We start from the raw sequence: 114,432 nt of genomic DNA on the forward strand, positions 1-114,432 counted from the left end.
TCAAGGGCGGGTAAAATCCGGGCAACCCGTTGCCCTGTCAGGGCCGAAATAAAAAGGATAGGAGCATAGGACATAAAACTTAACTCCTGGCGGATCATCTCCTCATAACGGGCCATTGTTTTATCATCCCTGGGCACTAAATCCCACTTGTTTACTATTATTATAGAGGCTTTGCCCTGTTCATGGCCATAGCCGGCAATTTTTTTATCCTGTTCGGTAACGCCTTCGGTACCGTCCAGGACTACCAGGACTACGTCGGCCCGTTCCACCGCCTTCAGGGCCCGCAAAACGCTGTAATGCTCGGTGGGATCGGCGATGCGGCTCTTGCGGCGCATGCCGGCGGTATCAATAAGGATGTACTCCCTTTCGCCCTGGCGAATATATGTATCTATGGCATCCCTGGTAGTGCCCGGCAGATCGCTGACGATGAGCCGTTCTTCGCCCAGGAGGCGGTTGACGATGGAAGACTTACCTACATTGGGCCGCCCCACCACGGCTACTTTTAAAGCCGTGCCCTCTTCTTCTACGGGGGCTGCCGGTAATAGGTCAACTACCCTGTCCAGGAGATCGCCGACATTCAAACCGTGAATGGCAGAAACAGGCAAAGGATCTCCCAGGCCCAGGCGATAAAATTCGTGGGTCAGAGATGGATCGCTGAAGTCTTCGACCTTATTGGCCACCAGGATTACCGGCCGCCCGGAGCGGCGTAATAGCTCTGCCACCTCTTCATCGTCGGCGGTCAGGCCGGTCCTGGTATCAACAACAAAGAGGATAACATCAGCTTCCGCCAGGGCCTGTTCAGCCTGGCGCCTTACCTGGGCCACCAGGGGATCATCCGGCCTGGCAGCAATGCCCCCCGTATCTACCAGGGTAAACTGGCGCCCTCGCCATTCGGCGTCGCGGTAAAGGCGGTCCCTGGTTACACCGGGGGTGTCTTCAACAATAGCTACCCGGGCGCCGGTGAGGCGATTGAAAAGGGTTGACTTGCCGACATTGGGCCGGCCGACAATGGCTACTACCGGTTTAGGCAAAAAGAATACCTCCGCATGGAGTTAATAATCCCTCTACCAGGCCGCGACCTGTGGCCGGAATTACCTGCACTTCTACCCCTAACTCCCTGGCCAGCGTCCCTGGCGTCAGGTCATCCAGGAAAACCGGGGCGTCCCTTTTTAGCATGACGTCGGGGATGAGAATAACTCCTTCTTTTTCCCGGGCCCAGGGGGCGGCTTCGTTTAAGCCCCTTAATAGATCCCGGCCGGTCAGGAGGCCGGCCACCGTCACCTGCGGGCCAAAGAAAAGGTTGGTTACCGGGATTACCCTGGCCTCCAGGTTGCCGGCCTTTGCCGTGACCTCCTGGACGAGCCCTGCCAGGAGGGGAGCCGCCAGGGTACCGCTGGCTATTACCACCCGGCGGCGCTGGATTTCAGGCCGTTTGAGGTTAGCCAGGGCAGCTGCAAAATCATCCAGGAAAAGGCGCGTGAGGCCAACGCCGTTTTCCGTCTGGGGAAAGTCGTCATAGTAAGAAGCCGGGGGGAACGGGAGATTGGCCAGCAGGTAGAGTTCATCGGCCCCGTAGACCAGGCCACGCGCAAAGCGGCGGCGAAACTCAGCCTGCCAGCCGGCAATCCGGTTTACTATTGCTGCAGCCGCCTCCGGTGTCACCCGTCGCAAAGGAAATAAATTTTCCCGCCGGGAAGTCAAACCCACCGGCACTACAGCAATAGATTGTACCGCGGGATAAAGGCTGCTGAGGTCCTTTACCGTCTGCTCTAACTCCGGGCCGTCATTGAACCCCGGGCAGAGAACAATCTGGGTATGCATCTGGATGCCGGCAGCAGCCAGCTTCTTCAGCTGCACCATGATTTCCCCGCCCCGTTGATTGCCTAAAAGCCTGCGTCTTAACTGCGGATTGGTGGTATGGACGGAAATATAGAGGGGGCTGAGGTGCCAGCGGAAGATATATTCCCAATCCCGGGGTTTTAAGTTGGTCAGGGTAATAAAATTGCCGTGGAGAAAGGAATAACGGTAGTCGTCATCTTTGATATAAAGACCGGGCCGGAGGCCCCGGGGCATCTGATCGACAAAGCAAAAAAGGCATTTATTACTGCAATGGCGCAGGCCATCAAAGGTCGGTGCGGCAAATTCCAGCCCCAGGTCCTCGTCGTAGTCCTTTTCGATTTCCACCAGCCATCTCTCGCCCCCGGGTTTTTCAATCTCCACCTCCAGGCTTTCACCGGCGCAAAGGTAACGGTAGACAATCAGGTCGGGCACCGGTTCCCCGTTGATGGCCACCAGCACATCGCCGGCATTGATTCCTAGCTCGGCGGCTATGCTGCCCGGCCGGACGGTTGCTATTACTGCCCTTTGTTCAGGCAAGCAGATGTCATCTCCTGACTTCACTGCGCAGGTCCCGGCTGTGGTACCCACGGCCTGCGTTTTTTTCGCCTTAATTATCCAATATTTTACCCCGGCCGTCAAGTTTTGACTTGGAGCTGTGGTTTTACACCTGGATACAGGTCGTGGTACCGGACTTAACGTTATTGCGCTCTTGTTGGCGAGCCCTCTTAACCAGGTTAACCAGGACGGGGTAGTCTCGCCCTAGGCTCCACTGCAGCAGCAGCCGTCCCAACCAGGCCAGGCGGGAATAACGCCGGCAAAAAGCGCCCACCCGCCATAAAAAGGAAACCTGGGGAGAAACGTCTAGCCACAGCACCTCACTCTGGTCCCGGCCCAGGGCTACCAGGAAAGTCTCTATAGCCCGCCGGGCTGCCTCGCCGTCATGGCCGACGGCCGCAGTATAAAGGGCATGACCTGCTGGCGTATGACCTATATGACGCATGCCGCCTTCCCCTTCAGGGGCGTCAAAGTGAGGCAATTTTTTTAACTCCTCCCAGGCCGGGAACTGGCCAGGATTTAAGAAACCCGCATGCAGGGCAGCGGCGATCACTGCGGCATGGGTACCGCTAAAACAGGCATAAACGATAATCACTGTAACGGGCCTTTCCGGGTTAATTCATGTTTTTCCCGCCAGAGCATACCTGGTGACGCAGGTGCAGGTATCCACAGGTGCTGATTCTGTTCTACAAACTCCACCAGCCTGGTGAAGGCACACCTGGTACCCCACACTACCACCGGACGTCCTGGAGCAGTCAGGCCAAGACGGCGGGAAGTAAAACCGCCCAGCCGCATTAATAGATTTACCAGCGGGGACGTATTTAGAAGTAGAATTTCTTGCCGCGGTACCCCCAGAACGCCGGCCAGGTCATAGAGTAGAGCTTCGAACCTGCTGCCCAGGTTTTTTTTGCCGGCGGCGTATACCTTGTTACCATAAATATCGGTACCCATAAATTTCAGTTCACCCTCTTCTCCCCGGCTGCGGCCATCAAAATACGGCAGGGCCAGGAGTTCCGCTGCCGTAGGTATCCTGTCGCGGGGCAAAAGCCCCAGGTGAATGGCTGCTGCCGTAACCGAAGAATGGGAGCCGCCAAAACAATGGTAGATAACTAACTTTTTATTCCTTTTGCCAGTCGGCCCGTTCATCATTGGGCGTTGACTCCGCAGCAGGTTTCTTGTCCAGCTTCACTATTTCCTTCTGGTTGCCGGGTCCCTGTCCGGCTTCCCTGGTCAGCAAAGGCCGCCTTGACCGCCGCCATCCCAGTAAATTGACCCACTCTATCGAAGTAAACTGCTTAAGTCGGGCCACGGCCTTTTCCCAGCTGCCGGCAGAAATAATCAGGAAGGCAGCGCCACCAAGGACGAAAGCCAGGATGACAAACAGGACGCCCTTCCAGTCGGCGGCCGTGCTGGGAGTCCGGGCGGCCGTGGGCCGGGCCGCCACCCCCAGGACGGGCGGCACGACGTCGGCAAAGAGAGTTGTCCCCCGTTCGGCTTCAGCCAGGGTGTTGGTGTGGGTACCCACTTCCAGGAGCATGGCCCGGGGTGACAGGTCCTGGTTATAACTGCCGGCACCGATAAAAATCCCCCTGATCAAGCCCGGGTACCTGGCATCGGCGGCTGCCTTAAGCCGCTTGGCAAAATCCAGGTTGGCGCTCATATTCTGATTTTCCCGGCCGACGACCAGACGAATCATCGTTACATCCTGGCCGTTAATGGTGCGGCGATAAAAGGTGGGGTCAGGCACGCCGTCCCGGTGCAGGTCAAAAATGGCTGCCGCTCCTTTTTGCAGGAGACCCATGGCCGTACGGCGGGAACGCCGGTAGGCCGCGTCGTCATGGGGGGCATGGGAGGTCTGGTCATGGTACACCGTTAGGCCCAGGCTGCGCAGGCGATTGGCAAAGGCCGTACCCACTTGCAGGACACCGCCGCTGCCGGGTATACTCTCCGCGCCCTGCGTAGGTACATAAGATTCGTCATCGTGGGAATGGTAAACGCCGATTACCTGGTTGCCGCCGGCCTGAACCGGGACAGCCGTTCTGGCCGGAACAGCAATCGTTTCTTCACCTTGGGAAAGTTGCTCTATACCTATTTCCCGGCAGACGGCCCTGTTGCCTTCCACGCGAATTACCTTATAACGGCGGTTGTCGGCGGCAATATACTCATCGTTAAGGTAAACCCGGCGGGCCATCATATCCAGCATCCGGCCCTGTTCGTCAACTAAAACGGAATACTGGCCTTCGGTATGGGCCTGGCTTATCAGCAGGTTTTTCAGGCTGAAAACCCTGGTGGCAGCTCCCTGCCGGCTTTCCTGGAAGGTAAGGATACCCATCAGAGCTAAGGCAGAAATAAGCAGGATTAATCTACTCCAAAATCTACCAGGTCGCCTTAATTTATTCACCCTGTTCACCACCGTTATCCTTTTTGTTGTCCGGGAAAGGTTTTAACGCAGTTCCCTTCAAACCAGCCAGCAGGGAACGCGGGCGTTCGGAAGCCTCCGGTCCACCCTGGATTCTTTCGCGCGCTTCGCCGATTAATTCCGCCAGGAGTACGGCCACGACGGCGGCCATAAAAGTAACATCGATTATGCCGGCACCGCCGAAGGCTACCGTTCCCCTTAGACCCCGGCTGAGGTAGAAAAAGAGGTCGACGACATCCAGTAAAAGCACTCCCAGGATGGCGCCTACAAAGGCGGCCCGGCGGGAGCGGCCTACCAGGTAGGCTACTACACCGGCGATGAGGGGATAATAGTAAAGGGGGTCCAGGAGGCTTAAGCCCGTCACATTCCAGGCTTCCCGGCCCCGGGTCAGGAGGCTGATGCCAGAAAGTACGGCGGCGGTAATTACTGCTCCCAGCAAAGCCCGCCCCACTTCCCGGGCGGTTCCGGCCCGGTACAGGACATAAATGGCCAGGCCCAGGGGTATCAGGCCACCACCCACATTAACAGAAGTAACTACTCGCCCGCTGGTTATCGGGATATTAATAAAGCTCCCAGCGATCATAGCGATAATAAGGGCCAGGGCCACCCGGTCGCTTAAATAAAGGCGGTCCAGGACCCGGTGGGCCAGGCCGAAATAAACCAGGACAAAGACGATGACTAACAGTAAAACACCGGTAGTATATCCCGTCATGATTAATCACCTTCCAGGGTTAGATTTCCCCGTAAGGTAAGAAATATACCGGGACCGGCCGGGAGAAAAAAAATCCACCGTCAATAATGGACGGTGGATCTGGTGGTTAAATAGGCCCCGCATTGCTCAGAAGGACCACAGAGAGTTCAGTACCCAGAGATAATGCCTGCTCCCTACCGGCGCTGGATACCCTCCAGCCAGGCTTTGGTCTTCCCGGTAATGACCAGAGGTTTAGTTGCCAGTTCCGCCGGGGTGGGGCAGCCGGTTAAAAGGCAAATGCGTTTTAAATCTTCCTGCCAGCTGAAAATCTCCTGGACCAGGGTCTCTTCACCCTGGTCCAGGAGAATTTTCAGGAAATGCCCGGCCGCACCAACAATTTTCGCCCCCAGGGCCAGGGCCCGGGCGGCATCCAGGGCACTCCGGATACCGCCGGTGGCCACAATCTCCACCGGCAGGCCCAGTTCCTTAATTTCCAGGATACTGACTGCCGTGGGCAGGCCCCAATGGTTAAGGGCCGTTACCTGGCGGTCCCGGCGTTTGTTTTCAATAGCGGCAAAATCAGTCCCGCCGCGGCCGCCCACATCCAGGATACGGACGCCAGCATGATATAACTGTAAAGCTGCTTCCCGAGACAGGCCAAAGCCTACTTCTTTAGCAATAACGGGTACGTCCAGGAAGTTTACCATATCCTTTATATTATCCAGCCAGCCCCGGAAGGAACGGTCGCCCTCCGGCATGACCAGTTCCTGGGCGGCGTTGAGGTGTACCTGTAAACCGTCGGCAGCGATCATAGCTACCGCTTCCCGGGCAACGTCCGGGGAATTACCGGCCCCCAGATTGGCCAGGATTAAGCCTTCCGGATTTTCCCGGCGGGTAATGGCGAAACTTTCGACCCAGGCTTTATTTTCTATGGCTGCCTTCTGGGAACCCACGGCCAGGGCAATGCCGGTTCGCCGGGCCACCCTGGCCAGGGCGGCGTTAATGGCCTTTGTTTCGGGAGGGCCGCCCGTAAGGGCGTTAATAATAAAAGGGGCGGCCAGGGTTTTCCCCAGCCACCGGCAGCTAAGATCAATATCCGTCCAGTCGAGTTGCGGCAGGGCCTGGTGGATTAAATGGACATCCTCCAGGCCGCTGGTGCCGTTACAGTCTTGCTGGAAGAAACGCAGGTGTTCCAGCTTGCGCTGGCCCCTCCCCGCGATCGTCTCTGGCATCCCCTTACGCCTCGCGTTTCATTTTGCCTCTTCAAAAAGCTCCCCAAACAGGTCACCCAGTTTAACGCCGCTGTCCTCCTGGTTTTCGCGGGCTTTTTCTTCCTGTTTGGGCTGCTTCCTGGCCTTGTCCCGGAGAGCCTGGCGGAGGCTCAGGCTCATGCGATGGGCTTCCTGGTCTACCCCCAGGACTTTCACCGGGATGACCTCCCCTGCGTTCACCACATCCTCGGGTTTTTCCACGTGCCGGTCGGCCAGCTGGGAGATATGCACCAGGCCCTCAATACCCGGTTCGACTTCCACAAAGGCGCCAAAGGGGGCCAGGCGTAAAACTTTACCTTCCACAACCGTTCCCACCGGGTAACGCTCGGCGGCCGTATCCCACGGATTGGGCAGGAGTTGTTTGCAACCCAGGGAAACTTTGCCTTCTTCCCTGTCGATACCCAGGATTTTTACTTCGATTTCCTGGCCTTCCGTCAGCACATCCCGGGGGTGCTCCACCCGGCCCCAGGAAATTTCTGAGACGTGGAGGAGGCCATCAACACCGCCCAGGTCGACAAAGGCGCCAAAGTTGGTCAACCGCCGGACTACGCCTTTACGGACCTGGCCTACCTCCAGGCTGTCCCAGGTAGCCTGGCGTTGTTTTTCATACTCTTCTTCCAGGATGGCCTTCCGGGAAAGGACGACTTTATTCTTGCTGCGGTCCAGTTCGATAACCCGCAGGCGTAAAGTTTTACCCAGGTAGGCGTTTAAATCTTCAACGTAACCCCTTTCTATGAGGGAAGCGGGGACAAAGCCCCTGACGCCTACATCGACCAGTAAGCCGCCTTTAACGACTTCGATAACTTCACCCTGGAGTTCAGCGCCGCTGGCCAGGTATTCCTCCAGCTTCTCCCAGGCAGCCCGGCGGTCGGCGCGGCGCTTGGATAAAACGGGATGGCCTTCCTCATCTTCGGGCTTTACAACCATGACATTGATGGTATCGCCCACGGCTACTACTTCACGGGGGTCGCTGATATTACGGTGCGAGAGTTCGTTTAGAGGAATAATCCCCTCGCACTTACCCCCTACATCCACCAGGACTTCATTATCGTTGACCTGGACTACTGTACCCGTGACAATGCTGCCCCGGCGTAGTTCAGGCATTTTAGCTTCCATTTGTTGCATTTCATTTTTCTGTTCTTCTTGCTGTTCTCCGGGAGCGGCAGGTTCCTCAATTGCTGGTTCCACCGGGCCGGCTACGGCTCCTGCTGCTACCGCGGTGTCCTCTGCCTCCGCAGTTGGAACGTCAGGACTGGCTTCCGGTTTCACCTCAACCTCGTTATTTTCCCCGGCCGGCGCGAAGCCGGCCCCTTCCGGTGCCTTTACCGGTTCCTTTTCGTCTTCTGGAACCATTACCTTTTCCTGTTCAGCCAGCATTACTACTACCTCCTCAATAATCCACGCTGGGGTCGAAGCGCCACCTGTGACCCCGACCCTCCGGGCATTTATAAACCACTGGCGACACAACTCCCCGGCCCTTTCCACGTGGTAGGTCGGCGTCCCCGTAGCCCGGCAGAGTTCTGCCAGGTGCCGGGTATTGGCACTCTCCTTACCGCCGACTACCACCATTACGTCTACCTGGCGCGCAAGGTTAACTGCTGCTTCCTGGCGCTGGCGGGTAGCCTGGCAAACGGTATTGTGTACTACCAGAGTATCCGTATTGGAACTTAAAGCAGCGGCAACTTCCTCCAGCCTCTCCTCCGGCTGGGTGGTCTGGGCTAAAACCGCCCGCCGGGGGTGAAAGGGCAGGTTTGCTGCTGCTTCTTTATGGGGAACTACTACCGCCCCTGGACCGGCCCAGCCGAGCAACCCTTTAACCTCGGGGTGTCCAGGATCACCTACAATTATTACCTGGTAACCTTCACCAGCCAGTTTCCTGGCCAGGTGCTGGGCCCGGGCCACGTAGGGGCAGGTAGCGTCGATAATCTCCAGGCCCTTTTCCCGGGCCGCGGCTAAAATTTCCGGCGTCACGCCGTGGGAACGAATTAATACCCGGCCGCTATCTACTTCTTCCAGGGAATTTACGGGGTGGACACCTTCCCTGGCCAACTGTTCCACTACCTGCCGGTTATGGATTAGGGCCCCCAGGGAGACGACTGGTTTGGGAGCCTCCCTGGCTTGTTTTACGGCCCGCGTGACGCCAAAACAAAAGCCTGCATAATCAGCCACAATCACATCCACTAAAGCTCTTCTCCTGGATCAGGGCTAAAATTTAGTTTGCTAATTCCAGCCAAACATTATTTACATTTCGCGAAAAAGAGGCAAAATCCTGCCTGTCATTAAAAAAAGCCGGCCTTAAGCCAGCATTTTGGCTACTGCCTGGTAAGCGGCAACCGTCAGGTCCTGGACTTGTTGGGGTGTACTTGGACCTGCAGTCTCAAATTTTAAAGGCCGGCCGATGATCACTTTAATCCTGCCGCCACGAAAGACTCTATTGGTATTTTTTACGGCCACCGGCAGTAAGGGGGCACCGGTTTTCAAGGCCAGCAGGGCGGCGCCATGCTGGAAAGGAAGTAGCCGGCCGTCCTTGCTGCGGGTGCCTTCGGGAAACATGCCGAGGACCTGGCCGTCCTGGAGGACCTCCAGGGCTGCTTTTAAGGCCGCCCGGTCGGAACGCCCCCGGCGGACGGGGAAGGCGTGCAGCCCCTTGATAATCCAGTTAACTACGGGAATATGGAAAAGTTCTTCCTTGGCCATAAAGCGCACCGTCCGGGGGGCAGCCACGCCGACTGCCACCGGGTCCAGGTAGGAAATATGATTAGCAATGACAATAACCGGTCCCTCAAGGGGAAAGTTTTCCCGTCCCTGAACTTCCCAGCGGCAGAAGAAACGCAAGAAGAGATAACAGACAAATTTAGCGAACTGGTAAAACACCTGGAGGATCCTCCGAAAATAGGGTTCTGCCAGAAATGGTACCTTCTGGTGGGGACATATCCCCATCCTAACAGCCAGACAAATTTTCATCGTTCGCTGGCGGTGGCATTAACCCCACGATGGGCCTGGATTAGATCCAGCATTTTAGCCACTACTTCTGCAGCTTTCATATTAGTGGTATCAATGATCACGGCGTCGGGCGCTGGCTGCAAGGGGTCAACTTCACGCTGGCTATCCTGGGCATCCCGCCGGCGGATTTCTTCCTTGATAATTTCCAGGTCTACCGGCCGGCCGGAAGCTAGGAGTTCCCGGTAACGCCGCCGCGCCCTCTCTTCCAGGGAAGCCGTCAGGAAGAATTTGTAGGGCGCTTCCGGCAGAACATTGGTGCCGATATCGCGGCCGTCCATGACCACCCGGTTGGAGGCGGCCATCTGCCGCTGTAACTCCACCAGCCGCCGCCGCACCCCTGGCACCCGGGCCACGGTAGACACCTGGTGGGAAACAGTTTCCTGCCGGATGGCCGCGGTAATTTCCTCGCTATCGCAGTAAACCTTCACCGTGCCAGCAGCCGTATTTTCCAGCCTGATAGTAGTTGCCTCTGCCAGGGCAACCAGTTGCCGGTCGTCGGTCAGGTCTATCCCCTGCTGCAGGGCCTTCCAGGTCAGGGCCCGGTACATGGCCCCGGTGTCGATGTAGAGATAACCCAGTTTTTGCGCCAGGAGCCTGGCTACCGTGCTTTTACCGGCCCCGGCCGGGCCGTCGATGGCTACGTTACCGTGCAATTTATTCCTCACTCTTCTTCCTTGACTTCTACCCCCAGCCGGGCCAGGTCGGCGGCAAAATGAGGGTAAGAAATGGCCATACATTCAGCACCCTTGATTACCGTTGGCCCTTCGGCCACCAGGGCGGCTACTGCCAGGGCCATTCCCAAGCGGTGATCGCCGTGACTGTCCACCACCGTTCCCTGGAGGCGGCCCCCTTTAACCCCTTTAATCAGGAAACCATCGGGCCGTGCCTGGATATTGGCGCCCATCCTGTCCAGCTCGCGGGCCACCATAGTGATGCGGTCGCTCTCCTTCACCCTCAGTTCGGCTGCGTCGCGGATTACCGTTTCCCCTGCGGCCAGGGCGGCCGCCACTGCCAGGACTGGTATTTCATCAATGAGGCGGGGAATGAGTTCGCCGCCCATCTCCACACCCCGGAGGCCGCTGGAGGTTGCCTGGATATCACCGACCGGCTCGCCGCCGCTCTCGCCCCGGGGCATTACCGATATTTGCGCCCCCATGGACAGCAGTACATCCAGGATGCCGGTGCGGGTGGGGTTTAAATTTACATTTTCCAGGGTGATCCTGGCCCGGGGATGAATACACCCGGCTACCAGGAAAAAAGCCGCTGCCGAAATATCCCCTGGAACGCTGATGGTTAATGGCTGCAGGGGCTTCTGGCCGGCGATCCTGACAGCCAGCCCTTCGACCTTGATAGCAGCCCCAGCTGCTTTGAGCAGGCGCTCACTGTGATCCCGTAAGCGGCAGGGTTCAATAATAACCGTCTCCCCGGGGGCAAAAAGACCGGCCAGGAGCAGGGCCGATTTTACCTGGGCACTGGCCACCGGCAGGGTATAGGTAAGGGGATGCAGGTTACCACCCTGGATACTTAAGGGGGCCAGTTCCCCGCCCCGGCGTCCCCAGATCCTGGCCCCCATGGCCGCAAGGGGCTGGGTCACCCGGCCCATGGGCCGCCGGCGCAGGGAGGCGTCGCCGGTAATCACGCTATAAAAGGGCTGCCCGGCCAGCACCCCCAGAAGGAGACGCATGGTGGTACCCGAATTGCCGGCATCGAGGATGGCTTCCGGCTCCCGCAAGGAACCCATCCCCTTACCGTGGACAACTACCCGGCCTTCGTGCGGGCCCTCAATATCTATTCCCAGGGCCCTGAGACATCTTAAAGTACTGAGGCAGTCGGCTCCCTCCAGGAAACCATCGATAATCGTTGTTCCTGCGGCCAGGGCCCCGATGATGGCCGCCCGGTGGGATATGGATTTATCCCCCGGCGGTCTTAAACTTCCCGCCAGGGATGGCGACGGCTTGATAATAAGCTGCATTCTTTTCCTCCTGATTCCCCTTCCAAACTACCAGGAATATCTACCGGTGTCAAGCAGTTCCTACAACATCCGGGCGTTAATACCCCTGCTTTGCAATATTTCCAAGGCTTTGGCGGCAGCGGCGGCTGTGGTAAAGCCAAGGCGGATGCTGCCCCCTTCACCTTCCCGTACCCGGAGGATTTCGATGTCAATAATATTAATACCGGCATTACCCAGGGCCGTAGCCATGGCACCAATGACCCCCGGCTGGTCGGGGACGGTCACCACCAGTTCATGGAGGGCGGGCAGCAGGCCTTTTTGCCGCACCGGCACCTGAGCCCTTAAAGAGCGGGCCTGTTGTAATGCAGCCTCCAGGTCCTCGCCATCACCCCGGGCAATCATCCCCTCCAGGGCTTCCAGCTGGCGGCGCCAGCATTTTAACAAAGTAAGAATAGCCTGGCGGTTGTGGAGAAAAATATCCCGCCACATAACCGGGTCCCCCGCAGCGATGCGGGTTGTATCCCGGAAACCCCCGGCAGCCAGCATCAGGGCCAGGGGATGCTCCCGCGCCAGTTCGCCAGCAGTTTGCATCAGGCTGACGGCTAAGAGATGGGGTAAATGGCTGATCCCGGCCACCACCAGGTCATGCTCCTCCGGCTCCAGGGTTATAACCCTTGCTCCCACCGCCCGGAACAGCTCTTCCAGGCGTTGCAAGGCCCCAGCATCGGTGGCCGGGGTCGGCGTTAATACATAGACGGCATTTTCCAGGAGATAGCGGTCGGCGGCCTTGATGCCGGCCCGCTCGGATCCGGCCATGGGATGGCCGCCGACATAAAATGCCCGGGGCTGAAAAATACTTTCCAGTTCCCGGACAACGGCTCCTTTGACGCTACCGGTGTCGGTAACAATGGTCCCCGGCGCCAGGGCCGGGGCGATGGCCCCGGCCACCTGGCTTAAGGTCCCTACCGGTACGGCCAGAATTACTACCTCAGCCCCGGCGACGGCTTCCTCCGGGCAGGTAGCCTGGTGGTTGATGGCACCAAGTTGCCCGGCCGCCTGGATGGCCTCTGCCTGACGGTCATAGCCCGCCACTTCCTGGGCCAGGCCTCCCTGCAGCAGGGCCAGGCCCAGGGAACCCCCCATGAGGCCCAGGCCGATGATGGCCACTCTTTCAACCAGAGGACCTGATGGCGGTGGGGCAACCGGAACCGGACCCGGAACTAGCTGCAACTGGTTTCCCCCCTGTCCTGGGAATAAGATCCCAGGATTTTTAATAAACCCGTCCTGGATTTCAGGCCTGCCAGCACTTCTTTTAATGGTGGTGCCGTGGCTTTGCCCTCGCAATCAATAAAGAAAAGGTATTCCCCCAGTTCCTTTTTGGTCGGCCGGGATTCAATACGGGTCAAATTAATGCCGGCTTCAGCGAAATCCTTTAAAATGGCATAAAGACTCCCCGGGCGGTTGGCCAGGGCAGCCACCACCAGGGAGGTCTTGTAAGGACCGGGGAGGGACGGTGCCTCCCGCCCCAGAACCCAGAAGCGCGTCTTATTTTCCTGGTAATCCTGGATGCTGGTTGCCAGTACCGGTAGCTGGTAAAGCCTGGCGGCAAAGGCCGAAGCGATGGCTGCCAGTTCCGGCATCCGGCGGGCCTCCCTGGCAGCCTCAGCCGTACTGGTAACCGCCTTAAGTTTTGCTCCAGGGAGGTTAGTGGCCAGGTAATGGCGGCACTGGGCCAGGGCCTGGGGGTGGGACCAGACTTCCCGGATTGCTTTCATATCCTCTGCCTGGCCCATAAGGCAGTGGCAGACCGGCAATACTACTTCGCCGATTACCTGCAGCCCTTCTTCCTCGAGGACCAGGTCCAGGGTGAGGTTCACCGCTCCTTCGATGGAGTTTTCCACCGGTAAAATCCCTGCTCCTGCCTGGTGGTTTTGGACTGCGGTCATGACTTCCGGCAAGTTGGGGCAGGCCAGGAAAGTATCCGCCCCTGCCTGCCAGTTGCGATCTACCCGCCGTGCCCAGGCAACTGCCGCCTCATGGGAAAAAGTCCCGGGGGGCCCCAGGTAAGCTATTGCCTTCATGATACCAGATGCCCCAGTTCCCGGCTGCTGGCAGCGATAATGGGCCGGATTTCCTGCACCAGGCGGGCAAATTGCTCCGGTGTCAGGGACTGGGGGCCATCGGAGAGGGCTTCCTGGGGGTTGGGGTGAACCTCGATCATTAAGCCGTCAGCGCCGGCAGCCAGGGCGGCCCTGGCCATGGGCGCGACCATAAACTTGCGCCCGGTCCCGTGGCTGGGATCGACAATGACCGGCAAGTGGGATAAATGCTTTACTGCCGGTACGGCGCTCAGGTCCAGGGTATTACGGGTGTACGTCTCAAAGGTACGGATGCCCCGCTCGCATAAGATAACCTGGCTATTACCCTCAGTGAGGATGTATTCGGCGGCCAGGAGCCATTCCTCAATGGTCGCCGACAGGCCGCGCTTCAAAAGCACCGGCTTTTGGGTGCGGCCCACGGCCTGGAGCAAGGCAAAGTTTTGCATGTTCCGGGAACCTATTTGCAGTACATCGGCAACCTGCGCGACTGCGGTGACCAGGGCCGGGTCCATGATTTCCGTTACCACAGGCAAACCCGTAACTTCCCTGGCTTCGGCCAGGAATTCCAGGCCTTTGGCTGCCAGGCCCTGGAAGGAGTAAGGTGAGCTGCGGGGTTTATAGGCTCCCCCCCGCAGCATGGTCGCCCCGGCCTCGCGTACGGCCATGGCGGTTTCCAGGAGCTGCTCCCGGCTCTCCACCGCGCAGGGTCCGGCGATAATGTGAACCTGGTGGCCGCCGATGGTCAATTCCCCTACAGGTACCAAGGTGTCCTCGGGGTGAAAATCCCGGCCGGCCAGTTTGTAGGGCTGTAAAATGGGCACCACCTTTTCCACCCCGGGCAGGGCGGCCAGGGTCTCAGCCCTTAAACGTGTCTTATCGCCAATGGCACCAATTATGGTCCGTTCTATTCCCCGGGACAGGTGCACCTTGAAACCCTCCCGTTCCAGGCGCGCTATCACCGCCTGCTGTTCCTCAGAAGTTGCTCCGGGTTCCATGACAATGATCATTTGTACCCCCCCTGAAAAACAAAACGTCACCCCCGCCAGGAGTGACGTTTTTTCAAGTGCCATCTCTCCTGCCGTACTGCCATCCTGCCATTTTAAGTAACCCTTGAGGGTACCCTACCATACTACAATTTAGACTATAGCACAGTGCCCCCCCTCCTGGCAAGGGGCCTTTTATCATTTTTATATAGCCTGGCGCAGATTTTGAACGAGTTTGACGGCTGCCGGCAGGCCTCCCTCATGGAGGGCCCGCACGACGGCGCTGCCGACGATGATGCCGTCGCAGAGGGGAGCCAGGAGCCTGGCCTGTGCAGGATTACTGATGCCAAAACCTATTCCCAGGGGGAGGTCCGTCGCACCCCGCACCCTGGCCAGGTAAGCTGCAATCCCCGGCGGCAGGCCTTCCCTGGCCCCGGTTACCCCGGTCAGGGAAACGCAGTAGATAAAGCCCTGCGCTGCCGCGGCAATTTGCTGCAGGCGTTCTGCCGGCGTCGTCGGCGCCACCAGGGGAATGGCCGCTAGTTTTACCGCTTCTAATTTTTCCCGCAAAGGGGCGCTTTCTTCCAGGGGCAGGTCGGGAACGATCAGGCCGTCTACCCCGGCAGCGGCCAGGTCGGCAGCCAGCGCTGCCAGGCCGTACTGGAGGAGGGGGTTGTAGTAGCTCATGAGGACCAGGGGCAGGCTCACCCGGGAGCGCAAATCCTTTACCAGGTCCAGGATCTTCCTTAAATTCGTCCCCCTGGCCAGGGCGCGGGTGCTGGCGGCCTGGATGACCGGGCCATCGGCCACGGGATCGGAGAAGGGTACCCCCAGCTCAATGATATCAACCCCGGCTGCCGCCAGTTTCTCAATGGCCGCCGCCGTCACCTCCAGGGAAGGATCCCCGGCACAGAGGTAGACGATTAAGGCCTTGCGTCCTTCCTTTTCCCGGGCGGCAAAGGCAGCGCCGATCCTTTCAACACCCATGGTTTTTTCCTCCCTCCTGGAGCACAGCCTCCACTTGCTGGACGTCCTTATCGCCGCGGCCGGAGAGATTAACGACGATAATTTCTTCCTGTGATAACCCGGGGGCCACTTTCATGGCCAGGGCCACGGCATGGGCGCTTTCCAAGGCCGGGATGATGCCTTCGGTACGGCTCAGCAGTTGAAAGGCCTCCAGGGCTTCGGCGTCAGTAATGGCCACATAGGTGGCCCGGCCGCTGTCTTTAAGGTAGCTATGCTCCGGTCCTACGCCGGGATAATCGAGGCCGGCTGATAGCGAGTAGACAGGCTGGATCTGGCCGTTTTCGTCCTGGACGATATAGCTGTAAGATCCCTGGAAGACGCCGGGCCGGCCGGCAGTTAACGAGGCTGCATGCCGGCCGGTATTTAACCCTCGCCCGGCCGCCTCAGCGCCCCACAGTTTGACACCGGTGTCCTGGATAAAGGGATAAAAGATGCCCATGGCGTTACTGCCCCCCCCAACACAGGCAATGAGGTGGTCTGGCAGGCGGCCTGAAGCCTCCAGGACCTGCTGCCGCGTTTCCTCACCGATGACGGCCTGGAAGTCCCGGACCATCATGGGGTAGGGGTGGGGACCAACAACTGAACCGATTAGATAATAGGTGGTCCGGACATTGGTAACCCAGTCCCGCAGGGCTTCATTAACGGCATCCTTTAAAGTGGCGCTGCCGGCCGCCACGGGGATTACCCTGGCCCCCAGGAGTTCCATGCGGAAGACATTCAGGGCCTGGCGGCGGGTATCTTCTTCCCCCATGTAAATTTCGCATTCCATTCCCAGGAGGGCGGCCACGGTGGCTGTGGCCACCCCGTGCTGGCCGGCACCGGTTTCGGCAATAAGGCGTTTTTTGCCCATGCGCCGGGCGAGCAAAGCCTGGCCCAGGGCGTTATTCAGCTTGTGGGAACCGGTATGGTTTAGATCCTCGCGCTTCAGGTAGATCCGGGCCCCGCCCAGGTGCCTGGTGAGATTGGCTGCGAAATATAGAGGTGTCGGCCGGCCGGCGTACTGCTCAAGGTAATATTTTAATTCCCCTTGAAAGGCGGCATCCTCCCTGGCCTCCTGGTATGCCTTTTCGATTTCCTTAAGGGCCGGCATGAGGGTTTCGGGTACGAAGCGCCCGCCGTAGGGACCAAAATGCCCCCGGCTGTCTGGTAAGGCCATATTGCTTTTACCTCCGTATCAGTATTTTCACCTCTTCGCTAGGGGTGATGCGGTGGCTGGACGGCTGACCTGCTCTTCAGCTTCCCTCACAGCCTGGAGAAATGAAACTATTTTGACCGGATCCTTGCGGCCGTCTGTTTCCACGCCGCTGGCGACATCGACGGCATAGGGCCGCACGGTACGGATGGCGGTGCCAACGTTCTCGGGTGTCAGGCCCCCGGCCAGGATGATAGGCCGGCCCCGGGCCACGGCATCTTTGGCAAGTTCCCAGTTAAAGGTCCGGCCACTGCCGCCGGCAACCCCCGGGACGTAAGCATCCAGGAGGATGCCCTGTACCTCCGGGTAAGAGTCCATGGCCTGGATAAAGCTTGCATCCCGTACCCGGAAGGCTTTAATAAGCCGCTGGGAAAGCCCGTGGCAGTATTCCGGCGGCTCATCGCCATGGAGCTGGAGGATATCCAGGCGGCAAAAGGTTGCTATTTCCATGAGGCTGTAGCGGGGCTCATTCACGAAAACGCCTACCGTCGTGGTAAAGGGCGGTAGTCTCGTTATTATCTCCCGGGCGGTTTCCGGGTTTATCTGCCGGGGACTCCTGGCAAAGACAAAACCCAGGGTATCAACGCCAGCGTCCAGGACCTGCCGGGCTTCTTCATAGCTCCGGATGCCGCAAATTTTTACCCTGACCATCACGTCACTCCTGCTGTTATTCTACACTAAAAATAACTTCGCTCCAGGCCGGCATTGTTTTTGCTCGCTCCAAACAAATGCCAGCCCGTTATTTTCATCCTTCTGATGTTACCACGATAGCGGCATAAGGATCTTGAGATAGACATAGCTCTGCAGCTTTGGCCCTGACATCCCCCGCCGTCATCAGGGCTTCCCCCACCAGGATGGCATCAACGCCAGCCTCAGCTACCAGGGCCGCATCGGCCCGGCTCTGGATGCCGCTTTCACTGACCACTACGGGCCCCGGGGGGATCAAGGGCCGTAAAGCAAGGGTAGTATGCAGGTCGACTTTAAAGGTCCGTAAATCCCGGTTATTAATGCCGATAATCCCGGCGCCGGCCTGGAGGGCCACTTCAACTTCTGCCTCCGTATGGACTTCCACCAGGGCCCCCAGCTTAAGCCCATCCGCCAGGGCCAGGTATTCCTGCAGTTCTGCCGGCTCCAGGGCGGCAACAATTAGCAGTACAGCATCGGCACCTAAAGCCCGGGCTTCATAAATCTGGTAGGGGTCAACAATAAAATCCTTGCGGAGTAGAGGCAGGGAGGTTACCTGCCGCACCCGGGACAGGTACTCCGGCTTACCCTTGAAGAAACGCCAGTCTGTTAATACGGAAATGGCTGCCGCCCCGGTAGCTGTATAAAGCCGGGCCTGCTCCTCCGGGTCAAAGGCGGCCCGGATCAGGCCCCGGGAAGGCGAAGCCTGCTTTAATTCGGCAATGAGGTTCAGGCCGGCCCCCTGGCGCCGCAGGGCGGCGCTAAAATCCCCGGTCAAGGGTAAATTTTTTACATCCCTTTCCAGGCGGGCCAGGGGCCTTTGCTCCCTGGCAACCGCCACTTCCCGGCGTTTATGGGCCAAAATCTCCGCCAGCATCAGGCAGCCCAGCTTTCTATCCAGGCCGTCATATCCTGTAGTTTGGCCATGGCGGCGCCGGAATCGATACTCGTTGCAGCTGTAGCCAGGGCTGCCGTGAGGGAATTTTCTACACCCGCGGCCAGGAGGCCAAAGGCGGCATTGAGGAGAACTACGTCCCGGGCCGGGCCCTTTTCGCCCTTCAGTACGGAGCGGGTAATGGCAGCATTATCGGCTGCCGTCCCTCCGGCCAGGTTTTCTAAACCGGCCCGGGGCAGGCCGGCATCCTCAGGATAAAAGGTATAAGTGCTGAGGCTGCCGTGATCCAGGCAGGTTATTTTCGTAGGTCCGGTGGTTGTGACTTCGTCCAGGCCGTCGCTGCCGTGGACCACGTAGGCCCGGCGGCTCCCCAGCCGCCCCAGGACAGCGGCTACTGTTTCCGTTAAAGAAGGATCATAAACGCCTACCAGCTGGCAGGGGGCACCGGCCGGGTTGGTCAGGGGACCAAGGAGGTTAAAGACGGTGCGGATGCCGATTTCCCGGCGCGGGCCGGCGGCATACTTCATGGCACCGTGAAATACCGGGGCAAAGAGGAAGGCCATGCCCACCTCATCCAGGCAGCAGGCCACGGCTGCCGGCGGCAGGTCAACCTTGATACCCAGGGCTTCCAGAACATCGGCGCTGCCGCAATGGCTGGATACGGAACGATTGCCGTGTTTAGCTACGGCCACCCCGGCGCCGGCAATAACGAAGGCAGCCGTGGTGGAAATATTAAAAGTATGGCGACCGTCACCGCCGGTACCGCAGGTGTCAATAAAAACCTGGTGGCGGGTGGTCAGGGTGGCTGCCCGGCGCCGCATGCTCCGGGCAAAGCCGGTGATTTCTTCTACCGTTTCACCCTTCAAGCGCAGGGCGGTAAGGAAGGCAGCTATCTGGGCCGGGGTAGCCTGGCCCGTCATGATGATATCCATTGCTTGCTCAGCTTCGGTCTCACTTAAATCCTGGCCAGCTACAACCTGGCCAATTAGGGACTTTAACACTCTGCTCCTCTCCCCTCGCAAAGGATAGTTTAGCTGGCTTTATATTCGTTTGTTCCACTTAAGCCTTGAAGCGGAAGGGTGCCAGCCTCCATGAAGGCTTGCTTAGCATATACTTCTAAAAAATTTTGCAGCAATTCCTTGCCCACCGCCGTCAGGATGGATTCCGGGTGGAACTGGACCCCTTCCACCGCCAGGTGGCGGTGGCGCAAGCCCATTAATTCACCGGTTTCGCTGCGGGCTGTGACTTCCAGGCAGCCCGGCAGGGTCTCTTCTGCTACTATCAGGGAATGATAACGGGTGGCAGTGAAGGGATTGGGTAGGTTACGATAAATAGTTTTACCGTCGTGGGTAATAGTTGAGGTCTTGCCGTGCATCAGCCTCGCGGCCCGCACTACCCGGCCGCCAAAGGCCTGGGCTATACTCTGGTGTCCCAGGCAAACCCCCAGGATGGGGATTTTCCCGGCAAAGGCGGTTATGGCCGCCAGGGAGATACCCGCTTCATTGGGCGTGCAGGGACCGGGGGAAAGGACCAGGTAATCAGGCTGCAGGGCAGCAATTTCTTCCAGGGTAATGGCGTCATTACGCCGCACCACCACCTCCTGTCCCAGTTCCAGGAAATACTGGACCAGGTTATAGGTAAAGGAGTCGTAGTTATCGATCATTAGCAGCATAATTCTCTTCCTCCCTGGTATTCAGCACCTGGAGCAAAGCCCGGGCTTTATTCAAGGTTTCTTCATATTCACCCGCCGGGTCGGAATCGGCAACTATACCGGCACCGGCCTGGACAAAGGCCTGCCCCCTGGTAAAAGTAATGGTCCGGATGGCAATGCAGGTATCCAGGTTGCCGTGAAGGCCGAGATACCCCACGGCACCGGCATAAGGTCCCCGCGCCGTTGGCTCCAATTCGGCAATGATCTCCATGGCCCGCACCTTCGGGGCCCCGGTTACCGTACCCGCCGGGAAACAGGCGAGTAAGGCGTCCAGGGCGTCCTTACCCGGCGCCAGGCGGGCAGTAATACTGGAAACCAGGTGCATGACGTGGGAATAATATTCAACTACCATTTGCCGGGGTACCTGGAGACTTCCGGGAGCTGCCACCCGGCCGATGTCGTTGCGACCCAGGTCCAGGAGCATTAGATGCTCGGCCCGCTCCTTTTCACTGGCCAGGAGTTCCCTGGTTAACTCCTGGTCCTCCCGGGGAGTCCGGCCCCGGGGCCGGGTACCGGCAATGGGACTGTAGTCAATCTTCCCACCTTCTACCCTAACCAGCATTTCCGGGGAGGCCCCTACCAGTTTTACTTCCGGTAAGTTCAGGTAAAACATATAGGGGGAAGGATTAAGGGCGCGCAGGCGCCGGTAAACAGCCAGGGTATCGCCGGTAAAGGGCAGGCTCAAGCGCTGGGAGAGGACGACCTGGAAGATATCCCCGGCAGCGATATATTCTTTGGCTTTTTTTACTCCCTGGATAAATTCCCGCCGGGTTACATTGGCCTGCCAGGGTCCAGTAGTAAAGGGAAGGTTACTGTCCTGCCGGCACGCTCTTGCAGGCCTATCAAAAGCCTGCAAGAGACGCCGCACTGCGGCTACGGCATCTTCATAACCCGCTGCCGCCTCTTCACCCCCCCGTCCCAGGTAACCCACCCGTACCGTTCGCAGGACGTGGTCATAGATGAGAAACACCCGGTGGAGGGTTAGATAAGTATCCGGCAGTTGCAGGTCATCCACGGCGTGGCCTGGTAAGCTCTCTATTTCCCGGGCCAGGTCGTAACCCAGGTAACCAACCAATCCCCCGCAGAAACGAGGCCCAACAACCGGCGGTAGGGATAATTGCGTCATTAATCGGCGTAAAGCCGCCACCGGTTTTTCGGGGAGGAGCTCAGTTTGTCCCCGGGTAGTTAAATAAGCTTTCCCGGCCCGGATTTTAAAAGTCAGCAAGGGATCAAAGCCGATCAGGGAGTAGCGGCCCAGCCTCTCCCCGCCCTCAACACTTTCCAGCAAAAAGCTGTCAGGTTTATTCGCAAATCTTAAGTACAGGGAAATGGGAGTTTCGGTATCGGCCAGGACCTCGGCCCAGACGGGAACATAAGGGGCCTTTTGGGCCAGCTCCAGGTAGGTTTGCCGGTCAGGCTGGATCACCAGTCTCTCCTCCCCTTTTAGACAAAATAAAAACCAGCGCTCAAGTGAGCCCTGGTCCGGCATACTCTCCCATGCTCTACTCCGGGCTCCTCTCTAACTCCACTCAGCTCAACTCAGCTATATTCATTTTGTTGTTAACAGCATACCACGGATAGTAAATAGCTGTCAATAGTTTTGTTTTCGCTAACGTAAATCCGGGCGTAATTGTGCTGCCCGGCCCAGATAAACGTGGACCGGTTCCCGGTCGCTATAAGCATGGATTAAAACGCGGACAATCCCCGCCAGGCTCCCCGGTACCGGTATTTCGGTAGCACATAACAAGGCTGCTTCCTGCCAGCCCAGGCGCCGTGCCGCCTCGGCCGGGAAGGCCGCGTTGAGATCCGGCGTCACCGTAAAAATGGCGCTGATAATATCTTCTACTGCCAGCCTGTTCCGGACCATTATTTCGCGGAGCAAACCTTCCGTTGCCGTGAGAATGGCGGAGGCCGTATTCTCCGGCACTTCCACGGCCCCGCGCAGCCCCCGTACTTTTGTCCCCCCGGATTCCTGTTTGCCTCCGGCTGCGGGTAAACCCTGAATTTTTTCTTCCATAGTTCTCCCCTACCATCCTGCGATTTTTTTAACAGGCTGCCTGCCATCCTGCCCCTCAGACGGCCCGGTGACCCAGGCCAACACCTACTTCATCCAGGTGCAACAGGCCGATGCCAAAGAAAATGGCCACACTCAAGTGATCATGCCAGCGGGCAATGCCAATTTTACCGCCTACATTTAAACCCAGGGCCTTGGGCATGATCTGGGAGAGGGCTTCCCGGGTTGCCCCGGCAACGGCCCCTTCCTCGGGGTGGGTTTCTTTTATGACCCCTTCCCTTTTGGCGGCCACTACGGCCCGTTCCACGATTTTTTGCATGGAATTGATAAATTCGCCGCCGTAATCAACGGCTGCAGTGTAAATGCCAGCGGCGGCATACTCCTTCTTTAAGCGCGCCTCTTCTTCCCGGCTTTCCGACAGGGCCATCTTAATAGCTACCGCCGCCACTTTTTTGCTCCCGTATTCCATATGCTCACCACCTGTATAGCCCTTGAGCCGATTATAGTTCATACCGGCAAGTCATGCAAGGGCTTCTTTAAGAAAGCAAAATGAAGTTTAAAAAAGAGCAGCCCGTCTATTAAAGGCAGGTCGGACTTGCGCGCTGCAAAAACGGACTTTTTCTCCTTTCTTTTTACTTTGACAGTAAACACCTACAGTGCTAGTATCAGGGCTATGCAAATAAATTGCCTAATCCCGTAAATACTAGGGAACGGGGGAACCACCAGAAGGGGTGAATCCCCGCACCCAGTAACATCATTGCCTTTTTGCGAAACTCCTTTTTGAGGAGTTTAAGTAATTAAGGTAGCAGGGGGAGGAAAACTGGGTGCGGGATAGGGCTTTTCTCCGGCCCGAACCCGGCAGCTAACCTCGTCGGCAGGAAGGGAGATGAACCTGCATGTTAACTGTATTGGCCAATGACCCGGGACCTTAAAAGGTGCTGGTTTTTTTATGCTAAATAGCTTTCAGAAGCAATATTAATATTGATACTTCACGTTTGACTTCACAAAAGGTGAAAGAGGAGGGTCGTAATTTTGGCTGCGGCTGCAGAAAAGCTGGAACTCCGCCGGGATGTTACCGTCTGGGGCTCCTATATGTGGGGCTACGCCGATGTCGGCGCCGACATCTACGCCGCCCTGGGACTGGTCATGCTGTGGGCCAAGGGCGCTACTCCCCTGGCCTTCGCTCTGGCGGGTCTTGTTTACATTATGATTGGCCTGGCTTATACCGAGCTGGCGGCCACCTATCCCGTAGCCGGCGGCGGCCAGTATTTTACCCTGCGCGGCCTGGGCGACTTCTGGGGTTTTGTCGCCGGGTCCGCCTTGCTGCTGGATTATACCATCGACATTGCCCTCTTTGCCACGGCTTCTGCCGGTTATATCAACTTTTTCCTGCCCTTTATCTTCGGTATTGATATTAACTCCCTGGCCATTAGCATCGGGCCCCTGCACCATGTTAACCTGGTGTGGATGGCCGAAGCCTTGCTCCTGGTGATTTTCCTTATCGCCCTCAATATTCGCGGGATGCGGGAGTCCTCCCTGCTGAACGAGGTACTGGGGGTTATCGACATCCTTACGGAATCAAGTATCATCATCTTCGGTTTTCTCTTTGCCTGGCGGCCGGAAATGCTGGCCCACCAGTGGCTCACCCAGTTCCCCACCCTGAAAGAATTCGCCTACGGTTCCTCCCTGGCCATTATTTCCTTTGTCGGCCTGGAATCTATCTCCCAGGCGGCCCAGGAAACCAAACGGCCGGCAACCATCGTCCCCCGGACATCAGTGAGCCTGATCTTTACCGTTTTTATCTTTGCCACTGCCTTTTCCACCATGAGCCTGGGTGTCCTGCCCTGGCAGGAAATTGCCGAGTCCGTAGGTGACCCCATAGCCACCCTGGCCCACGCCATTCCCTTTATTGGTTTTATTGCCGGTCCCTTTGCCGCCGTGCTGGGAGCGACGATCCTCTTGATTTCGGCCAATTCGGGGGTTATGAGCGCCTCAAGGCTGACCTTTGCCATGAGCCAGTTTCACTTTATCAGCGAGTGGTTTAACGCCGTCCACCCACGTTTCCGGACTCCTTATCGTACCATCATCATTTTCTCCGGTATTGGTATACTCCAGATCATCCTTTCGTTCCTGACACCCAATGCTATGGATACCCTGGGTAACATGTATGCCTTCGGCGCCACCACGGGATACATCCTGGTCTTTATCGCTTTGATCAAACTGCGCTTTACCGATCCCTATTCGCCCCGGCCCTATAAAGTACCTTTGAACATCAAAATCAATTACCGCGGACGACAGGTTGATTTTCCCGGCCTGGCCGTTCTCGGCACCCTGGGGATCAGCACCATTCTTTTTGAGGTTATCCTTACCCATGCTATTGGCCGGATTGCCGGCCCGGCCTGGGTACTCCTCTGCTTCCTCTATTACGCCTATTACCGCCGGAGCAAGGGATACCCCGTTCTGGGCAGCATCCCCCGCAACTGGGAAGAAGAGCAACTAAAAGTCCTGGAAGCGGCGGAAGAATATGACCTGCTGGAACAATACAAGCTGGCCCTGGCCGAGCGCGACCGCAAGGAGGCTGTTTCTCATGCCCAGTGAAGACAGGCGGCCTTCCTGGCGCGATTACTACCAGATCCTAACTACCATCGCCATGGTCATCCTGGGTCCCTCCATCTGGCTCCGCTCCCTGGGCCATCCCAGCCCCATGGCCTGGGTAACCGGTGCCGGCTTTTTGGGCATTGGCCTTTACCGTTTGCTGGCAATCGCCCGTTATTTCTACCATCGGCGTAAGGAGGTACGGGCATGACTGAGGTGCATACCAATCCCTTGGGTGTTTTTCTGGCCCTTACTTTTATTGTTAGTATGGGGCGGCTGTTCTGGTGGATGCTCCACGTCCCGCCGGCGGTGCCCTACGAGGTAGCCCATGTCACCCGGACCGTCCAGGCCATCAAGCGCATCCTGGTCCCGGTGGTGGACACGGAGTATGCCCGGCGGGCCATTGAGCTGGCCTGCCGGCTGGGTAGCGAACAGAATGCGGAAATAATCCTGCTGGCCGTTCTGGAGGTCCCCTTAACCTCGCCTCTGGGGATAGCCTTGCCCGAGACAGAAGCCCGTCTCAACCATATCCTGGCACAGGCGGCAGAAATTGTCGAATTTCACCACCTGCCCTGCCGGACGAGGATAATTCGCGCCCGGACGGCCGGGACCGGCATCCTCCAGGCCGTTGAGGAAGAAGAAGTCCAGCTAATAGTTATCGGCGTCCGGCCCAAGCGGCAGATCGGCGGCCTGGGCAGCACCTCAGAATGGTTGTTACGCCGGGCAAGTTGCGAGATCTTAATCGATCACCAACCTGCATAGGGAGGTCGAAAGTTTTATGAAAATAATCATCATCGGCTGCAGCCGCCTGGGGGCCAGCCTGGCTAACCTCCTGGCCGCCCAAGGTCACGAGGTCAGTGTCATTGATCCTAAAGCCGAGGCCCTAGAACGGCTGGATCATGACTTTCCCGGCCAGACTTTTATCGGTGTCGGCATTGACCTGGAACTGCTGGCCAGCGCCGGGGCCGGGAAGGCCGATGTCCTGATAGCCGTTACCGATCGGGACAGCGCCAACCTGGTGGCTGCCCAGGTGGCCCGGGGAAAGTTTCACATCCCGATGGTTATTGCCCGGGCCTATGACCCCAGGGCCGCGGCCGCTTACCGGTCCATGGGGTTAAATATCTTTTGTCCCACTGAGGCCGGTATTGATTATGTGCAGGAATTACTCCAGGGTGGAGGTGAACAGTAATGTATGTAATTGTCGCCGGCGGTGGGAAAATCGGTTTTAACCTTACCAAGTCTTTGATGGACGGTGGCCAGGAAGTTTTGTTGATCGAGAAGGACCCGCGCAAATTCCGCTGGCTGGAAGACCACCTGGGCCAGGTAGTCCTGCGGGGTGATGCCACCGAGGTGGCCACCCTAGAAAAGGCCGGCTGCCGGCGGGCCGATGTGGTGGCGGCCGTTACCGGTTTTGATGAGGATAATATCATGATTTGCCGCCTGGCCCAGAAAGTCTTTGGTGTCAACCGGGTAATCGGGCGCGTTAATAATCCCCAGAATGAAGACGCCTTCCGGCTGCTGGGGATCAACAATGTTATCAACAGCACCCGTTTAATTTACCGGCTGGTTTTGCAGGAAGTTGATGTCTGCGGCCTCATTCCCCTGCTTACACTGAAGGGCGGTGCCGTGGAATTCGTGGAAACCGTCTTGCGCCGCAATCGCCGGCAGAAAAGGTGGCAGTTAAAGACCTGGTCCTGCCCGAGCAGTGCTTGCTCATGGCCATTATCCGGGATGAGGAACTCATCTTTCCCCGCGGGGATGTCGTCCTGCTCCCCGGCGATCAGGTTATTGCCGCCGCCCGGACGGACGAAGTCGAGGCCCTGCGGCGCGCCCTCCTGGGTGAGGCCAATTAAAGGGAAACCGGCCGGGCCCTGCAGATATGCAGAAAAGCCCTTTACCCCGTAGGGTAAAGGGCTTTTCAATTAACGTTAAATAAATAAACGCGCCAGGACCAGGGTGATGGTACTGATGAGTTTTACCAGGACATGCAGGGATGGCCCGGCAGTATCTTTAAAGGGATCACCCACGGTGTCGCCGACAACACCGGCTTTATGGGCTTCGGACCCTTTGCCGCCATAGTTGCCCAGCTCGATATACTTTTTGGCATTATCCCAGGCACCACCGCCGTTGTTGAGGAAAAGGGCCACGATGACGCCGGTGATGGTCCCCACCATGAGAAAGGCTGCGGCAGCCTCGGCCTTCAGTACCAGGCCGACAATGATAGGGGTAATCACGGCTATCAGGCCCGGCAGGACCATTTCCTTCAGGGCCCCCCTGGTAACAATGTCCACGCACGCACCATACTCCGGCTTGGCCGTGCCTTCCATAATGCCGGGGATTTCCTTAAACTGGCGCCGGACTTCCAGGATGACGTACTGGGCGGCGTTGCCCACGGCGCGAATGGCGGTGGAGCTGAACAGCAGCACCATCATGGCGGCGATGAAGGCGCCAACAAAGACCTCGGGTTTGCCGATGTCCACGGGGAAATTGCCTTTGATATTCAGGGCTATTTTGACTTCATCGATGTAGGCCGAGAAGAGGAGGAAGGTCGCCAGGGCGGCACTGCCGATGGCATAACCCTTGGTCAGGGCCTTGGTGGTGTTGCCGGAGGCGTCCAGGCGGTCGGTACGCCGCCGCACTTCTTCCGGTGCCCCGGACATTTCGACTATGCCGCCGGCGTTATCGGTTATGGGGCCGTAGGTGTCCATGGCCAGGATGTAGGCCGCCGTGCTAAGCATACCCATGGTGGCCACCGCGGTGCCATAGAGGCCGCCGCCGGGCAGGCCACTTTTCAGTCCCAGCCAGTAGGCTCCCAGGATGGCCAGGGAGATAAAGACGACCGGCAGCGCCGTGCTCTCAAAACCGACGGCTACGCCGGAGATGATGTTCGTGGCCGGGCCGGTGATAGAGGCGCGGGCGATTTCCTTGACCGGACGGTAGTCATAGGAGGTGTAGTACTGGGTGATGAGGACAAAGATGAAGCTCAGGACGATGCCGATGATCCCGGCGCCGTAAAAATAAATGAAGTTAACCCCCGGGCCGCTCAACATATAGCGGCTGATGGGATACAAAAAGACTATGGCCAGGATACTGGTAACAATATAGCCCCGGTTTAGGGCGGCCATGGGGTCCTGATCTTCTTCCGCTTTGACGAAAAACATGCCGATTATGGAGGCGATAATCCCTGCCGCGCGGGCTACCAGGGGAAAGATGATGCCTTTGACCCCGAAGACGGGCACCAGGGCGATGCCCAGGATCATGGCGCCGATATTTTCTGCTGCCGTGGATTCAAACAGGTCGGCACCACGGCCGGCGCAGTCGCCTACGTTGTCACCCACCAGGTCGGCGATGACGGCCGGGTTGCGCGGGTCGTCTTCGGGTATGCCGGCTTCTACTTTACCCACCAGGTCGGCCCCTACGTCGGCAGCTTTGGTGTAAATACCACCGCCCAGCTGGGCAAAAAGGGCGACAAAGCTGGCACCGAAGCCAAAGCCGACAATATCCAGGGGAGCCTGGGTGGGATTGGTGGCACCACCAAAGGCGTAGAAGAGGATGGTTACCCCCAGGAGGGATAGAGCGGTAACGGCCAGGCCGGTAACGGCACCACCGCGGAAGGCAACGGTCAGGGCTTTATTGAGGCTTTTGCGCGCCCCGGCGGCCACCCGCAGGTTGGCATTGACTGCCACGTACATGCCAATATAACCGGATAAGGCTGAAGCAAAGGCCCCGGTGATAAAGGCGATGGCAGTGTGGTACTGGCGCGTGAGGAGAGCCAGGAGCACGGCCACGATCAGGGCCAGGCCGGCAATGGTGCGATACTGGCGGTTTAAAAAGGCCATGGCCCCTTCCCGGATGGCCGCGGCAATGACCTGCATTTCCTTGGGTCCGGTGTCTTCTTTTAATACACTACTGGTCATGTAGAGGGCTACCAGCAGGGCCAGGATCCCTCCTGCCGGTATAATGGGAAATAATTCCACGCTGTTTACCTCCTCATTTCAAAAATATGAAGCTCTCCTTTATGCTTTATTTTACCCTTTCCGTTTCACCTCCTTCCTGCCTTCAAATAATTTTAAATTAAGACCCCGGGCAGCCCCGGGGCCTGTTTCGCCAGGTTTCTTCGACTATTTCTTCAACCAGGGCATCATTTCCCGCAAGGTGTCGCCGACCTGTTCGATGAGGTGCTCCCGTTCCTTTTTCCTCAATGCATTAAAGCTCGGCCTGCCGGCCTGGTTTTCCAGGATCCATTCCCGGGCAAAGACACCGTCCTGGATCTCTTTGAGAATGGACTTCATGGTGGCCCGCACATGGTCGTCGATAATCCTGGGACCCCTGGTGACATCGCCGTACTCGGCCGTGTCGCTGATGGAATAGCGCATATACTTGATGCCGCCTTCATACATGAGGTCGACAATAAGCTTCAGTTCGTTCAGGCATTCAAAGTAAGCAATTTCCGGCTGGTAGCCTGCCTCCACCAGGATCTCGAAGCCGGCCTTGACCAGGGCCGTAGCCCCCCCGCAGAGGACGGCCTGTTCACCAAACAAGTCAGTTTCGGTTTCCTCTTTGAAAGTAGTTTCAATTACTCCGGCCCGGGCAGCACCTATTCCTTTAGCATAAGCCAGGCCGATTTCTTTAGCCCTGCCGCTGGCATCCTGGTAAATGGCCAGAAGGGCCGGTACCCCCTGGCCTTCAACATACATACGACGTACCAGGTGACCAGGTCCTTTCGGAGCAACCATAATGACATCCACATCCGCCGGCGGCACAATCTGGTTAAAGTGAATATTAAACCCATGGGAGAACATAAGTACCTTGCCTGCTGTAAGGTGCGGGGCGATCTCCTCGCGATAGACCCTGGCCTGGGTTTCGTCCGGTAGCAAAATCTGGATAATATCGGCTGCGGCCGCGGCTTCAGCCACCGTCTTTACCGTCAGGCCCGCCGCCTCAGCTGCCGCCCGGGATTTGCTTCCAGGACGCAGACCTACGACTACATCCAGGCCGCTGTCCTTTAAATTCTGCGCCTGGGCATGTCCCTGGCTGCCATAGCCCATGATGGCAATTTTTTTGCCTTTAAGGACGCCCAGGTCGGCATCCTGATCATAATACACTACGGCCACTTTTCTCCTGACCCCAAAAAGCCGGCCAGGAATTCACCTCCTGTAAAATGTATTAAACTTACATATTCGCACCTGACGCGGAAATTCCTGCCCGGGGAGTAAAATTCAACGTTTTTTGATCTTAGTATTCGATCCCTTTCCTGGCCTTTATCCCCTTTTCGTAAGGATGTTTTACCTGGCGCATTTCCGTTACCAGGTCGGCGGCAGCAATAATCCCCGCCGGGGCATTGCGGCCGGTGAGGACGACTTCCACCTGCGGCGGCCGCTCCGCCAGGAAAGCCAGGACTTCTGCTTCTGTTAAGAGGCCGAAATAAAGGGCGTTGTTGATTTCATCCAGGATGAGGATGTCCACCCTGCCGCTATGCATGGTTTCCCGGGCAAAGGCCAGCGCCGCCCTGGCCTGCTCGTAATCTTCAGGCCTGGCGCCGCCCCGGTGGATGAAACCTTTGCGGCCAAAGGTTTTTACCTCTACCTCCGGCGCCAGCCGCGGGAAGGCCTTATGCTCGCCGTAATCAGGCGTTTTCATAAACTGGACAATCAGTACCTTGAGCCCATGCCCGCAGGCCCTCAAGGCCAGGCCAAAGGCGGCCGTACTCTTGCCTTTAGCCTCGCCGGTATAGACCTGGACCAGCCCCTGCTCTAAACCTGCCATATACTTTCCCTCCTCTCTTTTTCAGCTTATTTTACCACACCAGTATCTTTTCAACGAGGAGGAAAATCTAAACCTACTAGGCGATACAGCCGGGCTACTTCGGCAGGGGTAAGGCGGCGGTATTCTCCCGGTTTTAAACCTGCCAGGGTGAGGAAGGCAAATTTTATGCGTTGCAGCCAGATTACCGGGTGACCCACTGCGGCCAGCATGCGCCTTACCTCTCGCTTGCGCCCTTCCCGCAAGGTTAATTCCAGCAGGGCATGGCCCTGGCTCACCCGCCGGATCCGTACGCCGGCCGGGGCGGTCAGGCCATCTTCCAGCTTGACACCCCGGCGTAAATGGGTCATAGTATTAGCATCGGGCACTCCTTTTACCAGGGCCAGATAAGTTTTAGGTATACGATAGCGCGGGTGGGTCAGGCGTAAGGTCAATTCCCCATCATTGGTAAGTAATAAAAGGCCTTCGGTGGCATAATCCAGGCGGCCGACGGGATATAATCTAGCAGTTATGTCCTTGACCAGGTCAATGACTTTAGGCCGCCCCTGGGGGTCGGAGACCGTTGTTACATAGCCGGGCGGCTTATATAGTAAGACATAGACTTTTTCTCCCGGCCCGGTAACAGGCCGGCCATCAACAGTTACCTCGTCCCGGCCCGGCTCTACCTGGAAACCCATAGCCGTCACAATTTGGCCATTGACCCTTACCCGGCCGGCCCGGATCATCTCCTCGGCATGACGCCGGGAAGCCACCCCCGCCCGGGCCAGGTATTTTTGCAAACGCATAAAAGCCCTCCGGTAACGTTATTATGCTATCACAATTACCCTTATAAAGGCAATAGTGCTACACTACTTTTTTCATAAAGACTATCCTTACATTGGAGAGAATCATGTCGCCCGGGTGGTACCATCAGAGGATTAAATAAAAATAATATAGCCCCGGGGCTATTTTAGCCAGGAAAAGTCTCGCCCGAAGGGGGTTCCAGGTTGTCCCGTCGCCGTCTTATCCTGCTTGCCATTGCTATGATCCTTATCTTTTTCCTGCTGGCCGCTGCCATACCCCATGTGGCCCTTCTCGATCTCCTGGTCCTGGCAAGATTGATGGCCTGGCGCACGCCTCCAGCTACCCATTTCTTCAGGTTTATTACTTTCTTCGGCACCGCGGCCTTTTTTTATCCTGCTACGGCTGCTTTGTGTCTCGCCTACTATACCCGGCATCGCTGGCAGGGGTTTTGGGGCGTGTTAATTACCATGAATATTGCCTGGGGCATCATGGAATGGCTAAAAAATTTTTATCACCGTCCCAGGCCCAGCCTCGGCCCCCTGGAACCGGCACCGGGCTTCAGTTTTCCCAGCGGTCACGCCATGATGGGAACCGTCTTCTTCGGCCTCCTGGCCCTGTGGTTGTTAAAAAACTGCCCGCTTCGCTGCCGCAGCCGTGTGGTTCCGGTTACCGTTATTTTTTTGCTTTTATTGGGTTTTAGCCGCCTTTACCTTGGTGTGCACTACCCCACCGATGTCCTGGCCGGTTATGCCGCCGGCATAAGTATCCTGGCCCTCTTTCTGGCCTGGTGGAATGAAGATTAAAACTGTGGAGGTAACGCTATCATGCCGGCAAACTGGTTATCCATTACCCATTATCCCTCTCCCCTTGGTCCCCTGGCAGTAGTAACAGGCCCGGCGGGTCTCTGCCGCCTGGCCTTCCCCGGTGAGAAACCTGATGCACCCCCCAGCTACCTGGCCCAAAAATTCCCCGGCGCGACTATCAACGTGGATGAAAACGGCAGCTCTTGCCGGGAGGTTCTCCGGCAGCTGGACGAATACTTCGCCGGCCGGCGCTTTTCCTTTTCCCTGCCCCTGGACCTCCGCGGTACGCCCTTCCAGCTGGCCGTCTGGTCAGCCCTGCAGAGGATACCCTATGGTACCACCTGTAGTTACAGCGATATTGCCCTGGTCACTGGCAGGCCAGGAGCGGTCCGGGCCGTGGGCCAGGCCATCGGCCGTAATCCTGTTGGTATTATTATACCCTGTCACCGGGTCATAGGTAAGGATGGCCGGCTGGTCGGTTTTGGCAGCGGGCTGGCTACCAAGGAATGGCTGTTGAATTTCGAGGAAAGTAATTTAAAAACTAACCAAACATTAACCGGCAGATAACGATGGCGGCTATGAGGCTGGAAATATCGGCCAGAAGCCCCAGGGCCAGGGCGTAGCGATAGCGCCGCACCCCCACCGAACCAAAATAAACCGTCAGGACATAAAAGGTAGTATCAGTACTGCCCTGCATCACCGAAGCCAGGCGGCCGATAAAGGAATCCGGGCCGTAGTTAGCTATTAGTTCGGCGGCTATCCCCAGGGCCCCGCCGCCGGAAAGGGGCCGCATGATGGCCAGGGGTAGAACTTCCCCTGGCACGCCAATGAGGTGCAAGACCGGATTCAGTAGCCGCGCAAAGAGGTCCATGGCCCCGGAAGCCCGGAAAACCCCGATGGCCACCAGCATGCCCACCAGGAAGGGAATGATCTTTACCGCTACCTTGAACCCGTCTTCGGCCCCGGCAACAAAGGTTTCATAAACCGGCACGCCCCGCAGGTACCCGTACAGGGGGATAAAAAAAAGGACCAGGGGAATCGCCCAGCGCGAAATTTCAATTATGAGTTCGGTCAAGGTCCCTCACCCCCGGCGCCCGTTATAAAACCGGCGCAAGAAACGATCACCAGCTACGGCCATGATCATACTGAACCCGGTGGCTAAAATGGTAGGGCCGACGATGATGGTCGGGTCGGTGGAGCTGGCTGCTGCCCGGATGCCAATAATAGTCGCCGGGATAAGGGTCAGGCAGCCGGTATTTAACCCCAGAAAGGTACACATGGCCGGGGTGGCTTCTTCAGGGCGGGGGTTTAAAGTTTGTAATTCCTGCATGGCCTTGAGGCCAAAGGGGGTGGCGGCATTGCCCAGGCCCAGGATATTGGCGCTTAAATTCATTATTATAGAACCAATGGCCGGGTGGTCCCGGGGGATTTCCGGGAAGAGATAACGGGTAAAGGGGCGTAAAAGCCGCGCCAGCAGGGCTACCAGGCCGGCTTCCTCGGCAATCTTCAAAAGCCCCAGCCACATGGCCATGAGCCCTATCAGTTCAAAGGCCAGGTTTACGGCCGTCTGGGCCGCTTCCAGGGAAGCTTCGGTAACTACCTCAATGTGGCCGGTAAAGCCGGCCACGATAATGCCTGCCAGGAGCATTAATAACCAGATGAGATTAACCACTGCCAACCCCTCCATAATTTACCTTCCTGGTAACATTTATGAAGGGAATGGGCCTTCTAGAACAAAAACCCCGGCCTTTAAAAACCGGGGACTACTTCACTCCTCTTCCTGGGGGCGTAAAACCATTTTCGTCCGCACGGTAGCGGGGGAGTTATTACCGTTACCTTTTTCCTTCTTCCATTTCCCCAGGAGTTCCTGGATCCGCTCCAGCACCTGGGGAGCTACATCGATGATCCGGTCCACAACGGCGTTGCCGTCAACCGGCAGCAACCGGATTTGCTCCTTACCTACCACCAGGAAACCCACCGGCTGGACGGAAACACCGGCGCCGCTGCCGCCGCCAAAGGGTAAGGATTTACCGCCTCCACCGCCATCTCCCTGGCCGGGTTCGTATTCGCTACCTCCGGCAGCAAAACCGGCCGAAACCCGGGATACGGGGACGATCACATGGCCATCCGGCGTTTCAATGGGATCGCCGACAACGGTATTGACATCAACCATATCCTTGATGCTTTCCATGGCGGTCTTCATCAAGGCCTCGATGGGATGTTCGGGCAACTGCCCCTGCCCCCCTCATCTGCCAGACTATCCGCAGTAATAACCATAGAGATTGTACTCCGGCACTTATAATATGACCGAGCCTGAGGATAAATATGCAGTTAAAATCGGCCTGCCAGCCCGGCGTATCAAACCGGGGTACTACCTGCCATTCAGGCGCGCGAAAATCCAGGCGGGCCCGCCGCCGCAGGTTCTGGTACATCCAGCCCAGCAGGGTCCAGCTGCTGCCGTAAGCAAGAGCCGTAGTTGCCGGCTCACCTGTCCCCAGGGTTAAAAATAAACGGAAACGCCGGCAGGTCACCCGGGCGAAAAAATGCTGCCAGATGCCCTTTAAAATCTTTAATTTATGCAGCCAGTAGCCTAACGGCCCGGCGACGATGAAGCGGGCTATCCGGCCGAAAGTCCACCTTTTGCCCCTGGCAGGACGCCCGGCAACTTCCCCGGGTAATACTGCTTCTTCCCTTTCCCCCTGCACCAGGGTTTCCAGCCGCAAGTGGCTTGACCCTGGCCACCAGTCCTGGAGAGGAGAGAATGCCACTTCCCACCGGCCCCAGTCTCCCGGTAAATTAAGTTTCAGCTCCAGGTATTCTTCCTCAGCTACTCGCCGGTAAACTACTTCCAGTTGCACCGGTACCAGGAGTAATAAAAGGAATCCCGCAACTATCCCTGCCGTCCAGGCCCAGAACACTCCTTCACCCCCGGCAGCCAGTTTGCCCCTATTTTTCCACCGGCGGCGCCTTATATACTATTCCTTCCCGGCCGCTGCTTCATCCAGGGGCGGCAGTTCGGATAAATCCTTTAAGCCCAGGAATTCCAGGAAACGGGGAGTGGTAGCATAAAGGATGGGCCGGCCGGGAGCGTCTTTCCGGCCGGCTTCCTGGACCAGCCCGCGGCTCAGCAGGGTACTTAAAACCCCATCCACCTTGACCCCGCGGATATATTCTATTTCCGCCCGGGTAACGGGCTGGCGATAGGCAATAATGGCCAGGGTTTCCAGGGCGGCGATGGACAGGGCCGGTAACTCTGGTTGCAGGAAGGCTTCTACATAATTAGCAAACTGGGGCCGGGTGCACATCTGGTAGCCGCCGGCTACTTCCCGGATCTGCAGGCCCCGCCCCTCTTCATCATAGAGTGTTTTCAGTTCTGCAGCCAACTCAACTACATCGTCGCTACTCAACCCCAGGCAGGCGGCCAGGGTACTCACCGGCACCGGCCCCCCGGCCACAAAGAGCAGGCACTCCAGGGCTGCCCTTTTATCCTCGCTAAAAAATAAAGGCATAGGGATCACTCCCGAGCAGCAGCGGAATCGCTGGCAGAAAGCCGCCTTACTATAATACTGCCGAAGGCTTCCTCCTGGGTAAGGGTTATCCGGCCCCGGCGGGCCAGTTCCAGCAGGGCCAGGAAGGTTAGCGCCACTTCCAGGCGCGTGGGCCTGGGACTTAGAAGGGAGGCCAGGGTGAGTTCCTCCTGCTGGTGCAGGTGGCGCAGGATGGTGCGTATTTGCCCCACCAGGGTTAGGGCCGGGCGGGTAATGGTCCGGGTTTCTGGCTTGCGAGTTACAGGCTGCCTCGCCAGCACCCTGGCCAGGGCCCGGGCCAGATCCAGGGGGGTTACCCCGGCCAGGGGGTTAATACCCGCCAGGGCCCGGGCGACAGCCTCCTGGTCCAGGGGCCGGCCAAAGACAAGGGCTCCTTTAGCAGCCAGATCACCAAGATGGGCGGCTGCCTCCCGGTAGCGGCGGTATTTTATAAGACGCTCGGCCAGGAGCCTGGCAGGATCTTCTCCCTCTCCTTCTTCTTCCTCTTCCGGCCCACTCTTAAGCGGGCGTTGCAGGAGCAACCTGGCCTTGAGGGCTAACAGTTCGGCACCCAGGACTAAAAATTCACTGGCCCAGTCCAGGTCAAGCTCCTCTACTTCATGGAGGTATTCCAGGTACTGGGCCGTCACCTCGGTCACGGGGATGGCCTGAATATCGATTTCCTGGCGTTCAATAAGGGTGAGGAGGAGATCGAGGGGGCCCTGAAAAATATCCAGCCGTATATTGCCGATCATACGCCCCACCCCATTAAAGTTAAACTCCCATGGCCTCCCGGACCATGGCCATGGTACGTCCTGCCGTGATCCTTGCCTTCGCGGCCCCGGCCGCCAGAATTTCCTCAACTAATTCCGGCCGTGCTGCCCACCTGGCCCGCCGCTCCCGGACCGGCTCCAGGACGGCGTTTATTTTCTCTGCCAGGCGTTTCTTGCAGGGGACACAGCCGATACGGCCGCCCCGGCAGTTGACCCGTGTCTCTTCAACTTCTTCTCCATTATAGATCTCGTGGTAGGTGTGGACCAGGCATACTTCCGGGTGCCCGGGATCGGTCTTGTGAATCCGCGCCGGGTCGGTGATCATCAGCCGCACCCTTTCCCAAACCTCTTCCGGTGAAGCTGACATAGGAATGTCGTTGTGGTAGCTTTTACTCATCTTGCGCCCGTCAATACCGGGTACCATGGCCACTTTAGCCAGCAGGGCCTGGGGTTCGGGGAAAAGTAGAGTTTTGTAGAGGTGATTAAACCGGCGCGCCACTTCCCGGCAGAATTCCAGGTGGGGCAGCTGGTCCTCGCCCACCGGCACGGCGTCGGCCAGGTAGATAAGGATATCAGCGGCCATCAGGAGGGGATAGCCCAGGAAACCATAGGTCGACACGTCCTTACCCTCTTTGCCCAGCTGCTGGATCTGGTCCTTGTAGGTGGGGACGCGTTCCAGCCAGGACAGGGGGGTGAACATGGAAAAGAGCAGGTGGAGCTCCGCATGCTCCTTGACATGGGACTGGACGAAGATGGTGCTGCGCTCGGGGTCTAAGCCGGCGCCCAGCCAGTCAAGAAGCATGGCCCGGATATTCTCCTGGAGCTCTGCGGTATTGTCGTAACCTGTGGTCAGGGCGTGCCAGTCGGAAATAAAGTAAAAGCACTCGTTTTCTTCCTGCAGGCGCACCCAGTTTTCCAGCACGCTCAAATGACCAATATGCAGCCGCCCTGTGGGGCGCATGCCGCTCAAAATACGCATTCTATGAAACACTCCTCTACTTATACAAATGCCAGGCCGCTGGCCGTAATAATCAGGTTGAGTACCAGGGTCACCAGGGGACCCATGATGCGGCCGATAATGCCGGTGGCAATCAGGAGCAGTAAAAGCAAGGTGCCGTAGCTTTCTAACTGGTAAACTGCCGCCGCCCCTTCCGGGGGTAAAATGCCAGCCAGGACGCGGGAGCCGTCCAGGGGCGGCACCGGGATGAGGTTAAAGACGGCCAGCACCACGTTATAGCCCACCAGCAGGTTTAAAAAAGTAGCCAGCCAGTAGCCGCCGATAGCAAAGCGGAGAAATAGCTGCAGGACAACTGCCGCCAGGTAAGCCAGCACCAGGTTCATGGCCGGACCGGCCAGACCCACCAGCATCATCCCCTTGCGCCGGTCCATCTGGAAGTAATAGGGGTTGATCTGCACCGGTTTGGCCCAGCCAAAACCGGCCACAACAAGGAGCAGGGTTCCCAGGATGTCCAGGTGGGCCAGGGGGTTTAAGGTTAAGCGGCCCTGGTTCCTGGCCGTCGGGTCGCCCAGCAGGTAAGCCATCTTGCCATGGGCATATTCATGGAAGGTCAGGGCGATTAAAATAGCCGGGATGCCTAAGACCAGCTGAGGTAAACTTTGCAGGTGCATGGCTGTCTCCTTTCCCTCAGGGTAATACCCGGGCCGGGAGCCGGCTCCAGCCCGCCACGGCCAGGATAAAGATCAGGGCTTCCGGGGCCATACCGGGGCCGGCCGGCAGGCATTCCGGCAGGGACCCTCGCGCCAAGCAGGGAGCCAGTTCCGGTAACAAATCCCTGGCGGCATAAATCAGGTTACGCTTTTTGCGGCCGAAGTTTACGCTATCCAGGACCTCTGCCAGGGCTGTTGCCCTTAATTTTACCGTGGCGATTAAAAAATAAACCAGGCTGGCCTCCAGGGGTCGCTGGCCCCGCCACTTCCACTGGCAGAGTAGTTTTTCCGCCCGCCGGCCGGCGGCCACATCGGGCAATCCGGCCCCCGGTAGACCCTGCCAGCCCAGGTCAATTAAACTTTCCCAGGCTGCTACCGGCCGCCGCTCTTTAAGCAGAAGGATAAATTCCTGCCAGAGGCGTTTCGGTTCCAGCAGGTCCAGGTAACCTCCTGCCAGGGCCTGCCTTACTAAAGAGCAGGTCTCTTCTTCCCAGATAAATTTCAAGCGGGTGGCGAAACGCACCCCCCTTAAAAGGCGGGTCGGGTCATCACGAAAGCTGTTCCGGTGCAACACCCGCAAGGTTTGCCGGGCCAGGTCTTCCCGCCCGCCAAAGGGATCGAGGATTTCACCCAGGTCCCTGGCCATTAAGGGCAGGGCCATAGCATTGACGCTAAAATCCCGCCGCGCCAGGTCAGCTTCAAGGGTGGCGGGCTCCACTTCGGGCAGGGCCCCGGGCCGGGGATAATATTCCTGCCGGGTGGTGACTACGTCCACCCGTTCGCCGCCCCAGTAGACGGTAGCCGTCAGGAAGCGATCGTGAAAAGCCAGGCGCCCACCCAGCTGCCGGGCCAGTTCCCGGGCAAAGAGGAGGCCATCGCCCTCCACCGCCAGATCCAGGTCGACCTCGGGCCGGCCCAGGAGCAGATCCCGGACCGTCCCGCCTACCAGGTAAACCCGCTGGCCTTTAACGGGCGCTATTTTCCTGGCCTGGGCCAGGATGCGTAGCTGGTTGCGACGGAAGAGTTTCTGGTAAGGGATCATAGGTTGCCAGGTAATTTACCTGGTACAAACCAGCCGGGCCGGGACGACATCATTGCGCAGCAGGTCATTGTAATCTTCCCGTTTTAAAATCAGGTCGGCGTTTCCTTCCCGGACCAGGACGGCTGCCGGCCGGCCCAGGCGGTTATAATTGCTGGCCATGGTGTAGCCATAGGCGCCGGTACAGGAAATGACCAGGATATCGCCGGCCTCCACCCGGGGAAGGTCCGCCTCCCAGATGAGCATATCGCCGGATTCGCAGCATTTACCGGTAATGGCTACCGTCTCTGCCGCCGGCAGATTGGCTTTATTGGCCAGGATGGCTTCGTAATTAGCCCCGTAAAGGGCGGGGCGAATGTTATCGGCCATGCCGCCATCGACGGCCACATACTTGCGCACCCCGGGAATTTCTTTAACGGTACCCACGGTATAGGCAGTGCTGCCCGCCGGCCCGATAATGGCGCGGCCCGGCTCAACGATTACAAGGGGTTGAGGCAGGTTTAAGGCCCGGGCTTCCTCCCTGACCCGGGCAAGGATCGTTTCCGCATAGGCACTAACCGGCCGGGGATGATCCTCAGCAGTATAATATATGCCAAAACCGCCTCCCAGATCAAGCTCGGAGGTAAGCAATCCCGTCGCTTCTTTAATGGCGGCGGCCAGCTCCAGCATGACGGCAACCGCCTGGCTGTAGGGTTCCAGCTCAAAGATCTGGGAACCAATGTGGCAGTGTAAACCCTTGAACTCAATACCTGGCAAATCCTTGACCCGCCTGGCGGCCTCCAGGGCCTGGCCATTGGGCAGGGTAAAGCCGAACTTGGAATCAATCTGGCCGGTACGGATATAATCATGGGTATGGGCTTCAATCCCCGGTGTCACTCTTAAAATTATCCGGGCCACCTGGCCCCGTTCCGTGCTCAAGCGGCTTAAAAGCTCCAGTTCGGCAAAATTATCAACTACAAACCGCCCTATCCCGGCCTCCAGGGCCTGGCAAAGTTCAGCATAGCTTTTATTGTTGCCGTGGAAGTAAATGTTTTCTACCGGAAAACCGGCCGCCAGGGCCGTATAAAGTTCGCCTCCGGAAACAACATCCAGCCCCAGCCCCTCACTGGCGATAATCCGGCACATGGCGGTAGTCAAAAATGCCTTGCCGGCGTAGATAACCCTGGCCAGGCCTTCTTTCACGCCAAAGGCCCGGTAAAACTCCCGGCAGTTGTTACGGATACACTCTTCGTCAAAGATATAAAGGGGCGTGCCGAATTCCCGGGCGAGTTCGACAACATCGCAGCCCCCGATGGTAAGACGGCCTTGCGCATTTACCTGCATGGTACCCTGCAAGTGCATTAAAACCGGTTACTCCTTTCACCCAATATACTCTCATTTTAACCGAGGCTGCCTGCTATGTCTAGAAAAATTAAGGGAACCCCCGCCGGTTCCCTCGCAGGCACAACCAATCATGTAAAATACTGTATTTGTGCTAAATACTGGTTTTTATTGCCTATTGCCCTAACTGGCCCGGGGCAGGGCCAGCAACTGGCTGTATACCGCCAGGGTGTTGCGGGCCATGACGGCCGTGGTAAAGTTTTCTTCCGCCAGGCGGCGGCCGTTCTGGCCCATGACCGTGCCTGCCTCCGGATTCCGCAGCAGGAAGGTTGTATAGCGGGCCAGTTCCTGGTAGTTGCCCATGGAGACTAAAAAGCCGTTATAACCGGGACGGATTATTTCCGGCATACCGCCGGCCCGGCTGACGATAATGGGCCTGGCCGTGGCCATGGCTTCCAGCATTACCAGGCCGAAGGGCTCCTGGAAAGACGACGGGTAAAGGCAAACCTCGGCTGCTTTATACACCGCCGGGATTTCCTGCCAGGGGAAAAAGCGGATAAAGACATTCTTGTCCAGGTCCAGGCTGGCAATGAGATCCTGGAGCCAGGCTACTTCCGCCGGTTGTTTCTGACCCCAGTCGACGGTATTGGTAGTACCGGCCAGAATCAGTAAAACGTCGGGAATTTCCCGGCGGATAAGATCAAGGGCGCGGATACTGACGTCACAGCCCTTGGCCCGGCTCATGCGGGCAGGATGGAAAATAAGCCGCCGGTCCCGCCATGCCGGATAGGTGGCATAGATGGCCTGGATGTCCACCGGGGACGGCGGCCGGAAGGTGGTCGTGTCGGTGCCGTGGTAAACTACCGTCACTCGCCCCGGGGGATAGCCATTTACTATCAGTTCCTGGCGTATGTAATGGCTGACGGCTATAACCTGGTCCCAGCCTTGCGCCAGGGTATTCATCCTTGCCCACAGTTCGTCTTCCCAGACGTTATGGGCCGTGAGGACGAGGGGCCAGCCGTGGCGGTGGCAGATTTCCTGGAGGCTGGCAGCATGGACAAAGCTAAAGTAATGGAAGTTATGGGCGTGAACAATGTCGGGCCTGCATTCCAGTAAAAATTTTTCCAGCAGCTGCTTGATTTCTTGCGCCCTGGCTTCAATGGTTTCAGGGGTGAGAGAATTTAGATCAAGTAAAGGTGAACGTTTAATAGTTACTCCCCGCCAGCTTTCTCTCGCCGGCGTGCCGGGGGCTGTGGCCGTCAGGAGGCTTACCTGGTGCCCCTGTTGGACCAGGTAAGGGCACAAGAGGGCCAGGTGGGATTCCACGCCCCCGATGATCGGTGGAAAAGCCCAGTGTAACATGGCAATGCGCATATTACATCAGCCTCCCATTGTTAAGAAAAATTACCAGCTTTATTTTATATAATGTCCCTGCTGAAAGTCAATAAAGGGCAAAACCTTCAGGCTTCAATGATGACTTTAATAGCACCCTCTTTCTTCAAAACATGGGCAAAAATTCGCCCCTCCTTTTCTTCAAAAGCCAGATCAAGACGGCTACCGGCCACAGCCAGATTCTTGACTTCCACCCTCCTGGTGCCGGGTATTAATATGGGCCGGGATATATAAAGGGTACTATCCCGTAACTCAATGCCCAGCAGATGCTGGAGGAAGGCAAACAGGCTGCCTACCGCCCAGGCCTGGGGGTCACAGGCCACAGGGTAACGCACCGGCCCGCTCAGGCCCCGGCGGGTAAAGCCGCAAAACAATTCCGGCCAGCGACGGTAATTAAAATAAGAACTGGCGGCGAAAAGGCCGCCGGCCAGCCGTGATAACTCCTCCAGGCATTGATAGCGGCGCAGGCCGGCAGCTATAATCGCATTATCATGGGGCCAGACGGAACCGTTATGGTAGCTCATGGGGTTATAGGCCTTTTCCTTTTTGCTCATGGTGCGAATACCCCAGCCGGAATAAAAGTCCCCGGCCAGCAGGCGCCGGGCCACCCTCCGGGCCCGCTCTGGTTCCAGGATACCGGTAAAGAGGGCGTGGCCGCCGTTGGAGACCAGGGTGGTAAAGGGCCTTTTTTTACCATCCAGGGCAAAAATCAAGTAGCCCTCTTCTTCCAGCCAGAAATCCCGGTTGAAGCGCATTTTTAACCTACTGGCCCGCGACTTCAGTTCAGTCGCCGTCATTTTGTCCCCCAGGACCGTTAATAAATGGGCGGCTTCCAGGAGGGCCAGGTAGTAGTAAGCCTGGACTTCTACCAGGGCCACAGGGCCTTCAGGGATGCGCCCTTCCCGGTCGACTACGGCATCCCAGGAATCCTTCCACCCCTGGTTGGTCAGGCCCGCTGGCGATTCCCGCTGGTATTCCAGGTACCCGTCACCATCTAAATCACCGTAACGCAGGCACCAGTGCAGGCAGCGCCGTAAAGGGGTGGCCATTTCCTGTAACAGGTCCTGATCTAAAGTCCACCTGTAGGCGGCAGCAAGGAGGATAATAAACCACAGGGTGGCATCTATGGAACCATAATAGGGGCTGTGGGGTACTTCCCGGCAGCGGGTCATCTCGCCCCGCCGCAATTCATGGAGGATTTTTCCCGGCCTTTCTTCCCGCCATTTGTCCACCTGCTTCCCCTGGAAGCGGGCCAGGAAACGCAGGGTATGGCGGGCCAGGTCGGGGTTTAAGATAAGGGCCTGCCAGGAAGTAATGAGAGAATCCCGGCCAAAAGGAGCGGTATACCACGGTATCCCGGCCGCAATAATTTTCCCCTCCCCGGGATAATCAATTTCCAGGGCCTTCAGATCGGTAATGGCCGTGCGGAACATATCATTAATAAAATTGTTATCCGTCCAGATCTGGGTGGATTCCTTTTGCCACTGGTGGTAGGAGCCGGCCAGTTCTATGGTGGCCGCTGAAAAAAGGTCGCTGATATGCGTGGCCGGGGACAGGTTTTGCCCGTCGGGTTCAATCTTTAAGTGCAGGTAAATCTTTTTCTGGGGTGGCAGGGTAAGGTCATAGGAAACTTCGGCCCGCCCTGGCCGGGCTACAATACCGGCCGGTGCCGGTGCAAAGGTAATATGGGTGGTCCGGATCACGTTGTCCAGACCCTGGTAAGCGAGGATTAACCCCTGGGGGTGAACCTCTGTTGGCAACAACTCTCCCCGGCGCTTGCGCTGGCTGCCGCGAACCTCAAAAACATCCCGGAAATCAGCACCGATGGTAAAATGAAGGTTTAAATTTACGGGGAAAGGATTAAAATTGATCAAGCGCAAGCGTTGATAGAGGGCCCCTTTAATCAGCCGCAAAAGGCGGAGGTGGATGGTCTGGGCGGGTACTACTTTGCCATCAGGTAAGGCAAAAACAGGATTGGTTAATTCAATCTGGGCAAAATGGCTGTCGCGCACAGAGGAGGAAAGAAAAACAGGTCGCCGCCCGCCGGTACGGAGTTCCAGGCAGTTTAAGTAACGGGTATCATTATAATACAGGCCCAGGCTGCCGTTATCCTGGTCAATAATTGAACCATCCGGCAGGGAGATAGCGAAAATACTCCCCTCTTTAAGTACCTCTGTTTGGGGTTCAAAAACGCAGGGATTATTACGCAAATCCAGCTGTGTTTCCAGCATATCCCGCCCTCCAGCTTTTTTTCGTAAGAATTCGGCAGGTGCCCTGGCATATCCTTCCTAAAATAAAAGGACTTAATATTTGCATTTCGTTACCAGTATGATATAATAATTTTGTATAACCTGGAACGCTGAATTGCGGTGCGCAGCCGTAAGCGGGGGACCCACTTTTGCCGGGGTGAATCTCGCCGGTTAATTCCGGCGAGTAGGGCTAACCTTCAGCCCGAATCCGTCAGCTAACTTCGTAAGCGTGGAAGGGGATATGTGACGGTACTTTCATACCCCGGTCCCCCGGGGTTTAATTTTATTTTAAAGGAGTGAAGTAAATCCCGGCAACAGGCACAGGCTAAAAGGAGGTATGCTAAGTGGCTAAAAAACAGGCTCCTAAAATTATTATGGTTTCCAACCGGGGTGCGTACAATTTGCAAGCCACTGACAGCGGTATCCAACCTGTACCGGCCATCAGCGGCCTGGTCTCGGCAGTAGAACCCTTCTTGAAGGAAAAGGGCGGCGTCTGGGTTTCCTGGGGCGGGCGTGAAGCGCCGCAGGAGAACAGCCCGGGGGTACGTTTAGCGGTGCCCCGGGAAGATCCGGCCTATACCTTCCTGGAGGTTCCCCTGACTGCCGGGGAAATAAAGCTTTATTACCACGGTTTTACCAACGGCGCCCTGTGGCCCCTGTGCCATTATTTTTTAGAAAAGTGTCGTTATAACTCCCAGGAATGGTCAACTTATGTTCGAGTTAACGCCAAATTTGCGGAAGCAGCGCTTATGGAAGCCAGGGAAGGCGATACCGTCTGGGTCAACGACTATCACCTGGCCCTGGTACCGGCCCAAATCCGCCACCGCAAGCCGCAATTAAAGCAGTTCTTTTTCTGGCACATCCCCTTTCCCCACCACGATCTCCTGGCCACCCTCCCCTGGGCGCCCCAAATCTTGCGCGGTCTCCTGGGGACAGATGTCCTGGGCTTTCATTTGCAGTCTTATGTCGATAATTTCCTGAATGCCGTCGCCACCCTGCTGGGTGCCCGGGTGGATTTTGAGCACAATGTTGTCTACTGGCAACAGCGGCGCATCCATGTCGGTGCCTGGCCCATGGGTGTCGATTACCAGGCCTTCCAGCGCCAGGCATTGAACCCTGGGACCCGGGCCCGGGCTGAAACCTTGCGCTGCCAGTTCGGCGTAGAACACCTGGCCCTGAGTGTAGAGAGGCTGGATTATACCAAGGGTATCCTGGAAAGGCTGCTGGCCTGGGAACGCCTGCTGGAAGAAGTACCCGAATGGCGCGGCCGGGCGGCCCTGGTCCAGATTGCCGTACCCAGCCGGACGGCCGTACCGGCCTACCGCCGGCTCAAGGAAGAAGTAGAAGCTGCCGTGGGCCGCATTAATGGCCGCTTCAGCGAAGGTAGTTATCGCCCCGTCCACTACTTCTGGCGGGGCCTGCCCCGGCAGGAGCTGGTAGCCTATTACCTGGCGGCCGATATCATGCTGGTTACACCTTTAAGGGATGGCCTGAACCTGGTGGCCAAAGAATACGTGGCTTCCCGCCGTGATAGCAGCGGGATCCTGGTCTTAAGCCGCTTCGCCGGTGCCGCCCAGGAACTTAAGGGTGCTGTCCTCGTCAACCCATACGATATTGATGGCATGGCCATGATTTTAAATACAGCCCTCAATATGGGCCGGGCCGAGCAGGAAAAAAGGATGCGCCTGTTGCAGGAAAAGGTGCGCCGCCATGATATCCGCTGGTGGTTGACCTGTTTCCACCAGGCCATGATGGCCCGGGAAGAGGAAACGGCAGATGTCTCCGGCTCAGCTGGCAGCTAAAGTCCGGGATTACCCGCAAGTGCTCCTCATGTGTGACTACGATGGCACCCTGGTCCCCCTGGCGCCCAGGCCAGAACTGGCCCGTCCCGGCCCCCGCCTCCTGACCTTGATCCGGCAACTGGTATCCAGGCCAGGCTTGCACCTGGCCATTATTAGTGGCCGGAGTTTAAGGGACCTGTTAGAGCTGCTGCCAGTGGGGGGGCTTTACTATGCCGGCCTGCACGGGGTGGAAGTAGCCACCCCGGAAGGGCGGATCATCAGCCTCCTGCCGCCCGGGCAAGAAGATATCCCCTGGGATGAAATTTTCAGGCTGGCCTGTCGGGTGGTAGCAGGTATTGCAGGCCTCTTTGTGGAAAATAAAGGTGAAGCTATTGCCCTGCATTACCGTCTGGCCGACCCACAGCTTGCTGCGGCAGCCCTGGAGCAGTTTCGCCAGGGGCTAAAACCCTTTTTAAAAGACAATCTCGAACTGCTTCCCGGTCACAAAGTGCTGGAAGTTCGCCGCCGGGGGATTAACAAAGGCCTGGCCGTAACATACTTCACCAGGCAATGGCCGCGGGCATTACCCGTCTATTTAGGCGATGACCGGACTGATGAAGATGCCTTTGCAGCCTTGCCCGCCGGCGGCCTGGCCATCCGTATCGGTAAACAGGTTGCCAGCCGGGCTCGTTATTTTTTACCATCCCCGGCAGCAGTTGTCCAGTTCCTGGAGCTTTTAACCTCTTTTTAACACCAGGCCGGGTCTATCCTGGCCCTGGTAACATAAAGATAGTTTAGCATGCTGAAAACGAGGTGGTATTTGTTGTTAACGGTCCAGAAAGCCATTATTCCTGCTGCCGGCTGGGGCACCCGCTTCCTGCCGGCCACTAAGGCCCAGCCCAAGGAAATGCTGCCTATTGTCGACAAGCCGGCCATTCAGTTTATCGTTGAAGAAGCTGTTAACGCCGGCGTAGAGGATATACTCATTATTACCGGGAAAAACAAACGGGCCATTGAAGATCACTTTGACCGTTTCCTGGAGCTGGAGAACCTCCTGCGGGAAAAAGACAAAGAAGACCTCCTGGCCCTGGTGGAAGGTGTGGCGGCGCTGGCCGATATCCACTACATACGGCAGAAGGAACAACTCGGCCTGGGCCACGCTGTTTACTGTGCCCGTAAATTTATCGGCCAGGAGCCCTTCGCCGTACTCCTGGGTGACGACATCATCGTCAACCATCCCTCCTGCCTGGAGCAGATGCTGGAAGTTTACAGTGAAGTTAAAGCCCCGGTGATTGCCGTCCAGGAAGTACCCCGGGATGAAGTCAACCGTTATGGTATCATCGAACCCTTAGAAATAAGCGACCGTCTCATCGAGGTTAAAGACCTGGTGGAAAAGCCGCGACCGGAAGACGCGCCCTCTAACCTGGCCGTCATCGGCCGCTACATTTTGGTGCCGGCGATCTTCCCCCTCCTGGCGGAAGTCCAGCCGGGAGCCGGCGGGGAGATCCAGCTAACTGATGCCCTGCGCCTGCTGGCCCGGGAGGAACGGGTATATGCCTACCGTTTCCAGGGTAAGCGCTACGATATTGGCGATAAATTGGGCTTCCTCCAGGCCACGGTGGAATTCGCCCTGGCCCGGCCGGACCTGGCCGGCCCCTTCCGGGAATACCTGGCCGGTATAATCTCTTCGGCCCCGGGCAATCTGGAGGTTGCTACCGGCGAAGGTTCTTGAACCTCCGGCTGGCCATACCATCCTGACCGGCGACCTGAGGCATGGTTCTATACTGCCACGGCGTTACTCCATTTACCGCAGCGGTCGCCCCAGCGGGCCAGGACTTGCCGCCCTTCCCGCAGTTCTACCACTTCACAGTGGTTGGCGCAGCCCTGGCATTCAAAACCGCCGCTACGAAATTCCCGCCCGGTAAGATCAAAACCGCGGAAGGCACTTACCGCGGGACGCATTTCCCTGGCCAGGAGGGCGGCTCCCAGGGCCCCCATAACCCCATAATGTTTCGGGACGATGACCTCCGTCCCCAGGGCGCGGTTAAAGGCCTGGCGCATGCCGGCATTGGCCGCCACCCCGCCCTGGAAGACAACGGGCGGGAGGATTTCCTTACCCTTGCCGACGTTGTTTAAATAGTTACGCACCAGGGCTTCGCATAAGCCGGCGATAATATCCTCCAGCGGATGGCCCTGTTGCTGTTTATGAATCATGTCAGATTCGGCAAAGACGGCGCAGCGGCCGGCAATGCGTACGGGACTACGGGATTCCAGGGCGCGGCGGCCGAACTCTTCGATAGGAATTCCTAAGCGGGCCGCCTGCTGGTCCAGGAAGGAGCCGGTGCCGGCGGCGCAGACGGTATTCATGGCAAAGTCCGTCACTATGCCCTGGCGGAGAATGATAATCTTGGAATCCTGACCGCCGATCTCCAGGACTGTCTGTACCCCTGGCACGGCAAAACTCGCCGCGAAGGCATGGGCGGTAATTTCGTTTTTGATCACATCGGCCCCCACCATGACGGCTGCCAGGGAACGGCCGCTGCCGGTAGTACCGGCAGCGGCGACGCTTATATCTTTACCCAGGGTAGCTACAACCTGGCGCAAGCCCTCCTGGATGGCCTGGATGGGCTGGCCACGGGTACGCAGGTAGACGGTGGTAAGTACCTGCCCCTGTTCATCCAGGGCTACAACGTTGGTGCTCACCGAGCCAACATCTATACCTAGGTAAATTTTTGGCATTTGTTTTCAGCTCCTTGGAACAGTTTTTGCTGGAGGTATGTCCCTCGCCGCTCCGCCGCTTTTCTCCCTTTCTGCCAGCGCAGCATATCCACGAAGGCTTCCAGGCGGGTTTGCAGGCCGGCTTCACCTGTTTGCTCGTCCAGGTAAATGGTCATAACGGGTATGCCCCTGGCTTCCTGGACGGCCGGCATAACGGAGTGGGCCACTATTTCCGGCATGCAGGTTAATGGTGCCAGCTGGATGACGCCGTCGCAGCCGTGCCGGGCAAAGGTGACTGTATCTCCTACCGACTCCCAGCCATGGCCGCCGACAAAGTGGTTTAAAAAGGGCGGGGCCGTTTTTTCCGGGTGGTGGCCGGGCAGGGGCAGGAGACCTTTAAACAGGTTATCGTTAATCCAGCGGCTGAGGAAAAGGCCCCGGACCACTTCTACCCCCAGGGCCCCCAGGCGCCTTTCAATATTCAGGTTAACCAGGGGCTCCAGGAGGGTATAGATTTCGCCGACAATGCCCACCCGCAGCAGCGGGCCTCCTCCGTGCCGGGGTATTTTCGCCATTTCGCTTTTTGCTTTTTTAACGATCTTTTTTATCTCCCCGCGGCTGCCGGCCGCGTCCAGCTCACCCAGAGCCTGCTGGAAGACGGCATCAGCCTGGCCAGGCTTTGCTTCCCGGGGTCGCAGGTGTTGTACTTCCTGTTCCAGGGAATCGACGGCGCAGGCCTTTTGCCAGGCAAGGATTACTCCCCTGACCCCTTCCTGCCATGGCCGCCGGTTCAAGTATTTAACTTTATCCCAGACTTCAGAAAAGTGAACATCCGGCGGTTCAAAGACCACCATTTTATATTCACAGCCGATGTCCCGGAGGATCTCCCGTTGCACCTGGGCGTAATAACCGATGCGGCAGGGCCCCACCCCGCCGGCCATGACGATGGTATCAGCCCCCAGTTCTTTTGCCTCCAGGAAATTACCCAGGTTGACCTTTAAGGGCAGGCAGGCCGATTCCGGCGCATGGCGCACGCCCAGTTCCAAAGTGCGGCGGGTGCACGGTGGTGGGACCACCACCTCCAGGCCAATGCCCTCCAGGGCCGTTTTCAGGATTAGCCAGAGGTGGCCCATATGGGGGAACGTTACTTTCATGCGGATCGCCTCCGGTAGAGCATATCCATGAAGGCCTCCAATCTGGTATCGAGCCCGGCCTCGCCGGTATGCTCGTCTAAAGTCAGAAGCAAAAAAGGCTTGCCCCGCCGGCGGGCATAGCGTTCAGCCAGGTCACCCACCAGGGAATCGGGACCACAGCCAAAGGCTGTCAGGTGAATCAGGCCGGCGACGTTTTCCTGTTCCATCAGGTGCAGGGCCGCCCCCATAATCTTACGGCCCAGGGTCCAGTAGAGGAGCTTGGGCAGCTGCCGGCAGGCTGTTTCTACCTGGAGGGGGGTTAAATTTTCCGTTAAAATCACCTTGCCGCCTAACCTTTGTACCTTTCCGGGGATATCCATGCCCAGGAATTGATCAAAAATAAGGTAACCATGGCCAATAACCCCCACCTGCAAAGCGTCCCGGCTCTCTTGGCCCGGGCTGGAAAAAGAACGGTAAACTCTTGAAGCCGGCTCTTCCTCGCTGCAGCCAGCTGTAGCCATACTTTCTCCCTGCTGCTTGGCCAGCCAGGCGTGGTAACGATCCTCTGCCGCCGCCCTGGCCAGATCTACCCGACTTCCCTTTATCCCCAGTGCCCCGGCCATTCCCTGCACGGCCGCCGCCAGGCCTTCCTCGGGTCGGCGGGCCAGGTTAACCGTAGTATCAATAATGAGCGGGCAGGGCTTTAAAGCCGCCCGCAGCATGTCCGGTAAGCCCATAAGTTTGGGGCAGATAAAGCTCTTTTTTTCTACACTGACCAGCCGGGGTACAAAAAGGGCATCTACTCGCGGGACCAGCCAGGCAGCGTGGCCGTAATAGACCTTTACCGGCAGGCAGGCTTCGGCTACCGCCAGGCTTACCCCCAGGTCCATGATTTCTTTGCAAGTCGGTGGCGAAACTACCACCTCGGCTCCCAGGGCCTGGAAAAAGGTTTCCCACCAGGGGCCGTAGTAATAATAAAAGAGGGCGCGCGGCACTCCCAAACGCCACTTATTATTTTTCATGGTTATCATCCTCGTCTTCCATAAATTGCGGCCAGATGCGCTTCTCCCGCTGCAAGGGCTTGCGGGCCGGTTCCGGGTAGGGCTGCCGGTCCAGGTCCAGGGGATGCAGGGCCCGGGGCCGCAATTTTTGTAAGGGTACCGGTGGCCGCACAAAAATGTCCTTTAGAGCGCTACCGTTAAAGGGTATCAGGGGCCAGAGATAGGGCAGGCCGAAGGATTTGGTGGTAAGCAGCAATAAAAAGGTGCCCAGGGTCACGGCCACAAAACCGGGCAGGCGGAACAGCCCCACGCCGATTAACAAAGCAATCCGTACCAGGGTATTGGCCATACCCAATTCATAGCTGGGGGTGGCAAAGATACCGACGGCGGCAATGGCCATATAAAGGATTACTTCCGGGTTAAAGAAACCTACCGCGACGGCAATTTCACCAATCAGTACAGCGGCAATTAATCCTAAAGCTGTGGCCAGGGCTGTAGGGGTATGAATGGCTGCCATACGCATCAGGTCAATACCCATCTCGGCAAAGATAAATTGCACTGCCAGGGGGATGGCCCCTAATTTTTTCGGCCCGATCCAGGAAAGGTCCGGGGGTAATAGATCCGGTTGCAGGGATACCAGGAGCCACAAGGGCGGCAAAAATACGGAAACAGCCACGCCTAAAAAACGTACCGTGCGTAAAAAAGTACCGATGAGGGGCGCCTGGCGAAATTCTTCGGCGTGCTGGAGATGGTGGAAAAGGGTTGCCGGGAGGATCATGACGCTGGGAGATGTATCCACCATCACCAGGACGTGCCCCTCCAGGAGATGGGCGGCGGCTACATCCGGCCGCTCGGTATAGCGCACCCGCGGGAAGGGATTCCAGAAACTCCCGGGGCCAATAAACTCCTCCAGGGATTTTTCCGCCATGGGGAGGCCATCCATCTTGATGGCTTTAATCTTTTCTTTAATTGTGTCTACCAGGCGCGGGTTGGCTATGTCTTTAATATAAACCACGGCCACATCTGTCTTGGACCGGCTGCCGACCTGGAGCATTTCCATCCTCAGCTTGGGGTCGCGCACCCGGCGGCGCAGTAGATTGGCATTAAACAGTATGGTTTCCACAAAATTATCCCTGGAGCCGCGTACCACCCGTTCCAGGTCGGATTCTTCGGGCATGCGGGCCGGATATTTGCGGACATCAATGGCGATTACTTTGTTAAAACCATCAACAATCAAGGCAATTTCGCCGCACACGATTTTATCCACTGCTTTGTGCAGGTCATCGACATCTTCGACCTGGATATAGCTTACGTACTTGTTGTACAATTGCAAGAACGCATTGGGAGTAAGGTCCTCCTCTTCCAGCCGGGAGAAAGAGGTAAGGATGTAGGTCATGATTTCATCTTTTACCAGTCCGTTGATATAAAACAGGGTGGCCCTACGTCCTGCCAGGGTAATATCGCGCCGGATCACGTCAAAACTTTGGCCCACCCCCAGCTCCTCCATAATCCAGTCAACGTTGACATCAAGTTTTTTATCAACCTTGACAATATCGCCTAAAATAGTCATTTTTTTTTAGTTTTCACCCCTTCTATCCCCGGGGATTAAAAAGAACAGCCATACAAAAGCCAAAAATAACTGCCGCCGCAATACCTGCAGCGCCGGCGGTGACGCCGCCGCTGAAGGCCCCCAGGAGCCCTTTAGCCTGGACGGCTTCGAGGGTACCCTGGGCCAGGTTATGACCAAAACCGCTGATGGGAATGGTGGCTCCCGCCCCGCCGATTTTCACCAGGGGCCCGTAGAGGCCCAGGGCGCTTAAAATCGCCCCCCCCGTGACAAACCCTACCAGGATATGGGCCGGTGTTACCTTATACGGCGTCAGATCCATAATGAGCTGCCCCACCAGGCAAATGAGGCCGCCGATAAGAAAGGCCATTACGATACTCACCGGGTTATACCTCCTTTCATTACCCCAGTTTCTCTATCACCACGCCGTGGCCGATGCCGGGTATGGATTCCCCCTGCTGGGTCGCCGTTGTGCTCAACAGGGCCCCGGTACCAACCCCCAGGATGCGCTTATAGCGGCCTTCATTTAGTTTACCCATTAAATGGCCGGCAAAAACCACCGCCGAGCAGGCACAGCCGCTACCGCCGGCATGGGTATCCTGGCGTTCATGATCATAAATCAGGATGCCGCAGTCGCTGTAATTCTTAGAGACATCGTACTTTTGCTCGCCCAGGAGTTTGGTGGCAATCTCATGCCCCACCCGGCCCAGGTCACCGGTAATAATCAGGTCATAGTCAATAGGACCCCGGCCGGTATCCTGGAAGTGGCGGACAATGGTATCGACGGCCGCCGGGGCCATGGCTGAACCCATATCGTTGGGGTCCTTAATCCCCACATCCAGCACCCGGCCGATGGTGGCATGGGTGATGCGGGGCCCATTGCCCGCCGGGGCCATTAAAACGGCCCCGGCCCCGGTAACCGTCCACTGAGCCGTCGGCGGTCGCTGCACGCCCTGTTCGGTAGGAAAGCGGTACTGGCGTTCCGCCGTATCATAGTGGCTGCTGCAGGCGGCCACTACATGGTGGGCAAAACCGCCGTCAATGAGTATGGCAGCCAGGGCCATGCCCTCATACATGGTGGAGCAGGCCCCGTACAGGCCCAGGAAGGGTATCCCCAGGGTCCGGGCGGCATAGTTGGCGGAAATGGTCTGGTTTAACAGGTCACCGGCCAGGAGGAAGTCGATATCCCGGGGTTTTAACTGGGCCTTGGCAATAACCATTTTGACCGCTTCTTCCAGCATTTTGCGTTCGGCCTTTTCCCAGGTTTCCTCACCGAAATAGCTGTCATCGATCACCATGTCAAAGGTGTTGCCCAGGGGTCCCTCCCCTTCCTTGGGGCCAACAACTGAGGCCGTGGCCACAATCACCGGCGGGTTGGCAAACTGGATGGTATGTTGCCCTACTCTTTTGGGTGCGCTCAAATGCCTTCACTCCTACTTCAGGAAATAAGCAATAAGGCCTATTAAGACGGAAACAATAAAGCCGTATACCAGTACCGGCCCGGCAACGGTAAACATCCTCGCCGCCACACCAAAGACAAAACCTTCCCGTTTAAACTCCATGGCCGGCGCCACAATGGAGTTGGCAAACCCGGTTATAGGGATAATAGAACCGGCACCGGCGACTTTACCAATCTCATCGTATATCCCTAAGCCGGTCAGGAAGGCTCCCAGGAAAACCATAACTATTACCGTTGCGGAAGCAGCATCCCTGGGGTTTAAACCGGCAGAAGCAAAAATAAGGGTGATGACCTGGGCCAGGGCCGAGATGATCCCGCCGATCCAGAAGGCATTGAGGGCGTTAACAATAACCCTGGGCCTGGGTTTAACGCTGTCAGCCAGGCGCTGGTAGGCCTGCTGGTCGTAGGTTTGTTTTTGCTGCCTTACCTGTTCCGCCAGGGTCAGGGGTTTCTTGGGCGGCCCCGGCTGTTTGGTACTATCAGCCATTACCTTCACCTCGGATTTTTATCGCTCGGCTATATTATCGACCACCGGGAGCCCTGTTTATACGTAAAAAGTCAACCGCTGGGTAATTATGCCAGCAGTTGACTTCACTTAAATACTTACATAAAATTTTTACTAAGATTGGCGAGGGAGTTGAGACATCTTTTGAAACATCAGCCATATTACGGGTTTATCGGCAATGGCGAAACAGCCGCCCTTATTGCTCCGGACTTTTCCATCGCCTGGCTGTGCGTGCCCCGTTTTGACAGTTTTCCCCTTTTCGCTGCCGCCCTGTGCCCAGAAAGTGGCGGCAGCCTGCGCCTGAACATTGAACCCAAAATAACGCCTGTAAGCCAGCGCTACCTACCGGAAAGCAATGTTCTAGAAACTATTGGTAAGGGGCATGGCCTGCAGGTTACTGTTCTGGACTTTATGCCATGGGGCTACCACCATTTAAGTCGCCTGATCATTCTAGAAAATACCGGTACAGTAACTTTAAAGCCTAGGGTAGATTGGGTGGCCCGGCCCATTGTTACCAGTGTCCATACTTTTAAAGTCCGGTTCCAGGGGTCTTTCCAATTTATCTCCGGTCCCGAAGGCGCAGCCTGCATCGGCATGGTCGGTTCACCGGGACCTACTTCCACCCTGACTTTAAAACCGGGTGAAAAGCATCACTTCTGGCTGGTTCTGGCTTACGGCTCCAGTTTAACCCTGGCCCGCCAGCACTGGACGGCGGGCTTCTACAGTTCCCTGGAAGAAAATCTCACCTGGTGGCGCCAGTGGCTGAGGAAAGCCCGGCGGCCCCATACTGCTAACCCGGAAGTTATAGAAGCATACTACCGCAGCTTGATGGTTTTAAAACTCCTAACATACGAGCGTACCGGCGCCATTATTGCGGCGCCGACCACCTCTTTTCCCGCCGTACCCGGCGGCAACGACAACTGGGACTACCGCTATTGCTGGCTGCGGGACGGGTATTTCACCGCCCTGGCCTTTGATGCCGCCGGCTATCATGAGGAAGCACGCAGTTTCTATGAATTCGCCCTTTCTTTACAACAGCCCGACGGGGGCTGGTATATGCCCCTGGTACCTGTGGAAGGAAGAGGTGGTACCGAATACATCGCCGGAGACCTAGCCGGCCCCAATGGGGAAAAACCCATTCGCTTCGGCAACGCTGCCATGCACCAGATTCAGCTGGATAATGCCGGTAACGTCCTGGACGGCCTGTGGAACCACTACCTGGCCACCCGGGACAGGGAATATATCCGCTCCCGCTGGGATGCCATCCGCCGGGCGGCCATCTGGCTGGAAAATTACTGGGACCAACCGGAAAACGGCATCTGGGAAATCCGCGAACGCAAGGATCACTGGCTATATGGTAAAATCCTTTGCTATGCTGGTTTAACAGCCGCCTCCCATTTATCTATCGAAATGGGGCGGTTGCAGTGGGCCTGCCGATGGCACCGGGCGGCAAGTCGCGTCCGCCGCCAGCTCCTGATCCACGGCTGGTCGGTAGAGCGCCAGGCCTACCTGCAACATTACGGGCCTGACGCTCCCCTGGATATATCCGTGCTGGCCCTGGAATTTTATGGTTTACTGGCAGCCAACCATCCCCGTTTACAGAAGACGGTAGCCGCCATGGAAAAGCCTGCGCCTGTTGCCAGGGGCGAGCCTTCAGGCCGGGGTGGGCTTAATATGTGGGGAGGGATCGCCCGTTTTGAACACGCGGCTATTCCCTTTTACCTACCCACCCTGTGGCTAGGGCGCTATTACCTCCACGCCGGCAACTACGAGCGGGCGCATGAACTATTACAGGTCTGCCTGGATAATGCCACTGACCTTTACCTGATGGCTGAACACTTCGACCCCCGGACCGGCGAGCAGTGGGGCAATTTTCCCCAGGGTTTCAGTCACCAGGAAATAGTCCGGTTCTTGCTTGACTACGCCTACCGGGAGGAATAACAAAGGGCTCCAGGTATATCCGGAGCCCAACAGCATCTTTTCCTTCTCACCTGGGCGGTCGCCTCCCTCTAATTCCCCAGGGCCTGCAAAGGGGCGGGGATGCGGCCGCCACGGCGGATCATAGCCGCCGGGTTAAAGTTATTGACCTCCATAACCGGTGCCCGGCCCAGGAGGCCACCGAATTCTACCATTTCCCCGGGCCTTTTCCCCGGGACAGGTATGACCCGCACCGCCGTGGTTTTATTGTTCATCATGCCAATGGCCGCTTCATCGGCTATGATGGCGGCAATGATATCCGCCGGGGTGTCGCCGGGAATAGCAAACATATCCAGCCCAACTGAGCATACGGCCGTCATGGCTTCAAGCTTCGCAAGGCTTAAAGCGCCGCTCTCCACCGCCCGGATCATGCCGTTATCTTCACTCACCGGGATGAAGGCGCCGCTTAAGCCCCCGACGTAGGAAGAAGCCATGGCCCCTCCCTTTTTGACGGCGTCATTGAGTAAAGCCAGGGCGGCCGTGGTGCCATGGGCGCCACAGCGTTCCAGGCCGATGGCTTCCAGAATTTCCGCCACGCTGTCCCCCAGGGCATTGGTAGGAGCCAGGGAAAGGTCGACAATGCCAAAGGGCACTCCCAGGCGGGCCGAAACCTCCCGTCCTACCAGTTCCCCCATGCGGGTCACTTTAAAGGCTGTATTTTTAATAATTGTCGCGAGTTTACCCAGGTCAGCCTCCGGGTGCTGGCGTACTGCCGCCAGTACAACCCCGGGACCGCTGATGCCGACATTTAATACGCACTCTGGCTCACCGGGGCCGTGGAAGGCCCCGGCCATGAAGGGATTGTCCTCCGGGGCATTGCAAAAGGTCACCAGCTTGGCGCAGCCAATCCCACCCCTGTCAGCCGTAAGCTGCGCCGTCTCTTTAATCAATTGGCCCAACTCGGCGATGGCGTCCATATTCATCCCCGCCCTGGTGGTGGCCACATTGATGGAGGCGCAAACGCGCTCAGTGGTGGCCAGGGCTTCCGGCAGAGAATTAAAGATGGCCCGGTCACCTTTAGTAAAGCCTTTATGTACCAGAGCACTGAAGCCGCCGATGAAATTCACGCCTACCGCTGCTGCCGCCCGGTCCAGGGTTCGGGCCAGGGGGGTGAGGTCACTTTCTCCTGAAGGTTCACCCACCTGGGCAATGGGTGTTACGGCTATGCGCTTATTAACAATAGGGATGCCATAAGCAGTTGCCACTTCCTCGCCAGCGGCAACCAGTTTCTCCGCCCGGCTAGTTATTTTATCGTAAACGCGGCGGCAGGTTTCCTTAAGACTTCCGGTGGCACAATCACGCAGGCTGATACCCAGGGTAATGGTCCGGATGTCCAGGTTTTCTACCTGGACCATGCGGATGGTTTCTAAAATTTCTTCTGGTGTAAAAGAAAATAAAGTCGGCATTGTTTTCCTCCATCTTTGAATGGGAGAAGACTTATCATTTAGCTGCGGGCTTACCCTCATTTACCCTCATGGGGGCTGCGGTTAGATGCGGTGCATAAATTTGAAGACTTCCACCTGCTGCATCGTCACCTGTACACCCAGTTCCTCGCCCCTGGCCTTGAGTTGTTTTTGCAGTTCAAAAAAATTAAGATTACTACCCTTCAGGTCCACAATCATGATCATGGTGAAAAATTCCTGCAGGATGGTCTGGCTGATATCGAGGATATTCACATTGGCTGCTGCCAGGACGGCAGTTATACCCGCTAAAATTCCCACCCTGTCCTGGCCTAAAACTGTGATTATGGCCCGGCCGTCGGCAACTGTCATGATTTTTCACCCCCGCAAAAATCCTCCAGTACTGCTTCCAGCTCAGCTGCATCGACCTGCAGCCAGCCCCAGGTGAAGAGGGCCAGGCCACGGAAAAATTCCGTCCGGGCAGCCCCCTGGATATCGCTGCATAAGGCCGGTACCCATTGCTCCAGGTGTTCCTTTAAAAAGCGCTGCTGCCCCTGCAGGAATTCAGTTGCATCTTCACCGGCCTGGACTTTTGCGGCCGCTGCCTGGCTGAGCCAGGCCATGAATTCCATTTCCAGGCCCAGGTGGTCGTCTGGCTCCCGGTTTTTCTTTTTACTCTCCAGACCAAAAGAACGATAAAATTCCCTTACCGCCAGGGTTTCCTCGCCGAAAAGGAGATGCTCTTTGGAGCGGTAAACCGACTCCCACGGCGGCGCCTCCAGGTGACCGGGACCGACGAAAAGGCGGTTATAATCCTCCTGGAGTTCCTGCCGGTAGGCCTCCAGGTCACCGGCCCGGGCCGTTAGCTTGGCCTGCATCTGCCGGCAACCTGCGGCCAGCTCTTCGTTCTGGCTGTTGTTGGCCAGTTCCTCCAGGAATTGTTCCCTGACCAGGGCTACCAGCAAATCCCCGACCGGCCCTTCCTGGTAGATCCTGGCCAGGAAGCTGTAAACCAGCTCCCGTCCCTGGAGCCACTCAACTAATAATTCCTGGTCCATAAAATCTCCTCCCCCTTTATAGTTATACCATCCGGATAACCGCAATCTAACAGTTCTCTCCAGCAGGCTTCTGCCCTGGCCCGGCCAGTTTCCGGTTCAGGTAACAGCGCAGGCATTCAGTGGCCCCGGCGCTGGCCTGAAAGGTTTCCCCGCAATTTGCGCAAAGGTGTTCGCCGGCTGTAGCCAGGTTGAAAGTTACCTTGCTGGCCACAGTTTCTATGGCCAGGTTCTCCCCCCAGGTCAGGCTGTGCTGGGGGCAGACTGCCAGGCACAGGCCGCAGTGGTTGCAGCGGGCCGGGGTAAATCTTAACTTCCCTTCAGCCAGGTCCAGGGCTCCAGCCGGGCAGAGGCGGCTGCAGATATTACAGAGGTAACAGGGACCGGCCAGTTCCAGGGAGGCCAGGGGTAAACGGGCTCTCGCCGGGTAACCGGTCTCAGGCCGTACTTGCTGTAAGGCCTCCCTGAGGATGGACATCCTCTCCCCGGGAAAAACTGCCTGTTTCGTACCCGGACCCGGGGCTGGTGTCGCCACTTTAACTCCCGGCACTTTGATCCCCCGCACCAGGGAGCGGAAAAACTCGCGCCGGCCCATGGCAGCCGTGGCTGCGTGGGATGCCTGGCTTACTGGGCGCTTTGGGGCTGTAGCCGGGTTAAGGTTAGCCCCCTGCACCAGGCGATCGTGTGGCAATTCCAGGGTCGCCAGGGTTCTTTGCGCCCAGCTGAAGGAGTTTTTAAAAAGCTCCTGCCCCTTCTCTCCCCAGGGACAGGCAGCGCAATCCTCGGGCCGGTAGCGAAACCCTGTTTGGCCCCTTGCGGCCAGGGCGACCATTATTTCCGGAGCCACTGCCCCCAGGCAGGGAACTACAAATAAGCCTTGCGGCAAGCGCTCATCCTCACCCCGGGCACAGGAAAAAATTACTTGCCCGGTGGCAGCAATAATCTCCTGACCCCGGGCGAGAATGAAGGCGTGGGTGTGCTCTGGATCCTCCAGGGCCCCGGTAGGGCAGGCTACGGCACAAAGGCCGCAGCGCCGGCACTCCTTCAACCCTGGCCGGCCGTTTTGCAGCTCAATCCCATCAACTGGGCAGACCTCCAGGCACCTCTGACAAGTCGCCCAGGGCGATAGGGTGCGGATACATTTTTCAGCACGTAAGCGTACCTGACCCAGCCCCGTCAAGGCGCTGGCAATAGTTTCGAGATCCAGTTCCCCCACCCCTCTTCCTGTATAAAAGCGGGCCTCATCCCGCCCGCTTTTCATTAATTCCTCAATTTATATTATCATACTTTCCTGCCTGATGGTCAAGGAGTGGGAAGGAACTGAAACCGGCACGTCAATAGCCGGACCATTTCACCAGAATCGTGAGATTAATTTAGTCTACTATATCTTCCCCAGACATCTCCGCCAGCATGCGTTCTTGAAAATAATTATCTTCGGCAGGATTATAGTGGTAACCCTGCAAATTTTTTCAGTAACTCCTGGCGTTCTTCATTGCTTAAAAAACTACTGATAGCTTTTAATTCCCCGGGCAGGATTTCCTTAAATATAAAGAGTAACTTTTCTGTTCTTTTATCCCTCAAAAAACCGCGCACTTCTTCCCATACTGACTCGCCAGCAAAGTTCATTTACATCAACCCCCGTAAGTTATAAATTCAAATAAAGCTTTAGCAGCTGCTTCCGGGCCTTTTATTTCATATCCGTGCAGGCCCAACTGGGTACGTAACTGCCCTATTTTGACACCCCTGGCAAGCATCTGGCTAAAATATTGTCTGGCCAGGGCATCATGCTGGTCCCGCTTCTGGGGGGCACCAAAGGGGTTGGCAAAATAAGTATGCACCAGACCTTCTTCATCAGTGGTACCCTTGGAAAGCCGGGCACCCTCGCTAAAGACCTCCAGGGCTGTATCGACGTCATTAAACAACTCTATATGGGGATGCTTGTTATCTACCGGTTCATAGTTATTAGCGTACAGGAATAGATCTATAGGATACCCCCTGGTAACTTCCTGGTAGTTAGTAATCGGGATTACCAGGCGGGCGTTTTTTTTATGAGGGTTCATGAAGATACTGCGGTCAATCTCCGCATAGGGAAAACCCGGGGCTAAATCATCCAGGCGGACAAAGGCGCCAATTTCTGTCCCGATGCCTACCACCTCTCCTTCAGGGGTTATCCTTAAGGATCCCATATCATCAAAAATAACTGTTAAGCGACGCATATAATCCGTGGCCAGGACGCGAAAGGCTTCCAGGGATTCTGATTTGCCAGCACCGCTATCACCGACCAGGACCACGTTGGCACTAGCCCCTGTCCGTAAAACAATTCGCGCCATAGCACCATGAACCGGTAAATAACCACGCTCAATGGCAATAAGGTTATGCAGGGTTAAAACCATCTTTTTAAAATAACCAAAGTAGTCAACATCATCAGTTCGCCCGATCAGTCCTAATACTATACCCGCCTGCCGGTCTTCATAGTATACTGTCTGGCGCTTACCCAACAGTTCCGGCTCAACTCCAAAAATCAGCATGGCTTCTGGTCGTCGACCTTGAATTTCAGCTGGCTCGGCTAATTCAAACAGGTTGGCGAGACTTAGACCCAGGGGTAAATACCGTTTATGAAAATAGATAAAGGTTAACAAATCCCCTACTTTAGCCGGATAGCAAAGCCAATCCCTGGCTTCCAATTGACTATGCTTGAGGGGATTATGGGACACCGGCATAAACATACCCTTGCGGTAATTGCGTTTGGGGTAATATACCAGCGGCGGTTCGATAACTACCAGCTGGATAAAAGGTATCGCCTGCAACTGTCGGTATTCTTCCCCGGGAATATCCCAGGCAATTTTATCAGCCAGTATTCCTGCTCCTGCTCCGCAGGGTAGTTGCCGGTATACCCGGGGGAGTTTTTCCATTAAATTGGCCCCGATTTTTCGGTAAATTTCCAGTACCAGGTTGGTAAAGCGCTCATTAAGTTCAATAAACTTATGATGATCACTGGCAGTTTCTCCTGCTTGGTGGCAACCATCATCAACAATCAGGAAACGGGCATATTTCCGCCAGTAATTGTAAAGCTTTTCCACAAAATCATATAGCATTGTCTTTCTAGCCAAAACAGGATTGAAAGCAGGATAACGTTTGCTAATTTCATCTGGCCGGTATTCAGTAAGAAGCAAAAGTAAATCGGCAAGGGCCTCCTTATGCCACAGGTTGCTGGCACCGGTACCGCTGCCTTGCTTACCAGCAGGTGTTCTCAGGAAAGGTTTTATAGCCTCCAGTTCCGGTGCCTGGTGTTGCTCTAAATCTTCAATGAAGCTTGCCAGAATCCGGTGGAAAATTGGACTTTTAAATATGTCCGATGCTGTTTCGCATATATTAGGTCCAAGGACAATAACATGATGCTGTTCCCACTCTGTCATCTCATTCACCTCCATAAGTTAAATAAAAAGGCCAACAATAATGTCTGTTTAAAGACACTATTGTTGGCCTGCTATTCGCCAGCTCTTCTGTACCAGACCAGCTGCCGACCAGCGGACCTTAAAGTTTGATGTTGGCTTCTCCCTCGATTAAAGGAGAATCCCCCATCGCTAACCCAGTGTTATTATATACTATAGTTATGGTAAAGGCAAGCTTAATCAACTAGGGCTTCAAGATTAGCCTCAAGGGTAAAAACCAGAATCCTTTCTCCTGTAACGGTGCTAATATCAGTATGCAAACTTATTACCTTCTGACCGGTGAATTCCTGGATCATTTTTTCTAATAACGGACGGGAATCCTCCAACAACTGAGTACGTATTTTCTTAATCAAAATTTTACCTTCATGGCTATGAGCCAGGTGTTGTTCGGCCGGAGTTAAAACTCCCTTGAGACGGATAAAGATCTGGTCTTCAATGATAAAGGTTTTAACTTCCTGGGGTCCCCGGCCCAGATATTCCTTTTCAAATTTCATTAATGCTTTACTGATATCATCTTCAAGCTGCCCTTTACGGGTCATTTATATCGCCTCATCCTGCTTTTTAATTTACCCAGAGTTAACGCTGGTAATAACGGGCCTTTAGTTTACCAGGTCACCTATAATGTCCAGAACTTCCTCCAGACATTCAACTATATAATCAGGCTGTACAGGCTGATTTTGAAGTTTGGCCCTTTTACGGTTCAACCATACGGCAGTAGCTCCAAAGCCCCTGGCGCCTACCACATCGGCAATGAAAGAATCCCCTACATGAATGATCTCTTCCGGATTACACTTTAAAAGCTCAGCCGCCTGCTGGAAAATCACAGGCGAGGGCTTGTAAGCTCTGGCGTCTTCTGAAGTCACAATGGCATCGAATTTTAGTCCGTGTCTCATTAAAGCTATAGATAACTCGTGATTGTCAGTGTTGGAAATCAAAGCCGTCCTGAATTGACGGCCCACAGCCTCAACTACTACAGGAGCAGCGGTATAAACCTGACAGTTTTCTATCATTCGCAACCATATTTCCAGGTCATTGGGAACTCGCCTCCCACGAAAGCCGAATTGCCTGAAGGTCATATCCAATGCTTGATCAAAAACCACCCAGAGCTTAGAGAAAGGCCCCTCCATGATTAGTTTATCAGCAAACTTATCCCACTCCTGGTGAAAAGCTACAGGATCGGCGGGAAAAGAGTTGGCTTGTAATATTAGTTCTGTGGCTTTTGCATGCAGACCCTCGATATTGAAAAGCGTTCCATAGGCGTCAAAAGTTACAGCTCGTATATGATACATGTGTGTTCCCTCCAGCGGCCAAAAAGTCCTCCTGCCGTTGAGGCTAAGGTTGTGACAAGGGCGTATTTCCAAAGTAGTCCGGGCAGCGGCGATGCAGGCCCCGCAGGCATCAACATTAACCGGCATCAAAGTCTACCTTTTTTTGCCAACTATCAGCTTGCCCAAAAGTTTACTTATTTCTACAGCCACCAGGGGGACAAGGCTCAGGCTCAGGACCACCGCCCAGTCGCTGGTAAGCAACACCGATGTCTCAAAGATACCTCGCAAAAAAGGAATGAATACTACAGCTACCTGGAGAGATATTGACGCCAGGAAAGCATACATCAAACTGCGGTTGGTTCCCACTCCTATGGACAGGAGGGATTGATCCATGCTCCGGACATTGAAGGAGTGCACCAGTTGCGACAGAGCCATGGTTACAAAAGCCATGGTATGGGCTTCCTCCAGGGTCCGTCCCCAGCTAAGGGCCAGCCAGTATGAAAACAGAGCCAGCAGCCCGATCATGGTACCCTGCCACACGATGTTAATACCCATGCCCCCGGCAAACACCCCTTCCTTGGGTTTACGGGGCGGACGGTACATAACGCCTTTTTCGGGTGGCTCCAGGCCCAGGGCCAGGGCAGGAGGACCGTCAGTAACCAGGTTTAACCATAGTATCTGGATGGGAGTCAGGGGACTACCCAATCCCAGTAAAATTGCAGAAAAGATAGCTACAATCTCACCGGTGTTGCAGGAAAGGAGATACTGGATAGACTTGCGAATATTGTCGTAGATGGTTCGCCCTTCTTCAACCGCATTGACGATGGTGGCAAAATTGTCATCTAATAATACCATATCTGAGGCTTCTTTGGCTACCTCGGTACCGGTAATCCCCATAGCAGCCCCGATATCGGCCCGTTTGAGGGCCGGGGCGTCATTGACACCATCGCCGGTCATGGCCACCACATGTTTGTGTTCCTTTAGGGCTGCTACAATGCGGAGCTTATCCTCAGGGGATACCCTGGCGTAGACGGTGACGCGGTTTACCACCTCTTTCAGTTGTTGGTCGTCCATCTGGTCCAGTTGTGCACCGGTCAGGACGCCGTCATCCTGCTGCCAGATACCCAGTTCTCTCGCGATGGCCATGGCTGTTTCCTGGTGGTCACCGGTGATCATTACCGTCCGAATGCCTGCCCGGCGGCTGACAGCCACCGCTTCCTTGACCTCGGGACGCGGTGGATCCTGCAGGGCATAAAAACCGACAAAGGTAAGGTCCTGCTCGGTGGTATCCGGTGAGAGGCCAGCCGGAATTTCAGGCCACCGGCGGACAGCCAGGGCCAGTACGCGTTGCCCCTGGGACGCCAATTGAGAGTTAATTTGCAAAAGCCTGGTACGCATTTCTCCAGTTAGAGGTTCAATTCCTTGCCCGGTCATTACTCCGGTAGAGCGGGCCAGTAATACATCGGGGGCTCCCTTGGTAAAGGATTGGATTGAGCCATCTATATGGTGAAAGGTGGTCATCATTTTGCGGGCGGAATCAAAAGGGATTTCGGCCAGCCGGGGGTAGGTCTTCTCCACCTTCTCCCTTATCAAACCCGCTTTGGCTGCTACCACTACCAGGGCTCCCTCTGTGGGATCGCCGATTACGCGGTAACCTTTCTCTGTTGCCTCTAACCGGGCGTCACTGTTTAACAACCCGCCCAGGAGCATTAATTCCAGGTTCCGATCAGTTAAAGGAGCTATTTCATTTCCCTGCTGGTTCAGGAACCGGCCGTCAGGCTGGTAACCAGTACCAGTTACCTGCAGGAAGTTGCCGGCAGTATAAATCTGGGTAACAGTCATTTCATTTTTGGTAAGAGTACCTGTCTTGTCAGAACAAATAACAGTTGCAGTGCCCAGGGTCTCTACCGCCGGCAGTTTTCTAATAACAGCCTGCCGCTGGCTCATCCTGGTAACGCCCAGGGCGAGCACAATGGTTACTACGGCGGGCAGGCCTTCCGGAACTGCTGCTACTGCCAGGCTGATGGCTGTCATAAACATTTCCAGAACATCTTCGCCCCGCCACAACCCGGTGGCAAACACCAGGGTCACGATGACTCCTGCAGCCATTCCCAAAGTTTTACCAAGTTCATTCAACCGCCGCTGCAGCGGTGTAGGCTCCAGTGGCGTTTCCTGAAGCAGTTGCGCGATCCGACCCAGTTGGGTGTTCATCCCTGTTTCCACCACCAAGGCCTTGCCGCGTCCGCTGGTAATAATAGTACCCATAAAGAGCATGTTTTTCCGATCGCCCACCGGGACTTCACCGGCCGCTATCATGGCAGGGTCCTTTTCTACCGGTACCGACTCGCCCGTTAAGGCGGCTTCGTTTGCCCGTAGGGAAGCCGCCTCGATCAGCCTGGCATCAGCCGGTACAGAATCTCCTGCATCTAATAATACTATATCACCAGGGACCAGTTCGCCTGCGTCAACCTGCGTTACCATTCCGTTCCGGATCACTTTGGCTGCAGGTTTGGTCATCTCCTTTAAAGCTTTAAGGGCCTGCTCAGCCTTATTCTCTTGATACACGCCCAGAACGGCATTCAACACGACGATGACAAGGATAACAATAGAATCTTCCCATTCGCCCAGGATACCCGAGATGATCGACGCTCCAATCAGGATTAAGACCAGAATTTCCTTTAGCTGGCCTATAAACATGGAAAAAAGGCTGCGGGGAGGCGGCTCTTTTAAAACATTGGGGCCGTAGATCTTTAATCGTTCGTTGGCCTCCTCTTGATTCAGCCCCTGATGCAGGTCTGAATTAAGTTCCTGGCAGACCTGATGGATCTCCATGGCATACCATTTCTTCTCTGGCAACTCATAATCCTCCTCCCAGTTTGTGTAGAGCTTTAACACTTAAATAACCCCTGAATCCGTGACAACCCAATAACAAAATATCTGGATATGGCTCAAAACCTCGCGAAAAATAAGGTATAATAGGCTGGATGGCAAACGAATCCATGTTCACCTGCGAGGTGCGGCCATGAAATTCATCATTGAACAGTCTGATGAACACCTTACCCCCGTTGCCGGACTGGCTCTGGTGGGGGAAATCATTGATCATACTGCTCTGAAACTCAGGCTAAATAAGACCCGGATACCTGGTGTTTCTTCTCCGGATATTTCTCACGGGGATGTTATCACCTCTTACGTGGGCCTGCTTTGCCAGGGTCGCAGTGATTTTGACCATATTGAGCTTTTTCGGGATGACCCCTTCTTCGCTGCGGCGCTGGGTATTCAGGATGTGCCTTCAAGCCCTACCCTGCGCCAGCGCCTGGATATGATAGCTCATAGTGTACCCTACCAGGAGATTATCCTCGAGGAAACGGCCAGGTTCCTTAAGAAACTTAAGGCACCGGTAACTCCTGTTACCCTGGGTTCCAGGGAACTAAAGCGCCAATATGTCCCTTTGGATATTGATGTTACTCCCTTTGATAATTCAAATTCCAAGAAAGAGGGTGTTTCCAGGACCTATAAGGGCTACGACGGTTATGCGCCTATCTTCGCCTACCTCGGTAGGGAAGGCTACTGCGTCCATACCGAACTGCGGGCCGGGAAACAGCATTGCCAAAAAGGGACGCCGGAGTTCCTGCGACAAGCTCTAACCTTTGCTCGCGCTATCACTTCGCTGCCACTTTTAGTACGGATGGATGGCGGTAATGACAGCCAGGATAATCTCCAGGTCTGTTTGGACCCGGAAATCAAAGCCGATTTTATCATTAAGCGTAACCTGCGCAAGGAAACGCCGGAGGCCTGGCTGGCCATTGCCAAGGAAAATGGTACCGCCACCCTAGAACGGGAGGGAAAAACCGTCTATCGGGGGCACCAGATGGTGAAAATCGAGGGTGCTGACACCCCTGTCCGTCTGGTGTATAAGGTCACCGAGCGGACGATATTACGAAACGGCCAGCTTCTCCTGGTCCCGGAAATTGAGGTCGAAACCTACTGGACCACTTTACCCGACCCGGTGGAGGATATCATTACCCTCTACCACGACCACGGCACCAGTGAGCAATTCCACAGTGAAATCAAAAACGATTTAGACCTGGAACGGCTGCCCAGCGGCAAGTTTGCCACCAATGACCTGGTGCTACACCTGGGTGTTTTCGCCTACAACATTCTAAGGCTTCTGGGGCAGTTTAGCCTCCCGCTAAAGGAGGTACCGCTGCGCAATAAGAAAGCTCAACGCCGGCGGCTGCGTACCGTTATACAAAACCTGATTACCATAGCGTCCCGGCTGGTTCACCACGCCCGGCAGGTCAAATTACGATTTGGGCAGCACAGCCCGTGGTATCCAGCTTTCCGGTACCTATATAAAGCGTTGGCTTAATACAGAACTTCTAGCTCCAGTTAGCTGTATAAGCAGGCTCCAAGCCTCTTAGGACGAGAGGTCTACTTTGTTATTCCCTTATCCAGGGGACCCAAGGTAAGAGTAAATAGCCTTCGTCCACATAATCAACTTTAGACCCAATTCAATGTATCAGCAGATGTTAAATATAACTGTTAATACCATTTACTGTTAGTGCGAGTTCTACCCAGTTGTTATTATCACGGATTCAGGTAACCCTTAGCAAGTTAAAAAATGTAAATAAAAAACCTTTGTTCAGTGCAAAAAAGCACCAAACAAAGGTCTTGCTCCCAAGTTAAGCCCCTGGGACCAGGGCGGCTCTTATCGATGCGTACTGTCGCCCTGGTCAACAGGCCATAAGGCCTACGAGCTACTCCCCTTTGATTTAATTAAATTATATGCGAGAAACCCCTTGGCGTCAACCATTAGCTGAAATGCCAGTCACCAGAGCGGCACCGAGGGTCACCATAGGGCGATGCCCTTAGCCTCCTTAGGAAATACCGCACCCTTCTCCTTGTTGCAGGAGTACCGGGCTTAAACCTGGATACAGGTGGCATCAAGCTTATCTTCTGGTAACCCTTCCTCCCCTATCCATCATAATATAAATTAGCGATTTTTAGGGGAGGAGGTTTATTATGACTGCCGACCAGCAAGGAAAGCGCGGTATTACCGTCCGTTCCGGAGACGAGCAGGTAGAAAAACAATCCTTTTCTTACCAGCTGGCCCGGGCCTATATACCCTGGCAGCGTTTTACTAACAGGTGGGACCCTATAGAAGGCCTGGCCCGGGGGACGATTTTCCCAGAACTCTACCGTCCCTACCAGCCCCATCGGACACCTTAAAACAATATGGTGGAGGGTAAAACATGGATGGACAGCGATTAAGCCTGCTTAAAAAGATCATGGCCCTGGAATTTACCTGTGTCGACTTTAATCTTTACCTGGATACCCATCCCGAAGACTACCGGGCGTTAGCGGAATATAATGCCGCCAGCGAAGCCCTGCTGGCGGCAAAAAAGGAATACGAAAACCTTTACGGTCCTTTAACAAATTACGGTAGTACGCCCAGTCCCCAGGCCTGGCGCTGGATCGACGAACCCTGGCCCTGGGAAACAACTTTTTAGGCGGAGGGATTCTAAATGTGGATTTATGAAAAAAAACTGGAGTACCCTGTGCGCGTCGGCGGACCCAACCCCCGCCTGGCCAAGGTAATCATCACCCAGTATGGCGGCCCCGATGGTGAGTTGGCCGCTTCGCTGCGCTACCTCACCCAGCGCTATACCATGCCCCTTCCCCAGGCCAAGGCAGTTTTGACGGATATCGGCACAGAAGAGCTGGCCCACATGGAGATTGTGGCTACCCTGGTCTATAACCTAATAAAAGACGCTCCCCTGGAAGAAATCAAACGCGCCGGCCTGGACGGCTACTATGCCGACCACGACCGCGCCCTCTACTTTGTCAACGCCGCCGGCGCCCCCTGGACGGCCACCTATATCCAGTCCAAGGGTGACCCGGTCACCGATCTCCATGAGAATATGGCCGCCGAGCAAAAGGCCCGTTCCACTTACGAATACCTGATCCAGCTCTCCGATGACCCAGATGTTAGTGATACTCTAAAGTTCTTGCGAGAAAGGGAAGTCGTCCATTTCCAGCGCTTCGGCGAGACGTTAAATCTGATACATGAATACCTGGACAGAAAGAAATATTATTAAAGCCTTAAGCCCCGCTACGGGGCTTTTTTAAAGCCCTCTCTTTTTATAGCTTCCCGTAGCGCCATCCGGATGTAGGTGGTGTAACCTAGTCCCTTCTTCCTTGCGGCTTTTTTAATGGCAGCCACGTCTTCTTTCGGCAAGCGTACTGATACGTGGACGAGCTCAGGCTTTTTGAATTCAACATCGGCATCCTCCCAATCTTGCTCCTGGGTATCAGTGCGATCAAAGAAATCAGCCAGCTTATCTATATCATCAATGCCAGGCAAGTTAGTGTCTCTTCGCAAGATAGTACCTCCTTTCGGCTGGTGTCATATCCCGCGCTGTCACGAGGTAAGCGCGGCCATGACCTTTGTAGATTTTTAGGAACGTTGGATGCCATAGGGTCGGGGGCCCGTTACCCTAAAGACCTTGCTGCCGCACGAAAAACTTATTCCCGTAACGTTGCTCAAGATTATCTTGTTAAAACAAAGGAGATACTGGAATGGATGAAGAAAGACCAGATATTCAAGCAATTATAGAGCAGTTTGCTGATGCTCTAAAAAATCAAGGTATCCAGATCGACAAGATCATTCTGTTTGGCTCCCAGGCCAGAGGCGATGCTAGAGAAGATAGCGATATAGATTTACTAGTAGTATCATCCGATTTTGCTCAAATGCCCCTGTATCGCCGCTATGAAGTGCTGGGCAAAGCCCTGGCCAGGGTAATGCAGCCGATTGAACCTCTAGCCTGCACTCCTGAAGAAGTGCAGGTGGAAAAATTGAGCAAGGCCAGCTTCCTTTACGACGTCCTGGCCCGGCAAAAAACCGTGGAATACCGGCTTTAAATTGACGGACATCGGCACGGAAGAGCTGGGCCATAAGGAGATTGTCGCCGCCCGTGCCAGGGGCGACTTTCTCTCTTGACGCAGGGCTAGATCGGCCGCCGCCCATCTCCATCTCCGTGGATGGCTGTCATGCCAATCCCGATGTTAAATTACATTTAACCAGCCTACCCCCCTTATCCCCCCCCTTTCTCTCCGCTTCCACTCCGCTTTTGTGCCTATTTTCACAATTAAATATAATTTAACCCTCCCTCTTCAACGCCTTTGCAATACCGGAACAGCAACTTCCGCCTGGGGACCTAACATCCCCAGTATGCCACGGGCAAAAAGTAGCATCTAAGCCTTTCCTGGCCATAATAATAGCTTCTAGGGCGATATATCTTCCGTATTCACATTTTGTGACACTTTTTTTGCTATTTCCGTAGCCATTGCCCAAGCAGGACGCGAAGAAGCAGAAAACCTGGGAAACATTGACAATAAACCCGAAGCGATTGCCAAATTGGTACGGCGTTTAAGGGGACCGATAGAAAATCTACCGGCAACTAAAAGCCATGGAGCCAATTTCCCATCATTAATACCGCAACGGTCAGGAGAACGAGTAAAGACCGACCGACGGGATGCTAGGAAACTAGCCCGCTTACTACGCAGCGGTGAATTAACGCCAGTATGGGTAGCAGATGAAAAAGAAGAAGCCTTGCGCCACCTGACCCGCGCCTATGAAGACGCTCAGGAAGATATTCTACGCAAGAAGAACCAGAACGGCAAACTGCTATTATGTTTAGATAGTGTCACGCCATTGTATGATTTTTTTCGAAATGAGCTCCACAATTTGGTTCAAGACCTTGCCTTTGTTATGCTCTTTTCAACATCTATAAAAGTTAATACTCTATTTGAATACGTTTCTTTGGTAAAAAACCACCTGGACAAAAATAACTCTATCCCAAGCTCCCTTATAAGAAACCATACCTGGACATTTTTCGGCATTTATGCAATTAATACATAGATTCCCCTTTACTCTAGCCTCTTTTGGTTTAACACTATCCTTTTTTGATAGTTTCTTGGGTTTATATTGAAACTGATGTTCGCCACGCTCAATTTGATTTTTCATGTTGCTCGAATTTTTATTTTCCCATTTTCTTTTAACTGCATCATCTTTTCTTAGAATCTGCAAGGCTAATTCTTTTCGCCCTACCAACGCAAGTGAAGCAGCAGCATATTGGCGTATTTCATCATTTTTAGGCTGGAGACGATATGCCCTCAATAAGTAACCACACGCCGACTCAAAACTATCAGATTTTATACTTACTAATCCCAAAAGCACTAATGCCTGTAACAATAATGCAAGATTATCGTCAGTAGTGGCAACTATTGATCTCAAAATTTTGGTAGCTTCTAACCAATTATAGCTTTTTATCATGCAAACTGACATTTGTAACAAAACATAAGGATTTCCAATAATATAGTTTCTTAGCCAAACAGCATTTTTGTTAGCTTGTTCCCAGTTTCCATTTTGAGCCATAGTAAGCATTTGATGGTAAATATGTTTAATATTAAAGGTTGTATATTTATCATTTCTTATTATCTTATAAGGCCTAAATCTTATTGTAACAAATTTGGAACTAGATAAATTTTGAGCTGTTGTTTTAAGGAGTTCTATTGCATGTTCAATAGTAGTCATATTAATCAACTCCTTTACACTCCTATCTCACTAAGGATTCCCAAGCAAAAGCCGCTGGATTATTACTCATATCGTCACTCTCACTTTTTCTTGAATATTAGAAGTAAGGCATTGAGTAATTCTACTGCTAAATGTGATATATAACATCATTGATATTAAATTTATCAATTTTATCTTCAAGCCCTCTAAATCCCGCTTCTTTTACCAGCTCTTTGGTGAGTTCTTTAGAGAGAGTTTCTGGTGTTAAATCTACTAGCGTTATACATTTACTTTTATTTATGATTATAGCCTCGCCACGATATTCATGTTCCTGGTAGTTATAAAATTCACCAAAAGGTTTTGATGTTAATATAAAAGAACTTGGTGAATTTGACACACAGAAAAATAAATTAGCCTTTTCCAGCAAAAAATTCATTTTGTAATACGAAAGGATCTCTTCTTGGCAAAATAGATCTAGCATCGCATAGGTTATTCCTAAAATTGTTCCTGCCTGGGTTTGAGTTTGTTCTTTTTTTGAATATCCAACAGTGGCAACGATAAAACCTTTTGAAGAAAAAATCAGCCTAAACCACTTTCGTTCTTTATTCCATTCCCCTGACGTATAAGGGGTTATACGAATAGTTGTTGAAGTAGTTTTCACATTAATATCCGGTAAATCCACACCAGGAGGCCAGAACCGCTTAAATAATGGGTGAAATGCCGTTCTCCAAACAAAATAGCCACCCGGTAGTAACCTATGAGTACGAACACAATCAATTATCCTTTGATATTCACTATCATTCCATGTGACAAATTCCCCATATCGCCGTTTTTTAAATACTAAAGCAATGTTACAATACCAAAAAGGATCTGCATTACAACTGGTCCACATTAGTGCTTCTTTAATCCTAGGTTCAATGGTACTATCTATACGTTGTTCAGCTATTTTTAACATTTCTTCCCAGGAAGGTAGGACTAACTCTGTTCCTTTGCGAATAAAATGGACCAATAAGTTTATTTTTTTCATTGAATAATAATGGTCTTTCGATCTTGTCGGGATCTATGCGAATTAAAAGGACGCTTTTTTCACTCTCCAACCCTGAGATATGGAGTATCTCAGGAATCCATTTAGGCGTAGTTAAATTGAAACATCTAGCTTCTATACTTTGTTTTAAGCTATTGGCTTCTTTTAACGGTATCCCTTCAATGCCACCCGCATAGTCTCTCCGGCCGCCAGTATCTTTTTCTTCTACAACACCAATGAAAATCAAACCTCCATCGGTGTTTGCCATCGCCACTATTCTTTGGACAAGTTTTTCTACATCAAATTTATCATGCCATCTTTTATACTCTACCCGGTCATTTTCTGATGAACCCAAACAAAACTGTTTCACGTCTTCAATAGTAATTTCTTGTTCTGGATAATAAAGCAGTTTAACAAAAAGCCGCTCATTCATTTTAATCACCTAACTCGGATTGACATTACTCATCTTCTTCAAATCCATAGTCCTTAAATTTCAACGTACGGCAGTTTTCCGTAACTGTCCTAATTACATTCTCCGGTAACCCTTCCGGCATTTCAGCTTGTATCTCCAGGGTTACTGTTACCCTGGCCCCCATAATAGTGGTAAGGTGCTGCACTACTTCTTCGGCAATCCTACCTGCATCACGGCCTATACGAGTACTGTCAAGCTGGACTGTAGCATAAAACCTGGCCTGTTTCTTTTTTTCCGGCTCATTTGGGGGCGGTGTTACAGGGACCTCCTTTCCTCCCGGCCACATAACCGGTCCCAAAGTGGAGGCTCCGTATGTTGGCCTGGATCCATCTCTTATACTTTCTTCCTGCGGTACTTTTATAGTAGAACTGGCTAACTGCCTGGCCGCTACTTCCGGTTTCACCAGGAAATCGTTTAATTCGGGGTTGATTTTTCCATCCCCCAGGCTAAGGCCCAGGTATTTGCCTTCATCGGTTACACCTTTAGCATAGGCAAAATATTCCTGGGACCCCAACCCTTCCTTTATCGCCGCCAAAAGAACGCTTTCATCGCGGAGCCTGGGCAAATAGCAATAACTGCACAGGCAGTCCCAGAGTTTTTTAATGGCAATATAGTCTAGTTCCCGCCACAGCCAGCGGTCCAGTTCCATGCGCAGCAGAGCCGGTGACCACTTGAGGATAAGCTGTTCGGTAGTACGCATCCGTTTAGCAGCCTTCACAATATGACTTTCCGTACCACCGCTAATCCTTGTTGCCTCCCACTCGATGGGATTGGTTCCATCTTGCGTTGGCACCAGCAACCAGCAGTAGGCCTCTTTCACCCGCAGGTCGACAGTTTCGTCGCTTCGTTTTAAACTCTCGCTGGCCTGGCGGCGCTGGTAAGCATCCAGGTTCAGAGCTTCAGTATCATCAACCACAGACTTCCAGGCCAGATACCGGCGCGTTTCCTGTTCCAGGCTTTGAAGATAGTCCCTGTCGGGAGCAACGAAGGCCAGCATATTACGGTAAAGCCGCGGGGAGCTGCCACGGTTGTACAAAATCTCTTCAGCAGTCGCTATGGCTTTGCTGTCCACTTGCCCTGCTTTATGACTATAAGCTGGTCCCAGCACCACCAGGCGGGCACCCTGATCGTCGGGTACATCTAGGGACGAACTGACGCAGCTATGTACTCCCTGAAAATCAGCTCGTTCTTTAAATCCTTTTAAACGGCGCTCAATTTCCAGTTCCAGTTCATCGTGTGATATTTGCTGGGCACGATCTTCTACAGTTCGCCTTAAGTTTGGCGGCAAGTCATACCAGTAGCGTTGATTGCTGGTGTATAAATGAATAAGTTTGTCTTCCATCCGGCCCAGGGCGTCATTAAAGACGGCAATCTGCTCACCTGGCTGGACTACACCCAGACGAATACGGATATCTTCAATACCCCGCACCCTTTGCTCTCTTACAGAAGGAGCGCTTCCCAGGAATATGGTGCGGGCAACCCTGCGGGCAGCCATGTAACGGCCAAACCTTGGGTTCTGGGCATCTATTTCATAGGGAATTGAACGGGGACCATCTATATCCTCTTCAATGACCGAGTTCCAGCCTTCCGGCAGGTAACGGGTAAGTTCTTCCCGGACGGTGACGGTATCAATAGGGATTGAACCTGGCATAATCAATAAACTGGCATCCTGGCGGATCCACAGGTCATGGATAGCTGCTGCCATTAGGCGCAGCACGCCGCGGGTCTTCTGGAAACGCTCCAGGGTAGCCCAATCATTGTACAGGCGATCAAAAACCTCGGGGTGGATGGGGTAACAGGACTTAAGGCGCTCAAAGTAGGCCAACTCCTTGCACTCGGAAGGGAAATCGGTACCGCTTTCCCGGTACATTTCGCTGAAGGCCCGGCAGACTTCATTCATGGCCGCTTTATCCTGCACGGGCAGGAATAACCTGCGCCTCACAATCTCGAAACCTTCTTCGGCTCCCACAGGTTTCCAGATAGATTCCATTCTCCCAAAGGTATGCTCGATGACCTCTAAAGCAATCTTGCCGGCCTCACCGCCAATTTCAATATCGGATTCCGGTATGGAGGCCACTACCAGGCTGTTCTTACTCCTGCGGGCTGCCTCTGTAAGTTCCTGGACAAAGGTCAGGACGGCCTCAAAGCTCCCGGAAACAAGGCCGCTAACTCCGTAAATCTTCCTGGCGTAGGCCACCAGTTCGTCGATTAATACCAGGCATGGACCGCAGGCATCGAATAGCTCGGCCAGGGTTTCCGAACCCGGGGGTACCGAAGCCTTATCAGCATCGCGAATAAGGTCGTACAGTTTGGGGTTACCTGCATGTTCCGCCAGTTGAGCCGCCATTTCTCCCCACAGGGTGCGGATGGTGATCCCCGGGAAATTAACCGGGCGACGCACTTTAGAAGGATTTAAGGATGTCCCGACCAGCACTGCGACATTAGTTTTGGGACATTCCGAAACGCCAGCTTCTATAAGTACCTTTTCTACGTTAGGAATTTTGCTAAATGGCACCTGCCCCCGGAGTAAATGGTAAAGGGCCAGCATACTGTGGGTTTTACCACCGCCAAAAGCTGTCTTGAGCTGGATTACCGGCTCGCCCCCAAGACCGCTAACACGACGAATGGCCTGGACCAGAAGGCCCTTCATGCCTTCCGTAATATATGTGCGGCCAAAGAATTCCACCGGGTCTTGATACTCAATCTGGGCCGTTCCCCTTACTACCTGGGATAAATCGGCGGCAAATTCCGCCTGGCGGTAGCGCCCCTGGGCCACATCCGGGTGCGGTTCTATCACCAACCGCCAGGGTAATAGCCCCTGCCGCGGGGAGTTAACCAGTACACCAGTTTTTTGAGAAAGCCCGTTATTAGTTCCACCGGTCCTTATACTCGTAGAAGCCCCGTTGGTTCCATAACGTATCTGGCGTACCATTTCCCGGATGGCTTCTGTATTTTCCGCATCAATCTGCTCCAGGAGGCGGGCCATAGTATCCAGCGCCCGCCAGGCGTCCTCATCGGAAACCTCTCCCCCGCCTTTATGCGCCCACTTATTGCGGGTAGTTATCAGCTCTTTAATCCAGTTGCGGTGTTCCCGGCTGAGCTGGTATTTAAAAATGTCGTCCCAGTGGACATCTAACAGGATCAAGGACCGGGCTGCATCAAGGGAGTCAACGAGTTCCCCCCACTCCCCTTCAGCAGGCAGATCTCTCCGCTGATGATCCAGGAGTTTGCCTAATACTCCCTCCTGCCACCAGTACATGCCGTATTTCCGTTGAATATGCTGGCAAACGTAGGGCGCTAACACCTCGGTTAACAACTGAAAGCCCCTGGTTATGAGTTGATAGTTATCCGCCATCCTGCAAATTCCCCCTTTACCAGAACCTTGCCGAAAGCTATCACCTAAAGAGATTTAACTGCTCCGCGGGTGACGCGGCGAATTCAGCGACTTTATTCTGGATGTCCGGCCAGGAAACAACCAGGGTATTATAGGCCAGAGCCTCTTCAGTCCAGCCATTCCGTTCAGAAATAGTATACAGGCGGTAAGCCAGGGATTTGGCAGCCTCGCTGCGTTCGCTTCCCATCTGGTGGGCTAATCTGGCTGCTGCTATTTCTCCGGCGGTATTCAGCAGCCTTACTAGGTACTGGGCACAGAGCCAGACGCACTCTCCCTTTTCCGAACTCCACTCAGGGGCAATCTCTTCCCGCTTTAGCAAGCGTACTTTTCCTTTCACGGCCTCCAGCATCCCTTTTTCCTGAAGCCTTTCCACTACCGTATTTTTAGCGCGGGCCAGGATGTCGGCGGTGCCATAGTCGGCCTCCTTCAGGCCAAACTGTTCAAACCAAGCAATGCAGAAACGGGTATCCGGGTCAAGCTCGCCTTCCTGGGCGGCAAAATAGGCGTCCAGCTCCTGGTTGATAATCTGCAGGGCCGTCCGTACGGGCATCGGTTCGCCGTTGGCCTCCAGCACTTTTTCATAGCGGGAAAAGATGGCCATTCCCGGGCCAATGGCGGCCTGGGCCAGGTCAACCGGCGCTATGTTACCCTGCTGGAGTTTTTTCAGGGCCGCCGGCAACTCATTACGAAGCAACCTGGTAAATTCTCTCCGGGTAATAATCCCGGCCTCTGGGGAACGGGGGCGGCAGACGAGGACGATAGATGAAGCCAGGGCATTGGTACCGTTAGCCACAGGCCGGTTACTCATTTCGCTCCGCATGGGCCAGGTACCGAAGATGGTAAAACCAGCCCCAATTAGACCATTGAGCATCGTTTCCCAGCCGGTAGAAGCAACCACTTCATCATCATTTTCATCTTCTTCCCCTTCGCTCTGTTTAAAGGCGTAGTAGACGGTAAGGGGATAGTCGGGATTAGCTTTCTCCCGGATGCGGTTAAAGGCTTTTCCCAAACCTGCTTCAAAGAATTCTTTAGCTTTTTCTCTGTTACCGTCAAAACGGTATGGGGTGGCTACCAGCTCCTGGGCTTTAGGAACCATTAAGGTGCTAAATATTTCCGGATAGATACTTCCAATAGACCTTCTCAACCATATATAGAAAAAATCCGAGAGGTCAGCATAGCTGATATTGTTATAGTAGGGTGGGTCAGTAGAAATAAGGGCTTGCGCAACACCGTTTACGCAGGAAGTGGCGTCGCGTTGGATGGCTTTACCTATATTATAAGTTGGAGCACGCTCTACTACTTTAGTAATCCATTCTGAGGCACCCAAGAAGTTTCCTGTTGAGTTGCTGAAGGGATTGGCTTCCGCGAAATCCCAGGTCATAGGTATAGCCTGGCGGGCAAATGTGTTCCTTATGGTTTCCCTGCCAGAATGCCAACTGCAAATAGATGACCAATAGTCAGCAGACCTATCTACAGTTAACGCAAGATATGTAGCTACCGCTTCAGTATATGCCCTGGCGCCGGTGCCTCCTTCATCCAGGGTTTTGTTGTCAGCAGCATAACCTGCCGCTATGGCATGTTGATAAACAAGCTCTTTTACTTCATCTAACAAATCGCTAAAGGTAATGAGGGCGGTAAGTTGGCGGGGTGTAAAAAGGTCAGAAAAGGTTTTCATGCCATAGTTAGGTGTTTTAAAATCCCGGGGATTATTTGGTAAATCCGCCTCAGGATACCATGAAGGTCTTGCTTGTAGTGCAATAGCTATATGTTTTTCGCTGGCAGATAAATATATTCTGCCATGCTGCCCTTCCGCTACTATAGCCATCATCTGTTCTCCAATACGACCATTTTTACCTTCATCCCGGATGTACTCAAAAGGTACAGCCGTCCCACAGCAGATGCACTTCGCCCCCCGGCGGTTAACGGTACCTGCTGGGGGCTTACCTTTACCCAGATGTACTTTATAATTTAACTCTTTTTTTGCCGGGTCGACTATTGGCTCTATCCATGCCTCCTTACCTTTTTTGGTGGAAAGCCAGAATTTACTTGTGAGAGGCATTTGGCATCCACAAGCAGGATTGGGGCACTTTACGGTACGTGCCCATAACCAGGCGATTACTGTTGCCTCGCCCACACCATATTCGGCAGGTAAAGTAACTTTAGGATATAAATGGCCTATACGCCGTTCGGCTTCATCGCGCATCCACCTGCCGTAGTAATAGATATCTCTGGCCAGGCCGGTGGCGCCGGGCCATTCAGCCCCCACGTTTAGCCTGTTCGTTTCGGGGTTAACCGGAGGCCTGCCGGCAAATCTGGGTGGTATTTCAATTAAAGCCTTGCTAATCAAAACCGCAACAGGGTTGAGATCGCTGGCATGGGCTTCCAAGCCCAAGCGTTGGGCTTCCAGGGGAATAGACCCCCCACCGCAAAAGGGATCCAACACCGGCGGCGGGTTACCCCCGGTAGACTTTAAAATCTCCTGCCGCGCCGTATTAAGCACCTTTTCGTTGTTGGAGTTCTCCCATTTCACCAGGTCTTCGATAATGCGAAACAGGCGCCGGCGCTCTTTAGCTTGATCTTCCTCAGTAGGAAATTCCTCAGGACGGCTTGAGGGATCGTCCACCAGGGAAGCAAAAAGTACCGCCCGGCAGGTGGCTAAAGGTTTCCGCGACCGCCAAAAATGTAACGTCGAAGGGTGGCCGTGGCGAATAGACTTTTCCCTGGCGGACTCTTTATTAATGGCCTCCAGGGGCAGGGCTACTTCGATCAGCTTTTTCCGGTAAGCCATCGGCATAAAACCTCCTGCACGCTTTGGTTCCTATCTTAACCGGCATTTCTGTTGCCGTATAGTACTTCTCCTGCAGCCATCAAGTCAGTAATGTTATAGTTGATGCTAGTTACGGCAAACTCCGGTTCACGCCTGAATGGGCAGCGTATATACACAGGCCTGACATTGTCGCCCTCTACCTCCACGATGGCCAGGATGTAATCTTCCGGCTTATTTAGGGCCGTGAGGATTTCGTTTTTCGTTACCGTGACCGTGGTAGCCCCTTTTAGCCGCCCTTTAACCTCTATAAACCGCAGCTTCCCGGTCCCGGGCACCCTTGATTCGATATCATAGCCGCATTTCTCAGCACTAACATCGCGGGGCTCAAAACCTAACTGCCGTTCCAGGGACATAACCGCCTGCATGGCCATATGTTCTATCCTTTTTGTCTCCCGGGCGAAAAGACTGCCTTCTCCGCTTGCTTCACCTTTAAGGCGGTTAATCAAACCCTGGGGAACCACCAGGGCTCCGCCGATGACTACCGGCGGCAGGGGGGAGAGATGGCGTTCCTGCTCCAGCTCCTCCAGGCGTCTTTTCAGGCGGGCCGCCAGGTCGTCGGCCCTTTGCCTGGCCTTTTCCGAGTTAATCCGGGCGTTAATCTTACCAGCCTGTTCTTGGGCCTTTAACTCTTCCGCCCGATGGTCCCAATAGTTAATTTCTTTGGTAAGGCGGTCCTTAACGGCAGCCATAGTTTTCAGGACTATCTCTTCTTTACGGTTCTTTACCTCAGTAAAATGTTTGGGCACCAGTTTGGTAATGGCATAAGACAGCGCCCGCGCCTCTATATCCCCCTGCAGCCAGCTTTCTGCCAACAAGGGGGTTACCAGTTCTGTTTCTGCCTCTGTAGCCGGGCGATAGTCCAGATAGGGAGCGTATCCGGCATTAAAGGCTCTTCCCTCTTTATCAATCTCAACAAATTGTAATTGCCTTGATACTATCCTGCGGTTACCAGTAGGGTCTGTCCTCGCGTCCTGGATGGCATGTTCAATATAGAATAAAGCGCGGATATCCTCACCGTTATCGTCAGGGTTGATTAAGACAGCCCCACGTTTAAGCAAATCCCGGTTGCGTTCCAGAATCAGGTCGATTGTGGCCTCCAGCAATGGATGGCCGGGGCAAAGGAAGGCGGCCACGGGCTTGCCCGGCAAGTTAATCAGATCCTTTTCAAAACATACCCTTTCATAACGGGGAAGAACAGGCTCACCGTTCCCTATCTGGCGGTCCCGGTTACGGATAACAGCAGGCACATGGGTGATTTCATATCTTTTGGGCTCCCGTTCGCGGAGGCTGCCGCCCAATAATTTAAAGGCCTCTATAAAGAAGGACGCAATGAAGTGCGGTTGCAGGCGCCTGGCCTCCGCCCGTTCCATTTCTTCTTTTATTTCTCTAACTTTGGTGACATCCATGGTATCCCTGGCTAGGGCTCGCTCTTCGAGAAGTTGTTGCAGGGCCTCATGGTTCAAGGCATTTTCAACGACCTGGTTTAGCCTGGCCCGCACTTCTGGTTGCTCCCCATAGCGGATAGCCTCGATTAGCAAATCTTTCAGTGACTTGTTGGCAAAGGTAACCTTACCCAGTACATCAAAAACCCGCCCGCCTAAAGCCTTGCGCTCTTCCTCAAGTTTCTGGAACATGCGATGGAAGACCTCGCCCTCCCGGGTCTCACCGGCCACCAGATTCCACAGGTGGCAGACCTCAGTTTGCCCGATACGATGAATGCGGCCGAACCGCTGTTCCACACGGTTGGGGTTCCAGGGGAGGTCGTAATTTACCATCAGGTGGGCACGTTGCAGGTTGATGCCTTCGCCGGCGGCATCGGTAGCTATCAGGATCAAGACATCTTTATCCTGGGTAAAGGCTTCCTGGACCTTTTTACGTTCTTCCCGACCCATACCGCCATGGATGGTTACCACTGCTTCCTGCTTTCCCAGCAGTGTTCTAATGCGTTCGGCAAGATAATTTAAGGTATCCCGGTGTTCGGTGAATATCACCAGTTTTAAACGATAACCCTGGGCGTCAAACATCCTGGCATTGTCCTGAAGCAGTTGGGATAATTCTTCCCACTTGCGGTCCGTGCCGCTAACCCTTACCTTGTAAGCTATCTTTTCCAGTCGCTTTAATTCCTCTATTTCTGACCGTAATTCCTGGATGGTACGGGCAGCAGTGGCCTGGTCGACGACCAGGTTTTCAGCCTCTGTTAATTCTGTTTCAGGGGCATCCTCCAGGTCGTTAATATCTTCTTCGGTAAGAACAGGCATATCTTTTTCTTTTAATGTGATGGTGGCGCCCCTTTTGAGCAACTCCTCTTCCTTCAGGCGTTTCTCTAAACGTTCACGCCGCCGCTTTAATGACTGGTAAATCGCTTCTGGCGACGAGGCCAGGCGCCGCTGCAGAATGGTCAGGGCAAAGCCGACGGTACCCTTGCGTCCTTCATTCTCCAGGGCATCGGCGCGGTTAAATTCTTCCCGGACGTAATCGGTAACTTCTTTATAGAGATAAGCCTCCATATCCGAAAGGGTATAATTTACTGTATAAGCTATCCGTTCCGGGAACAGGGGCCTGCCATCAAACTTAAGTAACTCTTCTTTAACCATACGACGCATAAGGTCGGATGTGTCCACCGCATGGACCCCATCCCGGAACCTGCCTTCAAACCGGTCCCCATCAAGGAGAGCCATAAATAGCTGGAAATCCTCTTCTTTACCATTATGGGGCGTAGCCGTAAGCAGGAGGAAGTGGCGTGTAATCCGCGATAATAACTGCCCTAACCGGTATCGTTTGGTATATTTAACTTCACCACCAAAAAAGCTGGCGGACATCTTATGGGCTTCATCAACAACTATCAGGTCCCAGTCGCTTTGCTGGAGTTTGAGCTGCAGGTATTCATCACGGGCCAGCTTATCCAATCGAGCGATGCAGAGGGGTAATTCCTTGAAAACATTCCCTGTCCGGGCAGCCTCAATCCGGTCGTTGGTCAGGATCTCAAAGGGCAAAGAGAACTTGCGCTCAAGCTCGTCCTGCCACTGTTCTACCAGGTTGCCAGGGCAGACGATCAGACAGCGGCATAAGTCGCCGCGGATGAGAAGTTCCTTTATAAATAAGCCGGTCATAATGGTTTTACCGGCACCCGGGTCATCGGCCAGTAAAAACCTTAAAGGTTGACGCTTCAGCATCTCCCCGTAAACTGCTGTAATCTGGTGGGGTAAAGGCTCAACAAGGGAAGTATGTACTGCCAGGTAAGGGTCAAATAGATAGGCCAGACGGATCCGCTTTGCTTCGGAAACCAGCCGGAACAGCCTGCCTTCGGCATCAAAGCTCCAGGGTTGACCCCTGGTGACAATCTCTAAAACGGGTTCGTTGTAACGAAAGAGGAGTTGACTGCCTAAATGGCCGGAACTGTCTTTATAGGTAAGCTCAACAACCGTATTTCCGTGCCATTTAATATCGACTACTGTCACCAGGCAGTCCGGCAGTATCCCTTTAACACTTGCTCCGCGCGTAAGGTCTTCTAGGCGAGCCATGTAATTGAACCTCTTTTCCCTGGCTTCTTTGTAAACGCGGGTATATTAAAATTTCCTCCTTTGAGGAAATAACTATATAAATAACCAATTCGTCATAATTTATCTGTATCCTGCATCTATCTCGGCAAATAAAAAAGCTCGCATTGCAAATGCGATCGACTGTTGCTTTCGGGATTGTCCAGCTACTTGTAGATTTCGGGGTAAGATCTAAAAAACTTATATTCCCTCACTAGCGTTGCATAAAGAAAATATTAATTTATCAAGGGCAATAGCGCCCTAAAAACGGCCAAATTTCTAAAATAACCTGGCCTTGCAAGAAAAACCTCCTTATACTAGAGATTAAGAGTAGTCCTTTCCCCAAACTTTAATAAAAGGAGGCCAAAATGCAAGGCAAGGATACCACATTATCCACATTTCACCAATTGTTTTCTCCGGTTTCAAACCACTATTTCTGGGAAATAACCAAAGGCCTGGAGGTGGATAAATACGCTAAAAAGCCAATAAGCCTTCCAACTAGTTGAATTGATAGCCTTTGCCCAGCTGGAACAACTTGACGGCCTACGGGATATCAGCCATATCTTTCATGACCCGCAGTTTAGCCGGACCATCAACCTGGAGAGCATCAGTTTTTCCCAGATATCCCGCCGTTTAAAGGATTTATCTCCGGAATTTAACCGGCTGTTATTCAATTATCTCACCACCCAGGTAGGCAAAGAAATCGGCTTTGTAAACTTAAGGAACGCAATAGGCCGTATTTACCTCATTGAGTCCGCTACCATTAGCCTCTGCCTGACTCAGTATCGCTGGGCCGAGTTCCGCAAGACTAAAGGCGAGGTAAAACTCAATCTGCGCTTAAGGTTCTATGAAGAAGAAGTTTTGCCCGATAAAGCAGTCATCACCCCGGCCCAGCCGGCAGATTTTCTCTGTGGTAAGTTTAACGCAGTTAAGCTGGACATTTTAAACAACAGCAAACTTTACGCCGGTCATCACGGTATTAATTTGCTGTGACGTTATAGAAATTGATCCTGTGCTACTTCTGGTTTAGCTCGATCTTGTTCTGACGGGCAAACCTCCCATTTCTCTCCAAATATTGCGACGAAAGGCCTATCACCCGAAACTTTTAATCTTTTAATTTTGACTTAGATCGGAATACCTATCTTGCAATTTACCGTCGTTCACTGGGCGGACTATGCGTAAGCGTAAAATAGCCCCCACGTATCACCTGAGGTGGGGGCAAAAACAAGCTTAATTATTCGCTAGGCAAACAGGAGGCAAAGTTTCCGACCACGGCAGAAGCTGATCCAGGGCATCTTTGTCCTGGAGGTCCAGGTTGGGAAGTTTTTCAAAGAGGTGAATGAGATAGTGGAAGGGATTTAACCCGTTTTCTTTGGCTGTTTCTATGATGCTGTAGGTAATGGCGCTGGCTTTAGCACCCCGCGGGGTGTTGGCAAACAACCAGTTCTTACGGCCGATGACGAAGGGCTTGATGGAGCGCTCGCTGCGGTTGTTGTCGAGTTCCAAACGCCCGTCTTGCAAGAAGGCTACGAGTTTATCCCACTGGCCCAGGCAATAGTAAATCGCCTGGCCAAAGGAACTTTTGGGCAGTACCCGGGCTTTTTGGTTTTTGAGCCACGCCAAAAAGGCGTCCAGCACGGGCCGGCTGTGCACCTGGCGGATTTGATATCGTTCCTCTGGTGTTGCCTCTTTCAACTCGCGCTCTATGGCAAAGAGCCGGTTGCAGTACTCCAGCCCCTCCCGGGCGGCTACGGGTGCATTGCGTTTATCTTCCTTCCAGGTTCCTGAAGCACTTGTAAGGTGGTTTCGTCGGCATGGAGGATATCTCTTGTAAGCAGGTATTCATGGAGGCGGTCGTAAATAAGGGCTAACCAGGTGTTGGCTCCATGGAGCACCCAGTTGGCCATTGTCTGCCGGGACAGTTCAATCCCCAAACCTTTAAACTGCTGCTCCTGGCGGTAGAGGGGTAACCCTGCCCCGTATTTCTGGGTCATTATGTAGGCCATGAGGGAGGGTGATACCGGGCTGCCGGGAAGTACGGGGGCCGGAATAGGTGCCGTGACAACGGGAGTGGTTATCTCTTCCCGCTCGCAGCGGCGGCAGGAATAGACGTAGCGCACATGTTTAACCACTTTCACCTGGGCCGGGATGACCTTAAGTTCCTGCCGCACCTCGGTGCTCATCTCATCCAAAGGGCCGCCGCAGCACGGGCAGACCCGTTCTTCTTCCGGCAGGCGGTGCTCTACTACTTCTACCGGCAGATCTTCCAGGTTCATCTCCCGGCGGCCGCGCCCTTTGCGGCGCTGGTAGGTGATGGTTTCCCAATCCGGCTCAGGTGCCTCCGGCCGGGCTTCCGCTTCCGCTTCGTTAAAAAGTAAAAGCTGCTCTTTCAAAGGCTCAGTCCGTTCGCTGGAAAAGCCGAATTGCCGCCTTTTATTTAAACGGAACTGCTCCATAAACCAGTTTAGCTTGGCGGTCAGTTCGGCATTTTGTTGTTCCAGCTGCATACATTGCTCTTCCAGCTGCAGGCAGCGGCTTTGCAGCTCTTCTATGGTCATGGCGGCGATAGATTGCGAAGTGTTCATGCTTTAATAATTCGACGAATCGCGTCGAATTCCTCTAGAATCAACCATAAACAGCAAATATTTCTTTCTGGTGCTTTAGATTACAAGATGGTGCGCGCTTTTACCTCGGGATGGGCCTGGGGCTGTTTTAAGGGGAGGCCGTCAAGCAGCCAGCGCAGCTCCCGGCGGTTGATGGTGATGGTTGCAGAAGTGGTATCTTGAGGCCAGGGGAATTTGCCCTTCTCCAGCCGGCGGTAATAAAGCCAGAACCCATTGTGCTCCCAGTGGAGGATCTTTAGTTTATCCCGCTGGCGGTTACAGAAAACGAAAAGGCAGGAAGAGAAGGGGTCCAGCTCGAACCCTTCTTTGACCAGCACCGCCAGGCTGTCAATGGACTTGCGCAGATCGGTGGCGCCGCAGGCGAGATAAACCCGGTCGATGCCAGCTTCGTTTAGCATATCGCTACCAGCACCCGGACTACCTGGGAGAGCAAGGCGGGATCAAAACCGGGTCTTACCTCGATGCTGGCCGGCCCTATTTTGACCAGTAAAGTATGGCCCTGATCTATAGATGCCTTTTCACTTATTTCTACCGGTAACCATCGGTTGGATTTCCCAGAGGAAACTACGTTTTGGTTTTTATACTTCCGCAGCCAGTACCATAACTGCCTGGGGCTAACGCCCTCTTGGGAGGCGCACCACTCTCTGACGCTTTGCCCGCTGGCCTGGTATTCGGCTATCCGGGTTGCCCGTAGTGCTTGCAGTTCGGCTTTGGTCATAATAAATCTCCCTCCGTTGATGCTCTTGAGGGAGATTATCCTATAAATGTTGCTTTGGTGCTAGGTGGGTTGGGTTTGACGCTTACGGAAGCGCAAGCTCCGGGCGGGGAGAGAAGAGCTCCCGCCTCCTCCCCCAGCACCTCCAGCTCCATCAGGGCGGCCGCAAGACACACCCCCGGCTAGGCCGCCGACATGCCTGTCAGTAATAATAAAAACAGGGACACCCGCTGGGTGCCGTAGCTGGCTGGCAACTTTTTTAGCTACATTCTCCGCCCCGTACCACCCCACTTTCCGTCCGGCCCACCTCTTTGCCCGTTGCCCTGCTTTCTCGCGGCGCTGCGGCGGGCGCCTGGAAAAGGCGCTTTAACCGGTTGAAGGCGTAAGACGCAAAGACCAGCGCCCGCCTTTCCTTTTGAGGAAGCCCCCTATTTTGCCGTGATCGAGAAGGCTCCGGCCCTCTGGCCAGCTCCAGATGACGCACCCGGCCAGGCCGGAATCTTCGGCCCGGATAACCTCGAGCTCCAGGGAAGCGATCAGGCCCTGCTTGAGCCCTCCGCCAGCACCAGGACAACAGGGGCCGCCGGCCAACCCTGCAAGTGTCATCTAGTTTAGTGATAGATTTGATTTGCTACCAGGTAACGGCATTCCTTCCTCCAACGGCATTCCTTCCTCCTATCTGGGTGGTTTTCGGGTGGTTTGGGGGTGGTTTTAGGGTGGTTTTTGGGTTTTTGGGTTTTTGGGAGGGGTTGAGGGGTTGAAAGGTTGAGGGGTTGGGGGTTGGGGGTTGGGAGGTTGGGGAATTGGGAGGTTGTTGGGATGGGAGGTTGGGAGGTTGGAGGGTTGGGGGTGCACCGGAAAAACTCGTTTGGAACTCGTTTGGCAAAGCAGGGAAAAAGCGGTCCGTAGGCGAAAAAATATTGTGGAAAAATATTATGGGTTGGACAGTCTCAACGTTCCGACGGAGCTGGAGCAGATGCTTTTGCACATGCTTTTCCGGAAGGTTCAGGAAGAATTTGCGCTTGTGGCCTCCGGCTGGGGCCTCTGGAGCTGGCTTCTGGTTTTTTCTTTTTACGGGCCTCTTTCGGGCCTGCCCCCCTTCGACAGGCCGTGCCTGCTGCACTCTTTCGCGGCGGCCCACGCCCTGGGTTTTCTGGGGTACGGCCTGGGGAGGGGAAGAGGTTTTCTCTCAGGGCGCGGGCCGCTATTGTGCGCCGCGGCAGCGGCCCTCCTCTTCCCGGCGGCCTTCCTGGTGCCCCTGCCGCCGGGGCTCTTCTTCTCCGCCGCCGCTGGACTGGCCTCCGCCTCCCCCGTGCTCTCCTGGGCCCTGGCCCTCTCGGGGCGTAAGGATAGGGTCTCCCTTTTCGTCCTTACCGCGGCGGGGGCCAACGTCCTCTGCCAGCTTTACTTCGCCGGCGCTCTCCGCCTCTCCTCCTCGCCCTGGGCAGCGCTGTCCGTCCCCACCGCCGGGTACGTCGTCGGCTCCTGCCTGCTCGGGGGCCCGCGTGGCCCCGTGGAGAGAGAACCCTGCGGCTCCCCGGCGCGCGGCGCCGGGCCGATCCTTTTGTTTATCGCCGCCGTTTACCCGGTAGGCAGCTTCTTCTACCGGACCTTCATGCCCCTGGCCGGCCGGCACTTCTTTGAATGCTTCGGCTTTCTGCCCTACGCGTCCGCTCTGGCGCTGGGCGCCCTGCTGTTGAGGAGGCTCCCCCTTGCCGCCCTCGCCGGGCTGTCCATAAGCGTCCTCGGCCTTTCCCTGCTGGGGCCGGGCTTCTTTCCCGGCGCGGGTCACCCCGCTTTCGCCGCCGCCTGCAGCGGTATCCTCCTGGGCCTGGGCTTCGCCGACCTCTTCCTGTGGCTCTCCCTGCTGGAGAAGGCGTCCGCGGGCCACCACCGCGTTCTGGGCCTCTGCCTTTCCGCCAACGTGGCCGTGCTGGGGGTTGTCGGCACGCTGGCCAATGTGGCCGGCTTCACCGCCGCCTTCCGCGCGCCCCACGCGGCCTTCGCGGGGGCCGCGCTCCTCTTCGCCCTGACGCCGCCGGTCCTCTCCCGCCTCGGCGCCGCCGGCACCCCGGAGGCCGCCTCCGGCGGTCTCGCCCGGCTGACCCGCGCGGAACGGAAGGTGCTTGACCTCCTGCTCACGGACCTCTCCTACCAGGAAATAGCTAACCGTCTCTCCCTCTCACCCAATACGGTTAAGTACCACGTGCGGAACATCTACCGGAAGGCGGGGTGCAGCTCCCGGCAGGAGCTCTGCGCCGCGTGCGGCAGGGTGGACGCGGAAAGCAAGCAGGATAACGCCCTTCCCCCCGATGACTTTTCCCGCAGGGCGGGGGAAAGGGCCGGCATAGAGACGTAAAACTTGGTGACCGGTTGACGATTCTATAAGATTACACAATGCAGCTTGCCCCTATGGGGTGTCGGCGCTCCCGCCTGCAAGCGAAAAATGCGGGTGCTTTCAAATTTACCGCTCCTGTTGCCGCTCAGCAACAGGGGAAAAAGCCGGCGCCACCGGCTTGAGGTTTTCCATACTGAGGACCCTAACCGGGGGCCGCGGGCGCGGCGGTGTGATTTCAGCGTCCGCCTCACCCTCATCCAGCAAAATCTGGCGCAAAAGCAAGGTGCAGGTCCGGCCTTGACACAGGCCCATGCCGGCCCTGGTAAAACGACGGATGGCCGCCAAGGAACGACAGCCGGCCCGCATGGCAGCTCTGACTTCGCCGGCGGTCACTTCTTCGCAGCGGCAAACAATAATATCATCATCTAACAACGGTTTAACCCCCCAGGCGTTCAATAACGTTTCTGTCGGGCAATTCTGCGGGCCAGCGGCGCAGCCTTCTTAGGTACGGCCACAGTAACCACCGCGGTGTGGTCGTTGGCCGCCGGGATGCTTACCCGCAATACGTGCCCGGTACATACTTCGCGCCCTTGCCCGTCTACCATTGCGACCTTTTGCCCCTGTTCCGGCCAGGGCAACATCTCCCACGGCAGGGAGATTGCGGCCGTATCTTCACCGTAGTCCAGGTTCACGACAAAACAGGCCTGCCCGGGACAGGCCGCGATACAGCGCCCGCAGCCGTTGCATTTATCCCAATCGACGACAGGAATATTGGTAATGGGGCGGCCGACCTTAATAGCTCCCCGCGGACAGGCCGTTTCACACGGATTGCAGGGGATGCCTTCGCGGCATTCAATAACGGCCTTGGGACCCTGGCCCGCCAACCGGGCCCATACCTCTTCTTCTTGTATGTGCTTTAAGGTGCAATCACGGCCGCGCAACTCCCTCAGCCCTGCGGCAATGACCTCAATTTTGCCGGCGGAGTCCGCCGGCGTTAACAGACCCATATATGCCGCTGCCGCCACGGCGGCCAGCTTGCCCTCCTCCATGGCGGTGGAAGCTTCTTCCACGCCGGCAGCATCCCCGGCCACGAAAACACCCGGCACCCCCGTCGCCAGGGTGGCGTCATGCTCAGGCATCCAGCCGCCGGCTTCCCGGCGGTAATGCAGCCGGCATCCGGCCATGGCAGCCAGCTCGTAAGCCGGCGTCAGCCCTACCGCCAGGCAAATGGTATCTACTTCCAGCAACCTCTCGCTCTCAGGGACGGGGCGGCCCGCTGACAAAGCCGCGATTACCGCCCCTTCGACGCATTCCTTGCCCACGGCCTTTAAAATCGTGTGGCCCGTGAGGACCGGCACGCCTAAGCTTTGAATTTTGGCCGCATGAACCGCGTAACCGCCGATGCGGGGTTGGGCTTCCACTACGGCTACTACCTCCGCGCCACCCTGGAGGAGCTGGTAGCTAACAATCAAGCCGACATTACCGGCCCCTACCATTAAAATTCTTTTGCCCGGCAAAATTCGGTGGATATTGGCCAGGGTTTGGGCGGCGCCGGCCGTCATTACGCCCGGCAGCGTCCATCCGGGAAAGGCCAGGGCTTTTTCGCTCGCCCCGGTAGCCAAGATGATGGCCTTAGCCGCTACTGAAACTGAACCCGCGGGTGTGGCTATGCCGACGACCTTGCCGGGAAAAATGCCGTAGGCCACCGCGCCCGTCATTACCTGCACCCCGGCGGCCTCAACAGCTGCCACCAGCCGGGCCGCAATTTTATATCCCCGCATTCCTGCCCAGTGCTCTCGCGAACCGAAAAATTTGTGAATCTGTTTAGTTAATTGGCCGCCCAGGGCATGGTTTTCATCGACTAACAATACCCTGGCGCCTAAATCGGCCGCCGTCGCGGCGGCAACCAAACCGGCGGGACCGCCGCCGATCACGACGATGTCGACGTTGCCTTGAGGCAAAGCCCAAACCTCCTACCCCTGGCTCTTGATCTCCATGCCTTCCCGCACGGGAGTAACGCACGAACGGATGTTTTGCTCCCCGTCAACAGTAACGAGGCAGTCGGAACAGCGGCCGATACAGCAAAAAATCCCCCGCGGCTCCCCTTTCTTCTCCGTAAAACGCAGGGCCTTAATGCCGTTCGCCAGCAGGGCTGCGGCGATAGGCTCACCCTCATGGGCTGGAAGGGGACGGCCGTTATAAAAAATAGTAACAGTCCGCGGCTGGGGAGCGTCTCCTAAAATGGGGTGCGCGACAATACGCAACACGGCAACCGCCTCCCCTGAAAGTATCATTTTTAAAGGGAACTGCCGGCAGGCGCTTTCACCGACCGGCAGTTCTTAAACCCGGCACAGTTTATTTGCCCTTGTTTTTGGCGATCAATTCATCGACGTCGATTTTTCCCGCTTTCAAATCGGCTATAATAGACTCGATTTTCCCTTTGGCCTCGGGGGTGACCGCCTTGGCGGCCAGCTTCTCGTTCCAAATCAATCCGGTGGCGCCTTCCTTGATGCCCACCAAATAGGCTTTGGGCTCAAATTTGCCATGGGCAAACAGGTCGGTTATATAAGCGATACCCATCGGCACGCCGTAGATGCTGCTAGCCAGGACATTATCCGGAGCCAGGTTGGACTGATCCTTCCCTACGCCGATTACAAGAACATTTTTGTCTTTACCTGCCTGGATGACTCCCAGGCCCGCCTGGTCGGCATTCTGCATGACTACATCGGCGCCCTGGTTGATAAGGGCCACAGCCATTTCCCTGGCCTTGGCCGCATCATCAAAATTACCGGTAAAGGAGTCAAGAACTTTAACGTCGGGTTTGGCAAGTTTCGCACCGGCTATAAAGCCATCGCGGGCGTTGATTATCGATGGTATCGACATGCCGCCGACATAACCTACTTTATTGCTTTTAGTAACCAGCGCGGCCACCACGCCGCCCAGAAAACCTACTTCCTTATTGGATATCTCGAGGGAAGCGACGTTAGGCGCCTGGGAAATGTTGCTGCTGGTGACTACAAAGACGGTTTTGGGGAAATCTTGGGCGACTTTTTTGGCCGCGTCGCCGAATTCAAAACCGTGACCAAAAATAATATCATAGCCCGCTGAGGCATAGGCCCGGAAGGCTTCCTCCTGGTCGGACTGGCTGACATTTTCCCGGTAGGCCACCTCAGCCCCCTCTTTTTCCTTTGCCAGCATCAGACCCTCATAGGCCGAAGCGTTCCAGCCGTTGTCGTTAATCGTGCCCGGCAGGAGCATGGCGATTTTTAATTTTTTGGCTGCTGCCTGTTGCCCGGCGCCAGTTTCCTGTTTGGTCTCATTTTTCGGCTCTTCTGCCTTCTTGCCGCCGCACCCGCCCGCCGCAACGGCAGTAAAAACAGCCAGGGCAACCACAAGGATCCAAATATAAACCTTGCGCATTTCCAACTTTGCCTCCTTTTCCATTTCATTTCGCTTTTTTTCCTGTCTGCGTTTTGCCCTAAAAAAAACGGTTGCGCTGTACCCCGCTCTCACCTCCCTAAAATTGGTCGGTCCGGCACTTCCCACACCAACCTTCCTCATAAAGTTACCTCGAGGAAAAAACAGTAGGGCGCGTGGCTATAGCCCGGCCAGGGTCTAAAGCAAACACGTAAAACCACCCCCGGCATCCAATTTGCCTCCCCGCTACCCCCCTACTAACCGCAAGGGAGAGGCTTTTAAGGGGGACTGGTAACTAACGCCAACTCGACCAGGCACGGCTTAAAGTATACGCCCACGTAGCAAGCAGGATTGTCCTCAAGGGTGTACCATACCTCTTCCCACCAGGTCAAAGGGGTCGCCGCATCCACCTGAAAAATCCCCGCCGCTCTGTCATAGGACCTTGATTTCATCCAAATCGCCATCTTTACCAATTCGCCGACGCAATGGCGGCGATAATATTCTGTCAGGGTGCGCCAGGGACCGGGTTGCCAGTCCGCGGCCGAAAAATATCTATGCGGTATTTCGATTTCGGCTAAAATGGCCGGCGATTCATTTTTAAAGTACAGCCAGTCAAAGCTCCACACTTCTTCTTCGGGTTTCAGGCGCAGTTTGACCTTCGCCTCCGCCGAAGGAGCGGTTTTTGCCGGCCGGCTTGTTTCCAGGCGCGCCACCCCACCCTGGCCTTCCAAAATTTCAATAAAATCGATGGTGAGGTCCAAGCGCCCGCCCAGGAGGGCTATATCGCGATGAAAATAGGTGCCTTTGCCCTGTTTTTTGGTTATAATGCAGGCTTTATCCAGGACGTGAAGGGCTTCCCTCAAAGTGCCGCGGCTGATGCCAAGCATCTGCGCCAGTTCCTCTTCGGCGGGCAAACGGTTGTCGGCAAAGTAGCCCTCTTTAATCATGCCCAGCAGCGCCATCACGGCCTGTTCCTGCAGGGTGTCGCGCTTTAATTTGCCCATCTTGCTCTTGCCTCTTTAAACTCGCTTAAATCGAAGCGGCAGCTTCCGGCCACCAGCTCCGCGATAATCTCACCGGCAATAGGCGTCATAATTGCCGAACTTTTAAAGCCCGCGGCAACAAGCATATTTTCCGGACCCCAAAATCCCAAATATGGCCTATGATCCCTGGTGCAGGCCACCGGCACCCTCCAGCTGCGGATGGCCTTTAAGGAGACCAGGGCGGGGAAAAAACGGGCCAGCTCCTGAACGAGGAACGGCAAATTTTCCTGCCGCGACCGGTAGCCGGCTTCGTCGGCCAGTTCCCCGGGGCTGCCGGCCGTCATGGTCTCACCGACCAGTAAATTGCCGGCGGTACTGCAGGTGCAGCATAAGGAAACCTGGTAACCGTCCGCGCCGCTCTGCTCACTCGCGAAAAAGGAGGCTAGGGAGAAATAGTTGCGCAACAAAGGCCCCGCCTTTTCCGTTACTAAAGCCTCCCCCCAAATAAAGTCTATGGGGAGGTCTAGCCCGACCGCTTTGACCAACGTTCTCGTCCACGCTCCGGCCGCCACGACTACCGTGCCGGCGGCGATCTTGCCCCTGGAAGTAATCACTTCTTTTATTTTGCCGTTGGCGACCTCGAAACCGAGCGCTGGCGTGTTTTCCAGCACTTCGCAACCTTGAGCCGCAGCCTTATTCAAAAAAGCATAGATCAGCTTAAACGGGTTTAGCTGCGCCTCCAGGGAATAGCTGGCCCCCACAACCAACTCACCGTTAAGAAGGGGTTCGCGGCGGGTGACCTCCCGCCCTTCCAGAAGTTCAATATTTAACCCCGCCTTGATTTTCTTTTGCTGTTCCTCCTGCAATTCCGTCCATTCCTGGTGGTTGGTGGCAACTATCAAAGAGCCGGAACGCCGAAATTCTATATCAATATCCAATTCTTCCTGTAAGCGCAAGAGGCGCTGCCAGCCCGCGAGGCTCAACTCTAGACTCAGGCCCGGCTCCGCATCCTGAAGCTGAACCCGGCCAAAATTCCCCCCTGACGCTCCCCCGGCGACCTCACCCTGCTCGACAAGGACGGTCTTAAAACCCTTTGTCGCCAAATGATAGGCCGCCGCGGCGCCAAAATAGCCCCCGCCGATAATCACGACGTCCGCCAGCAGTTTTTCCACCACCTTTTAGGTCGTAAATTTGTTTATACGTTAGACAAATGCTTTGGTAAATATATTCGCCTTTCACCTGCCTGTTTTCTGCTTGGCGATTAATTTTTTAATATAAATTTTTCAGCCATCGATTGCGGTCCAGTAGACCCTCTCCCCAGAAGGGGTTAAATCCGGCGGCCCGCAGATCGCCCCGGCCAGGGACTTCTATCGCGACGAAGATTATTGAAGCGGTTTTGCCGGGGCTTTTTGCGCCGGCGGCAGGCGAACGCACCCGAAAAACCGCCTGCCGGACCGCGCGGTTAAGCGCCGGCCTTGTTCCAAACCCCGCAGCACGGCTCTCACCATGCCGGCATCCGCCGGTAAAACCTGATAAAGGGTTACTGGCGGGGGCCGCCGCAGCAGCCGGGGTTCTGCCCGTGACTTGCAGCCTGCAAGAGACGGTTCAGACCGCTGTAGATTGTCTTGGAGTTCTTGGCCAGCAAGGGCCCTAAAATGGCTAATATCAGCACGTAAAGGGCCGTAAAAGGCTGTAGCCCGGGCTGGAGTCCGGCAGCCCGGGCTAAATTATTAATAATTATGGAAAATTCCCCCCGCGCGACGATTGTTAAGCCGATGTTGGTAGAAGCCCGAAAGGAAAAGCCCGCACTGCGGCCCGCCAGCATCCCTGCAACGAAGTTGCCGATGAGCGTCAGCACTACCGCCATCAGAGCCGGCCAAATCGCCCCTCCGAGGGATAGGGGATCGACTTCCAGACCAAAGCTGAAAAAAAACAGGGCGCCAAAAAAATCTCTGAAGGGCACTATTAGGTGTTTAATACGCTCGATATGGTCGGTTTCCGCCAGGACCAGACCCACCAGCAGAGCGCCGAGGGCATCCGGTACCTGCAGCGTTTCCGCAATCCCGGCGCCCCAGATAAGCATGGCGAGTAAAACTAACAAAAACGCCTCATCCGAAGGTATGTTCAGCCAGCGGTTAAGCTGCGGCATGAGGCGGTGGCCTACCGCCAGGAGCCCAAGTATTACTCCCAAAGCCAAAGCCGCCGAGCTTAAAGCACGTGCGGTGGAAATAGTCCCGCCCAATAAGAGGCCGGATAAAACGGACAGATAGATGGCGACAAAAACATCCTGGAACATCATCAGTCCCAGAATCATCTCGGTTTCAGGATTGGCCGTCCGTTTCAAGTCCACGATTACCTTGGCCACAATGGCGCTCGAAGAAATAGTAGTTATTCCTGCTGCCACCAGGATCTCACGCAACGGCCAACCTAACAGCCAGGGGAAAACAACCCCCAACATAAAGTTGATGGACATATAAACCGTTCCGCCGGTGATGATGGAGCGGCTCGCCCGCATGAGACGGCCAAGGGAAAATTCCAATCCCAAGTAAAACATTAAGAATAGTACGCCTAAACGCCCCAATAGGTTAATCACGGGCGCGCTCACTATGAACCTAAAATCTAATACCCCTACGCGCGGCGCGTGGGGGCCAACAACCATACCTGCCAGGATCAGGATCGGTACTATAGAAAACCGTAACCGTACGGCTAAAATCCCGCAAAGAGCTATAAGCACCAGGGCAAGGCCGATTTCCAGCAAGATGTACTCCATGGACTACAGGCTCCCGTGCAAGATCAATCGCTTACAAGCTTTTACCGCTTCCCTGGTGCCTGCCAGAACTAGAGTACAATGAGCCGCTATCACCTGGTCCGGGCCGGGCGTGATATGGGTAGTATGATCGGACTCTATAACGGCAATAATGGTAGCACCAGTCTGCTCGCGGACCTTAAGGCCGCCGATAGTTTTTCCCACCCCAACGGCCCCGGTTTCAACTTTGTACCAATCAATAACCAATTGATCCAGCTCAACCTCCGCCTCTTCTAAAGCGGTAGGTTTATATACAACGCCTCCCAGGATGGCGCCCACCTGCCTTGCTTCCTGATCGTTTAAAGTTACTGTTGCCGTACATTCCTCCGCGTTGCCCGGATTAAAAAGGTACAACTCGCGTTTGCCGTCTTCATGGATTATGATAACAAGCTGTTCCCCGCTGCGGGTATTTAGCTGAAACTTGCGTCCAATACCTGGCAATTCGATCTCCCGAAGTGGAAGCATGCTTTTCCCTCCAGCATCGTAAAATATGGTTTAAATGGTTTCGCTGTTTACCAAAAACTTTTTCGCGGCGCGATAACCTATCTGGGCGCCGGCAACGGCAAAAACTCCGCCCAGCAGGTTCTCTTCGGTGTCAAATTCCGGCATTACGCCGGGCGCTACTTCTAATAACAAGGCGGCACGCGATCTTTTTCTGAAAGCATTAGGAACCGTAGGAACCGTTCGGCCGTCATCCCGGGTTGCCGCTAAAAACTATAAAGCTTTAGCAGCTGTGGGGTTCGCCTTTAAAGTCGTTGATGGCCTCTAGTTCTTCCTTTAGGTAGCGCCTTGCTTCTGTACGCCCCAGTAAACGGTAAACATTCTCGCTAGGGTAGGACGTAGAAGGCTTAAGCCGCTGCACTATATGGTGGCGGTCTTCGTAGGCTACCTGCTCCACTTCTTCAGGAGTCACGGAGTGCTTAGCAATGTGCCTAATACGGTCGGGCGGCATGATAAACCGTGTTATCTTCAATGGATTTCACCTGTGGTATATTATAACACAACGTAGCACTAAATAAAATGACAGCTAAATGCTCGTCAAAGTAGCCGCGGGGACTTCCTTGCCCCGTAAGGGAAAGAAGGCCCTTCGTGGAATACCGGCTTTAAACAAAAGCGGCAGGCACGCTTTGGCGTTCCTGCCGTCATCTTATTGGCCCTCTTTTTTGCAAAAAATTTTTTCTCCCTAACCGGCCATGCCTGGAAGGCACAAACAATCATGAAAATAGGGCTATTTTCGTGCTAACCTTCCTGGATAATTGTACCGTTCTCAGCCCACCCGGGCGGTGCTTATATTAGAACTCGGTCCGGTCAGCAAAATGCGGCCAAGAGGAAGCCCTTCGGCTTCCAGGCGCGATAAATCTATCAGGGCGCTGGCACGGTCAATATCTATGCCTACCAGGTTCCCTTCGGCGTCAAAGTCCAGCACTACGCCGGGCGCTACTTCTAACGAGTCGGCGCTGTCTTTTTCCGAAAGGTCTATATACAGGGTGTCAGTATCCGCGTAGTAATGGAATTTCATGTTTTTCACCCCTCTTTGGTGGTTGCAATTTTAAAATTGCGATCAGGAAAGGCATTGTGAACCGTTTGGCCATCTTCCAGGGTTACCACTCGCAAGTATTTCCCCAAGTCCGGGACATATATCCAGTGACGTATTCGCCCATCTGGCTGCACTTCACGATACTCGGGTTTACGTATGGCCTGCTCGCACCATTCCACCTTAAGGTAGGGGCGCTTTCGCAAAACCTGCTCTTCAAAATAGCGCATGGTTTTCATTTCCTGTTAACCAGCCCTCTCCTGGTAAATATTATACCCTAACTCAAGGTTTCACGCTATAATTATATGGGTTCTCTTCTTTTTGGGCTTTATCGACCTTGGTGGATGTTTATAATCCTCCCGCAGGCCTCCAGAACTCCCTCCCGCATTGCTGGAACCAGTTTTGTCATGCTAATCTCGATGTTAAATTACACTTAACCAGCCTAGCCCCCTTTTCCTCCCCTTTCTCTCCGCTTCCGCTCCGCTTTTGTGTCTATCTTCACAATTAAATATAATTTAATCCTTCTCCTTCAATGCCTTCCTAAAGTGTCATTTAGCACACTATCATCCTTAAAACTAGTCCTAACTTTATCAATTTAAAATATCGAGATAACATGTAACAGTTCCCCCAAAGTGATATAATTTTAGCAAATTATTCTGGGGGGCTGTTTATGCAACTGGTATACAATTTCGGTATTTCCCTGGAGGATTATGCTGCCCGGGGTAAGAAAAATGAGTTTCCCGTCATAGAGTCTTGCCCTATCTGTATGGCCCGGCAGGCTCTAAAGCGGCATGGTTTTTACTGGCGTAATGCCGGTAGTGACTCGGAAAAGTGGCTACAGCTGCCCATCTGCCGCTTTTGGTGCCGCTCCTGCCGGCACACCTTCTCTCTTTTGCCTTCCTTTCTCCTGCCGTATTACCAGTATTCCCTTAAGTTCATTCTGGACTGTCTCATATATTTCTTCTCCAAGGCCCGCCTCCTTATTTACTACCAGCTGCTCCAGTTCTACCGCCGCCGTTGGGCGAAGAACATGAATTGCATCCAGGCCTTCTTCCGGGAGCAGGGTTACCAGGAAATAATCCCGCCGGAATTTAAACAAAGGGCCATAAAATTGCTGGAAATGATTGCCGCGTTCCCCAACGCCGAAACCTTTTCCCAAAGGTTCCATAATCATTTCCGGCGCAATTTTATGGCTAATTAATTTTACCATGCTTTCCCCGGTTCCGTAAAGCCTCCCTGCTACATTAGCCACCACACACCTTTTGCCTGTCCTGGGGGACAGGTTAAGGTTAAACTGGTAAATGACCGGACCGGTTAACCTTAAATCCTGGGGAGGGGTTGTGATGGACGAGAAGGACCGGGAAAATATCGCTCTTTTTCGCTTTAGCTTGATTGCGCCGTTGTTGCAGGGTCAGGTAGCCAGCAGGAAGGCCTACCTGGAGAGTATTACGGCCAGACCCCATGAAGTACCGTATTATGGCCTCTGCGACTATAGCCCCCAGACCATTGCCAGCTGGCTCAGGGATTACCGCCGCGAGGGGTTTGAGGGGTTAAAACCGAAAAGGCGTTCTGACCGGGGAAGGCCGCGGGCCTTATCCCCGGAGTTACAGGAGCAACTCCTGGCCCTGCGCCAGGAGGAGCGTTCCTGTCCGGCTTCTGTCTTTTATGAACAACTGGTGGCTAAAGGTGTTATTTTACCGGACGCCGTTTCTTACGCTACCATTTACCGTTTCCTGAAATCCAGGGGGCTTTTAGGCCGGGAGATGCGGCGGGAGCCGGAACGGAAACGCTTTGCCTATGATACGGTGAATACCCTCTGGCAGGGGGATGTGGCGGCCGGGCCTTACCTTCGCGTTGGCAACAAAAAGGTGGCTACTTTCCTCTTTGCTTTTATCGATGATTGTTCCCGCCTGGTGACTTTTGCCCAGTTTTTTACTTCCGAGAAGTTTGAGTCTTTGAAGGTGGTCTTCAAGGAGGCTATCTTACGCCGGGGCATTCCGCAGATGGTCTACGTGGATAATGGTAAAATCTATCGTTCGGAGCAGCTGCAGCTGGCCTGCGCGGCCCTGGGGATAGCCTTGATCAATACTAAACCCTATGACCCGCAGAGCAAGGGTAAGATCGAAAGGTTCTTCTTGACCGTCAGGCAGCGTTTCTTGCCCCTGGTTAAAGATGAACACCTTAAATCTCTGGATAACTTGAACCGCTCTTTCTGGCAGTGGCTGGAGGAAGATTATCACCGCCAGGTCCACAGTGCTTTGGGTATGAGCCCCCTGGATAAGTTTATGTCCCAGTTCAGCCAGGTTAAGATGGTGAGCGACCCGGCTGTTCTGGAGCCGCTTTTTTTCAAGCGGGAGGAACGGCGGGTACATCATGATGCTACTATCTCCATTAACAAGCGCCTTTTTGAGGTGCCGCCTCAATTTATCGGCAACCGGGTGGAGGTGCGCTTTGACCCGGAAAAACTGGAGCGGGTCTTGATTTTTGTGGCCGGTAAAGAGGTGGCGGTGGCACAGCCGGTGGCGCTCAGTGTTAACGCCCGGGCAAAGCGGGAGAGCAAACTTTCTTTTGCCAGCTTACAGGGAGGGGGCCAAAACTAGAATGTACCAGGCTTTTTATGGCTTAAAAGGGGCTCCTTTTGGCAAGGAGCTAAAACCCCAGGATGCCTTCCTTTCCTGCAGTTTAAAAGAAACGAGGGCCCGGCTGGAGTATTTATCCCGCGTCCGGGGCATGGGGGTCCTGGTGGGGGAACCGGGAGCCGGTAAGACCTTTGCCTTGCGGGTCTTTTGTGCTAATTTAAACCCGGCCCTCTTTAAGGTTATTTATTTGCCCCTGGCCACAGGGACGGTCATGGATTTTTACCGCGGTTTGGCCCGGGGCCTGGGGGAAGAACCGTCTTTCCGCAAGATTGACCTTTTTCACCAGATCCAGCAGGCGGTCCAGGTGTTCTTCCGGGATAAAAAGATTACGCCCGTCTTCATCCTGGATGAGATGCACCTGGCTAACCCCAAATTCCTGCTGGACCTGGCCCTGCTCTTTAATTTCGCCATGGACGCCTTTAATCCTTTTATCCTGGTCCTGGCCGGCTTGCCTTTTTTGTTGAGCCGCTTGGAGTTGAACCAGACCCAGTCTCTGGCCCAACGCCTGGTGGTTCGCTTCCAGGTGGAACCTTTAAACCGTGAGGAGGTGGGCGCCTACCTGGAGCACCATTTATCCCTGGTGGGGGCTACCAGGCCTTTATTTGAGCCGCCTGCCGTCGAGGCCATCGCTTCTCGCTCCCGCGGCTGGCCGCGCCTGGTGAACAACCTGGCCCTGACTTCCCTCCTCTGGGGCGCCCAGCTTAAAGCCCAGCTGATTAGTGCTGATGTGGTCCGCCAGGCAGCTGCCGAAATTGGCCTCTAAGGGTGGTGGCTATGCTTAAGCTTGCTTCCCCCAGAGACGTGGAAAGTCTCCTGGAGATCCTGGCTTTCGTCCTCTGGGCGAATACTTTTGGGTCCTACGGTGAGGAATTGGAACGCCCGGTATTGGATTTCGCCCGCGACCTTTACGCTGAATTGCTAAAATACCTGGAGTCTTTCTATACCGCCCGCGAGGAACCCCATTATTACAGCTTTATTTGCCAGTTGCAACTGGAACAAGGATTTGATTTCCAGAGAAAACGCCTGGCTGCCCTTGATAAAAAATTGGCGGAACGGTTCAAGGCCCCTTCTTTTTAGGCCGCGTTGAGCGGCTTTTTTCTTTGGGGATTTTATTGTGCTAATGTGCAATTCCTGAGAATTTGGGGTGCTGTAATTTGATAATCTTGCAGTTTGTGCCGGCGGCGTGAGTTACTTTAATTTGAAAAACGGTGGTTAATTTAATGTGCTAAATGACATAATAGCCCGGCGGACAATGATATTGGGATGGTTTAAATGGGGCAATAAAAAACCCAAAGAAAAAACTCCTGTCCCTTACAGACAGGAGTCATCGGCGCGTAAGGCGCATTTTCGAGATCCTCCGGGCCGACTCCTTGGCCTTAGCTTAACTTAACTATATAATCTTTATTATTAAATGTCAATTTCCTTGTCATATAATTTGGGGTTATTTCCCCTTGACATACTAAAGGCCGGGCTGTTAAATTTAAATACGAACTGGAATACTTGGAGAAGAGACTTCTCCAAACGGTGATGGAGTTCACCGGAAAAACCACCCGTAAGGGTTGATGACTCCTACCAAGGATCAAATTCCTGGTAGGAGAATGTGCAGTTAGCCCAACTCCTACCAGGTAGAGTCTGGAGGAGTTTTTTTATGAGCCAGGTAAGGCAAGATCAGCAAGCGAAGGTAACTAAAGATGCAAGTACCCTTTTTTTACAAACTTTAGAGCTTCTGAATGGCTTGGGGCCAGAATTTGAAGAAGTGAGACAAAAGATCCAGGCCTTGCAAGAGCGGCTTTTAAACGAACGCTTTCACCTTGCCGTTCTCGGGCAGTTCAAGCGCGGTAAAAGTACCTTTATAAACGCTCTTCTGGGCGATGAAGTGTTACCCACAGCCATCCTGCCCCTGACTGCCGTTCCTACCTTTCTTCTCTGGGGTCCCGAGATCCGTGCCCGCGTTCTCCGCCAGGAGGGCCACCAAAGAGAAGAATTTACAGGCCGGGACACTAGAGCTTTAACTGCTTTTCTTGCGCAATTCGTTACTGAAGCAGGGAATCCCAAAAATCATAAAAAGGTATCCCAGGTTGAGGTCTTCTACCCCTCCCCTCTTCTTCACAAAGGAGTAGTCTTAATCGATACTCCCGGCATTGGTTCAACTTTCCGGCATAACACTGAAGCTACACTTAACTTCCTGCCCCAGTGTGATGCTGCCTTATTTCTCGTTTCGGCGGATCCGCCGATCACCGAGGTGGAAGTAGAATTTCTGAAAGCGGTCCGTTCCAAGGTTACTCACCTTTTCTTTATTTTAAATAAGGTAGATTATCTCAATAAGGAAGAAATAACATCTCTTTTAACCTTCATTAAAAATGTTTTGCGGGAGCAAATTGGCATAGAAGGAGACCCCCCCATCTTCTGCGTGTCGGCCCGTCTGGGACTTGAGGCCCGAAAAACGAATGATACCGCCCTCTGGAATCATAGCGGCCTGGAAGAAGTCTGGCGTTATCTTGTTGATTTTCTTGCTCGCGATAAAAACAACGCCCTGCAGGCAGCCCTGGCTAAAAAAGCTATCGATATAATTGCCGACATTATAATGCGCTTGCAGCTTACCATTCGTTCCCTGGAGATGCCCCTGGCTGAACTAGATGACCGCCTGCAAATATTTGAGAAAAAAATTCAGGAGGCTGAGCAGCAACGAGTCTTGCTGGGAGATCTCCTGGCCGGCAACCGGAAACGAATGGTGGCGTTTCTGGAGGAACAAGTTGAAGCCTTACGCCAGAAGGCCCGGACTCACCTGCAAGGAATTGTCCAGGATCGTCTGGCCGGAATGGGTAACAGGTTTAATGAAAATGCAATCCGGGAAACCCTGGCCAATGCCATCCCTGATTTTTTTGAACATGAGCTCGGTGAAATGGCGCGCGTTTTTGACCAGCGGGTTACCGAAGTGCTGCGCCCCTACCAGCAACGAGTCGATGAGCTGATTGAGACGGTGCGGAAAACGGCTGCCGAGCTTTTTGACATTCCTTATCATGCTCCCAGTAGTTCCGGCGCTTTTGAGATGAAACGCCAGCCGTATTGGGTAACCCACAAGTGGGATTCCAGCTTTAACCTTCTCCCGGAAGGTATATTTACCAGGCTTTTGCCAGAGAGTTTACGCCGGGCAAAGATGACAGAAAAATTGAGGCAACAAATTGAAGCCTTGGTTTTAAACAATGTGGAAAACTTGCGCTGGGCCACTTTACAGAATCTAGATCAAGCCTTTCGCCGTTTCGGATCCAGTCTAGATGAGCGTCTCCAGGCAACCGTTTTAGCTACCCGGGGAGCCATCCAGGCGGCACGGTCAAAACGCCTGGAGCATACCCAGAATGTGGTTCAAGAGATTACCAGGCTCCAGTCCATTACCAGGGAATTCTCGGAAATTCAGGCCAAATTCGAGGCATTCATTGAGGGTCAAGGAGTTTGGAGGTAAAAATATGTCAATCGCGTCTGCTTATATTCAACTGGAAACAGCGTTAAAAAAGCCGGGTTGTCCAATTTGTACCATCGCTAAGGAAACCGGCAGGCGATATCTCGATAACTTGTTGTATGAGTATGTTAATGACCCGCTTATACGTTCCTGCATTGAAGCCTCGTGGGGCTTTTGCCAGCAACACACCAGGGAACTTATGGATTTCAGCATCTATAGCCTGGGTATTGCCATAATCAATGAAGGCCTCCTGGATAACTGGGCTAAACACCTTACCAATCCGGCCAATTTTCTTTCTGCTGACAACAAAAGCAGCTTCCCGAGGCTGTTGAAGCGCCATTCTCAAGAAGGACCGGGCAGCAAACTCGCTGCCGCCCTGAAACCTACAAATTCCTGCCCCGCCTGTAGGAGTGAGGAAGAAATAACCCAGACTATCCTTCGTGAATTAAATTATCAAGTAGCCGCTAATGATGGCAACATCACCGCCTTATATGACAAATCCCCCGGGTTATGCCTACCCCATTTTCGCCGGGCTATAGCTTTGGCAGAGAACCTAGCCAGCGTTAAAATGCTAGTGCAGTTGCAACTTAAAAAAATTCAGGCCTTACAACATGAGCTCAAAGAATTCATTCGCAAACAGGACTATCGTTTTATCGACGAACCCCGCGGCCAGGAAAAGGATTCCTGGAGAAGAAGCTTAACCCTGCTGGCCGGATATGCAACTTAATGGTTCCTTGTTGTTTCGTTGAATGAATTTAATTGTCTTTTCCGAATATGCTGTTATACAAATCTTCGCCATAACTAGTTTGCAAGGGTTCACCTTCGATTAACTTAAAAGTTCGTGTTCCGTCGGCTTGCCTTTCAGCCCGCAGGAAAAGTGCAGTTGCCATTTTTTTATCGAAAAAGCCATGGGCAAATTCATATAAATGCGTAACGAAAAAAACCTTGATGTGTTTTTCCAATAAAGCGCTTACTATCTGCCTTGCAATCTCCGAACCTTCTCTTTCGTTTGTCGCGGCAAATGATTCATTAAACAGCACCATGGAATTTGACGTTATATGGTCTATGATATCGCTCATTCTGCTAAGTTCTTCATCGAGTTTGCCGCTTTTCATGGTAACGTCTTCTTCCCGTTTGTAGTGCGTGAAAAGGCTGTCGCAGAAATTGGCGCAGAAAGATTCAGCCGGCACAAACATACCGCATTGCATCATTAATTGGGCCAAACCTATGCTGCGCAAAAAAGTCGATTTGCCACCCTGATTGGCGCCTGTAATTATTACGAGCTCTTTATTGTCGGCATTCACATCATTGCCTACAATTTTTTGTTCCAGGGTTAAAGCCAGACAGACGTCGTATAATCCTTTAAAAGAATGTCTGCGTTCGCCGGGAGCTACAGGGAGGGGAAAGCACGTTGGCTCCCCTATGTGAGTAAGGCGTTCATACAAGTTCAAACAACCGATGTAAAAGGCCAATTCGGTCCGCAAAACGTTAAAAAAACTGAGAATATGATCATTGGACTGGGCGAGGGCATTGGCAACAAGGTTGATCCCCCTGTCTTTTAATTCCGACAGGGCCCTCGCCCCGCTTTCGTCGCGATCGGCGATATAAAAGGTGTAAACGGGCGCTTTTTTGGTAAAAACTCTCTCTATCCAGCTCTGTTTTTTATCTTGGGGTTTACGGAGAATGTAATTGATACCTTTATTACCTTTTCCTAGTTCAGCGCTGATCAAAACTCCCTCACGGAATTTCAGTTCCTTTAGATGATTTTGGATGCAGGCGAAATATTCATCGCTAAGTTCTTTGTTGAGCATCGCGAAAAAAGCGGTAAAGCCGTCTGATTCAAATTTATCGGCATGTTCATCGGCGATAGTTCTTAGTTTTTTAAGCATGTCCACAAACATCTGCAACACTTCTACCGATCTATACAATATGGCAGCAGGGTATCTGCTGAAAATGCTTAAGTAATTTTTTTTCTCTTTTTCAATTGATTCTACCGCGATATCGTAGATAGCCCTGACAATGGCAGAATTTTTCAGGCAATCTCTTAAAATATCCTGCCGGTATAATACTGTCTCCAGATCATTATTTAAACCGGACAAAACGGCTTTTTGGGCCACATCAAATAGAAATTTGTCACCGAGGGCCATGGCGTTGAACAGCGTGTTTAATTCCAGATCTTGGGTCAGCGCTTGTTCATTCCACGGTAATTTCTCCTGAAGGTCAAAATCATGATCTTTAAACATGAGAAAAACCTTCATAATTTTATCCGCTCCTTTAAACAATCGTATGTGAGTCGATACTTTTCGGCAATTGCTAGCGCGTATGCAAGTCCATCGGCAGGCCTTCTTACAATTTTATATGTTCGTACTGCCGGATTTTCGGGTACTACCGTGCTGACCATGCTTACGGTTTTCTCGCTTAAAAAAGCCAATTCATCTATGAAGGTTACGCAAACGCATAATAAATCAAGTTGTATTATCCTCTCCATTACTTTCCGGCTCAAATATATAGCATCTTTTAATGTTGTGGAAGTGAAAATCTCGTTCATGATGATGATGCTATTGCAAGTGGCCTTGTTGAGGATATCGTGTATCCTGACCAAATCATCCTGTAGCTTGCCACGGAGATTTTTAACGTTTTCTTCCTTTTCAAAATGGGTAAAAAGCTTGTCGAAGAGAAAGAGGCGCGCTTCCCTGCCCGGGACGGGGCAACCAAGGCTGGCCAAATAATGCAGCTGTCCGAAGGTACGGGCAAAGGTTGTTTTACCGCCCTGGTTCGGACCGGTTACTACAAATATACGCTCCTTACCTTTTAGGTAAAAATCATTACAGACAACGGCTGAGCCTTCGTTAATGAGTTTATAAGCCAGGGCCAAATCAAATCCTTCATAATCATAAACTTCCTTACATGTACTGGAAATTTGCGGATAGCAAAATTTCAATCCCTTTCGTTTGAATATCGCGACATACTCCAGATAAGCAATGTAAAATTGTATCTCCCGATCAAAAACGGCTATCGTTTCATCCAGATAATTGCCGTTTTCCATACAGTAATTATCAAGGCGCAAAAATATATCGGCATACAATTGGGCAACTAAATCAAGTATTTTTGCTTCAACATGGTTCATATCCGGCCAAGTGGAAAATTCAACCTTGTAATCTTTCACCGCTCCTTGCTTGAATTTCTCAAATGTTTTTTCCACTTCCGCGCTATAATCAATCTCATCTTCATATTTGCGGACCTTGATGCGGTTACCTTTGATGAGTAAACAATATTTTACGGTAGATAAATCGGCTTTTAGCTTTTTCGTTTCTGTTAGCAAAGACCTAAAACGGTCGGAATGGGTATAGTTTATCAGATATTCGCGGAAGGCTAAAAAGCCGCGTGATTTTAACTCTATAAGGGTTAAATCATGTACCAGGCAATTAACGGCGTCGCAGTAAATTTCTACCGCATCTAAAAACCATCTTTCCTTTTGGTATTTATAATAAAGCTTGTCTGCTTGGGTGAGATGTTCGCGCATTGTGCGCATTTTTTGGGTAAATGATTTTATATGCTCAAAGAATGTTTTATTTTCCAGATCCTGCATTATTTCATGACGATAGTTGATCGCGTCGATATCGTTCAACGAAGTGTAAAAAAACGGTTTTAAATTATATTCTTCTTTGCCGGCCGTAATGGTGTCTATAATCTGATCCAGATTTAAATCAACAAAAAAGATGGGAGCTTCGAGTGTTTCTTTTATTATCCCGTCTTCAGTTTTTTTAAATAGTATGCTTTGGAAAGTCATGAGAAGAACACCTCCCTGCCAAACAGCACGCTGTAGAAATTCCATGGACAAAGAGTGCCTCTTGTTTTATTAACGAACCGCGTGGTCAGGAAAGGGATTTCTGGATAAGCAGTTTACACCTGCTGGCGGGTTATAAAAATTAAAGATGGTATTACAGGGATTCAACGAAAAGTATTTTTACCGACATAGAGCATCAGCAACACCGAAAGTAGCTGGGTTGCTACTGAAAAGGCTACCACGTATCCTGCTGATAGGTCGTAAAGCATCCCCATTAATGCACTTCCCAGAAACCAAAATATACCATAGCCGGTATTAAACACCCCATAGGCAGTACCACGCCTGTCAAGGGATATCATATTGGCCACGGCAGCGCGTAAGACGGATTCCTGCGCCCCCATGCCTATGCCCCAAATTACCATTCCAACCAGAGCCATGGTGAAGCCTCCTAAAAACACCAGAGGGGCAAACAAGGATGAGACCAGACCAGCAATAGCCAAAACATAAATGCCTATCCGGTCGAACAAATACCCGAATATTAAAGCAGCAAGGGCATCGGCTATCATGGCGATAGCATAAAGTATGGGAATCCAATTACTTGATACCAGTGATCCTTTGCCTAAATGATAAGCAATTAAGGGATAATCAACGTAACCTGCCGCTATGAAAGCAACTGCTACCAGGTAGAGCCAAAATGTTCTTGGTAATCCCTTGCCCGCAGGTATGGCTTGGGCCGCTTCCAGCTCTCGAGGAGTTGGGTATAAAAGCCTGGCAACAGCAAGGACTGTAATCGCTAAGATAGCCGGGATAAACAAAACGGCAAACCCAGTTTGATAGCCGCCTCTTAAATAAAGTACTAAAGCTACAATCAGCGGGCCGGTAACGGCCCCGATTTGATCCATAGCCTCATGGAGGCCAAATCCCCATCCCCTTCCCACTTCCGAAGTAGCGTGGGAAAGCATGGCATCGCGGGCAGGAGTGCGAATAGCTTTGCCTACTCGCTCAGTAATCATCAAAATGGCCGCTAGCTGCCAGTTGCCTGCCAGGGCCAAAAGGGGTACCGCAAAAAGGTTAAGAATATATCCCACAATTGTAATGGGCCAGTATCTCCCTGTACGGTCGCTTAAATAGCCGGAAATCAACCGTACGCCGTAACCCAACAATTCGCCTAGTCCGGCAACGAAGCCAACCACTGCCCCGCTAGCCCCCAGCAATGCCAGGAAAGGCCCGGTAATGCTGCGCGCCCCTTCATAGGTCATATCGGAAAGCAGGCTAACAATCCCTAGTAAGATAATAAATTTAAATGCCTTTTGTAGCGAAGGGGTTATTTTTTTGCCTTTACTCTGTTCCTCCATCAGGAAACCTCCTTAAAATTTATAGCCCCAAAATAAGGGAATAAATGACTCCTGCCTGCATTATCCAGACAGGAGTCATCAGCGCCATGAGCGCATTTTCGAGATTTCTCGAGGCCGACTCCTTGGCCTCGGATTAAGCTAAATCAACTTTTCTCCAGAATTTATCCTTCCCTTATTTTTTCCCCTTAATTATTAACACCGGACAGCTCGCCAGTCTTACCACGGCCTCCGAAACGCTTCCTAAAAGGTAACGCTTGATACCACTTAAACCCCGGGCACCTAGTACCAGTAGATCATAACCCTCCTCTTCCACCAGGCGGGCCAGGGTATCGGCCGGGTGGCCCGGCACTACTCTGGTGGTTAAGGTTAGACCTTCACGGGCAGCCAGGTTTGTAGCTTCTTCCAAAGCTTTGCTAAAAAAGTTTTTGGCATCTTCCAGAACCCCATTAACTTCGTCTCTGGTATCGGCAAAATCGGGTACATGGGCCACGGAAACAACGGTAATTTGCGCCCCGTATTTTTTAGCCAGGTCGAGGGAAACATGGAGAGCTTTCCTGGCATGAGGCGAACCATCGTAGCCTACTAGAATCTTGTTAAACATGGTTTAATTACCCTCCTCTTTTTGGGGTATCAATGCATGGCGCCGTTTTTCTTGTTTTACCGCCGGTGCCAGGTCGGGCCGGAAAAAGGCCTGGGCAATCATTGTCGGTACTACGGCGCTAAGAATAACTACCGTCACCAAAATCGTATACTGGGCCTGGCTGATATAGCCATGGTTCAAGCCAAACAACGAGGAAATGGTGCCGAAGGTCAGCCCGGTAGACATCAGTAAAGTGGTATACATGCCTTCCCGCGGTTCAAATTTAAAGAAACGCGTTGCCGGCCAGACACCAATGAATTTAGTTGCTATTTTAATCAAAAGCGCGATGATAATTATCCCGGCGCTGGTAATCACTGCTGGAAGGGAAACAAAAAGTCCAGCTTTTAGAAAGTAAAAAGGCGTCAAGAAAGCAAAGGCCATAGTCCGCATTCTTAAAGTCAAATTCTTCTCTTCGAGGAAGAAACCGGCAACGGCCAGTCCTAACAGGTAAGCCGGCAAAACAGCTTCGCTATTAGCCATGGAGGCCAGCCCGCCCAGCAAGAAAAGGAGAAAGAACAGGTACTTAATTTCCAGTTGGCTTACCCGGTTACCATAATGCTGGATAAATAAACGGCTGAAGCGCGGTACTATAGCCAGGACTACGGCTGTTACCGCAATAAATAAGACCATCCAGGCATTAAAATTGGCAAAAAGAACTCCCAGGGCCACTACTGTCCCTAGATCCGTTATAAAACAGGCCGCCAGGATAATCCGGCCTAATTCACTTTCATTCAGGCCGGTCTCTACCATCACGGCATAGACCACGGCTACGGAGGTAGTCGACAGGGCAATACCGGCAATTTCAGCCGCCGGCAGAGTCCAGCCCAGGGCATAATAAGCATAGGCAAAAGCCCCGCCAAAAGGCAAAGCAAAGGAAAGCAGACCGATTGCTACGCTTTCTTTAAACCTGCTGCGCAAAACTACCGGATCGACCTCGGCCCCGGCCAGGAAGGTGAGGATAATGCTGCCAACCCCGGCCAGGAAATCAACCCACGGCGTGGTGTGTAGACCCAAAAAATTACCGCCAATTACGCCCACCGCTATTTCCATCAAGGAAATGGAGATCCCTGTCCAACCGGCCAATAAACCTCCTGCCAAAGCTAAACCCAGCCACTCGGCTGCCACGAGCCACATGTTTTCCATCAGCTTAACCTCCCCTTTTGTTAGACCAGGGATCGGCATGAGCTTTAAAAAGGCTTGGGCAGCTCGGGGCGCGTAACAATAAAAAGCTCCTACCGATCACTGGCCGCTTTCGGTAGGAGCTATTAGCTCATTGAGCATTAGGCGAGCTCCATCGCCGTTGGGGGGTAATTCGCCCCCCGGTATTGTCTAAAGAATATTATAGCAGCGACATCTAATATTGCAAGTATTTTTTAGTCTAGTCTAGCGCAAGCTGCCCTGCGAGCATGAAGGTATTTGTTTAAGCCTGGTCCTGCAAAGGTATCGTGATGCTAATATGGGTACCTTTACCCGGGGCGGTGTTAATTTTCATCTCACCGTTTAAGAGCTGGACCCTCTCGCGGATGCCTACCAGCCCGTAGCCATTACTCTCTTTATCGCCCTGGACAGAGTTTAGCTCAAATCCCTTGCCCATATCGCGGATCGAAATGGTAATCTTATCGGGCAGCATCTCCATTTTAACCAGGGCGCTTTCGACCTGGGCGTGCTTTTTAATGTTATTAACCGCCTCTTGAATAATGCGAAAAAGGGCTGCCTCTATGGTGGTGTCCAGCCGGCGCTCCTGCCCGAAGAAAAGAAATTCAATTTCCAGGCCGTATTGTTCCTTATAAGTGGCAAAGTACCGTTTCAACGCCGGGGCCAGGCCCAGATCGTCGAGGACCATGGGCCGCAGGTCAAAAATAATCTTGCGGACGTCCTGCAAGCTCAGCATGACGATATTTTGCAGGGCCAGCAATTCCTCCCTGATTTTACCCGGATCTTTATCTAAAAGTTTCAGGCAGTACTCGGCCCGCATAACGATGTTGGCCATGGACTGGGCCGGGCCGTCGTGAATTTCCCGGGCAACGCGCTTGCGCTCTTCCTCCTGGGCCCGGATAATGCTGAGGGCCATCTGCTGTGTTTGCTGCAGTTCCCCAAGCTTTAAGCTCAAATCGTGGAGCCCGCCGTTTAAATAGGTTAGGACCACCCCTACCTGGGAAATTAACTTTTCTGCCCTCTGGATAGTTGTTTGTAAACGGCGGAGGCTCATTTCCAGGTGATTGCGCCGGTATTGCAGCACCTTCTCCTTTTCCCTGAGCTTAATAAGTTCAATCTGCAAATTATAGGCCGTATCGTAGGCAGTTTTGATATCTCGCTCGGTATAGCGGTTAAAGTCTCTGCTTACCTCTGCCAAACGCAACCGGGCTCTTTTTTCCGCCCGCTCCAGCTTATCAACCTCCGTTATAATGGCGTTCAACTCATTCTTGACTGCTGTCAATTCACTACTAACCAGGTTCGCCTCAGTGCGTGTATTTTCAGCGATATCATAAATCTGAGCCTGACTGCGCTCAATGGCTTCGATAGTTTCTTTGACGATGCGATCCAGGGTACTGATGTCCAGCACCGGGCTCACCTCGCACCAAAGGATTTAAGTTTTATACTGCCAGGCTAAAGCTTTAAGGCGTTCGATCATCCGTAATAGCTTTTTGGCCAGGGAATCAATTTCTTGCCAGTCGGCTAAGGGTAACTGGCCGTCACTGCTTAAGCTACCCTGTAACAATTTATTTAAGGCAGGGAGATAATCACCGAAATCCTTGGTTAAGGTATGGGAAGTAGTTGCCAACCATTCCAATTCCTCCCGGATTTCGAGTTCTACTTCTTTCTTTCCCTGGAGAATCTGCCTGAGCTCCACCCACGTCGTAGTGGAAGCAGCCAAATTGTCTTGTAACGCTCCGACCTGGAGCAGGCTTTTTTCCAGCGCCTCCCGGTTAGCTCTGCAAGCATCCATCAGCGCTATGAGTTCCAGCCTGAGATCTTTTAGATAAGTGTATGTATCTCGCAGTGCCTGGCTTAAGTTTTCGGCAGCGGTGGTTAACCCCTCATTCCCCGATTTTGCCGCCTCTAAGGCCACCTCGACCACGAAGGGAGCCAAATGCTCGCTAAGCGCCGCCAGGTTAGCAATACCCGCTGACCAGAGCTCTCCCTTTTCCAAAAGTAATGCTTGTAATTTTTGGCTTTCAGCCAGTTCATGGTAAAAGTCGTTTAGTTTGCTGGTGGCTGTTCTAACAGCCGTGGCTCCCTTTTCAGCGGCCCCTAAAGCATTGTTGGTCAGAGTGAAACTCGCGTTTTGGCGCTCGCTGGTTTGCTGGAAGCGATTTACCAGTTGTTCTGCCAGGGAGGCTGACAGCGCCAAAGCCTTTAGCTGTTCCTCAGCATTTTCTTTCAGGTAAGCCAGGTTGCGGAGGAAACGGCTATTGGTGCGGCCTGCCGTTTGGAGGGAACTATGGAGTTGCTCCATTCCTTTCTGCACATCGGCAATACTTATTTTAACTGACTGGATTAAGTTGGCTAAATGAAAAGACATGGTGTTAAAGGAATTGGCGAGATCGCCCAATTCATCTCCACCCAAAACGTTTGCCCGGGAAGAAAAATCGCCGGCAGAAACCAGTTCTGCGGCAGCCGTTAACTCGGCTAAGGGTTTTTGCAGGATTCGCTTGGTAAGTATGGCTGCTAAAAAAATACCGGCCAGAACAGCGGCCAGGGCAAACAAGGCCCAATCAACAGCCATAGCTAAAGTGGAATTTTTTAATTGCGCCGGGTTAAGGCCTAAGCGGACATAACCAATAGTCTCGCCCCCAAAGGGCGTGATGGGAGCCGTGAATTCATTTGCGGCTGCCGCCGTATCGACGCCGGCTGTCTTCCCGCCAGCCGGAAAATTGTTAGTACTTGCGGCCAGCACCCTGCCGCTGGTATCAGTAACGACTACATAATCTATGTTACCATACGAGTTGAGCTTGTGAACAATACCTGTTAAAAAATCAAGGTTTCCTGATAAAATATATTCGGCAGCAAACAGAGCTACTGTACGGGCAATTTCCTGGCCTTTCCCCTGGTATTCCCGGCGGATCAGGGCCTGTTCACGAAGAAAAAAAGAGGACCCGACCACGGGGATTATAAAGAGTAATAGTAAACCCAAGGCTAGAGTTATTTTGTTGATAACCGAAATACGCCTGCTGCCAATAGCTAAGTTAATTCCTTTAAACATACGGCTCCTCCCTATCATCAAACACTAACCTGTCACCCATTCTGGTGTTAGTTTGCTTAAGCCGCCCCGCCGGTAGTTCCACCACCAGCCTGGAGCGACGGATGAGGGGACTAAAGCGAAACGGCCGCAAATTGGCCAGGGTAAAAAGAACCTGGCCATCGGCAGCGACAAAGAGCACGTCCAGGGGAAATTTAAGAAAACAAGTATGGATTGCCTGGCAGGGTAACAAAACTAAAGCTTCCTCCTCACCCACTGCCGGGCGCCCCATCCACCCTAACAAGCGCTCGTAAAAGGTGCGGGCCAGGCGAACTTCTTTGGCCAGCACGACCTGTTTGGTAACGTTAAATATAATTATTTTAATCACCCCATATCCGGCTAGACCGCCCGTTTAAACACCCTTACTTAATAAAATACTTCGTAATCTGAATTACTGCCGGGCCCAACAAAACTACAAAAATGGCCGGGAAGATGAAAAAGACCATGGGAATCAGCATTTTTACCGGCGCTTTCATAGCCAGTTCTTCAGCCCGCTGGCGGCGTTTAA

The 114,432-nt window shown here is 54.0% G+C and carries 111 protein-coding genes, 1 pseudogene and 4 riboswitches (2 of these 116 cut by a window edge); of the genes and pseudogenes, 25 read left to right on the top strand and 87 right to left on the bottom strand.

What is annotated here, in order from left to right; genetic code table 11:
* From der to MGLY_RS15635, 23 genes are all read right to left on the bottom strand, one after another.
* On the bottom strand, nt 1-1,031 hold the 5' portion of the coding sequence (gene der, locus MGLY_RS15525; protein ID WP_156275357.1) for a ribosome biogenesis GTPase Der. The gene continues 286 nt to the left of window position 1, outside the view; 1,031 of the gene's 1,317 nt are visible here — the first part of the coding sequence; it begins with the start codon at nt 1,029-1,031; its stop codon lies beyond the left edge, outside the window.
* Complete coding sequence (locus MGLY_RS15530) at nt 1,024-2,376, bottom strand: DUF512 domain-containing protein (RefSeq protein ID WP_156275361.1); 1,353 nt, start codon at nt 2,374-2,376, stop codon at nt 1,024-1,026. The genes der and MGLY_RS15530 overlap by 8 nt, the downstream gene beginning before the upstream one ends.
* 124 nt (nt 2,377-2,500) lie before the next feature.
* Nucleotides 2,501-2,989, bottom strand: a complete 489-nt coding sequence (locus tag MGLY_RS15535; protein WP_156275363.1) for a DUF3189 family protein — start codon at nt 2,987-2,989, stop codon at nt 2,501-2,503.
* On the bottom strand, nt 2,986-3,543 hold the full coding sequence (locus MGLY_RS15540) for a DUF3189 family protein (protein WP_170291122.1): 558 nt from the start codon (nt 3,541-3,543) through the stop codon (nt 2,986-2,988). The genes MGLY_RS15535 and MGLY_RS15540 overlap by 4 nt, the downstream gene beginning before the upstream one ends.
* Complete coding sequence (spoIIP, locus tag MGLY_RS15545; RefSeq protein ID WP_156275365.1) at nt 3,512-4,726, bottom strand: stage II sporulation protein P; 1,215 nt, start codon at nt 4,724-4,726, stop codon at nt 3,512-3,514. The genes MGLY_RS15540 and spoIIP overlap by 32 nt, the downstream gene beginning before the upstream one ends.
* 61 nt (nt 4,727-4,787) lie before the next feature.
* A complete protein-coding gene (locus tag MGLY_RS15550) occupies nt 4,788-5,525 on the bottom strand; it encodes a DUF1614 domain-containing protein (RefSeq protein ID WP_156275367.1) in 738 nt (245 codons plus the stop codon).
* Between the two features lie 173 nt (nt 5,526-5,698).
* Nucleotides 5,699-6,736, bottom strand: coding sequence for a type 2 isopentenyl-diphosphate Delta-isomerase (fni, locus tag MGLY_RS15555; protein WP_156275369.1), 1,038 nt, complete (start codon nt 6,734-6,736; stop codon nt 5,699-5,701).
* Between the two features lie 18 nt (nt 6,737-6,754).
* A complete protein-coding gene (locus tag MGLY_RS15560; RefSeq protein WP_156275371.1) occupies nt 6,755-8,956 on the bottom strand; it encodes a bifunctional 4-hydroxy-3-methylbut-2-enyl diphosphate reductase/30S ribosomal protein S1 in 2,202 nt (733 codons plus the stop codon).
* Nucleotides 8,957-9,070: 114 nt separating this feature from the next.
* Nucleotides 9,071-9,649, bottom strand: coding sequence for a lysophospholipid acyltransferase family protein (locus MGLY_RS15565; protein WP_156275373.1), 579 nt, complete (start codon nt 9,647-9,649; stop codon nt 9,071-9,073).
* A gap of 86 nt (nt 9,650-9,735) precedes the next feature.
* Nucleotides 9,736-10,443 carry a (d)CMP kinase gene (gene cmk / locus MGLY_RS15570; protein WP_156275376.1) on the bottom strand — a complete coding sequence of 236 codons (708 nt, stop codon included), beginning with the start codon at nt 10,441-10,443 and terminating at the stop codon, nt 9,736-9,738.
* Nucleotides 10,440-11,750: a 3-phosphoshikimate 1-carboxyvinyltransferase gene (gene aroA, locus MGLY_RS15575; RefSeq protein WP_156275378.1), complete on the bottom strand. Its 1,311-nt coding sequence runs from the start codon at nt 11,748-11,750 to the stop codon at nt 10,440-10,442. The genes cmk and aroA overlap by 4 nt, the downstream gene beginning before the upstream one ends.
* Before the next feature lie 60 nt (nt 11,751-11,810).
* Nucleotides 11,811-12,959 carry a prephenate dehydrogenase gene (locus MGLY_RS15580; RefSeq protein ID WP_170291124.1) on the bottom strand — a complete coding sequence of 383 codons (1,149 nt, stop codon included), beginning with the start codon at nt 12,957-12,959 and terminating at the stop codon, nt 11,811-11,813.
* Nucleotides 12,950-13,810 (bottom strand): prephenate dehydratase, encoded by an 861-nt coding sequence (pheA, locus tag MGLY_RS15585; protein ID WP_156275380.1) that lies wholly within the window; start codon nt 13,808-13,810, stop codon nt 12,950-12,952. The genes MGLY_RS15580 and pheA overlap by 10 nt, the downstream gene beginning before the upstream one ends.
* Nucleotides 13,807-14,835: a 3-deoxy-7-phosphoheptulonate synthase gene (aroF, locus tag MGLY_RS15590; RefSeq protein WP_156275382.1), complete on the bottom strand. Its 1,029-nt coding sequence runs from the start codon at nt 14,833-14,835 to the stop codon at nt 13,807-13,809. Before aroF ends, pheA begins: the two co-directional genes overlap by 4 nt.
* Before the next feature lie 180 nt (nt 14,836-15,015).
* Nucleotides 15,016-15,798, bottom strand: a complete 783-nt coding sequence (gene trpA, locus MGLY_RS15595; RefSeq protein WP_156275384.1) for a tryptophan synthase subunit alpha — start codon at nt 15,796-15,798, stop codon at nt 15,016-15,018.
* Nucleotides 15,788-16,993, bottom strand: a complete 1,206-nt coding sequence (gene trpB, locus MGLY_RS15600) for a tryptophan synthase subunit beta (RefSeq protein WP_156275386.1) — start codon at nt 16,991-16,993, stop codon at nt 15,788-15,790. Before trpB ends, trpA begins: the two co-directional genes overlap by 11 nt.
* Nucleotides 16,994-17,020: 27 nt before the next feature.
* The gene (locus MGLY_RS15605) at nt 17,021-17,680 is read right to left on the bottom strand and encodes a phosphoribosylanthranilate isomerase (protein WP_156275388.1); all 660 of its coding nucleotides are present in this window, start codon (nt 17,678-17,680) and stop codon (nt 17,021-17,023) included.
* A gap of 94 nt (nt 17,681-17,774) precedes the next feature.
* Nucleotides 17,775-18,590: an indole-3-glycerol phosphate synthase TrpC gene (gene trpC, locus MGLY_RS15610; RefSeq protein WP_156275390.1), complete on the bottom strand. Its 816-nt coding sequence runs from the start codon at nt 18,588-18,590 to the stop codon at nt 17,775-17,777.
* Nucleotides 18,590-19,609 (bottom strand): anthranilate phosphoribosyltransferase, encoded by a 1,020-nt coding sequence (trpD, locus tag MGLY_RS15615; protein WP_156275392.1) that lies wholly within the window; start codon nt 19,607-19,609, stop codon nt 18,590-18,592. Before trpD ends, trpC begins: the two co-directional genes overlap by 1 nt.
* 29 nt (nt 19,610-19,638) lie before the next feature.
* Nucleotides 19,639-20,280 (bottom strand): aminodeoxychorismate/anthranilate synthase component II, encoded by a 642-nt coding sequence (gene pabA, locus MGLY_RS15620; RefSeq protein WP_246187358.1) that lies wholly within the window; start codon nt 20,278-20,280, stop codon nt 19,639-19,641.
* Nucleotides 20,261-21,745 carry an anthranilate synthase component I gene (gene trpE, locus MGLY_RS15625; RefSeq protein WP_156275394.1) on the bottom strand — a complete coding sequence of 495 codons (1,485 nt, stop codon included), beginning with the start codon at nt 21,743-21,745 and terminating at the stop codon, nt 20,261-20,263. The genes pabA and trpE overlap by 20 nt, the downstream gene beginning before the upstream one ends.
* A gap of 183 nt (nt 21,746-21,928) precedes the next feature.
* Nucleotides 21,929-22,336: a chorismate mutase gene (aroH, locus tag MGLY_RS15630; RefSeq protein WP_156275396.1), complete on the bottom strand. Its 408-nt coding sequence runs from the start codon at nt 22,334-22,336 to the stop codon at nt 21,929-21,931.
* Nucleotides 22,337-22,391: 55 nt separating this feature from the next.
* Complete coding sequence (locus MGLY_RS15635) at nt 22,392-22,802, bottom strand: HutP family protein (RefSeq protein ID WP_156276536.1); 411 nt, start codon at nt 22,800-22,802, stop codon at nt 22,392-22,394.
* Between the two features lie 206 nt (nt 22,803-23,008).
* Nucleotides 23,009-23,224, top strand: a riboswitch (cyclic di-AMP (ydaO/yuaA leader).
* Between the two features lie 141 nt (nt 23,225-23,365).
* Between MGLY_RS15635 and MGLY_RS15640 the strand changes: the two genes are divergently transcribed.
* The 5 genes from MGLY_RS15640 to MGLY_RS15660 are packed head-to-tail and all read left to right on the top strand — an operon-like array spanning nt 23,366 to nt 26,833.
* Nucleotides 23,366-24,931: an APC family permease gene (locus MGLY_RS15640; protein ID WP_156275398.1), complete on the top strand. Its 1,566-nt coding sequence runs from the start codon at nt 23,366-23,368 to the stop codon at nt 24,929-24,931.
* Entirely contained in the window at nt 24,921-25,139 is a 219-nt protein-coding gene (locus MGLY_RS15645) for a hypothetical protein (protein ID WP_156275400.1), read from the top strand. Before MGLY_RS15640 ends, MGLY_RS15645 begins: the two co-directional genes overlap by 11 nt.
* Nucleotides 25,136-25,690 (top strand): universal stress protein, encoded by a 555-nt coding sequence (locus MGLY_RS15650; RefSeq protein ID WP_156275402.1) that lies wholly within the window; start codon nt 25,136-25,138, stop codon nt 25,688-25,690. Before MGLY_RS15645 ends, MGLY_RS15650 begins: the two co-directional genes overlap by 4 nt.
* 16 nt (nt 25,691-25,706) lie before the next feature.
* Entirely contained in the window at nt 25,707-26,117 is a 411-nt protein-coding gene (locus MGLY_RS15655) for a potassium channel family protein (protein WP_156275404.1), read from the top strand.
* Nucleotides 26,117-26,833, top strand: a complete 717-nt coding sequence (locus MGLY_RS15660) for a potassium channel family protein (RefSeq protein ID WP_170291125.1) — start codon at nt 26,117-26,119, stop codon at nt 26,831-26,833. Before MGLY_RS15655 ends, MGLY_RS15660 begins: the two co-directional genes overlap by 1 nt.
* Before the next feature lie 23 nt (nt 26,834-26,856).
* On the opposite strand, the gene MGLY_RS15665 is transcribed toward MGLY_RS15660, so the two are convergent.
* The 4 genes from MGLY_RS15665 to MGLY_RS15680 all read right to left on the bottom strand — a co-directional run bounded on the left by MGLY_RS15665 (nt 26,857) and on the right by MGLY_RS15680 (nt 31,476).
* Nucleotides 26,857-28,845, bottom strand: a complete 1,989-nt coding sequence (locus MGLY_RS15665) for a sodium-translocating pyrophosphatase (RefSeq protein WP_246187510.1) — start codon at nt 28,843-28,845, stop codon at nt 26,857-26,859.
* A 204-nt stretch (nt 28,846-29,049) separates the two neighbouring features.
* Nucleotides 29,050-30,042, bottom strand: coding sequence for a ketol-acid reductoisomerase (ilvC, locus tag MGLY_RS15670; protein WP_156275412.1), 993 nt, complete (start codon nt 30,040-30,042; stop codon nt 29,050-29,052).
* Nucleotides 30,043-30,163: 121 nt separating this feature from the next.
* Nucleotides 30,164-30,694 (bottom strand): cob(I)yrinic acid a,c-diamide adenosyltransferase, encoded by a 531-nt coding sequence (cobO, locus tag MGLY_RS15675; RefSeq protein ID WP_156275414.1) that lies wholly within the window; start codon nt 30,692-30,694, stop codon nt 30,164-30,166.
* 50 nt (nt 30,695-30,744) lie between these two features.
* The gene (locus MGLY_RS15680; RefSeq protein WP_156275416.1) at nt 30,745-31,476 is read right to left on the bottom strand and encodes a pseudouridine synthase; all 732 of its coding nucleotides are present in this window, start codon (nt 31,474-31,476) and stop codon (nt 30,745-30,747) included.
* Nucleotides 31,477-31,677: 201 nt separating this feature from the next.
* On the opposite strand from MGLY_RS15680, the gene MGLY_RS18625 reads away from it, so the two are divergent.
* Entirely contained in the window at nt 31,678-32,277 is a 600-nt protein-coding gene (locus MGLY_RS18625; protein WP_170291126.1) for a phosphatase PAP2 family protein, read from the top strand.
* Nucleotides 32,278-32,298: 21 nt separating this feature from the next.
* Complete coding sequence (locus tag MGLY_RS18630; protein ID WP_156275418.1) at nt 32,299-32,844, top strand: methylated-DNA--[protein]-cysteine S-methyltransferase; 546 nt, start codon at nt 32,299-32,301, stop codon at nt 32,842-32,844.
* On the opposite strand, the gene MGLY_RS15695 is transcribed toward MGLY_RS18630, so the two are convergent.
* The 12 genes from MGLY_RS15695 to MGLY_RS15750 form a co-directional block, all read right to left on the bottom strand.
* Entirely contained in the window at nt 32,819-33,352 is a 534-nt protein-coding gene (locus MGLY_RS15695; RefSeq protein ID WP_156275420.1) for a spore maturation protein, read from the bottom strand. The genes MGLY_RS18630 and MGLY_RS15695 overlap by 26 nt on opposite strands.
* Nucleotides 33,353-33,358: 6 nt before the next feature.
* Complete coding sequence (locus MGLY_RS15700; protein WP_170291127.1) at nt 33,359-33,949, bottom strand: nucleoside recognition domain-containing protein; 591 nt, start codon at nt 33,947-33,949, stop codon at nt 33,359-33,361.
* A gap of 96 nt (nt 33,950-34,045) precedes the next feature.
* Complete coding sequence (ytfJ, locus tag MGLY_RS15705) at nt 34,046-34,507, bottom strand: GerW family sporulation protein (protein ID WP_156275424.1); 462 nt, start codon at nt 34,505-34,507, stop codon at nt 34,046-34,048.
* Nucleotides 34,443-35,195, bottom strand: coding sequence for a DUF2953 domain-containing protein (locus tag MGLY_RS15710; RefSeq protein ID WP_156275426.1), 753 nt, complete (start codon nt 35,193-35,195; stop codon nt 34,443-34,445). Before MGLY_RS15710 ends, ytfJ begins: the two co-directional genes overlap by 65 nt.
* Before the next feature lie 57 nt (nt 35,196-35,252).
* A complete protein-coding gene (gene scpB / locus MGLY_RS15715) occupies nt 35,253-35,786 on the bottom strand; it encodes an SMC-Scp complex subunit ScpB (protein ID WP_156275428.1) in 534 nt (177 codons plus the stop codon).
* Nucleotides 35,787-35,791: 5 nt separating this feature from the next.
* On the bottom strand, nt 35,792-36,559 hold the full coding sequence (locus MGLY_RS15720; protein WP_156275430.1) for a segregation and condensation protein A: 768 nt from the start codon (nt 36,557-36,559) through the stop codon (nt 35,792-35,794).
* Between the two features lie 19 nt (nt 36,560-36,578).
* On the bottom strand, nt 36,579-37,556 hold the full coding sequence (gene trpS / locus MGLY_RS15725) for a tryptophan--tRNA ligase (protein ID WP_156275432.1): 978 nt from the start codon (nt 37,554-37,556) through the stop codon (nt 36,579-36,581).
* A 20-nt stretch (nt 37,557-37,576) separates the two neighbouring features.
* Nucleotides 37,577-38,206: a site-2 protease family protein gene (locus tag MGLY_RS15730; protein ID WP_156275434.1), complete on the bottom strand. Its 630-nt coding sequence runs from the start codon at nt 38,204-38,206 to the stop codon at nt 37,577-37,579.
* 16 nt (nt 38,207-38,222) lie between these two features.
* The gene (locus MGLY_RS15735; RefSeq protein ID WP_156275436.1) at nt 38,223-39,287 is read right to left on the bottom strand and encodes a tRNA nucleotidyltransferase/poly(A) polymerase family protein; all 1,065 of its coding nucleotides are present in this window, start codon (nt 39,285-39,287) and stop codon (nt 38,223-38,225) included.
* 15 nt (nt 39,288-39,302) lie between these two features.
* Nucleotides 39,303-40,625: a diaminopimelate decarboxylase gene (lysA, locus tag MGLY_RS15740; RefSeq protein ID WP_170291128.1), complete on the bottom strand. Its 1,323-nt coding sequence runs from the start codon at nt 40,623-40,625 to the stop codon at nt 39,303-39,305.
* Between the two features lie 162 nt (nt 40,626-40,787).
* Nucleotides 40,788-41,978: a glycosyltransferase family 4 protein gene (locus MGLY_RS15745; RefSeq protein WP_156275438.1), complete on the bottom strand. Its 1,191-nt coding sequence runs from the start codon at nt 41,976-41,978 to the stop codon at nt 40,788-40,790.
* An 86-nt stretch (nt 41,979-42,064) separates the two neighbouring features.
* Nucleotides 42,065-44,227, bottom strand: coding sequence for an amylo-alpha-1,6-glucosidase (locus MGLY_RS15750; RefSeq protein WP_156275442.1), 2,163 nt, complete (start codon nt 44,225-44,227; stop codon nt 42,065-42,067).
* A 116-nt stretch (nt 44,228-44,343) separates the two neighbouring features.
* A riboswitch (cyclic di-AMP (ydaO/yuaA leader) is annotated at nt 44,344-44,490 on the top strand.
* Nucleotides 44,491-44,589: 99 nt separating this feature from the next.
* On the opposite strand from MGLY_RS15750, the gene MGLY_RS15755 reads away from it, so the two are divergent.
* The 3 genes from MGLY_RS15755 to galU all read left to right on the top strand — a co-directional run bounded on the left by MGLY_RS15755 (nt 44,590) and on the right by galU (nt 47,758).
* Nucleotides 44,590-46,047: an alpha,alpha-trehalose-phosphate synthase (UDP-forming) gene (locus MGLY_RS15755; protein WP_156275444.1), complete on the top strand. Its 1,458-nt coding sequence runs from the start codon at nt 44,590-44,592 to the stop codon at nt 46,045-46,047.
* Nucleotides 46,022-46,777: a trehalose-phosphatase gene (gene otsB / locus MGLY_RS15760; protein ID WP_156275448.1), complete on the top strand. Its 756-nt coding sequence runs from the start codon at nt 46,022-46,024 to the stop codon at nt 46,775-46,777. The genes MGLY_RS15755 and otsB overlap by 26 nt, the downstream gene beginning before the upstream one ends.
* A gap of 72 nt (nt 46,778-46,849) precedes the next feature.
* Nucleotides 46,850-47,758: a UTP--glucose-1-phosphate uridylyltransferase GalU gene (gene galU, locus MGLY_RS15765; protein WP_246187359.1), complete on the top strand. Its 909-nt coding sequence runs from the start codon at nt 46,850-46,852 to the stop codon at nt 47,756-47,758.
* Nucleotides 47,759-47,805: 47 nt separating this feature from the next.
* Here the strand turns inward: galU and MGLY_RS15770 are convergent, their stop codons facing one another.
* From MGLY_RS15770 to spoVAC, 7 genes are read right to left on the bottom strand one after another with little or no spacing between them, the layout of a single operon-like run.
* Nucleotides 47,806-48,765 (bottom strand): acyl-CoA dehydratase activase, encoded by a 960-nt coding sequence (locus MGLY_RS15770; protein ID WP_156275452.1) that lies wholly within the window; start codon nt 48,763-48,765, stop codon nt 47,806-47,808.
* The gene (locus MGLY_RS15775; RefSeq protein ID WP_156275454.1) at nt 48,747-49,898 is read right to left on the bottom strand and encodes an acyl-CoA dehydratase activase-related protein; all 1,152 of its coding nucleotides are present in this window, start codon (nt 49,896-49,898) and stop codon (nt 48,747-48,749) included. The genes MGLY_RS15770 and MGLY_RS15775 overlap by 19 nt, the downstream gene beginning before the upstream one ends.
* Complete coding sequence (locus tag MGLY_RS15780; protein WP_170291129.1) at nt 49,895-50,899, bottom strand: acyl-CoA dehydratase activase-related protein; 1,005 nt, start codon at nt 50,897-50,899, stop codon at nt 49,895-49,897. Before MGLY_RS15780 ends, MGLY_RS15775 begins: the two co-directional genes overlap by 4 nt.
* A complete protein-coding gene (locus MGLY_RS15785; RefSeq protein ID WP_156275456.1) occupies nt 50,889-52,448 on the bottom strand; it encodes a spore germination protein in 1,560 nt (519 codons plus the stop codon). The genes MGLY_RS15780 and MGLY_RS15785 overlap by 11 nt, the downstream gene beginning before the upstream one ends.
* A 22-nt stretch (nt 52,449-52,470) precedes the next feature.
* Complete coding sequence (gene spoVAE, locus MGLY_RS15790) at nt 52,471-52,815, bottom strand: stage V sporulation protein AE (RefSeq protein WP_170291247.1); 345 nt, start codon at nt 52,813-52,815, stop codon at nt 52,471-52,473.
* Between the two features lie 31 nt (nt 52,816-52,846).
* Nucleotides 52,847-53,866 (bottom strand): stage V sporulation protein AD, encoded by a 1,020-nt coding sequence (spoVAD, locus tag MGLY_RS15795; protein ID WP_156275463.1) that lies wholly within the window; start codon nt 53,864-53,866, stop codon nt 52,847-52,849.
* 12 nt (nt 53,867-53,878) lie between these two features.
* On the bottom strand, nt 53,879-54,391 hold the full coding sequence (spoVAC, locus tag MGLY_RS15800) for a stage V sporulation protein AC (protein WP_156275465.1): 513 nt from the start codon (nt 54,389-54,391) through the stop codon (nt 53,879-53,881).
* Between the two features lie 162 nt (nt 54,392-54,553).
* On the opposite strand from spoVAC, the gene MGLY_RS15805 reads away from it, so the two are divergent.
* Nucleotides 54,554-56,350 carry a glycoside hydrolase family 15 protein gene (locus MGLY_RS15805; RefSeq protein WP_170291130.1) on the top strand — a complete coding sequence of 599 codons (1,797 nt, stop codon included), beginning with the start codon at nt 54,554-54,556 and terminating at the stop codon, nt 56,348-56,350.
* 68 nt (nt 56,351-56,418) lie between these two features.
* Here the strand turns inward: MGLY_RS15805 and MGLY_RS15810 are convergent, their stop codons facing one another.
* The 9 genes from MGLY_RS15810 to MGLY_RS15850 form a co-directional block, all read right to left on the bottom strand.
* Nucleotides 56,419-57,792 carry a PFL family protein gene (locus MGLY_RS15810; protein WP_156275469.1) on the bottom strand — a complete coding sequence of 458 codons (1,374 nt, stop codon included), beginning with the start codon at nt 57,790-57,792 and terminating at the stop codon, nt 56,419-56,421.
* 81 nt (nt 57,793-57,873) lie between these two features.
* On the bottom strand, nt 57,874-58,158 hold the full coding sequence (locus MGLY_RS15815) for an ACT domain-containing protein (protein ID WP_156275471.1): 285 nt from the start codon (nt 58,156-58,158) through the stop codon (nt 57,874-57,876).
* Entirely contained in the window at nt 58,155-58,844 is a 690-nt protein-coding gene (locus tag MGLY_RS15820) for a TorD/DmsD family molecular chaperone (RefSeq protein WP_156275474.1), read from the bottom strand. The genes MGLY_RS15815 and MGLY_RS15820 overlap by 4 nt, the downstream gene beginning before the upstream one ends.
* A 46-nt stretch (nt 58,845-58,890) precedes the next feature.
* On the bottom strand, nt 58,891-60,102 hold the full coding sequence (locus MGLY_RS15825; RefSeq protein WP_170291131.1) for a DUF362 domain-containing protein: 1,212 nt from the start codon (nt 60,100-60,102) through the stop codon (nt 58,891-58,893).
* A gap of 182 nt (nt 60,103-60,284) precedes the next feature.
* Complete coding sequence (locus MGLY_RS15830; RefSeq protein WP_156275477.1) at nt 60,285-60,467, bottom strand: hypothetical protein; 183 nt, start codon at nt 60,465-60,467, stop codon at nt 60,285-60,287.
* Nucleotides 60,468-60,472: 5 nt separating this feature from the next.
* The gene (locus MGLY_RS15835) at nt 60,473-62,257 is read right to left on the bottom strand and encodes a phosphoenolpyruvate carboxykinase (protein ID WP_156275479.1); all 1,785 of its coding nucleotides are present in this window, start codon (nt 62,255-62,257) and stop codon (nt 60,473-60,475) included.
* 212 nt (nt 62,258-62,469) lie between these two features.
* A complete protein-coding gene (locus MGLY_RS15840) occupies nt 62,470-62,832 on the bottom strand; it encodes a Na-translocating system protein MpsC family protein (protein WP_156275481.1) in 363 nt (120 codons plus the stop codon).
* A 60-nt stretch (nt 62,833-62,892) separates the two neighbouring features.
* Entirely contained in the window at nt 62,893-63,708 is an 816-nt protein-coding gene (locus MGLY_RS15845) for an HAD family hydrolase (protein WP_156275485.1), read from the bottom strand.
* Nucleotides 63,709-63,714: 6 nt separating this feature from the next.
* Entirely contained in the window at nt 63,715-66,417 is a 2,703-nt protein-coding gene (locus MGLY_RS15850) for a calcium-translocating P-type ATPase, SERCA-type (protein WP_170291132.1), read from the bottom strand.
* 166 nt (nt 66,418-66,583) lie between these two features.
* On the opposite strand from MGLY_RS15850, the gene MGLY_RS15855 reads away from it, so the two are divergent.
* The 4 genes from MGLY_RS15855 to MGLY_RS15870 all read left to right on the top strand — a co-directional run bounded on the left by MGLY_RS15855 (nt 66,584) and on the right by MGLY_RS15870 (nt 69,659).
* Nucleotides 66,584-67,930, top strand: coding sequence for an IS1380 family transposase (locus MGLY_RS15855; RefSeq protein WP_156271486.1), 1,347 nt, complete (start codon nt 66,584-66,586; stop codon nt 67,928-67,930).
* Nucleotides 67,931-68,583: 653 nt separating this feature from the next.
* A complete protein-coding gene (locus MGLY_RS15860; RefSeq protein ID WP_156275488.1) occupies nt 68,584-68,790 on the top strand; it encodes a spore coat associated protein CotJA in 207 nt (68 codons plus the stop codon).
* Nucleotides 68,791-68,813: 23 nt separating this feature from the next.
* On the top strand, nt 68,814-69,071 hold the full coding sequence (locus MGLY_RS15865) for a spore coat protein CotJB (RefSeq protein WP_054937204.1): 258 nt from the start codon (nt 68,814-68,816) through the stop codon (nt 69,069-69,071).
* Between the two features lie 15 nt (nt 69,072-69,086).
* Nucleotides 69,087-69,659 (top strand): manganese catalase family protein, encoded by a 573-nt coding sequence (locus tag MGLY_RS15870; protein WP_156275490.1) that lies wholly within the window; start codon nt 69,087-69,089, stop codon nt 69,657-69,659.
* 14 nt (nt 69,660-69,673) lie between these two features.
* Here MGLY_RS15870 and MGLY_RS15875 read toward each other — a convergent pair whose 3' ends face one another.
* Nucleotides 69,674-69,943 carry a CopG family antitoxin gene (locus tag MGLY_RS15875; protein ID WP_170291133.1) on the bottom strand — a complete coding sequence of 90 codons (270 nt, stop codon included), beginning with the start codon at nt 69,941-69,943 and terminating at the stop codon, nt 69,674-69,676.
* Nucleotides 69,944-70,140: 197 nt separating this feature from the next.
* Here MGLY_RS15875 and MGLY_RS15880 point away from each other — a divergent pair, with 197 nt between their 5' ends.
* Both MGLY_RS15880 and MGLY_RS18900 read left to right on the top strand, forming a co-directional pair.
* Complete coding sequence (locus MGLY_RS15880; protein ID WP_156275494.1) at nt 70,141-70,482, top strand: nucleotidyltransferase domain-containing protein; 342 nt, start codon at nt 70,141-70,143, stop codon at nt 70,480-70,482.
* Nucleotides 70,483-70,978: 496 nt separating this feature from the next.
* Nucleotides 70,979-71,482 carry an IS110 family transposase gene (locus MGLY_RS18900; protein WP_170291134.1) on the top strand — a complete coding sequence of 168 codons (504 nt, stop codon included), beginning with the start codon at nt 70,979-70,981 and terminating at the stop codon, nt 71,480-71,482.
* Here MGLY_RS18900 and MGLY_RS15890 read toward each other — a convergent pair.
* From MGLY_RS15890 to MGLY_RS15915, 6 genes are all read right to left on the bottom strand, one after another.
* The gene (locus MGLY_RS15890; protein WP_156275496.1) at nt 71,366-72,157 is read right to left on the bottom strand and encodes a tetratricopeptide repeat protein; all 792 of its coding nucleotides are present in this window, start codon (nt 72,155-72,157) and stop codon (nt 71,366-71,368) included. The genes MGLY_RS18900 and MGLY_RS15890 overlap by 117 nt on opposite strands.
* Nucleotides 72,158-72,284: 127 nt before the next feature.
* Nucleotides 72,285-73,091 carry a hypothetical protein gene (locus MGLY_RS15895; protein WP_156275498.1) on the bottom strand — a complete coding sequence of 269 codons (807 nt, stop codon included), beginning with the start codon at nt 73,089-73,091 and terminating at the stop codon, nt 72,285-72,287.
* The gene (locus MGLY_RS15900; RefSeq protein WP_156275500.1) at nt 73,075-73,593 is read right to left on the bottom strand and encodes an AlbA family DNA-binding domain-containing protein; all 519 of its coding nucleotides are present in this window, start codon (nt 73,591-73,593) and stop codon (nt 73,075-73,077) included. Before MGLY_RS15900 ends, MGLY_RS15895 begins: the two co-directional genes overlap by 17 nt.
* A gap of 25 nt (nt 73,594-73,618) precedes the next feature.
* The gene (locus tag MGLY_RS15905; RefSeq protein WP_156275504.1) at nt 73,619-76,987 is read right to left on the bottom strand and encodes a DUF499 family protein; all 3,369 of its coding nucleotides are present in this window, start codon (nt 76,985-76,987) and stop codon (nt 73,619-73,621) included.
* A 40-nt stretch (nt 76,988-77,027) separates the two neighbouring features.
* The gene (locus tag MGLY_RS15910; RefSeq protein WP_156275506.1) at nt 77,028-79,814 is read right to left on the bottom strand and encodes a DUF1156 domain-containing protein; all 2,787 of its coding nucleotides are present in this window, start codon (nt 79,812-79,814) and stop codon (nt 77,028-77,030) included.
* Nucleotides 79,815-79,849: 35 nt separating this feature from the next.
* On the bottom strand, nt 79,850-83,374 hold the full coding sequence (locus tag MGLY_RS15915; RefSeq protein ID WP_156275508.1) for a helicase-related protein: 3,525 nt from the start codon (nt 83,372-83,374) through the stop codon (nt 79,850-79,852).
* Nucleotides 83,375-83,896: 522 nt separating this feature from the next.
* Between MGLY_RS15915 and MGLY_RS15920 the strand changes: the two genes are divergently transcribed.
* On the top strand, nt 83,897-84,382 hold the full coding sequence (locus MGLY_RS15920; protein ID WP_156275510.1) for a hypothetical protein: 486 nt from the start codon (nt 83,897-83,899) through the stop codon (nt 84,380-84,382).
* Nucleotides 84,383-84,619: 237 nt separating this feature from the next.
* Here MGLY_RS15920 and MGLY_RS15925 read toward each other — a convergent pair.
* The 5 genes and pseudogenes from MGLY_RS15925 to MGLY_RS15945 all read right to left on the bottom strand — a co-directional run bounded on the left by MGLY_RS15925 (nt 84,620) and on the right by MGLY_RS15945 (nt 88,619).
* Nucleotides 84,620-85,947: pseudogene (locus tag MGLY_RS15925) on the bottom strand (IS66 family transposase).
* A gap of 107 nt (nt 85,948-86,054) precedes the next feature.
* Nucleotides 86,055-86,411 carry an IS66 family insertion sequence element accessory protein TnpB gene (gene tnpB / locus MGLY_RS15930; protein ID WP_156275512.1) on the bottom strand — a complete coding sequence of 119 codons (357 nt, stop codon included), beginning with the start codon at nt 86,409-86,411 and terminating at the stop codon, nt 86,055-86,057.
* Nucleotides 86,405-86,731: an IS66 family insertion sequence element accessory protein TnpA gene (gene tnpA, locus MGLY_RS15935; RefSeq protein ID WP_156275514.1), complete on the bottom strand. Its 327-nt coding sequence runs from the start codon at nt 86,729-86,731 to the stop codon at nt 86,405-86,407. Before tnpA ends, tnpB begins: the two co-directional genes overlap by 7 nt.
* A 363-nt stretch (nt 86,732-87,094) precedes the next feature.
* The gene (locus MGLY_RS15940; protein ID WP_156275516.1) at nt 87,095-87,334 is read right to left on the bottom strand and encodes a hypothetical protein; all 240 of its coding nucleotides are present in this window, start codon (nt 87,332-87,334) and stop codon (nt 87,095-87,097) included.
* Between the two features lie 598 nt (nt 87,335-87,932).
* Nucleotides 87,933-88,619, bottom strand: a complete 687-nt coding sequence (locus tag MGLY_RS15945) for a hypothetical protein (RefSeq protein WP_156275518.1) — start codon at nt 88,617-88,619, stop codon at nt 87,933-87,935.
* A gap of 39 nt (nt 88,620-88,658) precedes the next feature.
* Between MGLY_RS15945 and MGLY_RS15950 the strand changes: the two genes are divergently transcribed.
* Nucleotides 88,659-89,087 carry a helix-turn-helix domain-containing protein gene (locus tag MGLY_RS15950; protein WP_211661935.1) on the top strand — a complete coding sequence of 143 codons (429 nt, stop codon included), beginning with the start codon at nt 88,659-88,661 and terminating at the stop codon, nt 89,085-89,087.
* A gap of 105 nt (nt 89,088-89,192) precedes the next feature.
* Here the strand turns inward: MGLY_RS15950 and MGLY_RS15955 are convergent, their stop codons facing one another.
* The 11 genes from MGLY_RS15955 to MGLY_RS16005 form a co-directional block, all read right to left on the bottom strand.
* Nucleotides 89,193-89,498, bottom strand: a complete 306-nt coding sequence (locus tag MGLY_RS15955) for a (2Fe-2S)-binding protein (RefSeq protein WP_156275520.1) — start codon at nt 89,496-89,498, stop codon at nt 89,193-89,195.
* A 20-nt stretch (nt 89,499-89,518) separates the two neighbouring features.
* A complete protein-coding gene (locus tag MGLY_RS15960; RefSeq protein WP_156275522.1) occupies nt 89,519-91,027 on the bottom strand; it encodes an FAD-dependent oxidoreductase in 1,509 nt (502 codons plus the stop codon).
* Between the two features lie 12 nt (nt 91,028-91,039).
* On the bottom strand, nt 91,040-91,333 hold the full coding sequence (locus MGLY_RS15965; protein WP_211661937.1) for a (2Fe-2S)-binding protein: 294 nt from the start codon (nt 91,331-91,333) through the stop codon (nt 91,040-91,042).
* Between the two features lie 88 nt (nt 91,334-91,421).
* Entirely contained in the window at nt 91,422-92,486 is a 1,065-nt protein-coding gene (locus MGLY_RS15970) for a BMP family protein (protein ID WP_170291136.1), read from the bottom strand.
* A gap of 275 nt (nt 92,487-92,761) precedes the next feature.
* A complete protein-coding gene (locus tag MGLY_RS15975) occupies nt 92,762-93,487 on the bottom strand; it encodes a GntR family transcriptional regulator (RefSeq protein ID WP_156275528.1) in 726 nt (241 codons plus the stop codon).
* Nucleotides 93,475-94,641, bottom strand: coding sequence for an NAD(P)/FAD-dependent oxidoreductase (locus MGLY_RS15980; protein ID WP_156275530.1), 1,167 nt, complete (start codon nt 94,639-94,641; stop codon nt 93,475-93,477). The genes MGLY_RS15975 and MGLY_RS15980 overlap by 13 nt, the downstream gene beginning before the upstream one ends.
* Before the next feature lie 365 nt (nt 94,642-95,006).
* Nucleotides 95,007-96,236: a cation:proton antiporter gene (locus MGLY_RS15985; RefSeq protein ID WP_156275532.1), complete on the bottom strand. Its 1,230-nt coding sequence runs from the start codon at nt 96,234-96,236 to the stop codon at nt 95,007-95,009.
* Nucleotides 96,237-96,239: 3 nt separating this feature from the next.
* Nucleotides 96,240-96,737 carry a cation:proton antiporter regulatory subunit gene (locus MGLY_RS15990; RefSeq protein ID WP_156275534.1) on the bottom strand — a complete coding sequence of 166 codons (498 nt, stop codon included), beginning with the start codon at nt 96,735-96,737 and terminating at the stop codon, nt 96,240-96,242.
* A gap of 259 nt (nt 96,738-96,996) precedes the next feature.
* Nucleotides 96,997-97,224, bottom strand: coding sequence for a hypothetical protein (locus MGLY_RS15995; RefSeq protein WP_170291138.1), 228 nt, complete (start codon nt 97,222-97,224; stop codon nt 96,997-96,999).
* Between the two features lie 315 nt (nt 97,225-97,539).
* Nucleotides 97,540-97,791, bottom strand: coding sequence for a DUF2283 domain-containing protein (locus tag MGLY_RS16000; protein WP_156275538.1), 252 nt, complete (start codon nt 97,789-97,791; stop codon nt 97,540-97,542).
* A 5-nt stretch (nt 97,792-97,796) separates the two neighbouring features.
* The gene (locus MGLY_RS16005) at nt 97,797-98,045 is read right to left on the bottom strand and encodes a hypothetical protein (RefSeq protein WP_156275540.1); all 249 of its coding nucleotides are present in this window, start codon (nt 98,043-98,045) and stop codon (nt 97,797-97,799) included.
* Between the two features lie 527 nt (nt 98,046-98,572).
* Here MGLY_RS16005 and MGLY_RS18905 point away from each other — a divergent pair.
* The 6 genes from MGLY_RS18905 (at nt 98,573) to MGLY_RS16035 (ending at nt 104,629) form a co-directional block, all read left to right on the top strand.
* The gene (locus MGLY_RS18905) at nt 98,573-99,007 is read left to right on the top strand and encodes a DUF6431 domain-containing protein (protein WP_422880105.1); all 435 of its coding nucleotides are present in this window, start codon (nt 98,573-98,575) and stop codon (nt 99,005-99,007) included.
* Nucleotides 99,008-99,149: 142 nt separating this feature from the next.
* On the top strand, nt 99,150-100,406 hold the full coding sequence (locus MGLY_RS16015; protein ID WP_156271578.1) for a helix-turn-helix domain-containing protein: 1,257 nt from the start codon (nt 99,150-99,152) through the stop codon (nt 100,404-100,406).
* 1 nt (nt 100,407) lies between these two features.
* The gene (locus MGLY_RS16020; protein ID WP_156271579.1) at nt 100,408-101,208 is read left to right on the top strand and encodes an ExeA family protein; all 801 of its coding nucleotides are present in this window, start codon (nt 100,408-100,410) and stop codon (nt 101,206-101,208) included.
* A gap of 11 nt (nt 101,209-101,219) precedes the next feature.
* Nucleotides 101,220-101,522: a hypothetical protein gene (locus MGLY_RS16025; protein ID WP_156273088.1), complete on the top strand. Its 303-nt coding sequence runs from the start codon at nt 101,220-101,222 to the stop codon at nt 101,520-101,522.
* Between the two features lie 437 nt (nt 101,523-101,959).
* Nucleotides 101,960-102,024: riboswitch (Fluoride riboswitch) on the top strand.
* 69 nt (nt 102,025-102,093) lie between these two features.
* Entirely contained in the window at nt 102,094-103,905 is a 1,812-nt protein-coding gene (locus tag MGLY_RS16030) for a dynamin family protein (RefSeq protein ID WP_156275542.1), read from the top strand.
* A gap of 4 nt (nt 103,906-103,909) precedes the next feature.
* Entirely contained in the window at nt 103,910-104,629 is a 720-nt protein-coding gene (locus tag MGLY_RS16035; RefSeq protein ID WP_156275544.1) for a DUF6062 family protein, read from the top strand.
* A 28-nt stretch (nt 104,630-104,657) separates the two neighbouring features.
* On the opposite strand, the gene MGLY_RS16040 is transcribed toward MGLY_RS16035, so the two are convergent.
* From MGLY_RS16040 to MGLY_RS16080, 9 genes are all read right to left on the bottom strand, one after another.
* Nucleotides 104,658-106,160, bottom strand: coding sequence for a MutS-related protein (locus tag MGLY_RS16040; protein WP_156275546.1), 1,503 nt, complete (start codon nt 106,158-106,160; stop codon nt 104,658-104,660).
* Entirely contained in the window at nt 106,157-107,692 is a 1,536-nt protein-coding gene (locus MGLY_RS16045; RefSeq protein ID WP_156276553.1) for a MutS-related protein, read from the bottom strand. The genes MGLY_RS16040 and MGLY_RS16045 overlap by 4 nt, the downstream gene beginning before the upstream one ends.
* A gap of 161 nt (nt 107,693-107,853) precedes the next feature.
* Nucleotides 107,854-109,044: an MFS transporter gene (locus MGLY_RS16050; RefSeq protein WP_156275548.1), complete on the bottom strand. Its 1,191-nt coding sequence runs from the start codon at nt 109,042-109,044 to the stop codon at nt 107,854-107,856.
* A 172-nt stretch (nt 109,045-109,216) separates the two neighbouring features.
* Nucleotides 109,217-109,645 (bottom strand): universal stress protein, encoded by a 429-nt coding sequence (locus tag MGLY_RS16055; protein WP_156275550.1) that lies wholly within the window; start codon nt 109,643-109,645, stop codon nt 109,217-109,219.
* A gap of 3 nt (nt 109,646-109,648) precedes the next feature.
* Nucleotides 109,649-110,818 carry a cation:proton antiporter gene (locus tag MGLY_RS16060; protein WP_156276555.1) on the bottom strand — a complete coding sequence of 390 codons (1,170 nt, stop codon included), beginning with the start codon at nt 110,816-110,818 and terminating at the stop codon, nt 109,649-109,651.
* Nucleotides 110,819-110,933: 115 nt separating this feature from the next.
* A riboswitch (Fluoride riboswitch) is annotated at nt 110,934-110,992 on the bottom strand.
* Between the two features lie 112 nt (nt 110,993-111,104).
* The gene (locus MGLY_RS16065; protein WP_246187362.1) at nt 111,105-112,256 is read right to left on the bottom strand and encodes a sensor histidine kinase; all 1,152 of its coding nucleotides are present in this window, start codon (nt 112,254-112,256) and stop codon (nt 111,105-111,107) included.
* 15 nt (nt 112,257-112,271) lie between these two features.
* Nucleotides 112,272-113,888, bottom strand: a complete 1,617-nt coding sequence (locus MGLY_RS16070; RefSeq protein WP_170291139.1) for a HAMP domain-containing protein — start codon at nt 113,886-113,888, stop codon at nt 112,272-112,274.
* Entirely contained in the window at nt 113,881-114,252 is a 372-nt protein-coding gene (locus MGLY_RS16075) for a DUF192 domain-containing protein (RefSeq protein WP_156275556.1), read from the bottom strand. Before MGLY_RS16075 ends, MGLY_RS16070 begins: the two co-directional genes overlap by 8 nt.
* Before the next feature lie 34 nt (nt 114,253-114,286).
* On the bottom strand, nt 114,287-114,432 hold the 3' portion of the coding sequence (locus tag MGLY_RS16080) for a type II secretion system F family protein (RefSeq protein WP_156275558.1). It continues 778 nt past the right edge of the window; the window shows 146 of its 924 coding nt (coding positions 779-924); its start codon lies beyond the right edge, outside the window; it ends in the stop codon at nt 114,287-114,289.

This window comes from Moorella glycerini (assembly GCF_009735625.1).
GTDB lineage: Bacteria > Bacillota > DSM-521 > Neomoorellales > Neomoorellaceae > Neomoorella > Neomoorella glycerini.

Excerpts from the sequence above, each read along its gene's own strand:
- MGLY_RS15835 (WP_156275479.1), bottom strand. The coding sequence starts at position 62,257 with ATGACAGAGTGGGAACAGCATCATGTTATTGTCCTTGGACCTAATATA.
- MGLY_RS15910 (WP_156275506.1), bottom strand. The coding sequence starts at position 79,814 with ATGGCTTACCGGAAAAAGCTGATCGAAGTAGCCCTGCCCCTGGAGGCC.
- MGLY_RS18630 (WP_156275418.1), top strand. The coding sequence starts at position 32,299 with ATGCCGGCAAACTGGTTATCCATTACCCATTATCCCTCTCCCCTTGGT.
- MGLY_RS15840 (WP_156275481.1), bottom strand. The coding sequence starts at position 62,832 with ATGACCCGTAAAGGGCAGCTTGAAGATGATATCAGTAAAGCATTAATG.
- MGLY_RS15770 (WP_156275452.1), bottom strand. The coding sequence starts at position 48,765 with ATGCCAAAAATTTACCTAGGTATAGATGTTGGCTCGGTGAGCACCAAC.
- MGLY_RS15890 (WP_156275496.1), bottom strand. The coding sequence starts at position 72,157 with ATGACTACTATTGAACATGCAATAGAACTCCTTAAAACAACAGCTCAA.
- pabA (WP_246187358.1), bottom strand. The coding sequence starts at position 20,280 with ATGCTGCTAATGATCGATAACTACGACTCCTTTACCTATAACCTGGTC.
- MGLY_RS15655 (WP_156275404.1), top strand. The coding sequence starts at position 25,707 with ATGAAAATAATCATCATCGGCTGCAGCCGCCTGGGGGCCAGCCTGGCT.
- MGLY_RS15860 (WP_156275488.1), top strand. The coding sequence starts at position 68,584 with ATGACTGCCGACCAGCAAGGAAAGCGCGGTATTACCGTCCGTTCCGGA.
- MGLY_RS15895 (WP_156275498.1), bottom strand. The coding sequence starts at position 73,091 with ATGTTAAAAATAGCTGAACAACGTATAGATAGTACCATTGAACCTAGG.
- otsB (WP_156275448.1), top strand. The coding sequence starts at position 46,022 with ATGTCTCCGGCTCAGCTGGCAGCTAAAGTCCGGGATTACCCGCAAGTG.
- tnpA (WP_156275514.1), bottom strand. The coding sequence starts at position 86,731 with ATGACCAAAGCCGAACTGCAAGCACTACGGGCAACCCGGATAGCCGAA.
- MGLY_RS15940 (WP_156275516.1), bottom strand. The coding sequence starts at position 87,334 with ATGACACTTGCAGGGTTGGCCGGCGGCCCCTGTTGTCCTGGTGCTGGC.
- MGLY_RS15645 (WP_156275400.1), top strand. The coding sequence starts at position 24,921 with ATGCCCAGTGAAGACAGGCGGCCTTCCTGGCGCGATTACTACCAGATC.
- MGLY_RS15865 (WP_054937204.1), top strand. The coding sequence starts at position 68,814 with ATGGATGGACAGCGATTAAGCCTGCTTAAAAAGATCATGGCCCTGGAA.
- MGLY_RS15870 (WP_156275490.1), top strand. The coding sequence starts at position 69,087 with ATGTGGATTTATGAAAAAAAACTGGAGTACCCTGTGCGCGTCGGCGGA.
- MGLY_RS16020 (WP_156271579.1), top strand. The coding sequence starts at position 100,408 with ATGTACCAGGCTTTTTATGGCTTAAAAGGGGCTCCTTTTGGCAAGGAG.
- MGLY_RS15720 (WP_156275430.1), bottom strand. The coding sequence starts at position 36,559 with ATGATCGGCAATATACGGCTGGATATTTTTCAGGGCCCCCTCGATCTC.
- aroF (WP_156275382.1), bottom strand. The coding sequence starts at position 14,835 with ATGATCATTGTCATGGAACCCGGAGCAACTTCTGAGGAACAGCAGGCG.
- aroA (WP_156275378.1), bottom strand. The coding sequence starts at position 11,750 with ATGCAGCTTATTATCAAGCCGTCGCCATCCCTGGCGGGAAGTTTAAGA.
- MGLY_RS15605 (WP_156275388.1), bottom strand. The coding sequence starts at position 17,680 with ATGGTCAGGGTAAAAATTTGCGGCATCCGGAGCTATGAAGAAGCCCGG.
- MGLY_RS16035 (WP_156275544.1), top strand. The coding sequence starts at position 103,910 with ATGTCAATCGCGTCTGCTTATATTCAACTGGAAACAGCGTTAAAAAAG.
- MGLY_RS15550 (WP_156275367.1), bottom strand. The coding sequence starts at position 5,525 with ATGACGGGATATACTACCGGTGTTTTACTGTTAGTCATCGTCTTTGTC.
- MGLY_RS15995 (WP_170291138.1), bottom strand. The coding sequence starts at position 97,224 with ATGCCGCCCGACCGTATTAGGCACATTGCTAAGCACTCCGTGACTCCT.
- spoVAC (WP_156275465.1), bottom strand. The coding sequence starts at position 54,391 with ATGGCTGATAGTACCAAACAGCCGGGGCCGCCCAAGAAACCCCTGACC.
- MGLY_RS15845 (WP_156275485.1), bottom strand. The coding sequence starts at position 63,708 with ATGCCGGTTAATGTTGATGCCTGCGGGGCCTGCATCGCCGCTGCCCGG.
- MGLY_RS15650 (WP_156275402.1), top strand. The coding sequence starts at position 25,136 with ATGACTGAGGTGCATACCAATCCCTTGGGTGTTTTTCTGGCCCTTACT.
- MGLY_RS15855 (WP_156271486.1), top strand. The coding sequence starts at position 66,584 with ATGAAATTCATCATTGAACAGTCTGATGAACACCTTACCCCCGTTGCC.
- trpS (WP_156275432.1), bottom strand. The coding sequence starts at position 37,556 with ATGCGTATTTTGAGCGGCATGCGCCCCACAGGGCGGCTGCATATTGGT.
- MGLY_RS16055 (WP_156275550.1), bottom strand. The coding sequence starts at position 109,645 with ATGTTTAACAAGATTCTAGTAGGCTACGATGGTTCGCCTCATGCCAGG.
- MGLY_RS15830 (WP_156275477.1), bottom strand. The coding sequence starts at position 60,467 with ATGAACTTTGCTGGCGAGTCAGTATGGGAAGAAGTGCGCGGTTTTTTG.
- spoVAE (WP_170291247.1), bottom strand. The coding sequence starts at position 52,815 with ATGGCCTTTCTTATCGGCGGCCTCATTTGCCTGGTGGGGCAGCTCATT.
- MGLY_RS16040 (WP_156275546.1), bottom strand. The coding sequence starts at position 106,160 with ATGAAGGTTTTTCTCATGTTTAAAGATCATGATTTTGACCTTCAGGAG.
- MGLY_RS15810 (WP_156275469.1), bottom strand. The coding sequence starts at position 57,792 with ATGCCGACTTTATTTTCTTTTACACCAGAAGAAATTTTAGAAACCATC.
- MGLY_RS15915 (WP_156275508.1), bottom strand. The coding sequence starts at position 83,374 with ATGGCTCGCCTAGAAGACCTTACGCGCGGAGCAAGTGTTAAAGGGATA.
- spoIIP (WP_156275365.1), bottom strand. The coding sequence starts at position 4,726 with ATGGGTATCCTTACCTTCCAGGAAAGCCGGCAGGGAGCTGCCACCAGG.
- scpB (WP_156275428.1), bottom strand. The coding sequence starts at position 35,786 with ATGCCTTTATTTTTTAGCGAGGATAAAAGGGCAGCCCTGGAGTGCCTG.
- MGLY_RS15780 (WP_170291129.1), bottom strand. The coding sequence starts at position 50,899 with ATGAAAAATAATAAGTGGCGTTTGGGAGTGCCGCGCGCCCTCTTTTAT.
- MGLY_RS15905 (WP_156275504.1), bottom strand. The coding sequence starts at position 76,987 with ATGGCGGATAACTATCAACTCATAACCAGGGGCTTTCAGTTGTTAACC.
- MGLY_RS15820 (WP_156275474.1), bottom strand. The coding sequence starts at position 58,844 with ATGGACCAGGAATTATTAGTTGAGTGGCTCCAGGGACGGGAGCTGGTT.
- trpA (WP_156275384.1), bottom strand. The coding sequence starts at position 15,798 with ATGGGTGTTGAAAGGATCGGCGCTGCCTTTGCCGCCCGGGAAAAGGAA.
- MGLY_RS15785 (WP_156275456.1), bottom strand. The coding sequence starts at position 52,448 with ATGACTATTTTAGGCGATATTGTCAAGGTTGATAAAAAACTTGATGTC.
- MGLY_RS15900 (WP_156275500.1), bottom strand. The coding sequence starts at position 73,593 with ATGAATGAGCGGCTTTTTGTTAAACTGCTTTATTATCCAGAACAAGAA.
- MGLY_RS15745 (WP_156275438.1), bottom strand. The coding sequence starts at position 41,978 with ATGCGCATTGCCATGTTACACTGGGCTTTTCCACCGATCATCGGGGGC.
- trpC (WP_156275390.1), bottom strand. The coding sequence starts at position 18,590 with ATGCTGGCGGAGATTTTGGCCCATAAACGCCGGGAAGTGGCGGTTGCC.
- MGLY_RS16000 (WP_156275538.1), bottom strand. The coding sequence starts at position 97,791 with ATGAAATTCCATTACTACGCGGATACTGACACCCTGTATATAGACCTT.
- MGLY_RS16005 (WP_156275540.1), bottom strand. The coding sequence starts at position 98,045 with ATGAAAACCATGCGCTATTTTGAAGAGCAGGTTTTGCGAAAGCGCCCC.
- trpB (WP_156275386.1), bottom strand. The coding sequence starts at position 16,993 with ATGGCCTTACCAGACAGCCGGGGGCATTTTGGTCCCTACGGCGGGCGC.
- fni (WP_156275369.1), bottom strand. The coding sequence starts at position 6,736 with ATGCCAGAGACGATCGCGGGGAGGGGCCAGCGCAAGCTGGAACACCTG.
- MGLY_RS15540 (WP_170291122.1), bottom strand. The coding sequence starts at position 3,543 with ATGATGAACGGGCCGACTGGCAAAAGGAATAAAAAGTTAGTTATCTAC.
- MGLY_RS16030 (WP_156275542.1), top strand. The coding sequence starts at position 102,094 with ATGAGCCAGGTAAGGCAAGATCAGCAAGCGAAGGTAACTAAAGATGCA.
- MGLY_RS15665 (WP_246187510.1), bottom strand. The coding sequence starts at position 28,845 with ATGACCAGTAGTGTATTAAAAGAAGACACCGGACCCAAGGAAATGCAG.
- MGLY_RS15735 (WP_156275436.1), bottom strand. The coding sequence starts at position 39,287 with ATGATCCCTTACCAGAAACTCTTCCGTCGCAACCAGCTACGCATCCTG.
- MGLY_RS15985 (WP_156275532.1), bottom strand. The coding sequence starts at position 96,236 with ATGGAGTACATCTTGCTGGAAATCGGCCTTGCCCTGGTGCTTATAGCT.
- MGLY_RS16060 (WP_156276555.1), bottom strand. The coding sequence starts at position 110,818 with ATGTGGCTCGTGGCAGCCGAGTGGCTGGGTTTAGCTTTGGCAGGAGGT.
- MGLY_RS15660 (WP_170291125.1), top strand. The coding sequence starts at position 26,117 with ATGTATGTAATTGTCGCCGGCGGTGGGAAAATCGGTTTTAACCTTACC.
- MGLY_RS15750 (WP_156275442.1), bottom strand. The coding sequence starts at position 44,227 with ATGCTGGAAACACAGCTGGATTTGCGTAATAATCCCTGCGTTTTTGAA.
- MGLY_RS15975 (WP_156275528.1), bottom strand. The coding sequence starts at position 93,487 with ATGGGCAAATTAAAGCGCGACACCCTGCAGGAACAGGCCGTGATGGCG.
- MGLY_RS15730 (WP_156275434.1), bottom strand. The coding sequence starts at position 38,206 with ATGCACCTGCAAAGTTTACCTCAGCTGGTCTTAGGCATCCCGGCTATT.
- cobO (WP_156275414.1), bottom strand. The coding sequence starts at position 30,694 with ATGGCAGGTTTAGAGCAGGGGCTGGTCCAGGTCTATACCGGCGAGGCT.
- MGLY_RS15970 (WP_170291136.1), bottom strand. The coding sequence starts at position 92,486 with ATGCGCAAGGTTTATATTTGGATCCTTGTGGTTGCCCTGGCTGTTTTT.
- MGLY_RS16025 (WP_156273088.1), top strand. The coding sequence starts at position 101,220 with ATGCTTAAGCTTGCTTCCCCCAGAGACGTGGAAAGTCTCCTGGAGATC.
- MGLY_RS15680 (WP_156275416.1), bottom strand. The coding sequence starts at position 31,476 with ATGCGTTTGCAAAAATACCTGGCCCGGGCGGGGGTGGCTTCCCGGCGT.
- pheA (WP_156275380.1), bottom strand. The coding sequence starts at position 13,810 with ATGAAGGCAATAGCTTACCTGGGGCCCCCCGGGACTTTTTCCCATGAG.
- MGLY_RS15825 (WP_170291131.1), bottom strand. The coding sequence starts at position 60,102 with ATGAAAAGCGGGCGGGATGAGGCCCGCTTTTATACAGGAAGAGGGGTG.
- lysA (WP_170291128.1), bottom strand. The coding sequence starts at position 40,625 with ATGCACTTGCAGGGTACCATGCAGGTAAATGCGCAAGGCCGTCTTACC.
- MGLY_RS15635 (WP_156276536.1), bottom strand. The coding sequence starts at position 22,802 with ATGGAATACGGGAGCAAAAAAGTGGCGGCGGTAGCTATTAAGATGGCC.
- MGLY_RS18905 (WP_422880105.1), top strand. The coding sequence starts at position 98,573 with ATGGCCCGGCAGGCTCTAAAGCGGCATGGTTTTTACTGGCGTAATGCC.
- aroH (WP_156275396.1), bottom strand. The coding sequence starts at position 22,336 with ATGGAAGAAAAAATTCAGGGTTTACCCGCAGCCGGAGGCAAACAGGAA.
- tnpB (WP_156275512.1), bottom strand. The coding sequence starts at position 86,411 with ATGCTAAACGAAGCTGGCATCGACCGGGTTTATCTCGCCTGCGGCGCC.
- MGLY_RS15815 (WP_156275471.1), bottom strand. The coding sequence starts at position 58,158 with ATGACAGTTGCCGACGGCCGGGCCATAATCACAGTTTTAGGCCAGGAC.
- MGLY_RS16070 (WP_170291139.1), bottom strand. The coding sequence starts at position 113,888 with ATGTTTAAAGGAATTAACTTAGCTATTGGCAGCAGGCGTATTTCGGTT.
- MGLY_RS16015 (WP_156271578.1), top strand. The coding sequence starts at position 99,150 with ATGGACGAGAAGGACCGGGAAAATATCGCTCTTTTTCGCTTTAGCTTG.
- MGLY_RS16045 (WP_156276553.1), bottom strand. The coding sequence starts at position 107,692 with ATGACTTTCCAAAGCATACTATTTAAAAAAACTGAAGACGGGATAATA.
- MGLY_RS15880 (WP_156275494.1), top strand. The coding sequence starts at position 70,141 with ATGGATGAAGAAAGACCAGATATTCAAGCAATTATAGAGCAGTTTGCT.
- MGLY_RS16050 (WP_156275548.1), bottom strand. The coding sequence starts at position 109,044 with ATGGAGGAACAGAGTAAAGGCAAAAAAATAACCCCTTCGCTACAAAAG.
- MGLY_RS15775 (WP_156275454.1), bottom strand. The coding sequence starts at position 49,898 with ATGAAAGTAACGTTCCCCCATATGGGCCACCTCTGGCTAATCCTGAAA.
- MGLY_RS15990 (WP_156275534.1), bottom strand. The coding sequence starts at position 96,737 with ATGCTTCCACTTCGGGAGATCGAATTGCCAGGTATTGGACGCAAGTTT.